Annotated in this window: 92 protein-coding genes, 2 tRNA genes and 2 pseudogenes (1 of these 96 running past the window's edge); 34 read left to right on the forward strand and 62 right to left on the reverse strand. The window is 28.0% G+C overall.

Annotated elements, in window-relative coordinates; translation table 11 throughout:
• Both U881_RS13260 and U881_RS10780 read right to left on the reverse strand, forming a co-directional pair.
• Window positions 1-822 (reverse strand): annotated as a pseudogene (locus U881_RS13260) (variable large family protein); the annotation flags it as partial.
• 308 nt (window positions 823-1,130) lie between these two features.
• Window positions 1,131-2,173: pseudogene (locus U881_RS10780) on the reverse strand (variable large family protein).
• A gap of 1,107 nt (window positions 2,174-3,280) precedes the next feature.
• On the opposite strand from U881_RS10780, the gene U881_RS0103340 reads away from it, so the two are divergent.
• Together U881_RS0103340 and U881_RS0103350 are read left to right on the forward strand one after the other, a co-directional pair.
• The gene (locus U881_RS0103340; RefSeq protein WP_024653206.1) at window positions 3,281-4,900 is read left to right on the forward strand and encodes a hypothetical protein; all 1,620 of its coding nucleotides are present in this window, start codon (window positions 3,281-3,283) and stop codon (window positions 4,898-4,900) included.
• A 1,883-nt stretch (window positions 4,901-6,783) separates the two neighbouring features.
• The gene (locus tag U881_RS0103350) at window positions 6,784-7,839 is read left to right on the forward strand and encodes a hypothetical protein (protein WP_024653207.1); all 1,056 of its coding nucleotides are present in this window, start codon (window positions 6,784-6,786) and stop codon (window positions 7,837-7,839) included.
• Window positions 7,840-8,978: 1,139 nt separating this feature from the next.
• Here U881_RS0103350 and arcC read toward each other — a convergent pair.
• From arcC to arcA, 4 genes are read right to left on the reverse strand one after another with little or no spacing between them, the layout of a single operon-like run.
• The gene (arcC, locus tag U881_RS0103355) at window positions 8,979-9,911 is read right to left on the reverse strand and encodes a carbamate kinase (RefSeq protein ID WP_024653208.1); all 933 of its coding nucleotides are present in this window, start codon (window positions 9,909-9,911) and stop codon (window positions 8,979-8,981) included.
• 36 nt (window positions 9,912-9,947) lie between these two features.
• A complete protein-coding gene (locus U881_RS0103360) occupies window positions 9,948-11,363 on the reverse strand; it encodes a YfcC family protein (RefSeq protein ID WP_024653209.1) in 1,416 nt (471 codons plus the stop codon).
• Window positions 11,364-11,414: 51 nt separating this feature from the next.
• Complete coding sequence (argF, locus tag U881_RS0103365) at window positions 11,415-12,410, reverse strand: ornithine carbamoyltransferase (protein ID WP_024653210.1); 996 nt, start codon at window positions 12,408-12,410, stop codon at window positions 11,415-11,417.
• A 19-nt stretch (window positions 12,411-12,429) separates the two neighbouring features.
• Window positions 12,430-13,659, reverse strand: coding sequence for an arginine deiminase (gene arcA, locus U881_RS0103370; RefSeq protein ID WP_038363688.1), 1,230 nt, complete (start codon window positions 13,657-13,659; stop codon window positions 12,430-12,432).
• A 186-nt stretch (window positions 13,660-13,845) separates the two neighbouring features.
• On the opposite strand from arcA, the gene U881_RS0103375 reads away from it, so the two are divergent.
• Both U881_RS0103375 and U881_RS0103380 read left to right on the forward strand, forming a co-directional pair.
• Complete coding sequence (locus U881_RS0103375; protein ID WP_024653212.1) at window positions 13,846-15,426, forward strand: hypothetical protein; 1,581 nt, start codon at window positions 13,846-13,848, stop codon at window positions 15,424-15,426.
• Between the two features lie 6 nt (window positions 15,427-15,432).
• Window positions 15,433-16,026 (forward strand): ribonuclease H family protein, encoded by a 594-nt coding sequence (locus U881_RS0103380; protein ID WP_024653213.1) that lies wholly within the window; start codon window positions 15,433-15,435, stop codon window positions 16,024-16,026.
• 173 nt (window positions 16,027-16,199) lie between these two features.
• Here U881_RS0103380 and U881_RS0103385 read toward each other — a convergent pair whose 3' ends face one another.
• From U881_RS0103385 to uvrB, 3 genes are read right to left on the reverse strand one after another with little or no spacing between them, the layout of a single operon-like run.
• Window positions 16,200-19,637, reverse strand: coding sequence for an LPS-assembly protein LptD (locus tag U881_RS0103385; protein ID WP_038363594.1), 3,438 nt, complete (start codon window positions 19,635-19,637; stop codon window positions 16,200-16,202).
• The gene (gene uvrA, locus U881_RS0103390) at window positions 19,592-22,432 is read right to left on the reverse strand and encodes an excinuclease ABC subunit UvrA (RefSeq protein WP_024653215.1); all 2,841 of its coding nucleotides are present in this window, start codon (window positions 22,430-22,432) and stop codon (window positions 19,592-19,594) included. Before uvrA ends, U881_RS0103385 begins: the two co-directional genes overlap by 46 nt.
• A gap of 27 nt (window positions 22,433-22,459) precedes the next feature.
• Window positions 22,460-24,424 (reverse strand): excinuclease ABC subunit UvrB, encoded by a 1,965-nt coding sequence (gene uvrB, locus U881_RS0103395; protein ID WP_024653216.1) that lies wholly within the window; start codon window positions 24,422-24,424, stop codon window positions 22,460-22,462.
• Between the two features lie 116 nt (window positions 24,425-24,540).
• Here uvrB and U881_RS0103400 point away from each other — a divergent pair, with 116 nt between their 5' ends.
• Genes U881_RS0103400 through U881_RS0103415 form a run of 4 tightly spaced genes read left to right on the forward strand, consistent with a single transcriptional unit; the run spans window position 24,541 to window position 32,432 of the window.
• Window positions 24,541-26,250, forward strand: a complete 1,710-nt coding sequence (locus U881_RS0103400; protein WP_024653217.1) for a phospho-sugar mutase — start codon at window positions 24,541-24,543, stop codon at window positions 26,248-26,250.
• A gap of 16 nt (window positions 26,251-26,266) precedes the next feature.
• A complete protein-coding gene (locus U881_RS0103405) occupies window positions 26,267-28,501 on the forward strand; it encodes an AAA family ATPase (protein WP_038363597.1) in 2,235 nt (744 codons plus the stop codon).
• Window positions 28,486-31,620: an isoleucine--tRNA ligase gene (ileS, locus tag U881_RS0103410; RefSeq protein ID WP_024653219.1), complete on the forward strand. Its 3,135-nt coding sequence runs from the start codon at window positions 28,486-28,488 to the stop codon at window positions 31,618-31,620. The genes U881_RS0103405 and ileS overlap by 16 nt, the downstream gene beginning before the upstream one ends.
• Window positions 31,608-32,432, forward strand: coding sequence for a hypothetical protein (locus U881_RS0103415; RefSeq protein ID WP_024653220.1), 825 nt, complete (start codon window positions 31,608-31,610; stop codon window positions 32,430-32,432). Before ileS ends, U881_RS0103415 begins: the two co-directional genes overlap by 13 nt.
• An 84-nt stretch (window positions 32,433-32,516) precedes the next feature.
• Here the strand turns inward: U881_RS0103415 and U881_RS0103420 are convergent, their stop codons facing one another.
• From U881_RS0103420 to sbcD, 4 genes are read right to left on the reverse strand one after another with little or no spacing between them, the layout of a single operon-like run.
• A complete protein-coding gene (locus U881_RS0103420) occupies window positions 32,517-33,146 on the reverse strand; it encodes a copper homeostasis protein CutC (protein WP_024653221.1) in 630 nt (209 codons plus the stop codon).
• A 13-nt stretch (window positions 33,147-33,159) separates the two neighbouring features.
• Window positions 33,160-34,095, reverse strand: coding sequence for an ROK family protein (locus U881_RS0103425; RefSeq protein ID WP_024653222.1), 936 nt, complete (start codon window positions 34,093-34,095; stop codon window positions 33,160-33,162).
• Window positions 34,096-34,141: 46 nt separating this feature from the next.
• Window positions 34,142-36,985, reverse strand: a complete 2,844-nt coding sequence (locus tag U881_RS0103430; RefSeq protein ID WP_024653223.1) for an AAA family ATPase — start codon at window positions 36,983-36,985, stop codon at window positions 34,142-34,144.
• Window positions 36,972-38,201, reverse strand: a complete 1,230-nt coding sequence (sbcD, locus tag U881_RS0103435; RefSeq protein ID WP_024653224.1) for an exonuclease subunit SbcD — start codon at window positions 38,199-38,201, stop codon at window positions 36,972-36,974. The genes U881_RS0103430 and sbcD overlap by 14 nt, the downstream gene beginning before the upstream one ends.
• A 76-nt stretch (window positions 38,202-38,277) precedes the next feature.
• Between sbcD and topA the strand changes: the two genes are divergently transcribed.
• The 5 genes from topA to U881_RS0103460 all read left to right on the forward strand — a co-directional run bounded on the left by topA (window position 38,278) and on the right by U881_RS0103460 (window position 46,221).
• Entirely contained in the window at window positions 38,278-40,815 is a 2,538-nt protein-coding gene (gene topA / locus U881_RS0103440; RefSeq protein WP_024653225.1) for a type I DNA topoisomerase, read from the forward strand.
• A 3-nt stretch (window positions 40,816-40,818) separates the two neighbouring features.
• Window positions 40,819-43,305, forward strand: coding sequence for a helicase-related protein (locus U881_RS0103445; RefSeq protein WP_024653226.1), 2,487 nt, complete (start codon window positions 40,819-40,821; stop codon window positions 43,303-43,305).
• 88 nt (window positions 43,306-43,393) lie between these two features.
• Complete coding sequence (locus U881_RS0103450; protein ID WP_024653227.1) at window positions 43,394-44,845, forward strand: PTS transporter subunit EIIC; 1,452 nt, start codon at window positions 43,394-43,396, stop codon at window positions 44,843-44,845.
• Window positions 44,846-44,906: 61 nt separating this feature from the next.
• Window positions 44,907-45,419: a hypothetical protein gene (locus U881_RS0103455; RefSeq protein ID WP_024653228.1), complete on the forward strand. Its 513-nt coding sequence runs from the start codon at window positions 44,907-44,909 to the stop codon at window positions 45,417-45,419.
• A complete protein-coding gene (locus tag U881_RS0103460) occupies window positions 45,412-46,221 on the forward strand; it encodes a phosphodiester glycosidase family protein (RefSeq protein WP_024653229.1) in 810 nt (269 codons plus the stop codon). The genes U881_RS0103455 and U881_RS0103460 overlap by 8 nt, the downstream gene beginning before the upstream one ends.
• On the opposite strand, the gene U881_RS0103465 is transcribed toward U881_RS0103460, so the two are convergent.
• Complete coding sequence (locus U881_RS0103465; RefSeq protein ID WP_024653230.1) at window positions 46,193-46,741, reverse strand: TDE1717 family outer membrane beta-barrel protein; 549 nt, start codon at window positions 46,739-46,741, stop codon at window positions 46,193-46,195. The genes U881_RS0103460 and U881_RS0103465 overlap by 29 nt on opposite strands.
• An 87-nt stretch (window positions 46,742-46,828) precedes the next feature.
• On the opposite strand from U881_RS0103465, the gene U881_RS0103470 reads away from it, so the two are divergent.
• Window positions 46,829-47,188, forward strand: a complete 360-nt coding sequence (locus U881_RS0103470; protein WP_024653231.1) for a hypothetical protein — start codon at window positions 46,829-46,831, stop codon at window positions 47,186-47,188.
• A gap of 154 nt (window positions 47,189-47,342) precedes the next feature.
• Here the strand turns inward: U881_RS0103470 and miaA are convergent, their stop codons facing one another.
• Genes miaA through U881_RS11895 form a run of 9 tightly spaced genes read right to left on the reverse strand, consistent with a single transcriptional unit; the run spans window position 47,343 to window position 54,772 of the window.
• A complete protein-coding gene (miaA, locus tag U881_RS0103480) occupies window positions 47,343-48,245 on the reverse strand; it encodes a tRNA (adenosine(37)-N6)-dimethylallyltransferase MiaA (RefSeq protein ID WP_024653232.1) in 903 nt (300 codons plus the stop codon).
• Entirely contained in the window at window positions 48,232-48,429 is a 198-nt protein-coding gene (locus U881_RS0103485) for a DNA-directed RNA polymerase subunit omega (RefSeq protein ID WP_024653233.1), read from the reverse strand. Before U881_RS0103485 ends, miaA begins: the two co-directional genes overlap by 14 nt.
• Before the next feature lie 20 nt (window positions 48,430-48,449).
• On the reverse strand, window positions 48,450-48,989 hold the full coding sequence (gene cmk / locus U881_RS0103490; protein ID WP_024653234.1) for a (d)CMP kinase: 540 nt from the start codon (window positions 48,987-48,989) through the stop codon (window positions 48,450-48,452).
• Window positions 48,986-49,855 carry a YicC/YloC family endoribonuclease gene (locus tag U881_RS0103495; protein WP_024653235.1) on the reverse strand — a complete coding sequence of 290 codons (870 nt, stop codon included), beginning with the start codon at window positions 49,853-49,855 and terminating at the stop codon, window positions 48,986-48,988. The genes cmk and U881_RS0103495 overlap by 4 nt, the downstream gene beginning before the upstream one ends.
• 11 nt (window positions 49,856-49,866) lie before the next feature.
• A complete protein-coding gene (gene murC / locus U881_RS0103500) occupies window positions 49,867-51,273 on the reverse strand; it encodes a UDP-N-acetylmuramate--L-alanine ligase (RefSeq protein WP_024653236.1) in 1,407 nt (468 codons plus the stop codon).
• Window positions 51,263-52,207: a hypothetical protein gene (locus tag U881_RS0103505; RefSeq protein WP_038363601.1), complete on the reverse strand. Its 945-nt coding sequence runs from the start codon at window positions 52,205-52,207 to the stop codon at window positions 51,263-51,265. The genes murC and U881_RS0103505 overlap by 11 nt, the downstream gene beginning before the upstream one ends.
• Window positions 52,185-53,159 (reverse strand): pseudouridine synthase family protein, encoded by a 975-nt coding sequence (locus U881_RS0103510; protein ID WP_024653238.1) that lies wholly within the window; start codon window positions 53,157-53,159, stop codon window positions 52,185-52,187. The genes U881_RS0103505 and U881_RS0103510 overlap by 23 nt, the downstream gene beginning before the upstream one ends.
• 4 nt (window positions 53,160-53,163) lie before the next feature.
• A complete protein-coding gene (gene panF / locus U881_RS0103515) occupies window positions 53,164-54,585 on the reverse strand; it encodes a sodium/pantothenate symporter (protein WP_024653239.1) in 1,422 nt (473 codons plus the stop codon).
• A complete protein-coding gene (locus U881_RS11895; RefSeq protein WP_084538423.1) occupies window positions 54,578-54,772 on the reverse strand; it encodes a DUF997 family protein in 195 nt (64 codons plus the stop codon). Before U881_RS11895 ends, panF begins: the two co-directional genes overlap by 8 nt.
• Before the next feature lie 77 nt (window positions 54,773-54,849).
• On the opposite strand from U881_RS11895, the gene coaBC reads away from it, so the two are divergent.
• Window positions 54,850-56,025, forward strand: a complete 1,176-nt coding sequence (coaBC, locus tag U881_RS0103525; protein ID WP_024653241.1) for a bifunctional phosphopantothenoylcysteine decarboxylase/phosphopantothenate--cysteine ligase CoaBC — start codon at window positions 54,850-54,852, stop codon at window positions 56,023-56,025.
• Here coaBC and U881_RS0103530 read toward each other — a convergent pair.
• From U881_RS0103530 to mutS, 15 genes are all read right to left on the reverse strand, one after another.
• Entirely contained in the window at window positions 56,019-57,446 is a 1,428-nt protein-coding gene (locus U881_RS0103530; RefSeq protein WP_024653242.1) for a HEAT repeat domain-containing protein, read from the reverse strand. The genes coaBC and U881_RS0103530 overlap by 7 nt on opposite strands.
• Window positions 57,443-58,966 (reverse strand): murein biosynthesis integral membrane protein MurJ, encoded by a 1,524-nt coding sequence (gene murJ, locus U881_RS0103535; RefSeq protein WP_024653243.1) that lies wholly within the window; start codon window positions 58,964-58,966, stop codon window positions 57,443-57,445. The genes U881_RS0103530 and murJ overlap by 4 nt, the downstream gene beginning before the upstream one ends.
• Entirely contained in the window at window positions 58,959-60,086 is a 1,128-nt protein-coding gene (gene tgt / locus U881_RS0103540; protein ID WP_024653244.1) for a tRNA guanosine(34) transglycosylase Tgt, read from the reverse strand. The genes murJ and tgt overlap by 8 nt, the downstream gene beginning before the upstream one ends.
• Window positions 60,087-60,102: 16 nt before the next feature.
• Window positions 60,103-61,170, reverse strand: coding sequence for an LptF/LptG family permease (locus U881_RS0103545; RefSeq protein WP_024653245.1), 1,068 nt, complete (start codon window positions 61,168-61,170; stop codon window positions 60,103-60,105).
• On the reverse strand, window positions 61,167-62,456 hold the full coding sequence (locus tag U881_RS0103550; RefSeq protein WP_024653246.1) for an LptF/LptG family permease: 1,290 nt from the start codon (window positions 62,454-62,456) through the stop codon (window positions 61,167-61,169). The genes U881_RS0103545 and U881_RS0103550 overlap by 4 nt, the downstream gene beginning before the upstream one ends.
• Window positions 62,431-63,942 (reverse strand): hypothetical protein, encoded by a 1,512-nt coding sequence (locus U881_RS0103555; protein ID WP_024653247.1) that lies wholly within the window; start codon window positions 63,940-63,942, stop codon window positions 62,431-62,433. Before U881_RS0103555 ends, U881_RS0103550 begins: the two co-directional genes overlap by 26 nt.
• A 9-nt stretch (window positions 63,943-63,951) precedes the next feature.
• On the reverse strand, window positions 63,952-66,102 hold the full coding sequence (gene pnp, locus U881_RS0103560; protein ID WP_024653248.1) for a polyribonucleotide nucleotidyltransferase: 2,151 nt from the start codon (window positions 66,100-66,102) through the stop codon (window positions 63,952-63,954).
• A 13-nt stretch (window positions 66,103-66,115) separates the two neighbouring features.
• Complete coding sequence (rpsO, locus tag U881_RS0103565) at window positions 66,116-66,382, reverse strand: 30S ribosomal protein S15 (protein WP_014696616.1); 267 nt, start codon at window positions 66,380-66,382, stop codon at window positions 66,116-66,118.
• A 265-nt stretch (window positions 66,383-66,647) separates the two neighbouring features.
• Window positions 66,648-67,496, reverse strand: coding sequence for a tRNA pseudouridine(55) synthase TruB (truB, locus tag U881_RS0103570; protein ID WP_024653249.1), 849 nt, complete (start codon window positions 67,494-67,496; stop codon window positions 66,648-66,650).
• Window positions 67,497-67,502: 6 nt separating this feature from the next.
• Entirely contained in the window at window positions 67,503-67,862 is a 360-nt protein-coding gene (gene rbfA / locus U881_RS0103575) for a 30S ribosome-binding factor RbfA (protein WP_024653250.1), read from the reverse strand.
• A gap of 25 nt (window positions 67,863-67,887) precedes the next feature.
• Window positions 67,888-70,521 carry a translation initiation factor IF-2 gene (gene infB, locus U881_RS0103580; RefSeq protein WP_024653251.1) on the reverse strand — a complete coding sequence of 878 codons (2,634 nt, stop codon included), beginning with the start codon at window positions 70,519-70,521 and terminating at the stop codon, window positions 67,888-67,890.
• Between the two features lie 4 nt (window positions 70,522-70,525).
• Window positions 70,526-71,971: a transcription termination factor NusA gene (nusA, locus tag U881_RS0103585; protein WP_024653252.1), complete on the reverse strand. Its 1,446-nt coding sequence runs from the start codon at window positions 71,969-71,971 to the stop codon at window positions 70,526-70,528.
• A gap of 13 nt (window positions 71,972-71,984) precedes the next feature.
• The gene (gene rimP / locus U881_RS0103590; protein ID WP_024653253.1) at window positions 71,985-72,416 is read right to left on the reverse strand and encodes a ribosome maturation factor RimP; all 432 of its coding nucleotides are present in this window, start codon (window positions 72,414-72,416) and stop codon (window positions 71,985-71,987) included.
• Window positions 72,417-72,530: 114 nt separating this feature from the next.
• Entirely contained in the window at window positions 72,531-73,142 is a 612-nt protein-coding gene (locus tag U881_RS0103595) for a type I phosphoribosyltransferase (protein WP_038363607.1), read from the reverse strand.
• 4 nt (window positions 73,143-73,146) lie between these two features.
• Window positions 73,147-75,723, reverse strand: a complete 2,577-nt coding sequence (gene mutS, locus U881_RS0103600) for a DNA mismatch repair protein MutS (RefSeq protein WP_024653255.1) — start codon at window positions 75,721-75,723, stop codon at window positions 73,147-73,149.
• A 74-nt stretch (window positions 75,724-75,797) separates the two neighbouring features.
• Between mutS and U881_RS0103605 the strand changes: the two genes are divergently transcribed.
• Window positions 75,798-76,307 (forward strand): STAS domain-containing protein, encoded by a 510-nt coding sequence (locus U881_RS0103605; protein ID WP_024653256.1) that lies wholly within the window; start codon window positions 75,798-75,800, stop codon window positions 76,305-76,307.
• Window positions 76,308-76,333: 26 nt separating this feature from the next.
• Here the strand turns inward: U881_RS0103605 and U881_RS0103610 are convergent, their stop codons facing one another.
• From U881_RS0103610 to U881_RS0103620, 3 genes are read right to left on the reverse strand one after another with little or no spacing between them, the layout of a single operon-like run.
• Complete coding sequence (locus tag U881_RS0103610; protein ID WP_024653257.1) at window positions 76,334-76,852, reverse strand: OmpH family outer membrane protein; 519 nt, start codon at window positions 76,850-76,852, stop codon at window positions 76,334-76,336.
• Between the two features lie 33 nt (window positions 76,853-76,885).
• Window positions 76,886-79,339 (reverse strand): outer membrane protein assembly factor BamA, encoded by a 2,454-nt coding sequence (bamA, locus tag U881_RS0103615; RefSeq protein ID WP_407637304.1) that lies wholly within the window; start codon window positions 79,337-79,339, stop codon window positions 76,886-76,888.
• 29 nt (window positions 79,340-79,368) lie between these two features.
• Window positions 79,369-83,766, reverse strand: a complete 4,398-nt coding sequence (locus tag U881_RS0103620; protein ID WP_024653259.1) for a translocation/assembly module TamB domain-containing protein — start codon at window positions 83,764-83,766, stop codon at window positions 79,369-79,371.
• 74 nt (window positions 83,767-83,840) lie between these two features.
• Between U881_RS0103620 and tmk the strand changes: the two genes are divergently transcribed.
• Complete coding sequence (gene tmk / locus U881_RS0103625; protein WP_024653260.1) at window positions 83,841-84,449, forward strand: dTMP kinase; 609 nt, start codon at window positions 83,841-83,843, stop codon at window positions 84,447-84,449.
• A 34-nt stretch (window positions 84,450-84,483) separates the two neighbouring features.
• A complete protein-coding gene (locus U881_RS0103630) occupies window positions 84,484-85,101 on the forward strand; it encodes a hypothetical protein (protein WP_024653261.1) in 618 nt (205 codons plus the stop codon).
• Window positions 85,102-85,107: 6 nt separating this feature from the next.
• On the opposite strand, the gene U881_RS0103635 is transcribed toward U881_RS0103630, so the two are convergent.
• The 18 genes from U881_RS0103635 to U881_RS0103720 form a co-directional block, all read right to left on the reverse strand.
• A complete protein-coding gene (locus U881_RS0103635; RefSeq protein WP_024653262.1) occupies window positions 85,108-86,214 on the reverse strand; it encodes a thymidine kinase in 1,107 nt (368 codons plus the stop codon).
• Between the two features lie 30 nt (window positions 86,215-86,244).
• The gene (locus U881_RS0103640) at window positions 86,245-87,879 is read right to left on the reverse strand and encodes a S1C family serine protease (RefSeq protein WP_235048128.1); all 1,635 of its coding nucleotides are present in this window, start codon (window positions 87,877-87,879) and stop codon (window positions 86,245-86,247) included.
• A gap of 16 nt (window positions 87,880-87,895) precedes the next feature.
• Window positions 87,896-89,374 (reverse strand): hypothetical protein, encoded by a 1,479-nt coding sequence (locus U881_RS0103645; protein WP_024653264.1) that lies wholly within the window; start codon window positions 89,372-89,374, stop codon window positions 87,896-87,898.
• Window positions 89,375-89,396: 22 nt separating this feature from the next.
• Window positions 89,397-91,304, reverse strand: a complete 1,908-nt coding sequence (gene ftsH, locus U881_RS0103650) for an ATP-dependent zinc metalloprotease FtsH (RefSeq protein ID WP_024653265.1) — start codon at window positions 91,302-91,304, stop codon at window positions 89,397-89,399.
• Window positions 91,301-92,617 (reverse strand): tRNA lysidine(34) synthetase TilS, encoded by a 1,317-nt coding sequence (gene tilS / locus U881_RS0103655; protein WP_038363613.1) that lies wholly within the window; start codon window positions 92,615-92,617, stop codon window positions 91,301-91,303. The genes ftsH and tilS overlap by 4 nt, the downstream gene beginning before the upstream one ends.
• Window positions 92,617-93,186, reverse strand: coding sequence for an aminoacyl-tRNA hydrolase (gene pth / locus U881_RS0103660; RefSeq protein ID WP_024653267.1), 570 nt, complete (start codon window positions 93,184-93,186; stop codon window positions 92,617-92,619). Before pth ends, tilS begins: the two co-directional genes overlap by 1 nt.
• A 5-nt stretch (window positions 93,187-93,191) precedes the next feature.
• On the reverse strand, window positions 93,192-93,740 hold the full coding sequence (locus U881_RS0103665; RefSeq protein ID WP_024653268.1) for a 50S ribosomal protein L25/general stress protein Ctc: 549 nt from the start codon (window positions 93,738-93,740) through the stop codon (window positions 93,192-93,194).
• 22 nt (window positions 93,741-93,762) lie between these two features.
• A tRNA-Gln gene (locus U881_RS0103670) sits at window positions 93,763-93,834 on the reverse strand.
• A 72-nt stretch (window positions 93,835-93,906) separates the two neighbouring features.
• Window positions 93,907-94,197 carry a septation regulator SpoVG gene (spoVG, locus tag U881_RS0103675; protein WP_024653269.1) on the reverse strand — a complete coding sequence of 97 codons (291 nt, stop codon included), beginning with the start codon at window positions 94,195-94,197 and terminating at the stop codon, window positions 93,907-93,909.
• Window positions 94,198-94,290: 93 nt separating this feature from the next.
• Window positions 94,291-94,647 carry a ribosome silencing factor gene (rsfS, locus tag U881_RS0103680; protein ID WP_024653270.1) on the reverse strand — a complete coding sequence of 119 codons (357 nt, stop codon included), beginning with the start codon at window positions 94,645-94,647 and terminating at the stop codon, window positions 94,291-94,293.
• Window positions 94,622-95,806, reverse strand: a complete 1,185-nt coding sequence (locus tag U881_RS0103685; protein WP_024653271.1) for an LCP family protein — start codon at window positions 95,804-95,806, stop codon at window positions 94,622-94,624. Before U881_RS0103685 ends, rsfS begins: the two co-directional genes overlap by 26 nt.
• Entirely contained in the window at window positions 95,807-96,379 is a 573-nt protein-coding gene (gene nadD / locus U881_RS0103690; protein ID WP_024653272.1) for a nicotinate (nicotinamide) nucleotide adenylyltransferase, read from the reverse strand.
• Window positions 96,380-96,440: 61 nt separating this feature from the next.
• The gene (gene obgE, locus U881_RS0103695; protein WP_024653273.1) at window positions 96,441-97,430 is read right to left on the reverse strand and encodes a GTPase ObgE; all 990 of its coding nucleotides are present in this window, start codon (window positions 97,428-97,430) and stop codon (window positions 96,441-96,443) included.
• Window positions 97,431-97,452: 22 nt separating this feature from the next.
• Window positions 97,453-97,698: a 50S ribosomal protein L27 gene (gene rpmA / locus U881_RS0103700; RefSeq protein WP_024653274.1), complete on the reverse strand. Its 246-nt coding sequence runs from the start codon at window positions 97,696-97,698 to the stop codon at window positions 97,453-97,455.
• Complete coding sequence (locus U881_RS0103705; protein ID WP_024653275.1) at window positions 97,685-98,017, reverse strand: ribosomal-processing cysteine protease Prp; 333 nt, start codon at window positions 98,015-98,017, stop codon at window positions 97,685-97,687. The genes rpmA and U881_RS0103705 overlap by 14 nt, the downstream gene beginning before the upstream one ends.
• Window positions 98,018-98,020: 3 nt before the next feature.
• A complete protein-coding gene (gene rplU / locus U881_RS0103710) occupies window positions 98,021-98,332 on the reverse strand; it encodes a 50S ribosomal protein L21 (RefSeq protein WP_024653276.1) in 312 nt (103 codons plus the stop codon).
• A 132-nt stretch (window positions 98,333-98,464) separates the two neighbouring features.
• Window positions 98,465-98,995: an adenine phosphoribosyltransferase gene (locus U881_RS0103715; protein WP_024653277.1), complete on the reverse strand. Its 531-nt coding sequence runs from the start codon at window positions 98,993-98,995 to the stop codon at window positions 98,465-98,467.
• Between the two features lie 34 nt (window positions 98,996-99,029).
• Window positions 99,030-99,560, reverse strand: a complete 531-nt coding sequence (locus U881_RS0103720) for a DUF2147 domain-containing protein (protein WP_024653278.1) — start codon at window positions 99,558-99,560, stop codon at window positions 99,030-99,032.
• Between the two features lie 360 nt (window positions 99,561-99,920).
• Here U881_RS0103720 and flgF point away from each other — a divergent pair, with 360 nt between their 5' ends.
• The 14 genes from flgF (at window position 99,921) to U881_RS0103790 (ending at window position 112,675) form a co-directional block, all read left to right on the forward strand.
• The gene (gene flgF / locus U881_RS0103725) at window positions 99,921-100,769 is read left to right on the forward strand and encodes a flagellar basal-body rod protein FlgF (RefSeq protein ID WP_024653279.1); all 849 of its coding nucleotides are present in this window, start codon (window positions 99,921-99,923) and stop codon (window positions 100,767-100,769) included.
• 12 nt (window positions 100,770-100,781) lie between these two features.
• Window positions 100,782-101,579 carry a flagellar basal-body rod protein FlgG gene (gene flgG / locus U881_RS0103730; RefSeq protein ID WP_024653280.1) on the forward strand — a complete coding sequence of 266 codons (798 nt, stop codon included), beginning with the start codon at window positions 100,782-100,784 and terminating at the stop codon, window positions 101,577-101,579.
• A complete protein-coding gene (locus U881_RS0103735) occupies window positions 101,576-102,214 on the forward strand; it encodes a hypothetical protein (RefSeq protein WP_084538426.1) in 639 nt (212 codons plus the stop codon). The genes flgG and U881_RS0103735 overlap by 4 nt, the downstream gene beginning before the upstream one ends.
• Before the next feature lie 204 nt (window positions 102,215-102,418).
• Window positions 102,419-103,405, forward strand: a complete 987-nt coding sequence (locus U881_RS0103740; RefSeq protein ID WP_038363619.1) for a flagellar basal body P-ring protein FlgI — start codon at window positions 102,419-102,421, stop codon at window positions 103,403-103,405.
• 2 nt (window positions 103,406-103,407) lie between these two features.
• Window positions 103,408-103,728: a rod-binding protein gene (locus U881_RS0103745; RefSeq protein WP_024653283.1), complete on the forward strand. Its 321-nt coding sequence runs from the start codon at window positions 103,408-103,410 to the stop codon at window positions 103,726-103,728.
• A gap of 125 nt (window positions 103,729-103,853) precedes the next feature.
• Window positions 103,854-104,657 carry a sigma-70 family RNA polymerase sigma factor gene (locus tag U881_RS0103750; RefSeq protein WP_024653284.1) on the forward strand — a complete coding sequence of 268 codons (804 nt, stop codon included), beginning with the start codon at window positions 103,854-103,856 and terminating at the stop codon, window positions 104,655-104,657.
• Between the two features lie 45 nt (window positions 104,658-104,702).
• A complete protein-coding gene (locus tag U881_RS0103755; protein WP_024653285.1) occupies window positions 104,703-105,626 on the forward strand; it encodes a divergent polysaccharide deacetylase family protein in 924 nt (307 codons plus the stop codon).
• Entirely contained in the window at window positions 105,595-106,611 is a 1,017-nt protein-coding gene (tsaD, locus tag U881_RS0103760) for a tRNA (adenosine(37)-N6)-threonylcarbamoyltransferase complex transferase subunit TsaD (RefSeq protein WP_024653286.1), read from the forward strand. Before U881_RS0103755 ends, tsaD begins: the two co-directional genes overlap by 32 nt.
• Window positions 106,608-107,402 (forward strand): PfkB family carbohydrate kinase, encoded by a 795-nt coding sequence (locus U881_RS0103765; RefSeq protein WP_024653287.1) that lies wholly within the window; start codon window positions 106,608-106,610, stop codon window positions 107,400-107,402. Before tsaD ends, U881_RS0103765 begins: the two co-directional genes overlap by 4 nt.
• A 143-nt stretch (window positions 107,403-107,545) precedes the next feature.
• Window positions 107,546-108,634: an undecaprenyldiphospho-muramoylpentapeptide beta-N-acetylglucosaminyltransferase gene (murG, locus tag U881_RS0103770; RefSeq protein WP_024653288.1), complete on the forward strand. Its 1,089-nt coding sequence runs from the start codon at window positions 107,546-107,548 to the stop codon at window positions 108,632-108,634.
• Window positions 108,624-109,112 carry a CvpA family protein gene (locus U881_RS0103775; protein WP_024653289.1) on the forward strand — a complete coding sequence of 163 codons (489 nt, stop codon included), beginning with the start codon at window positions 108,624-108,626 and terminating at the stop codon, window positions 109,110-109,112. Before murG ends, U881_RS0103775 begins: the two co-directional genes overlap by 11 nt.
• 14 nt (window positions 109,113-109,126) lie before the next feature.
• Window positions 109,127-110,167 (forward strand): DNA polymerase III subunit gamma/tau, encoded by a 1,041-nt coding sequence (locus U881_RS0103780; RefSeq protein WP_024653290.1) that lies wholly within the window; start codon window positions 109,127-109,129, stop codon window positions 110,165-110,167.
• Window positions 110,167-111,327 (forward strand): sensor histidine kinase, encoded by a 1,161-nt coding sequence (locus U881_RS0103785; RefSeq protein WP_024653291.1) that lies wholly within the window; start codon window positions 110,167-110,169, stop codon window positions 111,325-111,327. The genes U881_RS0103780 and U881_RS0103785 overlap by 1 nt, the downstream gene beginning before the upstream one ends.
• The gene (locus U881_RS0103790; RefSeq protein ID WP_024653292.1) at window positions 111,320-112,675 is read left to right on the forward strand and encodes a sigma-54-dependent transcriptional regulator; all 1,356 of its coding nucleotides are present in this window, start codon (window positions 111,320-111,322) and stop codon (window positions 112,673-112,675) included. Before U881_RS0103785 ends, U881_RS0103790 begins: the two co-directional genes overlap by 8 nt.
• 212 nt (window positions 112,676-112,887) lie before the next feature.
• On the opposite strand, the gene U881_RS13595 is transcribed toward U881_RS0103790, so the two are convergent.
• Complete coding sequence (locus tag U881_RS13595; protein ID WP_024653293.1) at window positions 112,888-113,793, reverse strand: LysM peptidoglycan-binding domain-containing M23 family metallopeptidase; 906 nt, start codon at window positions 113,791-113,793, stop codon at window positions 112,888-112,890.
• Window positions 113,794-113,891: 98 nt separating this feature from the next.
• On the opposite strand from U881_RS13595, the gene U881_RS0103800 reads away from it, so the two are divergent.
• A complete protein-coding gene (locus tag U881_RS0103800; RefSeq protein WP_024653294.1) occupies window positions 113,892-114,221 on the forward strand; it encodes a nucleoside triphosphate pyrophosphohydrolase family protein in 330 nt (109 codons plus the stop codon).
• Between the two features lie 36 nt (window positions 114,222-114,257).
• Window positions 114,258-115,112, forward strand: coding sequence for an undecaprenyl phosphate translocase family protein (locus tag U881_RS10785; protein ID WP_084538428.1), 855 nt, complete (start codon window positions 114,258-114,260; stop codon window positions 115,110-115,112).
• A gap of 28 nt (window positions 115,113-115,140) precedes the next feature.
• On the opposite strand, the gene U881_RS0103810 is transcribed toward U881_RS10785, so the two are convergent.
• Window positions 115,141-115,224: transfer RNA gene (locus U881_RS0103810), tRNA-Leu, on the reverse strand.
• Between the two features lie 67 nt (window positions 115,225-115,291).
• Window positions 115,292-115,343, reverse strand: the 3' end of a protein-coding gene (locus U881_RS0103815) for a hypothetical protein (protein ID WP_051374040.1). Its footprint extends 713 nt past the window's final position; 52 of the gene's 765 nt are visible here — the last part of the coding sequence; the start codon falls outside the window, past its right edge — the gene reads right to left on this strand; the stop codon is at window positions 115,292-115,294.

A 115,343-nucleotide genomic window follows, 5' to 3' on the forward strand; every position in this document is an offset into this window, starting at 1 on the left:
TTTAGTACCAGAGTCCTTCTTAGCAACCGCAATCTCTGCTGCATTAGTTACTGTATTAATATCTTTACTAATGCCAGCATCTCCTGACTTTGATATAGCTTGCAAAATGTCAGCACCACTTACTGCTCCTATTGATGCACTTGCTGCAGCAACTTATTGTTCTGTCATATCATTCTGTGTAGCAAGCAAATTACCAACTGATTTCTTCTCTGTATCACCAGTTTCAGTAGCATCTGCTTTACCTTCTTTCAACACCGCATCAACTATTTCTCTAATTCCTTGAATAAGTACATTTACGCTTGCAGAATCTGCAGATATAGCCCGTCTTCATTTTGCTTAGCATTTCCTATTGCATCACCACCACTAGCACCCCCCAGCCGCTATTTTTGCTCCCTCTTCAATCTTTTCTATAGTTGCGATAAATTCGTTAATCTTTTCTTTTAACTTTGGATAATTGCCATTCTGTTCTAAAATCTCGTTTAATTTTGCTTTCGTTGTTTTCATAGTAGTTTCAATTTTAGTAAAATACTGTCCTATCTCCGATTTCTTTGTATCCGCTTTTATCTCCAATGTTTCTGTAACCATATCCCCAAATGCCACAAAGACTTCCAAAAATCCTTTCCCTAAATTCGCAATAGAACTCAAAAACTCATTCTTCTTTTCTAACTCCGCTACTCCATTATTACATCCCATCATTCCCATAATCATAATAATAAGCAAACTTCTCTCGATAATATTATTCATCTTCCCTATTCCCCCTCTCTTATCATAATTAGCTCTTATTTCTCTAATTCCTCTCATCTCTTTTCCTTCATTTTTCATTTAATCCCTTACTCTTTATCTTACCTCACATCTTTCTCTCTTCTCTCTTAATCTTCAGATAGCATGTATACATCTCTTCTATATCTTCTTTAGATCCCTCCTAGCTCTCATATATACTCTATCCTCTCTTTTTTTTAAAAAAACCCTTTCTTCTCTTCCTATCACTTTACTTCAAGATTTAAATTCAAAATAAATGAAAACATATAAAACCGCACCGCAAACAAAAAAAGAGAGCTAAAAACAAGCCCTCTTAAGCAAATATTTTTCTTAATTAATTCAAGTCATATTATAAATATTACTAATTTCGCTTATTCACTAACTTTAGCAACAGAATTCTCTCCTTGTTTAATCTCCCCTAATATCTCATTAATTCCTTTTACCCTTCATCTACTGTATTTCTTATTGCTACTGTTAATGCACTTAATGTCTTATTTACTGCACTTGCTACTGCTCCGTTAATGGCAAAAGCTGATTTATCTTCATTATTTTTAGCAATAAATTTACCATTCTTTGCCATTGCTCTTAATGCTATTCCTGCTGCTATTACTGCATCTTTCTTTGCTCCATCAACCGTAATCTCTTTACTTTCTTCTTTCTTAGCAGCCGCAATATCTGCAAGCGTTTTTTGCAATCTCAACAGTAGGCTCACCTTTAACCTCTTCAGATTTAGATATAGCTTGCAATACATCAGCTCCACTTACTGCTCCAATAAATGCACTTGCTACTGCTGCTTGTACTTCTGTTCCATCAGTATCAACCTTGCTACTAAACAATTTATCAACTGATTTTTTTTCAGTTTCTGCCGTCTTACTATTCTCTGCATTTCCCTCTCCAGTTTTTAATACCACCTCAACAATAGTCTTAATTCCCTTAACAACAGCATTAACACTTGTTACATCTGCAGCCTCTGCAGACTCATTTTTAACAGCATTCCTATTGCACCAGTACCATTGGTACCACTAGCCGCTGCTTTCGCGCCTTCTTCAATCTTACTTATCTTCCCAACAAATTCCTCTACCTTCTCTTTCACTTTCGGATAATTCCCATATTCTCCTACAATTTTCCCCAATTTCGCTTTTACTGTTTTCATAGTATTCTCAATCTTGATAAAATAAGCCCCAATCTCACTTTTTTTAGTATCTGCCTTTATTCCTAATGTATCTGTAATCATATCGCCAAAAGTCACAAAAACATCCAAAAATCCTTTCCCTAAATTAGCAATAGAACTTAAAAACTCATTTTCCTTTTCTAGCTCCGCTACTCCATTATTACATCCCATAATTCCCATAATCATCATAATAACCAAACTTCTCTTGATAATCTTATTCATCTTCCCACTACCCCCTCTCATTTCTTCATTAACGTTTATTTCTCTAATTCCTCTCATCATAATTTTCCCTCCTTAACAACTCTTTAATCCCCTCAATCTTTAAATCCTTAATCATCTAAAGCTCCCTTCTCTTCCCTTTCCTCTCTAGCTCATCTAAATAAGCTCATCTCACTAAGCTCTCCTAAATAAGCTCTCCTAACTTCTAAAAAAAGTTACTCGGTCTAAATCCTTATCTCTTCTCTTCTTTTTAACTTCTCTTTTTTTTCTTCTTTTATCATTCCTTTCTTCTCTTTTTATAAGTTCCCTTCTCTCATTTTATGAGTCTCTTCTTCTCTTTCTATCAACTTTACTTCAACAGAAAAAATGAAATAAATTAAATAAAAAATGAATGAATGATAAACACATATGATAAATTAATGCTTAATAAAAATATAAAAGAAATACATTAAATCAATGAAATCTAACAAGAAAATATCCCCTGTATGTCTCAAAAAGAATAAGAGAAATGTTTTCCTTAAATAACTTTTTTTATCTTACTGATTTTTACCGATAATTATTTATTATTGTCAAATAGTTACTGCTTCTGCTATCTTATCCTCGTGTTTCACTGCAACTAGTGTTTATTTATCTCCCTTAAACCACTATCAAAATTCTTGCTTATTGCTAATTAAAGTACTTAATGTCTTGTTTACTACACTTGCCATACACCATTGATTGTATCATCAGGTTATCACTCATACGAAAAAACAATTAAAAAAAATGCTAAGATTTGTATTTATTGAGAAATTAGAAACAAAAACAATAAAAAAATCTTTTAACAAAAATGATGACAACTTTAGTATTGGATTTTATAAGTATAGATTTTTCAAAAAAGGTTGATATTCTAATCTACGAGATTAAAAGAATTTAAAATTTGAATATACTATTTTTAATTTATATATTATTGATGTTGGTGATGTATACCTTGTTCCAGTTTTCCCTACGTAGAATTTATGAAATCCACAAAGTCCAAAAAAACATAGTAAACACTTTAAAAAAAGTATATTTTAACATAAAAATCCTTTATATTAAAATGCTATTATATAAAAAAATGATAGTATTATTAATATAAAGGATTAAAATAAACATATGAAAGTTTACACATTATTGATTATTTTCAGTCTTCTTATACCATGTTGCACAAAATTAGACTCTAAAAAAACAGAAAGCACAAAAAATAATGCCTCTTTAATACCTAAAAGAAAAGATTTGTATATTGATCTTCTTGTAAAGAAACACTCAAAATCTCTTAATAAACAAATAAAACAACTTTCAAGACAATTTTCTAAAAAAGAAGATGGGCTTAATCCTGAAATCATCATAAACGGAACACATATTCAACATGCATCATTTAACATGGATGAAAGCACATCCAATGATCATGATATTTACCCTATTATTCAAAACCTCTATTTGTCAAAAAATAACCCAACAATCCACATTATTGGAAATAAAATATACAAACAACAAAAACAATCAAAGAATATCTACTACAGAAAAGTTCTAAAACTCGTTCTTCATAAATCTAATGACAATTGGAATTTGCTCCCAGAAAACGTAGAAAATTGGGAATTAAGACAAAATATGAACCTAAAGTTTCCAATTAATATAAAATATTCAATTGATGACATATACAATGCCAGATCTTATTATTTAGAAAATAAAATATATGAAGAAATTCGTGTTATGTGTCAACAAAACAATTATATAAAAAAAGAAATCAATGATATTATTGATCAAAATATTGATTATCTTATCAATCAAATTAATGAACATTCAAAAAATTTTCCTAAAGACGAAGAAGGTATAAAAGAATTACATATAATGTCAAAATACGATCAAGTAATACCTTTTGACGACTTGATTAATAACAATTATATTAAAAGTTATGCAGCTATTTACAATATATATTTAGCTCATTCTAACCCTAAAATACGAATTATAGGCAAAAAAATTTATAAAGAAAATAACAACCCTAAATTAATCTATAATAACTCATTAATACTAGATATTATAAAGTTTGACAAGGAAATAAATGACGCTAAATTTAACATTAAAAAATATACATCAGAAAAAATAATCGCAGAACAAACATCTTTAAAGGAATTTATAATTAAAGATTGCAACTTTTGTAAAATCAAAACTTATGTAGATGATCTGAGCTACTTAAAGCAATATGAACACCGAAAAAAAATTTATGAAAAGATTAAAGATGCAAAAAAAAACCAAGCTATTATCAACTCTCTTGTTGAAACAAATGCCGACTATCTATTAAAACAAATTAAGGATATTACAAGTCAAGTCAACAGCACTGAAAGAACAGAAGTCCATGAAACAATTTACTTCTATGGAGCATATAGACAAAGCTTCAAATTTGATGAACTTGAAGATAAACTAAAAAATACTAAAATATTTCAAAATCCATTTACAAACTACTTGATAGAATATGATCTATATCACAATCCAGAAAATATTAATTACATTTACCCATTAATTTATAATTTATATTTGGCTAAAGAAATACCTATGATAAGAATTTATTATAAAAAAAAGGATATAAAATACGAAGAAGATAAAAACTCTCCACCCGCAATGATAGAATTCAGACCTGATTACATCAGTTATGATCTACTAATTAACAAAGCAAACCTTAAATGGACTACTATAAAAATTGAAAAAACAAAAAAGAGAATTTTTAATAATGATTAAATTTAATTCAATATATTCTTCAATGAAAAAATAATAAAACATAAATAAACAATCAATACACAAATAAACACAAAATCAAAAAGATGCGACTATAAAAGATTATTCAATAACAAAAATACACAAAAATAAAAAGTTTCTACAACTTTTATTAATTTGCCCATGGATCTGCTTTTGATACTGCTCCAGCAAATTTAATAACATCACCTGCAAGTAAAAATTTAACAAAAACTTCACCCTATCTCTAATCGCATCTTAAACCACTTTCATCGTAATACCATCAGCATCCTTTGCTTCAGATATTTTACCTGATAGTTCTCTTAACTTATTATTATTAGCTTCTATTAATCCCTCTCCTATTTTGCAAAGTGTTCTTCTGCTCTACTTCTCTTATCCTCCGATTAAACATTAAGTTAGGTTGCTATTAAGAATAATAAGAACTTTTTATTTTTGTGTATATTATTTTTTGATATTTATATGACAAGTGAGTATTAAAACCACAAAAAAACCATAACTCTCTCAACTTATTACAACTGATAAAATGCAAAAAGAAAAACAACTACCTTGCATAAAAAAACGTTTTCCTTAAATGACCTTATTATCTAGTTTGGCAAGATACATAAATGGAACTTACTCTCGTATACCATAACATATCTTAACTGAACACAAAAAGAGAGCCATAACGCTCTCTTAACTACTTCTTTTACATAATCGTTTATCTTATTTCTTTACATAAGCATATATGATTATATAACTACTTCACTTACTCATTAGTTTTACTTCCAGAACCATCTACTTGTTTAATTTCTCCCAACACCTCATTAATCTCTTTCCCCGTCATCCATCGTATTCCAATAATAAAACAAGTAGAATAACACAAGCATTAATAATACACAATATCAATAACAAAAAAAACACCAACATAAACAACAAATACAGCAACAATAATAAAGCAATAATGAGAAAGCCTATATCCTAATCTTTTCAACATTATTGACACTAAAAATATTATTGGTATTTTTAAAATGCATACTTTTGTGTTCTTAGTCCTTCAATACTGTTATAAACTACATTATAATGTTCATTATTTTTTTGTATTTATACTTAATCAAAATACCAATAGCAACAATTTGCTTTAAGGGAATTGATTTGGATTTAATATGAGCCCTTCTTTTTAAGAAGAATAAATATATGATATTATGTGTTGAATAGTGCAATATCAACTATTTCCCTAAAAACTTATTTATTTTCATTTTTTTATTCCATATTTATTGCAATCATTTTTTTTCATGAAAGCGTTAAGATTTGCATTACCTTTTTTAGTAAAAAATTGATACGTTTTACTAAACGAAATAGAACAATTTTCTTTATTTTTTAAATTAACATTTAGCAAAGGACTCAATTATATTATAAAGGTACTTTTTAAGCTTAAATTTACTGATTTAAAAATTAGTGAATTTAAATTTGAGGATTGAAAAGGTGAAAATTTACTATTGCGTGCAAATTTTTGATGAAATTTATATCTTTAATTCATATGAAAATTCGAGACAAGAAAACAGATACTAATTAATGTAAATAAAAATGAATTTAATATTCAAACTAGAGTTGCATTTTTAAATTATCATTGAATATCCTATTTCATATAAATTTAACACATTCAAGTAATTTGTATATCTGAATCATAATGACGTAGAATATTTTTTATTTTCCTTTTCTAATCTTTAAGCATCTATTTTAAATCACTTAACAAATTGTTTTTCATATTTCCTTATAGAAATTTCTTAAACTAGTGAAAATTAATAAGAAAAAACTAAATACCATGACAATACTGCAAAAATCATTAAGATGCTTTATATTTATTAAAATCAAAAAAAGAGGGAGGAAATATGAAATTAAACTATTTAAGTTCATTTTTACTTTTAAGCTTTATAAGCTGCGATTTATTAAACGTTAAAGATCAAGAAGGATCTAATGGTTTCCTTGATAAGATAAGCACTATCTTAGATGCTAGTGAAGAAGCTATTCACAAATTTGTGAATGGTGAAAATGATTCACCCCAAAAAAATCCTACAAGTCAAAGTAGAAAGTCTACCAAAAAAGTATTGGTTATCAAACCAAGAACTAAACTAACTTTAAACAGTCAAGATGATCACCAATCTTTAAATGATTTGAATGATAATCATCACCTAAATAATATTGATGATATAAGTAACATAATACCTGAAATAAGTGACAATACAAATACTATTCATGGAAAAAGTGATAGTATGATCAACAGTATAACTGGTAGAAATTCTACTTATCCAATCAGTGGTACAAGTAGTAGTCTTCTTAAGGGCGAAGAAGGGCAAACTGAATTTTATTCTAACAATTTAGATCTAGAATTTACCTTTGACTCATACCCTACATTATCAGGCTCATACCATGATCCTATGACCCAAGTTGACGACAATTACAAATACGAAGAAAAAAGTTTTCTTGAAGATACTATTAAATTGATTAATAAGATACACCAAGATTCTGAAAAAGTTGATTTTTATACTACTATTGCATATTCTTCTATGAATCTTGGCGAAACTAAAAAGAAAGCAAATTCCAAAAATGAACTTAGTAAATATAGTAAAGAACAATTAAAGAGTGATCTTGAAGATCTTGTAGCAAAGCTTGAAAAATGTAATGGAAATAACGGAATAAGATTAATGTATAATAGTTATGATAGTAAAATGCAACAAGACATTAATACACAGATAAACACAGTAAAAGGTTGGATTTCAGATTTACAAACTAAAAATTACAATCTTTTTCAATCTTATACTCGCAATATGAAAACTACTTTCGAAAATATTACAAATATCTTAGTACAATTAAAAAATAAGGTAAAGGATAGTATTGATCGAAACGAAAGTGAAATTAAAGAAGATATTAAAAACAAAAAAAAATAACTTAAATGAATAGAGTAAATGACTACTTAGTAGTTATTTACTCTATTTTCATTAAGAATAAAGTAACAATTTTAGCTTGATATATTGACATTCTATTTTATAAATACCTCTCTAAGAAATCGTTCACAATATGGCCAATTATAAAGAATACACACAAAGTGAAAATTTCATCCCTGCATCTATAACAACACTATACTACTACTAGTATATCCAGTTACATACTTTGAATGCTAACTTAATTTTACAAACAACTAACATATAATTAACTTACGATCATTTTTTAGTTATTTTAATTGAACTTTTCCTTTTATTTCTATTTGTTTATTTTATAAAGATTTCCTTTGTATGTATGCTCATATCTCTCTTAAACTTTTTTTACAAATATTTCCTAAAACGAAACTTTATATTGATATTTTCATCCACCAATTGAGTATATTATAAACGACGACAAATTTGTCATTAAGTTTGAGAGCGTTTTAGACCATTTTCTTATCAAAAAAAGTCTTTTACCAAAAACAAGTAAATTACAAACGTATAAAAATATTAAAAATAGCTAAAAATAAACATTTATATGACTTTGATAACTAATATTGTACATTACATATATTGATATATAATCTATACAAACATAACATAAACTTAATATACTACTATTTTTTTAAAAAAAGAGGCATATGCCTCTTTTTTTAAAAAATTTAAGAACATATATTTTATTTAAATTTAGATTTATTTGGCTATTTATTATTTGCATTATTATTAAGTTTGCTTTTAATAAAAGCAAATTCTCTTTTATTGTGTCGATTATTGTCGTAATATAATCTAACATACACTTAAATTCAAAAAACCTGAAATATTTTTCACTTCAAATTCAATTATTTTCACTAATTGATTAATTAGAAAATTAAGAACTCATCTTTTTGTTACTAGAATACATCAATATGATAATAAAAACAGTAAAACAATATTAAAATATGATACGTAAAATATAAAATTCCATAATAAAAATTACAGGCCTAAATGAATGAAGTAACTTAAGATCGTAACCATTCATTTCTAGCCTTAATTTATCACAATCTCATTATTTTTCAAACAAATATTTATTTACTAGACATATTCTTATGAAATATTTAGTTATTATCCTACCTAGTTATTATCGTTCCTCCAATACCCTTTATCCCTTCAATAAATTTATCAAGTGATGTAATAATTGCCTCTCTATTCTTTTTTGACTTTACAAATTCAATACTTGCCTCTACTTTAGGTAACATAGAACCTGCTGCAAAATGACCCTCTTTGATATATCTATCTAAATCATCAATACTTACTTTACCAAGTAAAATCTCATCTTTTGTGCCAAAATTTAAAGCTACCTGATCAACAGCCGTGATGATTAATAACTGATCTGCTCCTATATCTTGACCCAATTTAGACGATGCAAAATCTTTATCAATTACCCCACTTATTCCTTTAATGAACCCTTTTTCATCTCTTATAACAGGTATACCACCTCCTCCACACGCAATAACGATACACCCTTTACTAATTAATTCGTTTATTTCCTCAATTTCTATAATCTCAATAGGTTTAGGTGATGCCACTACACGCCTATAACCTCTTCCACTATCTTCCTTTAACGTATACCCTTCACGCTCAAGTTCCTCTGCACGTACTTTATCATAAAATGGACCAATCGGTTTACTAGGTTTATTAAAACACTCATCTCCCTTATCTACTAAAACTTGGGTCAATACCATTATTACTTTTCGACTAATCCCTCGTTTACACATCTCATTTCTTAATGCCTGTTCGATATAATAACCTATCATACCTTGACTCATGCCAACACATACATCAAGCGGTGCCAATGGCGTCTCTTTGCACATTTCATTTTCTAGTATAATCTTTCCAACCTGAGGACCATTACCATGACTAATTACTATTTCATAGCCATGTTCTATTAAATCCACTATTCCATATACACTACTCTCTATCCTTGCTAATTGTTTACAAAATGTCTCATTTCCACATTCTAAGGCATTCCCCCCAAGACTTACTACAATTCTTTTACCCATAAAATAACTCCTTAATAAATCAACAATTCATAAATACTACAAATAAACATTTGCCATTATTACTAAAACACATATTACAAATTCAATCAAAAATATTGGTACCACAAATTTAAACCAACTACCATAACTAAGTCTTGCCATTCCCAATACAGCCATTATAACTCCACTTGTTGGTGTCAATAAATTCACCAAACCTGACGCTGTTTGCATAGCTAATACAACTGACGATCTTGGCATATCTAAGAAATCAGCCAATGGTGCCATCATTGACATTGTCAAACTTGCATGTCCTGATGAAGAGGGAACAATAAATCCTATACATATCTGTACAATCTCATTTAAAACTATAAACATACCTTTAGGTACTCCATATAAAAATTCTGACGCAGTATGTAAAATTGTTCCTGTAATCATTCCTTCATCAGCTACTATCATTACTCCCCTAGCCATACCTATAATAAGTGCTGCTGTGATCATATCTTTAGAACCCTCTACGAATGTATCCCACATCCTAGACTCACTCATCCTACATATAAACGCAGACAAAATTGCTGTACCAAGATACAACATTGTCATCTCTTGCATCCACCAACCAAGCTCTAAGATACTATATATTAAAAATACAACCATACCTCCATACAATACCAATACCATCTTTCGTCTATTAGTAAATTCTGGCATACTATCACTATTATCGCTACTCTTACCTTTAACAAATAGATTATAATGCTCTTCCCTCTGTCCATATACTATAGATTTCTTAGGATCATTTTTGACTCTGATTGCATATATCAACACATATACTATAGCCACAAAAACAGAAATTATATACAAAACAATACGAAAATAAAAACCGTCTTTTATTTCAATACCAGCTATTGCTGATGCTATTCCCGTAGCAAATGGATTAATAGTAGATGCCATAGTTCCAACACCAGCCCCCAATCCAATAATTGCAACAGCTACAACACTATCATAACCTAAAGCTATTACTAATGGAATCATAATCAGATAAAATGGTAGTGTCTCCTCATACATACCCGTTGTAGTTCCACCTATAGAAAAAATAAACATCATTAATGGTATTAAAAGTTTATCTTTATTCCCCATCTTCTTAATTGCCGCAGCTATACCCGCATCGACCGCACCTGTCCCTAAAATCACTCCATAAGCTCCGCCAACAATTAAAACAAATACAATAACCTCAACAGCATGCTCCATTCCTTTAGCCATCGCTGTTAAAATAATAAAAATACCATCCCAAAAGCCTCTAGGAGCTCTATCCACTGTATGATAAGTCCCAGCCACAACAACTTCTTGCAAATTGCCATTAACTTCCCTATTTTCTTTATGAAATTCACCGGCAGGAACTATATAAGTCAATATTGTCATAAACGTTATTAAAACAAATACTATAGTAAAACTACTTGGCATTTTACTTTTTTGAGCCATCTTATCTCTCCTAACATATCTACGTATTTTTAATGAAAACTCATAACTAATTTATCCCAAAGTTGCAACCATCACAGCTTTAATAGTATGTAATCTATTTTCCGCTTCATCAAACACAACAGATCTATCACACTCAAAAACGTCATGAGTAACCTCAACACCTTTAAGTCCATATTTGTCAAAAACCTCTCTACCAACTACTGTATTTAAATCATGAAAAGCTGGTAAACAATGCATAAATATTGCATCCTTTCTTGCCAATTGCATAAGTTCAATATTCACTTGATATGGTCTTAACAACTTAATTCTCTCATCCCAATTAGTCTCACCCATAGATACCCATACATCAGTATAAACAACATCAACATCTCTAACCGTTTCCTCAATCGAACTAGAAATAGTAATACTACCTCCACTCTTATCAGCTATCAATTTTGTTTTAGCTACCAATTCTGGATCTGGAAACAATTCTCTTGGCGCAAATATCCTAAAATCCATGCCCATAATAGAACATCCTTCCATCAAAGAATTGGCCATATTATTTCTTCCATCACCACAAAATACCATCTTTAAATTTTTTAAAGATCCTTTATGTTCTTCAATAGTCATAAAATCAGCAAGTATTTGAGTTGGATGAGCAACATCTGTCAAACCATTATAAACCGGCACATTGGAATATTTCGCTAAATCCTCAACCGCTTCTTGAGAGAACCCTCTAAATTCAATAGCATCATACATTCTTCCCAATACTCTTGCAGTATCAGCTATGGACTCTTTTTTACCTATTTGACTTCCTGTGGGACCCAAATAAGTTACATGAGCTCCCTGATCATAAGCAGCAACCTCAAATGCACATCTTGTTCTTGTTGAATCCTTTTCAAAAATTATAACTATATTTTTACACTTAAGTTTTTGTTCTTCAATTCCTGATCGTTTAGATTTTTTTAACTCATGAGATAAATCAAGTAAATATCTAATATCATCTTGAGTAAAATCTAAAAGTCTTAAAAAACTTCTATTGCGTAAACTATTTTTCAAATTATACATAAAATATTTTCTCCCTTAACTAAATATCTTCTCTTACTAAAGGCATGGACATACATCTTGGACCACCCCTTCCCCGCGAAAGCTCACTAGAAGGAATCTTATAAACCTTAATCCCAAATTCTTCAAGCAATTTATTAGTCATATGATTTCTAGAATAAACTATCACTTCCCCAGGTGCTATTGCTAAAGTGTTAGCACCATCATTCCACTGCTCTCGTGCTCCATGAATTAAATCACCTCCAGCACACTTTATTATATTAACCTTACATCCAAGATAAAACCCTAAAATGTCTTCCAATCTTGCCTTTTCACTTTTAACTTTAATATTACCAGAACCCATATCGTAGGTTAAAGCATAAATTGTAAACTTCATATCATCACTAATAAAACTTGTAAAAGTAGTATGATCAATTTGAGTAAAAACAGTATCTAAATGCATATAAGCCCTACTTTGTGGAATTTGAAAAGCTAAAATTGTATTAAATGATGTTTTTTGTTCAAAAAGCTTTCGTGCTACTTTTTCAACAGACTCAGACTCAGTTCTCTCAGAAACACCAATAGCTAAAACATCTCGACTTAAAACTAATTCATCTCCACCTTCTAATGTGGTATCTTCATCCCTAGTATACCATATAGGAACATTATCTTTATAAGTAGGATGGTATTTGAAAATATACTCCGCAAATATAGTTTCTCTATGTCTAGTCTTAGTATGCATTCTATTTATTGTCACACCATTACCAATACTTGCAAAAGGATCCCTTGTAAAGAGTATATTGGGCATGGGATCAATAATTAAAGGATATTCACTATTTACTAGAGAGTTTAGAGAATTAGATTTATAATTTTTAAGCTCATCTCTTGTAACACCAGCTATCATATTTGAAATCATATCCTTAACAGACATATCAGAAAAATAATCTTTCAAAGCTTTAGTCTTATTTTCAGTCCTAATCCCTGCCTCCAAAATAAACTGAGATACAAATTGTTCTTTTATGCTATCACAACCAGAAAGAGCTTCAACAATCAAATCCTCAATATAGACAACTTCAATTCCATTACCCCTTAAAGTATCTGCAAAAGCATCATGTTCTTGCCTAGCTACATCAAGATAAGGAATATCATCAAACAACAATCTCTTCATTATTGAAGGAGTCAAATTTTCCAACTCTTTCCCTGGTCTATGTAGTAACACTTTTCTTAAACGACCTATTTCTGAAAATACATTTATTTGTTTTAAATACTGCATAATAAAAACCCCTGTTTTTATAAAAAAGTTTAAAAAATTTTTAAATATAGCATATTCTTTAATATATCTACCTAATATGATAAAACTTAAAGAACAAAAAATCAACATAATTAAAACCTATAAAAAAACAATAAACATAATATTCAACATAAAAACATAATAAAATAAATATGGTAATATATTGACATGAAACATCTTAAATGCATATTTCAATTAACAATAAGCACTTATATCATGTACTCTTGTTCCTTATTTACTACAAATGTTCAAAGAAATAATAACGGCTCAAATACCATTTTTTTAACCCACCATTCTCCACCCAATCATACCCTCATAACAAATATGACATATACCACATATCATATACCATCACATCTAATAGATAAATTATTACAACATGCAAATGATTCTCATCTATTGAAAAAACTAGCAATTGATTTAAAAATAAGCCCTCAAAAAATAAAAGAAATACAAAATTATTTATTAGCTTATCAAAGACACCTTAATAATTCACAAGAATGGAATAAATTTCTTGAACAAAGCAATATTAACGGATATCTAAACATTAAAGTCAATACAAGCTTTCAGAAAAAATCTGATACAACGCAACAACATTTAATCAACAAAAATTTTATAGAATTGACAGAAACACAAATGTATTTAGATAAAGAAATTTTAGAATCATTAGAACAAATATTTTATGAAAAAAACATGGGATACATACCTATCAATAATATTGACTCTTTTTTCCCCAAAGAAAATATAAGAAACTATACTATAAATAAAGATATAATAAATGGAAATGAATATATATCTCCACACATAATAGCAAATCAACTATTAAAAATTAAAGATAAAAAATATTTCAAAAATTTCATGTCCCATCTACAAATTAACAACAATACAATAAAAAAAATACTACTAAAGCAAAGAATTACTGATGAACACAATAGATCATATGATTCAACAAAATCACAACAAAAATTAAACTCTATAGAAAATATAATAGATCCAGAAACGGGTGTAGAAATTACACCTCAAAAATTAAGGTCCATTTTATCACATGGAGACATATTATTAATAAAACCAAAAATAGACTGGACTGATTTTTTTTACTTTTGGCAACACGCAGGAGTATTTGATGCTGACAAATATGATAATACAAAAAAACTTGTATTTAAAGGAAAAGATAGCTTTGATATAAAATCAGTAATCACAAGTAATCAAATTAAGTTTGATACAGCATCCGTTCAAGGTTCAGGTTACGAAAAACTTTCAACCTACACACAATCAAGAATACTAAAAATCTTTTCACCCATAACAGATAAAAGAACTATTCAAAAAGCAATGAATTTTGCCAAAAATAGATATATTGACAATAATTTTGGATATATGGTTCCCCTCTTGTCCTCTAATATGTGGACTGATCCAATCAATCTTGAAGATATTTACCATAAAACTTACTGCTCCTTAGTAGTTGACAGAATATACAGAATAGCCGGTCTTAATGTTTCACGAAATTATGAAATATCTGGTATCATAACTCCTGGAGATATAGATGCAGCTGCATACGATTTTTATATGTCATATACAATAGCAGGAATATTTCCCAGCATCTTACCAAACAGAATTATTAAACCAACTCTTAAAGAAAAATTTATTGGATATAATAAAACAATAAAAGAGTCAATAGAAATACAGAATGCAAATGAGAAAAGATTTGGTAAGCCTTGTAATATAACTAACATTTGGTGCTTAGGAGATTAATTTAATATGAAAAAATACTATGCATGTATATTAAATGATAAAAATGAAAAATTCATATTTACATCTTGGAAAGAATGCAAAAACAAAATCATAGGACAAAAAAATAAAATAAAAAGCTTTAAAACAAAAGAAGAAGCAAGTAAATGGCTCGCAGAAGACGGCAAAGTCAATATTCAACATAAAGAAGGCATATATTTTGACTCTGGAACCGGAAGAGGACAAGGAGTAGAAGTCAGAGTTGTTAATGAAAAAGGAATATCAATAATAGACAAAGTAGTAAAACAAAGTTTTATTAATGATTACAATAACTATTATGTAAAAAATTTTAACGGAATTAGCAACAATTATGGTGAACTTTTAGGACTATATATTGCTCTTAAAATCGCATTAAAAGAAGATCAAAAAAACATATTTGGCGATAGCAAGCTTGTCATTGATTATTGGTCTAAGGGTTTTTACAACAAAAACTTAAATAAAAACACTATCAAATTAATTCAAAATGTTATTAAATTAAGGCACATATTTGAAGAAAAAGGAGGACAAATAATATTGATATCAGGAGACAATAATATTGCAGATCTTGGTTTTCATAAGAAATGAAATAATACTTTTACTTTCAAAACAAAACACATATTAATACCAAATAACTTAGATAAAATAATAATATTGATTATATTCCTTCTCTAGAATTTAAATAAAAAAACAAATTTACAAACGATGATATTATATTCGGTATAACATCATCAACAAAACTAAATCTCAAAAAAATTCTCTTATTTGCCAGACTTTCGATTAACTAAAAGCTCATAACTAGTACTTGCATTATTCTCAAATGATGATTTAAGAGGTTCAAAGAAATTCCAAGAAATATAAATTGAAAAAGTATTTCTCCAAATTGAAGAATGTCTATTGTTATTATTCTTTACAATATCTGGACTTAAGCTATATTCACCTACAAATTTCCAATCATAAAAATTAAATTTAAAACTTGTACTAATTTTTTTAATCTTAAACAACGAATCTTTTCTATCCTGGATATTAAAGAAATTAAATGATTTCAAGATATCTTCCGCAAAATTGACTGTTGTAAGATCAATTTGATCCATGTATCCTCCAAAATATCTGAAAGTCTTTGTATTAATAGAACGAGTCGAAAAATTTAACTCAAAAAATTTAGTGTGTTTAAATTTCAAAGTAAACTCAGCCCAAAATTCATTATCAACAAATTTTTGCAAATTCATTTTCCATCCAAGATCTGTTCCAAATCCAATTGAAAATTTTTCCTCAAAAAACTTAAATTCATATAAGTCCTTTTTATACTGAGCACTTACAGAATACGGAACAAGCTTAGCAACAGAACCTACTTTTGAGAAATCACTAATTAATTTATCATATTGATACTCAAAATCGTTTTTCATTTCAAATGCAAATTTAAAGTCATAAATATCAGCCTTTAACGAAAGTTCAGATAATCCATTAATCAAAGGATCATAAGCAATTAAAAAGGAAAATTTTAGATAATCTAAATATCTTGGTTCCAATTTATAATATAAAGCAGGATTCATCCTTAAATGCTTATAAGGATATATAGGTTTCAAAGGTTCTGAATTGACAAGCGTCCTCTTTAAAAAGGAAGTCTTTTTAGCTTCCTCTTTAAATTTTTTATCATATTTAATACCAATACCTACCTCTTGTAATAAATAAGGAAATTCTAAAGTTAACTTAAATTCAGAAGAAGCATATATACTTTCAAAAGTATTCTTAAGGACACCTGCAAAACTAGTAGTAAAAAATTTGTAATCATAAATCAAATCAAAATTAAAATCCTGAGAAAATGTTTCAGGACTTTTTAAAAAAACAGTATTATTTTTACCACTTAAAATTTTAGAATCCACATCATACTTCTTATCAAATGAATAAAGAACAATTTTATTTTCAAACTTAATATTACTACGAGCAAAATTAGGATACATCATGAAAGGCAATATATTTAAACTGGTTTTATTAATAACTGAATGCTCACTTTTTTTATCTTTCTCTATTAAATTATAATCTTTATCTAAAGGATTATATTCAACAGTATTAAGATACAAAACATCTTCAAAAGTAATTTGCCGACTATTAAAATCAGCATAAAATTTTAAATCTATTTTATTTTTAATATCAAATAAATAAGTTTTTACATCATATTTAAATTCCTGAGGAGATTTAAATTTAGAATCATCAAAAAATATATTATTTTTTAAATAAGGATTAATACCAAATCTTATATAAAAAGAATCTTGCTTATTAGAGTCATTAGAAACAATTGGATTAGGAGCTAAATACAAATCTTTAACTAAATCTTTTTTTTTCTTAAGTTTTTCTTCCTCATTTTTATCATCTTCAACATTATCACCAACATCATTGACCTTAGGCCGCATAATTATTTCTTTAGTTTGAGAATCAGAAGCAACAGTCCAGTTGTTATTATAAATATCCTTTTGAAAATTTAAATCAACATAAGGTAAATGAACTCTCTCTAAATAAAACCATTTTCTAGTAGGATCCTTAATATTTTTTCGAGTCTTAACATTAAACATATTATCATAACTTGCCAACTTAAAAGTAAGTCCCAAATTATTTAATCTATAATCAATAAGAGAATTATCATCAAAAGTTCGATTATAAAAAGAAGACAAATTCCAATCAAATGTATTTATCATTTTTTCTATTTCTGATGAATCTTTTGGAGAATTTAAAACAGAAAACAAAGTTGCACTTTCTAATCTATCTTTAAAGTCAATCATCACATAAGGATCTGAATAATGCTCAAAAATTACTAAAAAAAGTGCATCACTGATTAAAAATTCAGACTTAGACTTAAGTAAATATCTAAAAGGAACTTCAAACCCAAATATATCACCCTTATTTATATTATCAAAACTAAAAAGAGAGTAATTAATACTATTACTATCAAAAGGACGATAAACATCAGAAAAAACATGTTTATACACAGTCCTTGTAAAACCTATTCCAAAATTAACTTCAAAAGTTTTAAAAATATCTAAAGTATCACTTAAATTAAGATCAACACCTGTATAAAATCCCAAATTAGAATAAATATCAAAAAGCAACTTAACATAATCTTTATTAACTTTAGAAACAACATCCTCTGCAAAAAAATAAGTTAAATAACCATTTCTAATATAAGGTTTTTTAGATGAATCGTACATTGAATGAAAATCAAAATCCAAAAAGGAAAGCTTGTCATTATCAACAGATTTTTTCCCAAATAAATATATAGTATTAAAAAGAGTAAGACCTCTTTTTTGAAAATATCCTAAAGATGGATTAAAAAATAAACTATCACCTGGTTTAAAAAAAAACGGAATATAAAATATAGGTACCCTTCCTATATAAAACACAGCATTAAGGATACCACAATCTCCAGATGGTAAAATCCATATCTTAGAAGCTTTAATAGAATAATAAGGTTCTGGAATTTTACTAGTTGTAACAAAAGCATTTTCCAATATACTAGCGTCATTATCCAGCCTTTTTAAAGTTTTACCCCCAAATGAAATAATATGATCAAGTAAATTTCTATGTATTTTTTTCTGAATAATTCCATTTTTAAGAAGAAAATTCTTAGAATCAAAATCAACAAATAATTCACTACCATAAAAATATAATTTTTCATCAGAACTTAAATCAAGCTTATAATCAACATTTCCACTAGAAAAAAGCTTCTTGGTTTTTTTATTAAAAATAATTTTATCACCTTTAATATTATGTTTTTTACCATCTTTCACATCCTCAATAATGAGATTAACTCTACCTTTAAATATGATATTCTCATCACCAGTAAGCTCATAAGTAAAATTTTCTAGATTATCTGTACTCTCAATAATTATTTTATATCTTCCCGCATCTTTGCCATCTTTTGAAAAAAGATCAGGAGATATACCAAATTTTTCCAAAAGTAATGATTTTATCTTAGAAACATCCCTCTCCTGTATTCCTTCTTTTAATGCCCATTTTTTTAACTCTTCATCACTAGAAATTTCCAGTTCTCTTAAATTAGCTTTCTGCATTAAAGTCAGCTTTTCTTTATCTTTGATTCCCTTCTTATCATCTTGAGAAAACAAGACAAAAGAATTAAAAATGCTTACTAAGATCAATATCACAAAAGATTTTTTAAAAACATTCCCGTATAGGAATCTTTGCATTTTGAAACCTCTTCAGGAGTTCCAGATACAACAATATTTCCTCCAGACACCCCACCTTCAGGACCTAAGTCTATTATATAATCTGCCTGCTTAATCACATCTAAATTATGTTCTATAAGAACCACAGTATTTCCATTTTCAACAAGCAATTGCAACACTTCTAATAATTTCCTTATATCATCAAAATGTAAACCCGTAGTTGGTTCATCGATAATATAAAAAGTATTTCCCGTACTCTTTTTTCCAAGCTCAAACGCCAATTTAATTCGTTGAGCCTCTCCTCCTGAAAGAGTTGTTGCTGCTTGTCCCAATTTAATATACTCAAGTCCAACTTGTTTTAAAATATTTAAATAATGATTAATCTTTGGAATACTTTCAAAGAAATCCTTAGCTTCAAGAACACTCATTTCTAAAACATCATAAATATTTTTTCCCTTATACCTAATTTCCAATGTTTCTTCATTAAATTTTTTACCTTGACACAAATCACAAGGGATAAAAACATCGGGCAAAAAATGCATTTGAATATTCAAATATCCATCACCTTGACACTTTTCACAACGCCCACCCTTAACATTAAAAGAAAATCTACCTGGTTTAAATCCTCTTGATTTAGACTCTGGAAGCTTTGCAAAAAGTTCCCTAATTTCTGTAAAGAATCCAACATAAGTCGCCGGATTTGATCTTGGAGTTTTACCTATTGGTTTTTGATTTATTTGAATAACCTTATCAATTTTTTCATAGCCAATGATATCTTCAAAACCATCAAAATAACTTTTATTTAATTTCAACCTACTATCAAGAGCAGGATATAACACTCCATTAAGAAGAGTACTCTTCCCACTGCCAGAAACCCCCGTTATTACAGTAAAAACTCCCAAAGGAATGTGAACATCAATATTCTTTAAATTGTTTTTATTTGCATTTAAAAGTACAATTTCAGATTTCCCTATTTTACGTCTCACCTTTGGAATTTCTATTTTAAGTTGCCCACTTAAATATTTACCTGTTAAACTATTCCCATTATTTAAAATATCAGATAATGTTCCCTTAGCAACTATATTCCCACCATAAACTCCAGCCCCAGGCCCAATATCAATGATATAGTCAGCAGTACGTAAAGTTTGTTCATCATGCTCTACAACAATCACTGTATTGCCAAGCTCTTTAAGATTAACAAGAGTATTTACCAATTTTTCATTATCCCTCTGATGCAATCCAATACTAGGTTCATCAAGCACATAAAGAACTCCAACAAGAGCTGAACCTATTTGTGTAGCAAGTCTAATTCTTTGTGCTTCACCCCCTGAAAGGGTCCCAGAAATCCTATCTAAACATAAATAAGAAAGTCCAACATCAATTAAAAATTTAAGCCTACTCTTAATTTCTTTTAAAATCTCTTTAGAAACTTTTGTGTCAAATTCATCAAGCTTAATCTGCTCAAAAAACAAATAAGAATCCATAACAGATAGACTACTAAGTTCTTGAATATCTTTTCCACCCAATTTAACAGACAAAGCCCCAGGACTCAATCTCCTCCCTTTACAAAAATTACAAATTTTACGAGACATCAAACTCTCATAAAATAATCTAGCACTATCAGATTCGGTTGCAAGATAACGCTTCTTTAAAAGAGGAATAAGACCTTCAAATTCCTTAGAATAAAGAAAACCACCACCGATTTCTTTATCGTACATTTCCTTAGACTTATAAACAAAATCTATCTTTTCGTTGTTTCCATATAAAATCTTTCGAAGAACATCTTCAGGAATATTCTTTATAGGAGTGTTTAACCTAAATCCATAATGTTTAGATAAGCCCCTAAAAATCGCCAAGGACCAAGGCGAACTGGATTTAAAAGCAATAAATGCATCATCATTAAAAGAAAGCTTCATATTAGGACAAATCTTCTCAAAATCAAAATCAAGTATAACACCAAGACCAGAACATTCACTACAAGCACCAAAAGGACTATTAAATGAAAAAAGTCTTGGTTCTATTGCAGGAAGAGAAAATCCACACAAAGAACAACTATTATGCTCTGTAAAAATCCTATCTACTTTTTCTAAATCATTTTCAATCTCTACACGTAAATACCCATTAGACACAAATAAAGCAGTTTCCATAGACTCTGAAAGCCTAACTCTCACATCTTTACTCAATCTTATTCTGTCTACCACAATTTCAATATTATGTTTCTTATTTTTATTTAATTCCAAATTAACAGCATCTTCTATCAAATAATCTTGAGAGTCTATTTTAACCCTAGTAAATCCTTGATTTAATATCTTCTCAAGCTCTTTTTTATGAGTACCCTTTGCACCCATAACAATAGGAGCAAATAATGTAACTTTGGAACCTTCAGCATAACTTAAAACAGTATTAATCATATTATCTAAAGATTGCTCTTCAATCAAATTTCCATCATTAGGACAATATGGTTTACCAATTTTTGCAAACAGCAATCTATAATAATCATAAATTTCAGTAATAGTCCCAACCGTTGATCTTGGATTATTGCTTATGGTTTTCTGTTCAATTGAAATAGCAGGAGAGAGTCCTCCAATATATTCAACATTCGGTTTTTTCATTACTCCTAAGAATTGTCTTGCATAAGAAGATACAGATTCCATATATCTCCTCTGCCCTTCTGCAAAAATCGTATCAAAAGCCAATGACGACTTTCCAGAACCACTCTTCCCAGATATTACTACTAAACTATTTCTTGGAATATCAATATCAATATTTTTTAAATTATGCTCTCTTGCACCTCTAACAGTAATGTTTTCTCTCAAAAATATAAACTCCTCGTTGTTAAAATATCATATATTAACAAGCTCTTTGATTTTATCCCGCAAAAAAATAGCATCCTCAAATCTCTCATCAACAACCGCCTCTTTAAGCTCAAACTTAAGTTTAATGATAAGATCCTCTTTAGATAATTTATCATCGGAAACAATTTTCTCAATATTGTAATCAACAGTTTCATTTTTAAATTCTTTTTCTAAAATACTTTGCACTTTTTTGATAATCGTTCTTGGAACAATATTATTTTCTTTATTATACTCAATTTGAATATTCCGTCTTCTGTTAGTCTCTTCAATGGCTTCTTGCATTGCACAACTTACTTGATCATGGTACATTATAACACAACCATGTGAATTTCTAGCAGCTCTACCAATCATCTGAATTAAAGAAGAAGTCGATCTTAAAAACCCTACTTTATCAGCATCTAGTATGATCACAAGCGAAACCTCAGGAATATCTAAACCTTCCCTTAACAAATTAATCCCCACGATAACATCAATTTCCGATTTTCTAAGAGATGTAATAATATCTACTCTTTCAATAGCATTAAATTCTGCATGCAAATATCTGGCTTTTATGCCAAGACTCAATAAATAATCTGTTAAATCTTCAGACATTTTTTTAGTCAAAGTTGCAATTAAAACCTTTTCATTTAAAACTACTCTTTTTTGAATTTCATTATAAATATCTTCTATTTGCCCATTTGAAGTTCTAAGAATAATTTCTGGATCAATAAGACCTGTCGGACGTATTATCTGTTCAACAATAACACTACTCTTTTTACACTCTTCAAAACCAGGCGTTGCTGACACAAAAACAGCCTGATTAATCAAAGACTCGAACTCATAATATTTAAGAGGTCTATTCTTAAGTGCTGATGGCAATCTAAACCCAAAATTAACAAGATTTAATTTTCTTGAATAATCTCCATTATACATTCCTCTAAACTGAGGTAAAGTAACATGAGATTCATCAATAAATAACAAATAATCTTTAGGAAAAAAATCAAAAAGACAGTAAGGCCTATCCATTTCAGCTTCGCCAAAATATGAAGCATAATTTTCTATGCCCTGACAAAACCCTGTCTCCCTTAACATTTCAATATCATATTCCACTCTTTGTCTAAGCCTTTCAGCTTCAACAAGCTTATTATTTTCTTTAAAATAACGATATTGACTTTCTAAATCAACTTGTATTTTAGGAAGAGTATCCAATATTTTTTCATAAGGAATAATAAAATAAGATTTAGCAAAAAGTGTAAACTCATCAACAAATCCCAAAATCTTTTTTGTAAGTGGACTAATTCTGTTTATTCGTATAATTTGATCAAAATCTAAATAAATTCTATATGCAAAATCACCATGTTCATTACTAGACCATATCTCAATAACATCACCCTTAATAGAAAATTTATCACGTTCAATATTTGCAAAAGTTCTCTCATACTGAAGCTTAACAAAAATATCTGCTATCTCCTTAGTGGTAATCTTTTGTTTTACAAAAAAAACATTGGCAGCACTCTTAAAAAATTCTGGTGAACCTAATGCATAAATTGAAGAAACTGTCGCAACAACAATAACATCTCGTCTTCTAGAAAGAGAAGTTACTGTCCTTATTCTCTTTATTTCAATATCTTCATTAATAGTGGCTTCCTTTTCTATATACAAATCCTTTGATGGAACATAAGATTCAGGCTGATAATAATCATAATAAGAAACAAAATACTCAACTGCATTATCTGGAAAAAAATCTTTAAATTCCCTATAAAGCTGTGCTGCTAAAGTTTTATTATGACTAATTATTAAAGAAGGTCTATTTAAGTCTTTAATAATATTAGCTATTGTAAAAGTTTTACCACTCCCTGTAACACCCTTTAAAGTCTGATACTTATTATCAAACAAAATAGATTCCTTAATCTCTTTTATAGCTTTTGGCTGATCACCAGCAGGAAAATAATCAGACTTTAAACAAAAGTGCATAAAAACCTCAAATGAAAAGATTATAAATCAAATATAATAATTAATTCTATATTTTTATTTTCTTTATTTTATAATTTAATTATAAATTCTCAAATAAGAAAATAAAGGAAAATAATATGAAAAATAACAAACTTCAAAAAAAATTAGAAAAATACATTCAATTTGAAAAAAATAAATACTTTAAAGAGGAAGCAATAAGATTACTTAAAGACAAGAATGAAACAGAAATATATAATAGATTTAACAAAGAACTAGAATTTGGCACTGCTGGAATGAGAGGCATCATTGGCGCTGGATCATGTTATATCAACACATACAATATTACTAAAGCAAGTCAAGGAATTGCTAACTATATCCTTACAATAACACAAAATCCTAAAGTTGCAATAAGTTACGATTCAAGACACTTTTCAAAAGAATTTGCATACGAAGCCGCTGAAATTTTTGCTTCAAATGGTCTTAAGGTTTATATATATAAAAATTTAAGATCAACGCCACAATTATCATACACAGTTAGGAAATTAGACTGTGATCTTGGAATAATGATAACAGCAAGTCACAACACAAAAGAATACAACGGATATAAAGTATACTGGAAAGGAGGCGCTCAAATAATACCTCCTCATGATGAAAAAATAATATCTGCAATTCAAAAAGTATCTAATATCAAAGATACACTCACAAAAGAAAAAGGAATAAATAAACAAACAATAATTGAACTTCAAAATGAAATTGACATTCAATATGTAAAAAAAATAAACGAAGAATTTCCTGATTTTAATGAAAAAAGTAAAAGTATAAATTTGCGAATCGCATATACTCCTCTGCATGGAACAGGAGGAACAATAATAAAGGAATTATTTAAAGATAGCAAAGTAGAACTTTTAACTGAACAAACTCAAACAAATCCTGATCCAGAATTTCCTACAGTCAAATATCCAAATCCTGAAGAACATACAGCCATGTCCAGAGTAATAAAACTTGCAAAGACAGAAAACTGTGATATTGCATTTGCAACAGATCCAGATGCTGATAGACTGGGAATAGCTTTTAGAGAAAATAAAGAATGGAAAATTTTAAATGGAAATCAGATTGCATGTATCTTAATGGATTATCTATTATCTAGAGAAAACAATCCCAAAGGAGTCTTTACGATAGCTTCTTTCGTAACAACCCCAATGTTAGACAAAATAGCCCAAAAATATAACTCAACATTATATAGAACATATACAGGATTTAAATGGATAGGAAACTTAATAGACAAGATACAAACAAAAGAACCAAACAAAAAATTTATCTTTGGATGCGAAGAAAGTCATGGATACCTAATTGGCACTGGAACTAGAGATAAAGACGCATTTTCAGCCATAAAAGGATTTTGTGATTTAACGTTGACACTAAAAAAAAATCAAACAACAATAGGTCAATATCTGCAAACAATGTACAGAAAACTTGGATATTATGAAGACTTCATAATTAATAAAACTTTCAAAAAAACTAATGGTGAGTTTTTAAGAGAAAAATTAATATCAAAATTCAGAAACGACATTACAAAAGAATTTGCAAGTCTTCGTATAATTAAAAAATTAGATTACAAAACACTAAAAGAAACCGATACCAATGGAAACATATATCCAATAAAAGAGTACACACATACCACAAATGCAATAAAATTCTTATTAGAAAAGAACACAGAAATCACCATTAGACCATCTGGAACAGAATCAAAAATTAAATTTTACATATCCATATATTCAAAATACGAACAAAAAAACAATATTTTTGATATAATAAACAAAATAAAGATGGAGATAGAAAAATATTAATATAGTAGAAAAACTAATAAACCTAGTTGAAGTATCTTCAAGAGAAGTAGCCAGAAAAAATAAAAATAGAGAAGTCTCAATTTGGCATTTGTTAATGTCTATATTAGTTCATCCTAAAAAATCTAAGATCGAAAATATAGATACCAAAACTTTAAAAAATATCAAACAAGATACACTATATGAAATCGAAAAATTAGAAAAAGTTTTAATTGGTAACAATGAAATTGTCATTCCAAAGATAAGCAGAGAAATCTTTATTCTCATTGAACAAACAAAAAAAGAATTTAAATCTAAAACTTCAATAGGCATAAAAGAAATTTTTTATCAAATTTTAAAGACAAAAAAACTTCTCAAAAAATATAAACTTAACAAACTAAGCTTCAACTTTAATGAAGAGAACATAATAACAAGCATAGACAAAATAAGGTTCATTGAAACATATAAAGAATTTGAAGATGAAATAAGACTGACAAATGATTACTTTGAAATTGATAAATACGTTAAAAATTTAACAAAGCTTGCAAAAGAAAAAAAATTAGATCCTTTAATAGGACGTGAAAAAGAGATTCAATCATTAATAAACGTACTTGAACGACGAAATAAAAATAGCACAATTTTAATAGGAGAACCTGGTATTGGCAAAACGGCAATTATTGAAGGACTTGCCATCAAAATCGCAAACAAAGAAGTAAAAAGCCACTTACAAAATAAAATAATACTACAAATTGAAACTTCTGATTTAGTTTCAGGAACTAAATATAGAGGTGAATTTGAAGAAAGATTAAACAATATAATTAAATCTATAAAAAACAATAAAGACATAATAATATTTATTGATGAAATACACACCCTCATAGGAGCGGGCAATTCTGAGGGTTCTATTGATGCAGCAAATATTTTAAAACCTATTCTATCTCGCTCTGCAATACAAATAATAGGTGCAACAACTTATGATGAATATAGAAAACATATATCTAAAGACAAAGCATTTACCAGAAGATTTCAAACAATATCAATCAAAGAGCCTGATGAAAAAGAGACTCTAAACATAATTAACAGAATAATAAAAAATTTTGAAGACTATCATGGTGTTATTTATGAAAAAGAAGCCATAGAAAACGTTATTAAGTTGTCATCACAATATTTAGTTAACAAAAGATTTCCCGATAAAGCGATTGATCTTATTGACATTGCTGGAGCTCAGAAAAAACAACAAGAAATCAATACAAAAATAGTAAATGTTGAGGATATTAAAAGCGCAACAGATGAATTTTTTGGAATTAAGATAAAACTTAATGTAAAAGAAGAAATTGAATATCTTAAAGAAAAGGCAAAAAAAATCAAAGAAAAAATAATTGGACAAGAATTTGCTATAGATGAAATCATTATAGAAATGACAAAAACAAAACTAGGTATCACCAATAATGTACAACCATTGACATCAATACTACTCATAGGTTCAAGTGGAAGTGGAAAAACAATGCTAGCTCAAACAATATCAAGAATCATGGTTGACGATCAAAATTCAATATTAAAGTTAGATATGTCGGACTACAGAGAAGAAACTTCCATATCAAAGCTAATAGGAACAAATCCTGGATATGCAGGCTATGCTGATGGTGGTATTTTAACAAACAGACTAAAATATAATCCTAAAGCATTTATCATATTTGAAAATATTGAATATGCACATAATTCTGTGCTCAGCATAATAGAACAAATACTTGAAAATGGAGAGCTCATTGAAAATAAAGAAGATAAAATATCGTTTAAGAATGCAATCATTGTTTTAAGTACATCTATTGGTAGCAAAACATTACTTGGAAAAGGTATTATTGGATTTAATAAAACAGACAATAATATAAATATCAAAAGCAAAATCAACAACGAGCTTAAAATAAGATTTAAATCATCATTAATAGATAAAATACAAAAGAAAATCATTCTTAACACCTTAACAGAAGAAAATCTTAACACAATTTACGATAATTACTGCAAAGAACTTATTACAAAATTTAGCCTAAAAAATATTCATGTAAAAATTGATGATGCTCTTAAAACGCATATAATCAAAAAATACTATGATATAAATTCTGGTGCAAGAAGTATTTTAAATGCAATAAAAGAAAATATAGAAGAAAAAATTATTAATCAAATATTTCAAAATCCTAATACAAATTTAATAAAAATATACTTAGAACAAAACAATATAAAAATCAAACAAAAGGAAATTTTATGTTCAAAAAAGTAGAAAACAAAGTACATTTCCCTAAATTAGAAGAAAAAATATTACAATTTTGGAATGATAATAAAATTTTCGAAAAATCGATGAAACAAAGAGAAGGCTGTGAAGAATTTACATTTTATGATGGTCCACCATTTGCAACAGGACTTCCTCATTTTGGACATTTTGTTCCCAATACAATTAAAGACATAATTCCAAGATATCAAACAATGAAAGGAAAGCATGTTAAGAGATGTTTTGGATGGGATACCCATGGCTTACCAGTAGAATATGAAGTAGAAAAATCCCTACAATTATCGGGAAGATATGCAATAGAACAATATGGCATTGATAAATTTAATGAAGAATGTAGAAACATAGTTTTAAGATATACAAAAGAATGGGAAAAAACAATAGCAAGACTAGGCAGATGGGTTGACTTTAAGAATGATTATAAAACAATGGATATAACATTTATGGAATCCGTATGGTGGGTATTTAAGACACTTTATGATAAAGGTTTAATTTATGAAAGCTATTATGTCTTACCATATTCTCCCAAACTTGCAACCCCTCTATCAAATTTTGAAGTCAATCTTGGTGAATATAAAGAAATTCATGATCCATCATTAACTATAAAATTTAAAATCAAGGATAAAAATGAATATCTACTTGCATGGACAACAACCCCTTGGACATTACCCACAAATTTTGGAATTGCCGTTGGGGAAAATATAGACTACTCCAAAATACTTGATAAAGAAAAAAATGAAGTATATATAATAGGAACAAAAAGAGTAGAACACTATTATAAAGATAAAAACACATATGCAATATTAGAACAATTCAAAGGTCAAAATATCAAAGGAATAGAATACGAACCTCTATTTAATTACTTTTTAAATCAACAAAACAAAGGGGCTTTTAGAGTTCATACAGCAGAATACGTTACAACCGATGATGGAACAGGAATAGTACATATTGCACCATTTGGAGAAGAAGATTATCATATACTTAAAAAAAATACACAAATTGACATGATCACACCTATAGATGCTGAATGCAAATTTACAGCTGAAGTCAAAGATCTTGAAGGATTATTTGTTAAAGACGCAGATAATAAAATAATAGAAAAATTAAAATCAATGGACCTTTTATTTAAAAGAGAAAATTTTCTACACAGATATCCATTCTGCTACAGAACAAATTCACCTCTAATTTATAGACCTATAAGCTCATGGTTTTTAAATATTGAAACAATAAAAGCAAAACTCATAAAATCAAATGAACAAATAAATTGGATGCCCACTCATCTAAAAAAGGGACGATTTGGCAAATGGCTAGAGAACGCAAAAGATTGGGCAATAAGTAGAAACAGATTTTGGGGAAATCCAATACCAGTTTGGAAATGTTCCAAAACGGGAAACAAAATATGCATAGGCTCTAGAGAGGAATTAGAAAAATTATCAGGACAAAAAGTTGTTGACTTACATAAGGACAAAGTTGACAAAATTACCTGGCCTAGCGAATATGGTGGCACATACATTAGAACAAATGAAGTTTTAGATTGTTGGTTTGAATCTGGTTCAATGCCTTATGCAAGTAAACATTATCCATTTAAAGACAAAGATAAATTTCACAATAGTTTTCCTGCTGATTTTATTGCAGAAGGATTAGATCAAACAAGAGGATGGTTTTATACATTAACAATTCTAGGAACTGCTCTTTTTGAAAATACAGCATTTAAAAATGTAATAGTTAACGGACTAGTATTATCTAGTGATGGAAGAAAAATGTCAAAATCACTCAGAAATTATACAGATCCAATGCAAGTAATAAATACATTTGGAGCAGATGCTTTAAGACTTTATTTAGTAATGAGTCCCGTAATAAAAGCCGATGATCTAAAATACAGCGATGATGGAGTTAGAGATGTCTTAAAAAATATTATAATCCCTATATGGAATGCTTATTCATTTTTTATCACATATGCAATCATTGACAAATTTCAACCTAATACTAACATCAATCTACATAAAACAAATATACTTGACAAATGGATAATTAGCGAAATTGAAAGTTTAAAAAAAACACTAAATGAAGAAATAGATAAATATAATTTAACAAAATCAATAGACGAACTTCTTGCATTCATCGACAAGCTAAATAATTGGTATATCAGACGATCAAGAAGAAGATTTTGGAAATCTGAAAATGATGATGACAAAATAGATGCTTATGAAACATTGTATTATGCATTAAAGAACTTAATGTTAATGCTTGCACCATTTATTCCCTTCTTAACAGAAGAAATCTATCAAAACCTAAAGACAAAAGATGAAAAAGAATCCATTCACCTAAATGATTATCCTCAAGCAGTCAGAGAATTTATTAACATAGATCTTGAAGACAAAATGAACTTTACAAGAAAAGTAATCGCAATTGCAAGATCACTAAGAGCATCACACAATATAAAAATACGCAAGCCTATTAAATCAATATATATTGTAACTAAAGATCATAAAGAACAAAATACTCTAAAAGAAATGACAAAAATAATACTCGAAGAAATTAATGCTAAAGAAATAAAAATCAAATCCAATGAAGAAGAACTGGTAACTTATAAAGCAAAAGCAAATTTCAAAGAACTTGGAAGTAAACTCGGCACCAATATGAAATCAGTAGCATTAGCAATAATGGAATTAAGCAATGAAGAAATAATAAAAATAATAAATGGAAACACACATACAATTACAATCAACAATAATACATACGGTATAAAATTAAAAGATATAATACTAGAAAGACATGAAAAAGAAAATGTAAAAGTAATTAACGAAGACTCTGTTACAATAGGATTCGATACTCTAATTACAGAAGAACTATACTTAGAAGGATTATCACGAGAACTTATAAGAAAAGTACAAAATTTAAGAAAAGAAAATAATTTTAATGTCAGCGATAGAATAATATTATACATAAATAACAATGAAATGCTTGCAAAAATAATAAATAACTTTGAAAGCTATATTAAAACGGAAACCCTAGCAACAATAATAACGATTAATAATGAAAAGGCATCAAAGACTATAGAACTAGATGAAGAAATATCAATAAATATAGATATCGAAAAATGGTTAAGTTAATTATTAACATTTGCATAGTCACTCTTTTAATAGGATGTAAAACTTTAACTTATCATTCACCTAAGAAAAATATATCCTCAATTATGTTACTAGATCCCTCAGCAGACATATATGCTTATATAAACTTATCTAAAAACAGATTCCTATATAGAGAACTCGAACTGAAATACAAAATCGGACTTAATACTGTTGGCAACTTATATTTAAGTTACACAAAAAATCCCGAAAGTTTTTCATCAATAATAACCGGTAATTTTCCCAAAAGCGCATTTTGGAAAATTAATAATAATCCTAATTTTCAATCATGTGGAAATATATTTATGAATCCAAAATGGAAAATAAAAAATGCAAACATATATATAACTCCCACTAAAAACAAAAAAGGTATTTTAATCAATCAAAAAGAAATAACTAATAAAAATGCAAACATACTTACAACAAAATATATTCATATCATTGATCAAAATGAAATATTCATTTTAATCAATGATATAACTAAGCTAATTCCAAATAACATATATAAAACAAGTTTAATTCCCTTTAATAAAGGAAGTTTAATTGCAAATAGTAAAAACGATAATGAATATAATGTTAAAGCTCATTTACACACCAATAATCCAAAAATACTATCTATTACAGCAAAAAAATTAATACCAACTATCCTCAAACATACAACAAAAATAATAATTTCAGGCCCTATAAAATCTAAAATACAGGATAAAAACAATGTAGAACTTCAATTTAATGTTGACAAAACGAGCATTAAAGAATTTGTAACAAATCTAATATTAAATAGAAATGACAAATCTTAACTATCTACATATAATTTGGCAACACTTACTCTTAACACAAATTCTTAATTGAAACCATATAAATACTAAAAACAACAAATACATTTAAGACAAATTTAAATCACCAACAATAAGTCTCCCATGATAAGCTTTTGCACATACAATAGCATCAATACTATCAATATTAGCTTCACTAACTTTACCTGCAACAACAATTTCTAACTTATCTTGACTCATTAATACCAAATCTTTAAGTATCATCAATGAATCTTCTGCTTTAAGCCCCCCTCCTGAAGTCAATATCCTTTGAACACCAATATCTATAAGTTTAGCCACAGAATCTCTAATATCACGTGTCTCATCGATTGCTTTATGAAAAGTAACCTTTAAAGGAAAAGCAAAATTCAATAATTCTTTGGTTCTCTTCATATCAATTTCACAATTATCTCTTAAGATACCAAAAACCACACCATCAACTCCAAGACCCTTGCAAAGCTCAATATCTTCTTTCATAACCTTAAATTCCAAATCAGAATATACAAAATTACCACATCGTGGTCTAATCATCACAACAATAGGAATATCCACCAAAATTTGTTTTAAAACTTTGATGGTGCCATAAGAAGGTGTACTTCCACCACAAAGCATATTTTCACAAAGCTCAATTCTATTAGCACCAAGTTTTACAGCATGTAAAGCTTCTAATATATTAAAAACACACGCCTCTTTTATCACATAAACATCCAAATTACATAAAGAATTTATTTAATTTATTTATAATAAAATAATGATATAATGCCCCAATTTTACCAGAATCATTATTAAACTTAGTTGTCTCAAGTTTTACAAGTTTTCTAATATCATTATCATAAATACGTGCCAATTCTAAAGACCATAAATTTTCTAACTTATCATATATTCTACTTATTAAATCCGGTCTTGAACTTATTCCACCTCCAATTAATATTTTTTCAGGATTCAAAACAAAAATTAAATTAAAAATACCAAATGATAAAGTTTCAAAAAAATAATCAATTTCATTTTTAGCATGAATATTACCATTATCAGCAAGCTCAAAAACATATTCTCCAGAAACATCATCAAATTCCATCTCTAAACGATTAGCAATTCTCTTTCTTAAAGCTGCAACAGAAGCTAAAGACTCCCATCTACAATTAAAAGGAATATTATTACCAAGACCTCTGGTAATCATAAACCCAATCTCACCAGACATAAAAGAATATCCTCTTACAAGTTGTCCATTCAAAAATATTCCAGCACCAATGCCTGTTCCAAGAGTTAAAGCAATAAAATCATTAGAATGAATAGCATTGCCTCTAAATTTTTCTGCCAAAGCTACACAATTAGCATCATTTTCAATTTCAACATTAACTCCTGTTAAGTTTTCAAGTTTTTCTTTTAAAGGATAATTCACAAAACCTTTAATAGCATTCACTCTAATAACAATCCCTTTAGGATCAACAAATCCAGGAACACAAATCGCAACACCTTTAACATCTTCTTCTTTTTTATAAGAATTAATGACATCAACTAAAATTTTAACTTGATCATCAGAATTAACACCTGATTTAACTTCACATTTATCAAGAAAATTACCATCACTATCTACAAGAGAATACTTAGTATTAGTACCTCCAACATCAATCGAAACATAACGCTCCATAAATTCTCCATATCCTAAGATATTCAAGTAATTATACAATAAAAAATCAAAAACTCTCTATAGTAATTTTAGAAACTGTTGAAATTTTCTTCACAACTATTTGTGTTTTAATTTCTTCTTTTAAATAGGAAACATGAGATATTATACCTATTTGACGCCCATCAACACGCTGTAAATCAGCAATTTTTGGTATCACCATTTTTAAAGTATCCTCATCAAGACTTCCAAATCCTTCATCAAGAAAAAATGCCTCTATTTTAAGATCGCTATCTCTTATCATATCTGAAAGAGCTAAAGAAAGAGACAAAGACACAAGAAACCTCTCACCACCAGATAAAGTCTTAACACTACGAGTCATATTGCCATCCCTCTTGCTTCTAACCAAAAAATTAAAATCTCTACTACCCGTATTAATTTCAAGCTCAAAGTCAGGAAGAATAACGCCCAAATATTTTTTATTAGATATACTGAGAATTTCATCAATCAAAAAACTTTGAACATAATATTTTAAACTAGGAGAAACAGTAATAATTTTTTTTAAAACTTCTAATTTATCATTACGTTCATTTATATTGCTTAACTTATTCTTAATATTTTTCAAATTAATCTTCTGTGCATCAAGTTCTACTTTAAGGCTCTGCAAACTTGCAAAAGTCGCATCATACTTACTAATATCTCTAGAAAAAACTTCAATCTGAGACATAAAATTGGATTTTAATTTTAAAAAATGTTCTAAACTATTTTTACTAGGATTCAAAGAATCAAGAGAAAAAATAGGATCACTATCACAAAAACCATTTTGCATTACTAATTTAAAATCCAAAAAATTAGAAGTAAAATTATCTAGATCATCTTTAAGTTCTATCTTAAAATTTAATATAGTTTGTTTTATAAATTCAATTTGGCTCTCAAGTTTTAGTTTTTCATTGCTTATATTATCAAGACACAAATGCCATTTAACATGATCATTTTCTATGTCTCTTTTAGACATCAAAAATTTTTCAAACTCTCTCTCCAATAAAGTAGGATCATTTAAATTTATGTTTAAATTAATATTAGAAAGTAATTTTCTTATTTTAGCCAGATTTTCTTCAATTTCTACTTCTTTTAAAGAAATTTTAGTATTTAAATCATTAAGCATTGCTTTCAAATCTGCCACTTTTTTAAATTTACTTTCAAAAGTTGACATCTTACTCTTATCAGAATAATCTATGTATTTGTTGAATAAATTTTGGCCAACTCTCTTCAAAATTTCCGAATTATTTTTTTTAAAATTTAAAACACAACCTTCCCATCGAATCTTATTTTCCTTATTACGCAAAATATCCAATTTAAGAGTATCCAATTCAGATTGCAAAACCTGAAGCTTCGAATTTAATTCTAAAATAGAATTTAAATTATTAATTTTTAATTTTTCTTTTCCTTGATATACACTATACGCATCTTCAAGATATTTAAGATTTTTTATGTCTAATTCAACCGATTGCTTATTTTCACTAAGATGCTCCAAAAATTTTTCATACAAATCAATCTTCATATCTATATTAACTTGTGAAAAAGCATTATGTGACTTTAACAACAAAGTTAATCCATTTTTATATTTTAATATCGTTTCCTCATAAAACCCCTTTAATAACTTTAATGCCTCATAATAAACATACTTATCAAAATCAAATATTGTCTCTTGTAAAGCAATACTATTAATTGCAACATTTTTTTTTCTCTGTTCTTCTGACAACTTTTTTCTTTGAAATTCCAATTGTCTCTCTTTCAAAAGCAATTTATTATAAGCTTCCTCATCAAAATCTATTTCACAAAATAAGACATTTTCATAATATAATTCCTTTACATAATCAAAATTAAAATTATCTAAGTCCAAATATTTTAATTCTTCTAAATTTTTTTGAACTTTTAAAAATTCAAAAAAAAACTGATTCTTAGCATTTAACAGTTCACTGTGCCTCCTAACAAAATTTTTTAAATCCAAAAAATCATTAGAATGATAAAATTCAAGCTTTTGATCAAGTTCAGACTTGATCTTTGTCTGCAAAAAATACTCACGATCCAATTTTTCTCTACTAGCAAGTTTAAAAGACAAATCCAATTCTAAATTATCAATTCTATACTGAATATTTAAATAATTTCTATTAAATTTTATTAACTTTTCACAAATAACTATTAATTTATAAACATTTTCAAGATTTTTTCTCAAAACTTCTATATCAATTAAATTCAACAGTTCTTTTAATTCTTTGATTTTTTTTTTATTAATATTAATCTTGTTTTTTTCCTCAGTATCCAAAAACATTAATTTTTCTCGATTGAATTTCGTAAGCTCTAATTCTTTTTTTAAAAAAATCTCTATATTATCATACTTTTTTAAATTAAAAATATTATCAATTATTGCCGTCTTGCTCTTCGGATTTGAGGTTAAAAATTCCTGAAAATTCCCCTGAGGCAAAATAACAGTTTGACAAAACTGTTCAAAATCTAATCTACAAAGACTCTTTATATAAACCAAAACATCATCTCTATTTTCAATCAAATTTCCATTACTAAGGCAATTTAATATCATTCTTTTTGGTGTTTCTTTTTGTCTTACATGAAGTTCAATAAACGACTCATAGACCTCCTCAGAAACAGTAAAAGTAAGTTTTACATAAGCACTATCAAAACCCTTTGAAATGGAATCTGAAATATTTTTATCAAGTCTATAAATTCGTGCATAAAGAGCAAGTGTAATACAATCTAAAATTGTACTTTTCCCAGAACCCGTATTTCCAGAAATCAAAAAAATGCCAGACTTCTTTAAAACAGAAACATCAAAATTAATTTCATACTCACCTTTATAAGACGCAATATTTTCAAATACTAATTTATTTATCCTCATATTCCCCTGCTCTTCCCTTCAGCAACACCTCTTCAAAAAGAGCAATAAGTTCTTCTTCCTTAAATTTCTTTCCTCTCTTGAAACCACCCATAACATCTCTTTTCAATTTTTCTTGAAAAAAATATTTTTCATCTCTACTTAATACCTCATCTCTACCAAGCAATTTACGTTCTTTTTTAAAAGACTCTTCTCCTGAATTTTCTAAATGATAATAAATATCAAATATATTAATTAAACTTGATTTTGCCAAATTATAAATTTGTTCCTCAAATTCTGCATTCACTCTCTCATTAATTTCAATTTTCAAATAACAAATATAAGAAATTTCACTCTTAATCTTATGCAAATTATTCATCACTTCTTGAAACGAACCTTTCACAAAATATAGTTTGCCAAATATAGGAAGCAAAACCTTCTTTTGCTCAACTAATTTGTCATCACAAAAAAACAAGACGTTTACATATTTTTTAATATCTTCATCAAAAGAATACTGAATCGGCGAACCCGAATAAACTATATTATCTTGTAATTTCTTAAAATTATGAATATGCCCAAGTGCAACATAAGAAAAATCATTACCAAAAACACTAACAGGCAAAATAAGATTATCGCCAATAATATCAACACCACCACTAGAAAAAAAAGAATGTGCAATTAATATTTTAGGAATATCAAAATACTCTTCAGGAAGAGATTTAAGAATATTTGCTATCCGAGTTTGATAAGCTTTTTCACAACTATCAAGAAACACACTATTATTCAAATTTATATTTTGATAATCTAAATCTACAAGAAACCTTTCATTAACATAAGGCATACACACAACAATGAATTTAACAACACCATCATCTTTTAAAAAAACCAATTGACTAGAAATTTCATCGCCTGTAACTAAAAAAAAATTAAATTTTGAAAATATCTTTTTATTAATATTAAAATAATCTCTCTTATCATGATTTCCAGTAATCAGCACACACCACTTGCAAGATGTAAAAGACAATTCATAAAAAAAATCATTTATTAATTTCTGCTCTCCAAGTCCAGGCCTCTTTGAATCATAAATATCACCAGCAATAAGCAAAAGATCAATCTCTTCATGTATAATCAATTTCAACAAAAAATTTAAAAATTGCTGTTGCTCACCAATTCTAGCAAAATGCCCAATTTTTTTACCAATATGCCAATCAGATGTATGTAAAATTTTATAAGTGCTCATAAAATACCATGCTATTTTTATTGAAAAATTATAATAATTTATACATTATGTTATATTATATATATATAAGGGTTTTATGCAACAAAAGAAACTAATAATAGTAGAATCACCAACAAAAGCAGCAACGATCAAAAAGTATCTGGACAGCTCATTTTCAGTAGAAGCTTGTATAGGGCATATAAGAGATTTGCCAAACAGTGCTAAAGAAATACCTGCAGAATATAAAAAATTTGAATGGGCAAATCTCTCAATAGATTATCAAAATGATTTTAAACCACTCTATATTATTCCAAGTAATAAACAAAAGATTATTGAAAAACTGAAAAAACTCATAAAAGAACAAGATGAAATATATCTTGCAACTGACCAGGACAGAGAAGGTGAAACAATAGCATTTCACTTAAAAGAAGTATTAGAAATAAAAAACTATAGACGAATGGTATTTCATGAAATTACCAAAAGCGCAATAATAGATTCACTAAAAAACACAAGAGAAATTGACATGAATTTAGTTAATGCCGGGGAAGCAAGAAGAATACTAGATAGGCTTTATGGATATACTATTTCTCCTTTACTTTGGAAAAAGATTGCTTATGGACTTTCTGCTGGCAGAGTACAATCCGTAGGTCTTCAATTGATTATAGAAAAAGAAAAGTCAAGAATAAATTTCAAAAAAGCCAACTATTACTCAATTACACTTGAATGCAAACATAACAACAATGATATAAGACTTAACCCAACACTAGACAAGATTGATAATAAAAATATAGCTGAAAGTAAAGACTTTGAAAACGATACAGGAGCTTTACATGATTCTAACAAAACAATTCTAATAGACAAAATATTAATGAATACACTCACCAAAGAACTCAAACAAACAAACACAATTGAAGTAATTTCAATTGAAACAAAAGAAATAAAACAAATTCCGCCAAAACCATTCATCACATCATCTCTACAACAAGAAGTAAACAGACGATTAAAAATAGGGACAAAACAAATTATGAATTATGCTCAAAAACTATATGAAAGTGGCTACATAACTTATATTAGAACAGACTCTTATGAGATTGCAAAAACTGCAAAAGAAAAAATAAAAAATATTATAAAACAAAAATATGGTGAAGAATATATAGAACCAAATGCCAGAACATACACCAAAGCTAAAATGGCTCAAGATGCACATGAAGCCATCAGACCTTCTGAAATGTTCACTCCTCCTGAACAGATAAAAATTGCAAGCGAAACAGCAAAAGAAATATATAAAATAATATGGGATAGAACTATTGAATCTGTTATGAAAGATGCAATAAAAAAACTTGGAAAAATAACATTTAGATATAAAAATCTAACCTTTAAAGCTAATTTTATGAAACTCATTTTTGATGGTTTTCTAAGAAATAGTAAAGAACATTATGAAGACAGCACAATAAACTTTTCACTTATAAAAAAAGGGGATAAGTTCGTCATATTGGATGTAAAACCAGAACAACATGAAACAAAACCTCCATTAAGATATACAGAAGCATCACTTGTACAAAAGCTTGAAAAAGAAGGAATAGGTCGTCCTTCAACTTACTCAACAATCATATCAACACTATTTGAAAGAGGATACGTATTTAAACAAAATAACGCACTAGTACCAACAATAAAAGGAGCTGCTGTCATAAATCTCTTGCAAAAATATTTTCCAGTATTAATTGAACTGCAATTCACGTCTCATATGGAAGAAAATCTAGACAAAATCGCAGTAGGAACATTAGATAAAATAAAATATCTAAATAAGTTTTATAATGGAAAAGAAGGACTTAAAAACACAGTAACTAAAGTAGAACCTATTATCAGCCCTGAAGAATTTAGAATGGTGTATGAGTATAATAATGACAAAAAATTCAACTACAAAGTTAATATTGGAAAATTTGGACCATACTTAATTTTTAATGGAAACAATTATGCAATTAATTTAACTACGCCTCTAGAAAATTTATATAAAAAAGACGAAATGCAAAAAATAATCACAGAAAAAGAAATACAACCTAATATATTAGGAGTTGATCCTGTAACGGGACTTAACGTAATATATAAAAATTCAAAATATGGAGGCATTATTCAACTTGGAGAGGATGTTTATGAGTCACAAGGATTTACAAAAACAGGCAAGCCAAAAAAACCTAAAATCATTAAAGCTAAAAAAGCTTCAATAAAAAACATCGAATATGAAAATATCACTTTAGAAATTGCTCTACAACTACTCTCTCTCCCAAGAATAGTAGGAGAACATCCAAAAACCAATGAAAAAATAATTGCTACTACAGGTATGTTTGGAGATTATATCAAAACTGAAAACGATAGCATAATATGCCCACTAAAAAAAGGCATAAAAGCATACGAAATTACACTAGAAGAATCAATTAAATTACTAGATGCAAAACTCGCAAAAAATGGAATTATTGTAAAAATAATATCTCTATCTAAAAACAAAATTGGAAATAAAATATACATTTACAAACAAAATAATAAATTTTATGCTAAAATTAAAAGGAAAAAGGTCGATTTGCCTGTTGATATTGACCTTAATCAGATAGATGCAACTTATGTTTTTGGACTAATGTAGAATATGGATGATTTTGGGCTTCCCATTTATAAATATAAAGATGAATTAATCAAAAAATTAAATACAAATAGTGTCTTAATAGTAGAAAGTCCAACAGGAAGTGGAAAAACCACGCAAATACCAAGAATAATATACGAAGCAGGACTTGCAAAATTTGGTAAAATTGGTGTTACGCAACCAAGAAGAATAGCCACAATATCAATAGCAGAATACATTGCAAAACATATTGGTGTAAACCTTGGAGAAGAGGTAGGTTATAAAATAAGATTTCAAGAAGTCATAACTCCTAAAACAAAAATCAAATTAATGACTGATGGAGTTCTACTACAAGAACTCAAAAAAGATACACTACTTGATGAATATGATGTCATAATAATAGATGAAGCTCATGAGAGAAGCTTAAATATAGATTTCATATTAGGACTTCTTAAAGATATACTAAGAAAAAGAAAAAATGATTTCAAAGTTATAATTTCATCAGCCACAATAAATACAAAAGTATTTTCAAAATATTTTAATAATGCTCCAATACTTAGCATAGAAACAATTACTTATCCTGTACAAATAATCTATAATCCACCACTACTTAATACATCAAAATCAATGATACTCAAAATAAAAGAAATCATTAGCGGCATAATCAAAGAAAAAAAAGAAGGCGATATTCTTATATTTTTATCTGGAGAGAAAGAAATAAAAGAAACAATAAAAGAAATTCATGCATTGAATTTAAAACAAAATCTAATAGTATTACCATTATATGGTCGAATGGCAAAAGAAGCACAAGAACAAATATTTATGCCTACTCCGAAAAATAAAAGAAAAATCATAGTATCAACAAACATCGCAGAAACATCAATTACAATTGAGAATATTAAGATAGTAATTGACAGTGGTAAAGTTAAAACAAACAGATTTCAGATGAAAACACATACCTACTCACTACAAGAAGTACCTATTTCAAAATCATCTGCAACACAAAGAGCAGGAAGAGCAGGAAGGCTTTCAAAGGGTACATGTTACAGACTATACAAACGAGATGAATATCAATTAAGAGATGAATATCAAAAAGAAGAGATATACAGAACAGATCTCTCTGAAGTAATATTAAGAATGGCAGATATTGGTATTAAAAATTTTACAAAATTTGACTTTATTTCGAAACCATCAATAAAATCTATTCAAACGGCAAGCAACATATTAAAATCTCTAGATGCAATAAATGAAAAAAATGAACTTACAGAAATTGGAAAATATATGATAATTTTTCCCCTAATACCAATACATTCAAGGGCTTTAGTTGAAGCAATGATGCATTACCAACAAGCAATATATCCAACAACAATTGGATTAGCGTTCTTATCAACAAGTGGCATATTTTTATTACCTCAAAATGAAGAAATAGAAGCCAGACAAGCTCATCTTAAATATAAAAATCCTCTAGGGGATTTGATAGGATTTATCAATATATTTGAAGATTATAAAAAAGCCATCAACAAAGAAAATTTTGCAAAAGAAAATTATTTAGACTTACAAGGACTTGAAGAAATTGCCAATGTGCAAAGACAACTTGAAAATATTGTAAGTAGTTTTGACATACCAATCGTACATAAACATGAAATTGATCTCGAAGGATATTTAAAATCCATAATGAGAGGCATGAAAGATTATATTTGCTTTAAAACCTCAAAAAACAAATACAAAACAATAAAAGCTCAAAACGTAGTAATCCATCCTGGTTCACTTATTAACACAGATTCCGTAAAATATTTTGTTGCAGGAGAAATTATAGAAACAAGTAAAAGATATGCCAGATCAATTGGAGTACTTAAAAAAGAATGGCTTAATGAGATCCAATTAGAAGAAAATAAAAACTCTCAAACAACCACAAAACAACCACAAAATTCCTACAAAAAGGATATCTCAAAAAAAGAAAAGAAACATTTCTTAAAAAACGAAATAACAATTGCAGGAAAAAAATTTAGTATTCAAAATGAATATAAAAACCAATTAACATTTAGCTTAAAAGAAGTTAAACAATTAATTTCAAAAGGATTAAAAAATGAAGAAGAAAGAGCAATAAAAAACGTCATTGCAAAATTGACATATGAAAATTTAACAATATTCAAAAATAAAAAATTAATAGAAATAATGCGTATAGTAAATGGTATGGAATCAAATTGGACACTTATAAAAACATATGAAAATACAAATGCCAATATCAACGAAATTGATAAAATCAAAAACATCTTAGAATGTACTATGCATTTCATTCAACATCCCAATAAAAAGTCCGTCCTTTTTTTGTCACTAAGAAGTGATTATTCTGATAACTTTTGGCTAAAACCCCAAAAAAGCTTTATAGTAGCAATTGAAGAATCAATGGATAGTATCAAAAGCTTAATTGACAATAAAAACAATATTGCAAAACTCGTTTCTATCAAAAAAACAATAAATAAAGTTTATAAAAAATTAAATTTCTTTTTTTAAAAGATAAATAAACATTATTTAAGCTAGCATCATATTAAAAGTTGATCTAAACTTAAACTAACAAATAACATATTCATGGAGGTAATATATGCATAATTTAATGAAAAATATGCAAAATCTTGGAAAAGCAGTACAAACTCCTGCTGCTGTTTTACCAATTGCTGGTTTGTTACTAGGATTTGGATATCTTATAACATCAATGACACAACCTTCTGACATTCTAGAACACATTGGCAAATTAATGGAACAATCAGGAAGCGCTATTCTTGGTAATTTACCAATATTATTTGCAATCGGAACTGGAATGGGTTTATCTAAAAATAACAAAGCAGCTGCAGCACTCGGAGGAGCTGTAGGATATTTAATTTTAAATGCAGGATTATCTACATTTAAAATAATTATTAATGAAAAAACCGAATCTGTTAACATGTCTGTTCTAGGCGGTATTATTACAGGAATAAGTTCAGCCATGCTTAGCGACAAAGTAGTAAACTATAAAATACCACAATTTTTAGGATTTTTTTCAGGACAAAGACTAGTACCAATAGCTAATGGAATGCTCTCCGTAATACTTGCTATAATTTTTGGTTTTTTATGGGCACCAATACAAATAGCCATTAATCAAATTGGAATCTGGATGATAGAAGCTGGCAATTTGGGATTATTTGTATTTGGATTCTTAAATAGATTACTAATAATAACAGGACTACATCAACTATTAAATACTCTGGTATATTTTGTATTTGGTGAATATACCACAAGTGATGGGAATATAGTACAAGGAGAAATCACAAGATATTTAAATGGAGATCCAACAGCTGGAGGATTCACATCAGGAATGTATCCACCAATGTTATTTGGATTACCAGGTGCAGCTATTGCAATGTACTTAACATCTAAAAAAGAACGAAGAAAAGAAATAGGAGGCATTTTACTCTCAGCATCACTCACCTCATTTTTAACAGGAATCACAGAACCAATAGAATACACATTCATGTTAGTATCACCACTACTTTATCTAATACATGCTATTCTAACTGGTATATCATTAATCATTACTAACATATTTGAAATACGCATAGCATTTGCACTCTCAGCAGGAATAATAGATTATTTCTTAATGTTTCCAAAATCAACAAATGCACTGTTAATAATTCCAATAGGACTTATAATTGGCATTACTTACTTCACAATTTTTATTACATTAATTAAAGCATTTAATATAAAAACTCCTGGTCGGGAAGATGATGTTAATCAAGACACTACTAAATATACTTATAATATATCCCACAATGATAATCTTGAAGCAATTATTCAAGCTCTTGGAGGCATAAAAAATATAATAAATATTGATTCATGTTTGACACGACTCAGGGTAGACGTAAAATCTCCCTCATTAGTCAATCAAGATTTAATGCATAGTCTTGGAGCTAGTGGAACAATTATCACATCAGGAAATCAAGCCCAAATAATATTTGGTGCAAGATCTGAAGAAATTGCAAATTACATAAATCTAAAAATCAATAATAAAAAGAAATAAATTTTATTTATTTCTTTTTATTCAGATCAAAAGAATGCTATAATACTCAAAATAAAACCTCATGTCTTTAACATTATCTAAAATATTATTGACTTTGCTATTAATTAATCCTTCTGTTGCAACAAATAACACAGACAAAAACGATTTTGAAAAACTATATAAACTATACATGTTATACGACTTAAACAACAATCTACCAAAAGAACTTGAAACAATAAACGCAATTAAAAATTTAAACTTAGAATATTATTATTTACTCATGGCCAAATATCTACTTAAAATCAAAAAATATGAAGAAGCAAATAATTTTTTAAAAAAAATACAAACACCTAAAGACCAAAATACAAAAAATGAAATTTTATTATTAAAACTCAGACTTAATGAAGATAAAATAAGTGAGAAAGAAATTAATGATATTTTACAAAAATACAAAGAACTAGATATAAAAATAATTTACCTGTTATATAAAATTGCAAAAACAAAAAATGATGAAATATCTTTAAAAATAAAAAATATAATATTAAAAAACTATCCTAAAAGTATTTATTCTTATAAAATAAAAAGAAATGAATAAAAAAATTTTATTTGTAATAACATTAGTTTTCATATTAAATACATTATCAGCAGAAAAACTACCCTATCCAAACGAATTACAAACAAGATATGAAATAATCAAAGGTTCTTTTAAAGAAAGCAATTATGTCATTGTTAAGATTAAAAACAAAGATTTAAAGTTTACAATATCAAAACCTATCTATGATAAAAAAACGAATAACTATTACTTTAAAGGACAAACTACAAGTCAATTTTTAATTTCTAACAAAGTAGATATTGCAATTAATACCAGTCCATACACAATGAAAGGAACTATGTTTTATCCCAATGGTTTATATATATATGATAAAAAAATAATATTTAATGCAAAAAAAGATCAGGGATTAATTATAATAAAAAACAACAAAATAATATTAAATCCAAATCACGATGAAATTAAAAATTCTGATTATGGTTTTAGTGGTTTTTTTTCATTAATCAAAAATGGAAAATACACTAAAAATTTTAAAGACAATAAACATCCAAGAACAATAATAGGTACTGATACAGAAAATAAGCACTTATATCTAATTACAGTAGAAGGAAGAGGCACCAATAATAGCAAAGGAATTTCATTAAATGAAGCAATAGACTTATCATTAAGTTATGGTGTTGACAATTCTATTAATCTAGATGGTGGTGGTTCAAGCACGCTTGTAACAATAGTTAACAATCTTCCCTATAAGCTCAATGCCACATCCAATCTTTTTGGACAAGAGAGAATAGTACCTTTTCACTTAGGAATAAAACTACCTAATCTAGAAACTTCCAACCAATATTAATTCCCAAAGTAACTTCCGTAGTCAAGCAAGAAACACTACCCGCAGAAAAAGAAGTAGGTGAAATTGAAAGTATAAATAAAGGTCTAATATAGAGACCTTTGACTTCAGGAATAAAAAGATCTGTAGCAAATCCCAAAGATAAAAATACCAAATTTTGTCTTACAGAACTCAAATCGATCGTATATTTAATTCCAACAAGAGGAAATAATGTTCTGACATATTCTTTAAATACAATAGGATAAACTCCATAAAACCCAAAAGCAAAATATCTACTATGATGACTGGCTAAAAAAGCATCTTTGTAAGATATATCAAAAATAACATAATTAGCATCAAAGTATAAATTGAAATTTATTCCATTATCTACTCTACTATCATTTTCTAAAGATATATCCATATTACTTTTGCTAGTATAATTAGTAAATTGATAAGAAAAACCGCCTCCAAAAGATAATGGATATGCAAATATTAAATCACACAAAGGAAAAAATAAAAATAATAAAAAAACATATTTTTTCATTGATAATCCTTAAACTTTCTAAAAAGACATTATATTATTAATGCAGTTGTATATCAATAATATCTATAATAATATATAAATAATATTATGAAAATAAGATTATCATCCTTAATATTTATAATATTTCTAACATGCAAAACAAAACCAAAGATTCATTTAACACAAGAATTTAAATTGCCCAAAAGCAGTATCCTAGGATTTCCCCAAAAAGTGGGAATCATAACAAAAAATTATACTATTTTTAATAATACAATTCAAACACAAAATACTAATTATGATTATCTAACAATAATTAGAAAAGATGAAATAGTTAAAATTGAAAAAATAATGCAAGATACAGAACAACACGGAATTAAAGGTAAATGGATATTAGCAACATACAAAGGTCAAAAAGGATATATCTTTAGCACAGATATCAACATAATAGATAATATAATTATTGAATAAATTAATAACATAAATATGTTAGTTTTTTAACTAACATATTTACTATCTATTTTTCTTTTTATGTCTATTTTTTCTTCTCTTTTTCTTTCGCTTATGAGTAGATATTTTTTTTAATTTTCTTTTTCTTCCACAAGGCACGCCTCATATCTCCTTATTAAACAAAAATTAAATCCAAAATGTTCTTCAAATCATCATCTGGATGAAACCACAAAACATCAGGAAGCCTATCAAAAAAAGTCATTTGCCTTTTCACATATAAAAATGAATTTTTAACTATCAAATTCATTATATCACTTAACATAGAATAAGGTCTACTCCTCCACAATAAAAACTCACGATATCCTATTCCTTTAAAAGCTGGTGTTCTCTCATCATATCCTCTCCCCAGCAAGCTTTTAATCTCATCAAGCAACCCACAATTAATCATATTTTCCACTCTAGATACTATCCTAGCTCTCATCTCTTCCATAGGCCTTTTTAAGCCAATAGCTAAAATATTATCAAATATCTGCTCCTTTTGTAAAAACTTACTAATTGGAATACCCGTTTGATAATAAACTTCAAGTGATCTTTTAATTCTATAAATATCATTTTGATTAACTGACTCATATCTCTCAAAATCGACTCTCTTAAGCTCTTCTAAAAGATAATCTTTACCCATTGTAATAAAAAGATTATTGACATAAAGTCGCACTTCTTCAGAAATAGGAGGGGTACTAGGCAATCCATACCTTAAATGTTTAAAATAGAAAGCCGATCCCCCTACAAACACAGGAATTTTTTTTTGCTCCCTTAAATTCTCTATTATTTTACACGATTCCTTATAAAAAATTCCAAGATTATACTCGTAAATAGGTTCTAAAAAATCTACCAAATGATGCTTTATATGAGATCGCAATTCAATACTAGGCTTACAAGATGCAATATCAAATTCCTTATAAACTTGAATAGAATCGACATTAATTACTTCTGCTATACCTTTGGGAAAATGAAAGAGAATGTCACTCTTCCCTACTGCTGTAGGACCAAATATAAAAACTATCTTATTTCTCTTCAATTGAATATACAAATCGCTTTGTAAAGATATCATTAAAAGCTTGACTTACCACTCTCTCATCAGAAATACTATGTTCTGCCAAAGAAATTTGATCAATAATCTGATCTGTGCGAACTATTACTGCCATCACAAGCTCATAATAGTTACCATCAAAATCTTGTATTTTTTTCAACGGGATTCTCATTCCTTTTAAACCTCCTTAATTTATTTAACATGTAAATTTCTTTTCTCTATTTCATTTTTTATCAACTCAAAAACTTTATTTGCAGACTGATCTGTCGTATCAACTATAAAGTCAGCTACATCTAAATAATTATCAACATCTATATTATACGCAGATAAATACCTCTTAGAATCATTATAATCTCTATTAAAAGTACTCATTAAAATATCAGAATACATACCACCTTCTCTGTTGATTATTCTCTCCGCCCGAATTTCTATCTTAGCATAAAGATATATCTTTAAATCGGCATCCTTTGAAAGCCAAATAGCAAGACGAGACGCAAGAACTGTATTATCTTCTTTTGAGAGTTCTAATAATTTACTATCAAGATATTCATCCCAATAATAATCATTTCTGCCAATAATTTCTTGCTCATAAAATGTATCAAAGGGTATATCCCTCTCCCTAGCAATATCATGAAAAGTATAATTAATGAGCTTTAAACCATAATGCTTTGCAAGCATTCCACTAACAGTTGTATTTCCACAACCACTTTTGCTAGAAATGGCTATTCTCATTCAATATTCCTCAGATGTTCCTTTATTTTTTCTAAATTTAATTTCATCTTCAAAACTAAATTCCTAATATCAAGATCAATTGCTTTATTGCTCATCGTTGTGACCTCTCTATGCATCTCCTGAGCAATAAACTCCAAAATTTTCCCAGATACCTCATGTTCAAGATTTTTATAAAAATTATTTATATGTGAATATAATCTTATTATTTCTTCATTAATATCTAATCGAATTGACATCTTAGCAGCCTCTTCTGCAACATTGACATCACTAAAATCATCCATTAATTTTAATAAATTTTCTTTGATACTTAAAAAAAGTTTATTATTGATATTGCCATGAGCCTCTTGTAAAAATTTTAAATCCTTCTCTATTAACGCAAGAATTGAAATTATGTCTTGTTTAATATTTTCACCTTCAAAAATTCTACTCTTATTATAATTTAATAACGTTTCTTCCAAAACTTCTTTAAAAGCATTATAGATTATTGACTGATCCACATCCCCATCATCAACAATCAAAGCCCCTCGCAAAGATAAAAAGTCACCAAGACTCAATTCATCTTTAATATTTAAATTACTATTCTGCAATAAACTATCCCTAAGACGCGTAATAGCATTAACATAATGAAGATTTAAATTAAAATTAACATTTGGCACTATTTCCTTATAACCTACATATAAAAAAACATTACCTCTCCTTACATAAGTTGAAATAAAATTTCTTATATCAAGTTCATAAGCATATAAAACTTCAGGTAATTTAAATTTAAATTCTAAAAATTTACCATTATAAGATTTCAAATTAACACTAAACATATAATTTGAAATAGCTTTTTCTAAGTGAAAAAATCCTGTCATACTTTTCATTTAAAATACCTTTATAAAAAATCATGTAAAATAAAATTATTACCAGCTCCCATTGTAACAAATAAATCATTTCTCTTTAATAAATTTCTTATAAAATCAACAGAATCGACCACCTCTTTAAAAAAATATACATTCTGATTTAATGCTCTTAAAGACAAAAACAAATTTCTAGAAAGCTCATTAGGATCACAATCTTCTCTAACTGAAAGATATATATTATGCAAAATTAATACATCAATATTACTTAAAACTTTAACAAATTCATCAAAGAGAACTTTTGTTCTTGTAAATGTATGTGGCATAAAATCTAAAACAATACGTCTGCCATTATAAAATTTTTTAAGTCCCAAAAGAGTACTCTCAATTTCTTTTGGATGATGAGCATAATCATCAAGATATATAATACCATCTCTTTCCATAATAAATTCCATTCTTCTTTTAATGCCCATATACTCTTTAGCTATAATTTTTACTCTAGCATCAAAATTTAAAACTAATTTTTTATGCTCTTTCAAAAATAACTTTAAAGCCAAAAGTGCTATTGAAAAATTTAAAACATTATGATTTAAAGGGGTTTTAAGTTTAATATCAACAATTCCCAAAAAATCAAATTTTAAAAATTTGTCTATAATTTCGAAACGCTCAATTTTAAAATCAGCCAGAGAACTAAATCCAACACTAAATACCCTAATATCTTTTCTAACAATCTTATTTTTAATATTAAGTAAATTAACTTCATCAGCATTTATTATCAATATCCCATCTTTTTTCAAGTTATTGATATACTGTAAAAAAATATTTTCAACCTCTTCATAACTTTTAAAAAAGTCAACATGCTCATAATCAATATTGGTTAAAACAATCATATCTGGCAAAAAGTGCAAAAAATGACCCTTATACTCACAGGTCTCTGCAATAAATACATTGCTTTGCCCAACAAGACTAGACTTACCTTCTAAATTTTTAACACTAGAACCCAAGATCAAATTAGGTTCCAAGCCTAAACTATGAAACAAGATACCTAAAAATGCCGATGTAGTGGTTTTACCGTGAGAACCTGCAACTCCAATGCTATAATACTTTTTAGAAATTTCTCCAATAATTTCAGGATAAGAAAAAATCGGAATACCAAGTTCACGAGCTTCCAATAAAACAGGCAAACTATCCCTATCATAAGCTGATGAATATATTAAAGCATCATAAGATCTATTATGCATTTTCAACGAAAATTCATAAATATTTTCATAATAAATTATATTTTTGCTATTTAATATATCTTCAGTCTGGAACTTCAAAGAAACATCAACACCCTCCACCAAATATCCCTTATCACTCAAAAAACAAGCAAGTGAACAAAGTCCAGAACCTTTAATGCCTACTAAAAAGATATTACTTAAATTATCCAAATCAAAACTCATTTTTTTTATCTAAATTGCCCTTTTTTTCATAAAATCTATGTATGATAACATCAATACCAGATATGTTAATTATCGTATATTTAAGCACATTGTTAATAATATAGTCTCTAAGCATTTCAGCATCATCAAGTAAATTACTCCCAAGTGGAATATCTAAGAAGAGTTTAAAAGAATAACTTCCCTGAATCTTTCTTATCTTTAAATTATAGACAATGTAATCTTTATTATATTCAGAGACACAATGTTCAATAACTTGTCTTACAGCATTTTTAGAAACAGATACTCCCCCCCCATCATCATGGAAATTAGGCTTTACAATAGAACGAATATAATTTCTTTTCTTTGATAACAACCCTTTACGTTTAAAAAAAACTCGAATTGAATCTAACAATAAATTTGGCTTAATAGATGTTATCTCAAAAGCAGCTGCTGGAACAACATGTTCGCCCATCTGTCGTGAAATTCTTGCCTTTTCTATTTCTTTTTGAGTAGAAATATCTGTTATATAAATAATCTTAGAAGAACTTGGCAAAAAAAGTCTAGATGTTATTTTATCTATCATTCGAACACTTGTTCCCAATATCAATATTTTATTAAAATTTTCTTTGCGAAGAGCCTCAACAATCTCATTCCTATGAGTATCATCCTCAAAAATAGATCGCCTTATTGCGTCAAACACATTATTCTCAAATTTAGCGGAACTTCCCGCAATAATCTTCATATTTTTTATTAAAACACCATCATCAATAATTAAAGGAATAGAATACTTATCCGCAATTAAATGGGATCTAAAGCTCTTTCCAGTACCAGCAACACCCACTAAAGAATAAACCCTAATTTTAATAAATTTATGTTTAATAGCAATTGAAATATCCTTAACTGCACCTAAAGCATTCTTAAATGTAAATTTCTTAAATAAATTCTTTAAAGTCATAAACACCAAAAATATTATTTATCTGTTCCACAAAATCTGAACCAGGTTCAACAAAAAATTCATTTCTTAAAAAGAAAGACTGATTAAATTTTATCAAAAAAGAATGTAAAAAGTAATTATTTTTCTTAAATTTAGAATCATATTTCATATCATTAATCAAAGCATGCTTATGAAAAGCACACTGCGCTCTTATTTGATGTGTAAATCCTGTTTTAATTGACACTTCAGCAAGTGTTGCATATTTAGACACCAAAATGGGTTTAACATCAGTTATAGCATTATACTTATTTAGATTATCATCTACATTCTCCATAACAAAAGTTTTTTTTACAATTTTATCTCGATACAAGAAATTTTTATAAGTCAAAGACTTTTTAATCTCACCATCAAGTAAAGCCAAATATTTTTTTGTAACAAAACCATTACTAAATGCATTACTTAGAATCCTTGCAGAATTTATATTTTTCGCAAAAACAATAAGACCTGAAGTATTTCTATCCAATCTATGTACAGCTGAAGGTTTAAAACTAAGAGAGCCAAGATTTTCATCTAAAAGATAAGCATTAATCAAAACATCAAGTGAACACTTACTTCCATGAACCAAAATTCCTCTTTTTTTATTAATTACAAGTAAATCCTCATCCTCATAGACTATTCTACTCTCTACATCTCGCGATATAGCAGCCTCATCTTTAATTGTAATATTATTTAAATTAAAACCTTGTATTAAAGGTTTATACAAATAAATTTTATCATCTTTAAAAACCCGTTGTGAAAAAGAAACCTTTAAATTGTTTAAACGAATATCACCATTTCTAATATGTTTTATTACCTTTGATTTAGGAAATTTTAGAAATTTTATCAAAACTACATCAAGTCTCTTACCATCATCATTATTTAAAACACTAATAACATTATACTTTCCAACGCTTTTAATATCCCCAAACAGCATACAACTAAATTTTACTACATTTTTGACAAATAAAATTAACTATCAAAAATGAACACACAGAAATGAAAAATGAAGGAACAATAGGATGAAAATGATAAATACTTTTTTTGTCACAAAAAATGATAAGCAAATAACTCAAAAGCCCTAAAAATTGAGAAACAAAAGCCGATATTTTACTTACAAAATTAAAATAAAGACCAAAAACAATAATAGAAAAAAATGAAACTTCTAAAGCACCAATTGCAAAAATATTTATAAAAAACAAAAAATCAGGTGGGGTTAAAGATAACCAGACTATTATTAATACAAAACAAACATTAGAAATAATGGTAATCCTTTTTATTCCTATTTTATCTTTAACATTTTTATTTAATGACAATATTGCCTTAACTAAAGTAGAAGACAATAAAAGAAGACCTGAATCTATTGTAGACATTATAGCTGATAAGAGCCCTACAAAAAAAAACACAAATACATTGGGATTTAATACTTCCAATGCCACATTTAAAATAACTTTATCATTTATTTCTAATTTAGGAAAAATAACAAGCGAAAAAAAACCTATTAGATGCATAATAACAACTAAAAATCCTATTACAAAAGTAACAATAGGAAGAGAACATCTAATTGCTATTACATCTTTAAACGCTATAAAATTATTAACAAATTGTGGTAAACCTAATATCCCAACTCCTATTAATATCCAAAAAGAAATTATATATCCCATATTTAAATCCAAATTTGATGGCAATAACAACTCCTCTTTAAGTCCTAATTGAGCCATCTTAAAAAGATTACTAATACCATCTCCCAAATCAATTAATTTTGAAAATAATAGCACAGAAGCTATGATCATTAAAATTCCCTGTATCAAATCCATATATGCTATCATTCTAAATCCTCCAAAACATACATATACAAAGACAAATAGAGAAAAGAAAATAAGAGCATCAATATAACTAATTTGAAAAAAAACCTCTAAAAGTTTAGCTCCTCCCATAAGTTGAGCTGAAATCATAAATAAAGAAAAAAAAATCAATATAAAACTACTAATTAAAACTAACGAACGACTAAGATATCTATATCCAATATAATCAATAATGTTTATGGCATTAATTTTTTTAGACTCCAAATTTAACTTCTCCCCAACAATAACAAATGAAATTAAACTCGTAGGAATTTGAATAACTGCTAAGAATATAAAAGACAACCCATATTTATAAACAGCCGAAGGGCCTGAAATAAAGCTACTAGCACTAACATAACTAGATGCAACAACTAATGCCATTACAAAAAAATTTAAACCACGATTTGCAAGAAAGTAATTACGCAAAAATGCTTTTTCTTCATTTGCTCCTCTAAACAAAAAACCAAACAAGCAATATAAAACCACAAAGACCAAAAATAAAACAAATGCTTTAATCATTTCTAAAAACAATTACAAAAATGCACACCAACAATAAACTAAGAATAGGAAAAAAAATACATGATAAAAAAAACCAAACAGGAATATTAAATATAAAAATACAAAAACAAGATAAACAAGCCGCAATACACCACCAAATAAACAAAAATAAATATATAAAACTTGCAACAAATACCTTATTTATCAATTACAATCCTTTTAAAATATTAAATACAATGTTATACAATATTGTATTACAATTACATAATATTGTATAACATCAATATGGAAAGACAAAAAAATATATTAATAGGAGTATGCGGGGGAATCGCAGCCTATAAATCAGCTTATATTATCTCAAGTTTAAACAAAATGGGACATAATGTTAAGGTCATAATGACAGACAATGCAACTAAATTCATTACCCCATTAACATTAGAGACTCTCTCTAAAAATAAAGTCATTACAAGCTTGTGGAACAGAAGTTATGAAGAAATAGAACACATAAACTTAGCAAGATGGGCTGATCTAATATTAATTATCCCAGCAACATATAACTTTATTTCTAAAATTGCATCTGGCATTGCCGATGATATTTTAAGCATAGTATTATCTGCAAGCACAGCACCAACTTATTTTGCACTAGCAATGAATAACGTAATGTACCAAAATCCCATTTTACAAGAAAACATTAAAAAATTACAAAAATATAATTATAACTTTATTGAACCTGATCAAGGCTTTTTGGCATGTTCTTTAAATGCTATTGGACGTCTTAAGAACGAAAACGATATTTTAAATATCATACTAAATTCACTCATGCCAAAATTACCACTAAAAAACAAAAAAATATTAATAACTGCTTCAAGAACAGAAGAACCATTAGATCCAATTCGTTATTTTTCAAATAAATCAACAGGACAAATGGGCTTCAATATAGGCATTGAAGCACAAAAACTTGGAGCTGATGTTACAATCATTACAGGACCAAGCAATGAAAAAACACCCTATGGAATAAACGTTATTAGAATACAAACAACATCAGAAATGTATCAAGAAGCAATAAAGATATACAAAGAATTTGACATAATAATTGGAGCTGCTGCTGTTGTAGATTTAAGACCTGATACTATTTATAAAACTAAAATCAAAAAAAATAACATAGAAGAATTTAACATTAAATTGGTAAAAAATTTAGACATCATTAAACATATAGGAAAAAATAAAACTAAAAATCAAATTGTCATTGGATTTTGCGCTCAAAAAGATGAAATTTTAATGGAAGAAGCCAAAGAAAAATTAAAAACCAAAAATTTAGACTATATAATTGCAAATGACTTAAAATATTTTGGATCAAACTTAAATAAAATTTACATAATAGACAAAAACAATGTTAAAAAATTTCCAGAAATGTCAAAAAAAGAAACAGCAAAAGAAATTTTAAAAATTTTATATCAATAATTTACTAAAAGTTTTTTTAAATATTCCGAATTGGTTGTTTTCTTAATCTCTTTAAGTTTACCGGAAAGCAATTCTGACTTATTATAAACAGCTCCTTTGATTGAAAGGTTCATCAGATTAATATTTTTACTCTCAATAATCTTAGAATAAAAATCATCAAAATTACCCTTTTTAGATGCAAACAACATAGCAACACTTAAAAGCAATTTTGAAGGTTTATGAATATTTTCCCTGTCCAAAAGATTTAAAGCAATCAAACGAGCAGAATCTATATCTTTATCTAAAAGATAACTAAATACAATAAACTTAAAGTTATGCTCAACATTAAAATCAAACATTATCTTTTCTATAGCCTCATAGCCAGAACCCATATCTACTAAAGCCTTACCAGAAACTTCTCTAACTTTTACAGAAGGATCACTTTTGATTTTATAAATTAACACCTCTTTTGACTCAAGATCATGATGATCCTTAATAGCCTCAACAGCACTAATCCTAATGTTAACATCAGAATCTCTCAAAAAATCATATAAAATATCCTTTGATTTTAAAGACACATCTCTTGAAAGCGCCTCTATAATAGCAATTTTAACATTGTGATTGTTATTATTATCCTGAAGATATAAATGGGCATTTTCTGTTATTTTCTCAGGAGCAAGATATGATAATGCTTTAATAGCTGCAGCCTTAATAGATGGATTTTCATAAATATCAATAGAGATTTCATAAAATCTATCTGCATAATCAATAACATTGGATTTACCAAGAGCAATAAGTATTGCTGATTTAACCCCATCATTACCAGAATATTTATCATAAACATCCATCATCTCTTTAGAATATTCAGGAGAAGAAAGCTCACCAAGATAATAAGCTGAAATAGCTACAACATTTCCCTCTTTATTTTCAAGAATAGAAATAAGGGTTTTCTTCAAAGAATCCTTATCACCTAATTTTTTAAGATATAAAATTGCCAAATTAATCAGATCATTAGGATACCTATTACTCTCATAATTTTCAAGAATATAATTGGCAGCATCAACACCACCTGAATACTCAAGGGCCAAAAACAAGTCAAAAATTGCTCGTTTTAGATCAATATTAAAAGTTTTTTGTAATCTCTTCTCAAGTAAAGCATTATACTCACCATCACCGGATTTTTTAAGACTATTAATAATTTCAATAACCTGAACATCAAGTCCATAGGAAATAACATCATTTACCTGCTTTACATCCAAATTCACATCTCTAGATTTAGGATCTTTAAAAAGATCACTCTCTAAAGAATTTTCTACTTTCTCTTCATTTATTTTAGTTTTAGAATCCAAAAACAGTTGAGTTTTATTTGACAATTTAGGCTTTTTATTCGAAAAAACATCAAACACAATACAAAATAAAAGAACAAAACGCAAATATCTCATGTAATATCTCGACTAATAAATTTAAAAACCTTAATAACACCAAGCAAATAATAACATAATATCAAAATAATAATGTTAATTATACCCACAACACTCAATAAATAAAAATTATTAAAGCTAAATCCTACATCCCACTGAAAATTTTTAAAAAAAGTATAAAATAAATATAAAGGAATAAGAGAAATAGATGACTTAACAAGAGCCATTGTAATTTTATTAAGTTCAAACTTAATCTCATGTCTAAATCCAACAAAATAAAAAATAATAATGCACGCAATAAAAGAAATTGATTGTGCAATAGGCAAAACATCCACCGTCTGATAATACTTAATACCAAAAACTGAGATAACAATATCAATAGCAGAAAAAATAAGATTAAAATAAAGCGGCATTTTTGAATTACGTATCGCAAAATAGTATTTTTGAAACAATCCAAAAATTGAAGAAAATAATAATCCTACTAAAAAGTATTGCAATACACTAACAGTTTTTTGAGTATCATATACGGAAAACTTACCTCCAGTAAGTAATAAATTCAAAATAGGAGCAGCCCAAATGTACATCAAAAATGAAATTGGAACTAAAAGAAAGATAAAAATATTAATCCCCTGATTTAAAATTGAATTTAAGCGTTCTTTATCACCCAAGGAAGCATATTCAGACATCTTAGGAAAAATGACTGTAGAAATAGAAACATAAAAAATTCCCACAGGAAGTTGATAATAAACAATTGCATTACTTAAAACAGAAACACTTCCAATATCTAAGGTTGACGCTAAAGCAAATGAAACTTGCTGAGTAACAATTGCTACCAAAGCCGATAAAATCATATGCGACCATCTCTTTAGAAATCTTAAGAATGACGCATCATTAAAATTAAATATTGGTCTATATGTAAGACCTATATAAATACAATTTATCATCTGAATTACAAACTGCAAAATTCCACCAATAATGACTCCAATAACAGCACTATATATACCATACTGACTAAAAAACAAATATATACTTAATATAATGCCACAAGAAAGCATAACAGGAGCAAAAGATGGTATAAAAAAAACTTTATAAGAATTTAAAACTGATGCAAATATAGATGACAAACTTATGAGCAAGACATAAAATATCAAATAGTTAAATATATAACTGGCTAACTCTAAATGACTCTCTCTATAAGAAGATAAGAAATACATAATTTGCCTAGAAAAAAAAATCATAACACAAATAATAAAACTAATACTTATGACATTAAAAGTGGTAACTCGTCTAAAAAAATTAATAGCATGCCTATCAGATTTTTGTTTCTCATGAGTAAATTCAGGCATAAAAGCTGAAGTCATAGCACCTTCAGATATAATCTTTCTCAAATTATTTGGAATATTAAAAACATAATTAAAAATATCTGCTTCAATGTTTGCTCCAAAATAATAAGAGAATACCTTTATCTTAATAAAACCCATTAAACGCGAAAAAAAGATTGAAATCATAACAATAACCGTAGAAATAGCATCTCTATTCATTCAAACAACCTTCATCATACCTGTCCAAATAAAGCTTTCTAAATTTTGCAAAGTCATCATTCATAATTGCATCTTTAACCTTTTGAATAAGTCTAAACATATAATGAATGTTATGCTCACTAGCCAACATCACTCCAAGTGTTTCTTCTGATTTAAATAAATGCCTCAAATATCCTCTTGAATATCTTGTACATAAAGTGCAAAAACAATCTTCCTCAACAGAACAAGTATCAACATTAAATTCAGATCGCTTAATACGAAGTATCCCATTATCAGTTAAAAGCGAACCATGTCTAGCAATTCTTGTAGGATTAACACAATCAAAAATATCAATACCATTATATATGGCATCCAAAATATAATGAGGCGTACCAATTCCCATCACATACTTTGGCTTATCCTTAGGTATTAGTGAAGAATTATATTCAAGAATTTCTAAATACTTCTCTCTTGGTTCTCCAACAGAAATTCCACCAATCGCAATACCAGGACTATTTAATTCTAAAATTGCTTCAGTACTTCTTTTCCTTAAGTCTTTAAAAAAATTACCCTGTGTTATCAAAAATAAAAGACCACCATATCCCTCTTTTCTATTTTCATAAGCACACAATGTACGACGAGCCCAAGAAGTTGTAATATTTGTATACAAACTTGCCTCACTATAATCAATACCATAAGGACTACAAATATCAAGAGCCATAATAATATCGCTCTCAAAAATTTCTTGCATGCTAAATACACTCTCAGGTGTAAAATAATGTCTAGAACCATCAATATGAGATTTAAAATCCACTCCTTCATCTTCAATTTTTCTAAAATTAGCTAAAGAAAAAACTTGAAATCCCCCAGAATCTGTTAAAAAATTTTTATTCCAAGTCGTAAAATTATGCAAATTTCCATATTTTTTTATTACATCAATACCAGGTCTTAAATACAAGTGATAAGTATTTGCAAGCATCAAATTACATCCCAATTTTTCAAGCACATCATGCTTTAAAGCTTTCATCACACCCAAAGTACCAACAGGCATAAAACATGGCGTTGAAACCTTGCCATGAGGAAGTTCAAGCACACCAAGTCTTGCATTTGAATTTTTATCATTTTTAATAACATTAAACATAAATTTAAAAAACCTACTACTTACATATAAGATTATAAACAACAAAATTAATAATAATAAATAAAAAAGTGGGTAATGCACTTGCAATAAATATAGGAAGATAACCAAGATCCGCTAAAAAGTTAAATACAACGATTGACAGAATATATAAAGCTGAAAATGCAAGACTATTTAACAAACTCCATATAAAAATATTTTTTTTAAAAAAAAGACTTATAAGACTTACAGTAAAACTTAACAATACTAATCTAAATGAAAAAAATACTCTATTAAAAAGATCAAACAAAGCCTCAGAATAATCTAAATCATCTCCTATTAAATCCCCAATCCAGACAATAAGCTTTGAAAAATTCAATGTTTTTGAAGAAAGCCTAATTATTTTAATATATCTAGGATCTAAGTTCACAATATTTTCTCCATCAAGAACTTCATGATAGTTTTCTATAACATCTCGCTCCACTTTATAAAATTCTCTAACACCATAAAGAATCCATTTAGAATCAACCCACTCAGCTCTACCTATATCATACCTTTTCTTAAAACTATCATCATGATCTTTTAAAATAATCATCAAATCAGTAATAACATTAGTCTCAACATTAAAATGCTTAATATTATAAATTTCTCGTGCAAAATTCTTAATAATTATATTTCTATCATTTACACCTTTATTACCCATTTTAATTTTAAGAAATGCATCTCTTTCTGATACAGTATCTATAACCACATAATTATCAAAAAAAAAGAGTACCACGGAAACAGCAAAAGCAAGCATAATTATTGATCTCAATATCCTAGCAACCGAAATACCACAACTAAAGAGACCTAGAATTTCATTTCTCATAGAAAGATTTCCAAGAAGATTAGATACAGCAAAAAGAAAAGACAAAGCAATACCATCTGAGCAAGCTTTGGGAAATAAAAGATAATAAACATAAGCAATATCACTAATACTAAATTCATGTTCAAAATAATTAAAAAGATTCCCAAACATATCAAAAAGTATCATTAAGGTCACAAACATAAAATTCATCAATAAACAAGTCAGTAATATATTATTTATAAAGATCTTATCTACTTTCATCTCTTTAAAAGTCTCAAAAACAGTATTAAACCTGCAATCAATAAGAAAACATTTGGTAAAATAACGATAAAAAAAGGATTTGGAGCATATTGAAAAGTATAAGCCTTTCCCCCCATAAACAATGACCAATAGGCAGAACAAATAAGAACTGAGATAACAAGTTCGAGAATGATAGAATACTTCTTATTTGAGTACATACCCATGCCAAAAGCCAAAAAAATAAAAAATAAAACAGATAATGGCAAAGTAATTTTTTGATAAAATTCCAGATTAAACAAAGCATAATTTTTATTAGCAAGCACATCTTCATAAGGAGCATAATTTATACTCAAATTATAAATATAATTTAAATTTTCAAGAATAGAATTCTCATCGAAAATGTTGTTCTTATCATACAAATAATTTAAATAAATATTTGAAAAATTCACATTTAAAAGCTCTTCTTCTAAATTATTTTTTGCATCCAAATCTCTAACTATCTTATTTTGTCTAACAAGAAGTTTGAAAACATCTCTTACACTCATCTGAGATGGCGCTACATAACTTAATACCCAATGATCACTAAAAGTAACTTGATCAATTGAATATTTCATACGATCAGCATAAAAATAATCATAAAATCCCTTTTCATTTTCTGTTAAAGCAATGGACAAAACATCATTTAAAATAAAATATACTTGGTGATTTTCCTTTTGAATCTCAAGTTCCCTTGCCATAAATATTCTATCATAACCTTTAAGTCTAGTATTATCAAAAAAAGTAACATTCCTGTATCCTGTCTCAGATTTTTCACCCGATACAAATATCAAATCTCCATATTGCTTACTTGAATAAGGTTTTAACACTAAATGAGGTATTTCTTCTTTAATTTCATTGAGAATTTTAAGTCTACCAATTGACCCAAGAGGAAGTAAAAAATCATTAATAATGAAAGAGATTAATACAATAATTACTCCTAATTTTAAAAAAGGAATTAATAAATGAAAAACAGATATTCCAATTGATCTAAAAGCCAACATTTCATTATGAATTTTAAACCTATAAATGGTAAGTATCACTGAAAGTAATGCAGCAAATGGAGGAGAGAGGGCAACTACCATAGGAAGTGAATATATGACATAAATAAACGCTTTAAAAAAAGGTACATAATTTTGAAGAAGTATTCTCATAAAAAAAAGTATTTGGTTAATGAGAAAAATAAAGAGAAAAAACAAAAAAGTAACAACAAAATACTTGAAAAATTCAGCAATTATATAAGATTCATAGTTGTTTTTTAATACTCTCATTTACAAAAACCAAACCATTATTTAAAGTACCAAGTATAACATAATCATCAAAATTTAAAATTTTTATTAAATTTAAACTAATAAGTCCATCACTAGGACCTAAATAATCCCAACTATCACTCACAGTATCATAAATTAATAGACCATGCTCAAAAGTCGCAAACAATAGTTTGCTATCTCTAATTTCCATATCAAGAAAATATCCAATGTTAAAATCATTATTAATATCATATCTTACATACGTATGATTATCTAAATTTATCCTAAAGAGACCCCCTCCATAAGTTCCAATATAATAATCATTATTATGCTTTTTCATAAAATTAATATTTCTCTCACTCTCTACTTTAGCAAAAAAATCTAAATGTTTAACATTATTAAAATCATTCAGATCAATGCTATAAATAGCCTTATTCATTGTTCCAACCAACAATAAATTTTTCTCTTCATTTAAATATAATGATGAGATCCTATTAGAATCAAGTTTAATATAACTCCACTCACCTACATCAGAATAAAACCATAAACCAGAATTTATGGTTCCAACAAAAATTCCATCCTTAACACTCAATAAAACCTGTATGCTACCCAAATTCACTTTCAAAGGTGCCTTAATTTGTTTAACAGGTCCTTCCAAATCATCAATACAATAAAGAAGATTATTTCCACCAATATATATAGAGCCTTTATGCTCTGTAAAACCCTTTAGACCATTTAAAAAAATACTTTTTTTATCTTTAATATAAACTTTATATTCATTATTCTTAATATCATACCTTAAAAGACCACCAAATATATTGGAAACAAAAATATTATTCCCCAATATAAACATATCAAAAATGCTATTATCTAAAAATCCCAAAGCCTCTAAATTTAAATAATTTATACCAAACTTATTATTTAAAAAGTTATAAATTCCACGATCATAACCCGAACTAAGAGAAGCTTTATTAACTTCTTTCAATGCAGATATTGCTCCTACTTTATCCTTAACAAAATATTTAAGCTCAGCAACTCTAAGACTAGCATGCGAATATTTATAATTTTTTAAAAAATTATCAAAATGATACTCAGAAAGATCATAAATTCCCATACCATAATTTAAATATCCAAAAAATAAATTTGCCTTGGCAACCAAATCTTTAGAATAATTTTTTTCATCAGCTACTATTTTATTTAAATAGTAACTGGTTGTACCAAAATCTTGCTTAGCATAACTCTCTCTAGCACTTTTAAAATAAAGACTCTCCTCCTTTAAAAAAGCGTCACTTAAAAAGAAAGATTCATCATCTTTAAGTCCCAATAGATAACCCCTCTCATGAATCTCCAACTCAGCAACATCTAAAACATCTGATTTGTGATTATCCTCTATAAAATCAAGAGAAATTTCAATATTTTCATTAGTAAGACACGACAAAAATAAAAATAAGCTTAACACAATAAGCCTGCCTTTTAAAATATGGTTTATACAATCTACAAATATCATAATATCCTATTAATCTCTAGCTAATTCAAGCTCAATCTTTCCAAATTTATCAATATCAGATATTCTAACTTTAACCATCTGTCCCTCTTCTAATCTTGACACACGAATACCAAATGTACTTCTGTTATCCCTTCCATATCTAGAATGTCTATTGCTGTACCTAGAATGCCTCATATCACCATATCTATCATCTCTAGATCTTGCTCTATTGCTTAAAAAACCTTCTTTAGTAGGAGTAAGTTCAATAAAAGCTCCAAAACTATTAATTTTCTTCACAATCCCTTCATAAACCTCACCAACCTTAGGTTCTTTAACAATGCTCTCTATTTTTGCTTTAGCTTTTTGCATCTTGAAGTCATCAGTCCCAAAAAGAGTAATTCTACCATCTTGTTCAATTTGAACTCTAACTTCAAATTCATCTGTAATTGCTTTAACTGTTTTACCAGTAGCACCAATAACAAGAGAAATTTTATCAATATCAATTTGCAACTGAACAATTTTAGGTGCATTCACAGATATATCATTTCTTGATCTTGAAATTACAGAATCCATAATAGATAGAATATGCATTCTCCCAATTCTTGCCTGTTCAAGAGCATCTCTCATCAATTGTTTTGTAACATTTGAAATTTTAATGTCCATCTGAAAACCAGTAATGCCATTCTTAGTGCCTGCAACTTTAAAATCCATATCACCTAAATGATCTTCTTCTCCAAGGATATCACTCAAAATAACATATTTATCATTACTACTAATAAGTCCCATAGCTATTCCCGCAACTTGTTCTTTAACAGGAACTCCAGCGGCCATTAAAGACATACTTCCAGAACACACGGTTGCCATTGATGAGGAACCATTTGATTCTAATATTTCAGATACCACTCTAATTGTATATGGAAAATCATCTTTTTTAGGCAACATAGCTTCAAGAGATCTTTGTGCTAAATGCCCATGTCCAATCTCACGTCTTCCAGTCATAAGTCTACCTGTCTCACCAACAGAAAACGGCGGGAAATTATAATGAAGCATAAAATTAAGACGCTTATCACCATCAATATCGTCCATTATTTGCTCATCAATACTCGTACCTAGCGTCGTTACAGCCAATGCCTGAGTTTCACCTCTTGTAAAAAGAGCAGAACCATGCGTCCTCTTTAAAAGGTCAACCTCAGCAACAATATCCCTTATTTGTGTAGGAGTTCGACCATCCGTTCTAATATTATTTTCTAAGATTGATTTTCTAACAATTTCTTGTTCAAGCTCATCAAAAGTTTTGTAAAAAAGACTCTCATTCTCCTCATTTATCTGCTCCATAGAAACAAAATGTTCATATGCTTTCTGTTTAACTAACTTTATAGCCTTATCCCTATTAAGCTTTCCCTTTACAAAACAAGCATCTTTAAGTTCAGAATAAATTAAATTTTTAAGCTCATCCTTAAATTCAAAAACCTTTTCTTCATAAGCAAGTGGCAATTTTTCTCTCTCACCTATTAGACATATAAATTCTTTCTGAAGATCACAAATTTGCTTAATATACTCATTAGCCTTATCTATAGCAGCAAGCAACACTTCCTCGCTAACTTCATTAGCACCACCTTCAACCATTGTAATGCCATCCAAACTTCCCGCAACAACAATATCTAAAGCAGAATCCTGTATTTCATCAAAAGAAGGATTTACTACAAACTCATCATTTAAATAAGCTATTCTCACAGCTGCAATAGGACCATTAAATGGAATATCTGACAAAAAAACAGCCGCAAAAGCAGCATTCATCCCCACAATATCAGGAGGATTCATTTGATCCGTAGACAAAGTCGTAGGCACAATCTGAATTTCTCTACCAAATCTTTTATCAAAAAGTGGTCTCATAGGCCTATCTATCAATCTAGAAACAAGCACTTCTTTATCTTTTGGTTTACCTTCCCTCTTAATAAAACCTCCAGGAATCTTTCCTGCAGCATAATATTTTTCATTATATTCAACAGATAAAGGAACAAAATCTAAATTTTCTTTAACTGAATCTGAACAACAAACTGTAGCAAGAACAGTAGAACCACCATAAGTAGCAAGAACTGCCCCATTTGCTTGCTTAGCTAACAACCCTGTTTCCAAAATTAAATCTTCTCTGCCTATTTTCAATTTTAAAACTTTTTTCAAAACCAACCCCTCATTACTTTCTAAGTCCAAGTTTAGATATTAAGGTTCTATAAGCTTCCAAATTCTTTTTTTGATAATATCTTAATAAACTTCTTCTCTGCCCAACTAACTTTAATAAACCTCTCTTAGAGCTATGATCTTTTTTATTATTTTTCAAATGTTCTGTTAAATATCTTATTCTATCTGTAATTAACGCTATTTGCACTTCAACTGAACCTGTATCATTCGAATTCTTTCCGAATTCTGTAATTATTTTTTGTTTCTGTTCTTTACTAATCATAAAAACGGCTCCTATACCATCATAGCAAAGCCTAAAATAGACCATCTTGCTATAATTAAAATCTTCAAAGTAAATTATAATATTTTTTTACTCAAATAACAAAAACAGTCTAACGACTTTCTTGCCAAAGAATTACGCAAACCTAATCAAATTCATCATCAATAATAATTTTAAAGAATATCCAACTATAAAAATCTTATTTCACTCTTATTTAGCTAAAACATTGCAACAAAAACTAATAATTAGTATCTATAAATGAAAAATATCAAAAAATAATAATATACTTATATTTATTTAAACCAATACCATAAATTACTGCCAATATATCTTCATTTTTAGATTTCAAAATTTTAAATTCGCCAATATTAATCAAAATATTAATATAAACACCATTTTTAATAAGCTTAATCATACTACTGCCAACATAAATTTTCTCAAAAAACTTTAAAGATTCTACACTAATTAAAGCATTATCATTAAATTCTTCAAAAAAACAAGCATCATCTAATTTAAAATCACCAACCTGAGTTCTCTTAAGACTCTTTACATAAGCACACGATCCTAAAGAAGACGCCAAATCTCTTGCTATGCTTCTAACATAAGTACCCTTAGAACATTTGATCTTCAATTTTAAAATATGAGAATCAATATTATAATCTAAAATATCAATATCATATATATTTACCCTTCTGGCTTGCAAATCAAAAGACTGTCCACTAAGAGCAAGTTTATACGCTCTTTGTCCATTAACATGAATTGAAGAAAATTTAGGTGGAATTTGAGAAATTTCACCTATTAAAGATCTAATACCAAGCACTATTTCATCTAAACTGGGAACATAATCTGTCGTACTTACTATTTTACCATTAGGATCAAGTGTATCGGTTTCAACGCCAAACTCAAATTCAGATATATACTCTTTATCTAAAGATGTAATATAATTTGAAAGTTTAGTACATTGCCCAATTAAAACAATTAAAAGACCACTTGCAAATTTATCAAGTACACCCGTATGCCCAACGCGACTTGTAGAGAAATATTTTTTTACAGGATAGAGAGCCTCATAAGAGGTTATTCCAACTTTTTTATTTAACAAAATAATTCCATTCATCAAATTTTACTATTCTTCACCAAAATCTAAATTTTCAATTAGTTTATTAACATAAAAAGCTTTAGAAATAGTATCATCTCTTACAAAATTCAATTTTGGAGTATTTTTAACTCTAATACGTTTAGCAATTTCTCTTTGAATAAATCCCTTAGCATTATTTAATGCTTTAACAGCATTATCCAAAGACACACCTTCTTTAATAGAGCCCACAAACACCTTAGAATTAATTAAATCATTTGCAATTTCAACTCTTACAACAGTCAAAAACTCATGTACTCTAGGATCCTTAATGGCTCTTGTTAGTATTAAATTACCAATCTCTTGAATCAATAAACTCTCAAGTTTTGATTTTCTTATTGCTTTTTCCATACGTACACACAAACAAAACAAATTGTCAAGACTCAAAACGTCTCTTCACTTTTTTAATTTCAAATGCCTCAATGACATCACCTTCTTTAATGTTAAAATAATTATCAATCATAATTCCACATTCATACTGAGCACTAACTTCTTTAACATCCTCTTTAAATCTCTTTAATGAAGAAATTTTACCAGAATGCACTTGATATCCTTCTCGCATAATATTAGTTACAGCATCACGCTTTATGCATCCTTGCGACACATAACATCCAGCCACTACCCCAACCTTAGGAATATTGATAACGGCACGAACTTCAGCAAATCCAATAAACTGCTGCTCAATATCTGGTTCCAACATACCTTCAAGAACTGATTTAATATCATTAATTGCATCATAAATAATATTATATTTCCTAATTTCAACTTTTTCTTGATCAGCTAAAAATTGTGCTTTTGCTGTAGGCCGTACATGAAAACCAATAATAACTGCTTCACTTGCTGCTGCGAAACTAATATCAGTCTCTGTTATTGCACCTACTGATGAATGAATAACTTTGACCCTAACTTCCTTATTAGTCAATTTTTCAAGAGAATGCTTCAAAGCCTCAACAGAACCCTGAACATCTGCTTTTAAAATTATTTTAAGTTCCCTTAACTCTCCCTCCTTAATTGAATCATAAAGATTTGACATGGTAACTTTTTTTACATTTTTAGCATCTTCATATTTCTTAAGATCTTGCCTCTTAGAACTAATTAATTTAGCTTCCTTTTCTGTCCTTGTAACCTGAAATGGATCACCAGCTTGCGGAATTGATGAGAAACCTAAAACGCTAACTGCTTTTGCAGGACCAACACTCTTAACAGATACTCCTCGCTCATTAATTAATGCCCTCACCTTACCATGATATACTCCTCCAACAAAAGAATCTCCGATAGAAAGAGTTCCATCCTCAATTATAACGGAACAAACCACTCCCCTACCCATATCAATCTTAGCATCAAGAACCCTACCAATGGCCCTTTTAGTCGGATTTGCTTTTAATGACATTACTTCGGCTTGCAAAATAATCATATCAAGAAGTTCTGTAATACCAATATTTTTTAGAGCTGATATTGCAACAAAAATCGTATTTCCACCCCAATCTTCAGGTATCAAATCATACTCTGAAAGCTGATGCTTAATTCTATCTATATTTGAATCTGGTAAATCAATTTTATTAACCGCAACTATAATAGGAACACTCGCATCTTTTGCATGATTAATAGCCTCAACAGTCTGTGGCATTACTCCATCAACAGCAGAAACAACAAGCACAACAATATCGGTAACTTGCGCCCCTCTACTTCTCATCATTGTAAAAGCTTCATGTCCTGGAGTATCTAAAAACGTTATTTCATGCTCATTATAATTAATAGTATAAGCACCAATATGTTGAGTAATTCCCCCAAACTCAGTTTGATTTATATCAATATTCTGCAACACTGATAAAAGTCTAGTCTTTCCATGATCAACATGTCCCATTATTGTAATAATAGGTGGTTTTGCAACCCTCTTACTCTCATCATCCTCTTCCTCTTCTATTACTGTTTCATCATAAATTGAAACAACATTTACTCTAGAACCATACTCTTCAACCAAAATAGTAGCGGTATCCGAATCGATCTTTTCATTAATAGTAGCCATTACGCCTAAGGTCATTAATTTAGCAATTAAATCTGAAGATTTTAAATTCATTTTTCTTGCAAGTTCAGCAACAGTAATACTACCCATAATATCAATTGACTTAGGAATTGGATTCGCTAGATTTTCTTTCTTTTTTTTCTGAAGCTGTTCAAAAACTTTTTGTTCTATTGTCTGACTTTCAATCTCTTCCTTTTTCCTTTTATAAACTTTTTGACTCTCTTGCTGTTGTTTCTTTTTTTCACCAAGTTTTCTGTTAAGAAGACCTTTATTATCAGAATCAGCAGGTGGTGATATAGAAACGCTAGATACAACCTTAGTTCTAATTACCCTTCTAAACGAATGGAAAGTAGTATTACCACTATTACTATTATCTCTATTATGAGTATAGTTTTTATTAAAGTGTCCCCTATTGCCCTGCTGCGTCCCAAAATTATCTCTATTATCTGAATGAAAAGAAGAAGACCTCACACCACCTCTAGAATAAGAATGTTCCCTATTATCTCTATTGCTGTTATCCCTATTATGAGTATAGTTTTTATTAAAGTGTCCCCTATTGCCCTGCTGCGTCCCAGAACTATCTCTATTATCTGAATGAAAAGAAGAAGACCTCACACCACCTCTAGAATAAGAATGCCCTCTATTATCTCTATTACTATTATCCCTATTATGAGTATAATTTTTATTAAAGTGTCCCCTATTGCCCTGTTGCGTCCCAGAACTATCTCTATTATCTGAATGAAAAGAAGAAGACCTCACACCACCTCTAGAATAAGAATGCCCTCTATTATCTCTATTATCATACGAATACCCTTTACCAGAAGGTTGACTATTCCATGAATTCGAAGTTCCTCCAGCAAAATCATCTCTAGACTTACTTAATTTTTTATCAGTATGAGTTACAACTTTAACCACCTTCTTTCGTAATTTAACAACCTTAATTTTTTTTTCATCTTCACTACGATCATCATCAATATTTTCTGACAAACTATTACTCCTCTTCAAATTCAAAACTAAGCCCTATATTGCAACCTGGACAAAAAGTCATATTCTCATTAATCACAGCCCCACACTCAGGACAAAGTAAGTCTTCCTCATCTGTCACACCTTCAACAGACTCATCATCATTAGAAATTATCACCATTCCCTCTTTTAATATCCTATTTATTTCTTCTTGTTTTTCATAACTTATTCCCAACTCAAAAAGCTTGTCTTCACTAACATTTAAAAAATTATCAATATCATCAAGTCCAGCTTCAATCAACTTAGCAACAATATCATCATCAAGAACCTTAAGTTCGCTAATTTTGTTTATCTCTTCAAACTCATCTTCTTGAACATTATCCTGAATAATCTTGTCAAACATTTCAAAAGTCTCTTGCTTAAATTCTCCACTCGCCTTCATTGCTGCAAATTGACTATTAGTTTTAACATCAATCGCCCAATCAAGAAGCCTATTTGCAAGTCTAACATTTTGTCCCATTTTACCTATTGCAAGCGAAAGCTGATCATCATTCACAACAACTAAAGCTTTATGCAAATCTTCATCAACAATATATACATTATCTATCTTAGCTGGTGTTAGAGAATCCTTAATAAATTCCTTGATATCTTTAGAATAAGGAATAACATCTATTTTCTCTCCCTCAAGCTCCTTAATAATTGATTGAATTCTAACACCCTTTTGCCCAATACAAGGACCTACAGGATCAACTTCTTCTTTCTCAGAATAAACAGCAACCTTAGTCCTATAACCTGGATCCCTTACTATTTTATGGATCTTAATAATCCCCTCTTCAATCTCAGGAATTTCAAGAGTAAGCAATTCTTCAATAAATTTAGGGTGAGTTCTTGATAAGACCACCTCTATTCCATTTCTTCCTTTTTTAACACTATAAACAAGAACTCTAACTTTATCATTAAGTCCATAAACTTCTCTTGGAGATTGATATTTCTTAGGAATAACACCATCTGTACTACCAAGATTAACATAAAGATCTCCATTTCTATTTTGTTGGACATAACCAATAACAATTTTATGTAATTTATGCTTAAATTCTAAATAAAGTTCATTATCTTCAATTCCCTGTAAGTCACTTTTAGTTCTCTGTTTGGCAACCTGAATTGAAAGTCTATCAAAAATCTTAGGATCAATTTCAACATAAACATATTCATTATCTACAACCTCAAATGCTTGAGCATCATCCCTTAATATTTCAATTATACCATTTTGAACTTCATCCACAATCTTTTTTTTAGAATAAACTATCAAGTCTCCAGTATCACCATCAAATTTAATTAAAGCATTATCACTTGTTCCAAAATACTTCTTATAAGCTATTATTACGGATTCCTTCACCGTTTTTCTAATAGCATCTATACTCATTCCACGCTCACTAGCAATATTGGCAATCATTTGACCAGTACCCTTTATCATATCCAAGACTCCTTTAAGACAATTTAGCCTTTTTGACATTACTATAAAGAATTTTTTCTTCTTTATCTTCTGTTTTAAAAATAAAGCCATCTGTCTCTGCTCTTAAGATAAAACCTTCTTCAAAATCATTCTTTAACATCAATTTAATCTTTCTACCCTCAAAAATCTTAAACTCCTTATCACTCTTAATTTTTCTATTTATCCCAGGCGTAGAGATTTCTAAACTAACATTATATTTAAGAACCGCTTCTAATTTCAATAAAATCATCTTATGTAAATCATAAAGCACATTAATCCCGAAATTATCACTTTTATAAAGAACCACCTGAATTCTACCTCCACCCTTTTTTCTAAAAGCATTAATTTCTATAATTTCGATTCCTAATAGATATGTTACATCCTTTATTAAATTATAAATTTCACTATTATCAGCAATTTTAATCAATCACATCCCTAAAAAGAATAAGGCTCTTTTTAAAAGAACCTTATTAAATAATAATAATCAATCCAAGCTAAATTTACCATTAATGTCAATAAATGTCAATACACCGACAATCAACTATACTCTAGCAATTGACAGCTTTATCACATCACAAAACCAATTCTCTATAAGGATATTTTTACAAAAAGTCATCGATGTTCCAGTTGTAACAATGTCATCAATAAGTACAACTCTCTCAAATTGCATATCCTTATATTTTGACTTTAACTTAATCTTATTCTCTAAATTACTATATCTTAAATTTCCACAAAGTAACTTTTGACTTTTACCCAATCCCCGTTTAAAAACATTGATATAATTGATTCCTCTCTTACGCAATAAATTACCAATATATTCCATATGATCAAAACCATAAAAAACCTTTCTTTTAAAACTGCAAGGCACAGTAACAACCAAATCAAAATTAACATTCATCAAGAACTGAAAAATCGCATCTGCAAACAACTTACCAAGTAATTTTTGTCCATCACTCTTATAAGCAAGAATTAATTTTTTATACTCATCTTTATATTCAAAAAAATACCAAATATCATCTCTCAACTCAACATCAAAATGAAAAAAAGTAACGCAACTCTTACAAAGAGCATTTACATAAACATAATTTCTATGACAACAAGAACAAAAAGGAAGAAATATACTTTTAAAAACGGTCCAATTCCATATTAACATCGTTTCACGTCTTAATCTTTAATATTATTTCATTTAACAAATTCATTGCTTGAAAAGGAGTAATATTATTAATATTTATTTGAGAGATAAACCTCTTAAGTTCAAAATAAGTATTAAGCTCCGATTCATAACTTAAATTTTTTTCGCTTAAATTCTCATTAACAACAGAAGTAACTGTATTAAAAAACTCCGATACACGCAAATGTTCTCGACTAGCTAAACTTTTAAGAATAATATTAGCTCTCTTAATAACTTCTAAAGGTATCCCAGCTATTTGAGCCACATAAATTCCATAAGAATTAAGAGAAGGCTTTTCTTCAACTTCTCTTAAAAAGATAAGTTCATCCTCTTGTTTTTCTATTTTCATTGATAGATTAACAAAAGCATCATGATTGATAGCTGAAAGCTCATGAAAATGAGTTGCAAATAAACTCCTGGCTTTAATACGTTCTAAAATATATTCAACGATTGAACATGCAATAGCAAGTCCATCATTAGTACTAGTACCTCTTCCAACTTCATCCATAATAATTAAACTATTTTGGGTTGCATTTCTTAAAATATTAGCCGTTTCATTCATCTCTACTAAAAATGTAGACTCACCTTTTGAAATATTATCACTAGCACCAATTCTACAAAAAATCTTATCTGTAATTCCTATTATAGCCTTACTAGCAGGCACGAAAGAACCAATATGTCCCATTAAAACAATTAGTGCAGTTTGACGCAAATAAGTTGATTTTCCTGCCATATTAGGTCCCGTAATTAAACAAAAATATTTTTCACTATTCATTTTGACAAAATTTTTAGTAAAAGCTTCAACTCCTCTCATATAATGCTCAACAACAGGATGTCTAGCATATTCAAGAATAATTTCTTTATCATTTGTTAAAATCGGCCTTACATATTCATTTTTTCTAGCTAAATATGCAAAATTAGAAATTACATCAATATACGCAAAAAATTCAGCAATTCTTTTAATAATAGCACTATCTTTAACAACTCTTAAAGCTATCTCATCAAACATTTCCTGCTCAAGAGCCAACAAATTATCTTCAGCATCATTAATATCCCTCTCAAGTTCAATAAGTTTATTAGTCTTATATCTCTTAGCAGCATTTAAAGTTTGACTTTCGATAAAATGAGTCGGAACTTGTTCATAATAACTTTTTGTAACTTCAAAAAACAAACCTCTAACATTGGTTCTTTTAATCTTAAGACTATTAATTTTATTAAAATCCCTCTCAAAATTAAGATAATCATCGATATACTTATTTGCATTATTTTTCATTTCTCTTAAACGATCAATCTTCTCATTATATCCATGCTTTATAAGTTCATCTTGCTCATCTGAAATAGAAATATCAATTAAAGAATAAACTTCCTTTATAGTCTTTTCATCATTAACATCAAATACCCAATAATTAAAAGAATGTTCATTAAACAATTTTTTTACTGAAAAAAATGTCATCAAAGTTTCTCTAATAAACAAAAAATCTTTTTTTGCATATTTTTTCATCTGAAGTCTTGAGATTATTCTCTCAATATCCCAAATATTACCAAAAATATCTCTCAACTGCATACTTAAAGTAACATTATTGTTTAAAAACTCTACATGAAATAACCTATTATTAATTGCATCAATATCTAAGAGTGGATTTAATATATATTCTCTTAAAAGTCTCTTGCCCATTGGTGTCTTACACTCATTTAACACTGAATAAAGAGAATAACAAACTGTCAAATCATTATTATTTTTAACAAGTTCAAGATTTATTTGAGTAACATCATCAAGAAACATATACTCAGAATCATTATTAATATTAATAGTATCAATATTAATCAATAAATTTTTCAAATTATTTTTTATATAATCTATTATCAAAAAAGATGAAATATAATAGGGCTCATTCTCTTTAAAACCAAGAACACTTAAATTCAAAATATTAAAATGTTCTTTTAATGATTTAACGGCAACATCCTTGTCTAAATGCCAATGGGGAACTTTATTAACTAAAAATCGATCAAGAGCAAGTTTTTCTAAATATCCATAGTAAAAATCATCAGAAACTATTATTTCCTTTGGAGAATATTTTTCAATATCCCGCCTTAATTTTCCTAAAAAATCTCCTTTATAAAGTATGATTCCCAGCTTTGATGTTGATAAATCTATATAAGAAAATGAATAATAATCTCTATAGTCACTAATAGCCACCAAATAATTATTAACATCATCTTGTAAAAAATCTTCATCAACCACAACACCAGGACTTATAACTTCAACAACTTCTCTCTCCAGTGGACCCTTAGGATCAGTTTGCAAGCCTTGCTCACAAATTGCAACTTTCCTGTCAAGTAAAATTAATTTTTTAATATACTCTCTACTAGTATGACAAGGAACTCCACACATAGGAACACTTTCTCTTTTAGTTAAAGTTAAACCTAAAAGCTTACTTCCTTCAAGAGCATCATCAAAAAACATTTCATAAAAACTACCTACTCTAAAAAACAGAATAGAGTCTTTATATTTCCCTTTAATATCTAAGTACTGCCTCATCATCGGCGTAATATCTTTTTTCATACAGACAATACTCAAATTATAATTGATATTATTAAAACTTTACAATATACTTAAGATTATCAAAAGAATGAAAAATGGAAAAAAATACTTCTCAAAGCAATATCTTTTATGTATGTAAAGGCGATTCTGTTTTCATAAAGCTAATTAACAGGTTTACTGCATTATATTCTGTTAATTTTAAAACATTTATTAAAAATAAATTTATCAATAACAATGATAAAATAAATAATTTATACATAGATTTATCAGAAACACAATATTTAGACTCAACTTTTATGGGAGTATTGCTATATATTGAAAATAAAAGCAATGAAAATAAAAAAAATTTTAAAATAATAAATTCTAGTAAAGAAGCACTTCAAAACTTAAAATCTCTTGGACTTGAAAAAATATTAAAAATAGAAAACAGAAAAGAAACATTACATAAAAATGACATGCAAGAATATTTTTGTTTTAGCACACATAAAAATACCCTATTTAAATCTATGCTAAAATCACACATTTTACTTTCAAGCCTTAATAAAGGCAACAAAAAAGAATTTTGTGCTCTAATTAGAAGACTAAAAAAAGAAAATAAAAATTAAAATCAAGAATCACTTATAGCAAAACACTACTTTTCATTCAAATACTTAATAACATCATCAGTTACATCAACCGTACTGTTATAATAAAGAATATAAGGATTATCCTTTTTCATAACTAAAGAAATACCATTACTCTCTGCAACATATTGAATACCTTTAAGTATCTTGCCCCAAAGCATACCATCACTATTTAGATTATTGATATTAATTTGCTTCTGTTGCTCAAGATTACTTTTAGCCAAATTTTTCAGTTTCTTAAGTTCGTCAATCTTTAAATTATACTGATTACCATATAATTTAGCATTTTCTAAATCATGTAGATCAACAAAATCATCATACATTTTTCTTAAATTTTTAATCTCAGAATTCAATGCATCTATTTGCTCTTGATAACGATTTTTCAACTGCTCAAGGTTGGACTTCAATTGAGGACTTAAAAATCCAATTACAACTTTCTCAAAATCCACAATGCCAACCTTTGTAACATTAAGTGACAAAAGATTTAATGGAAAAAAACAAGCAAATAAAAACACGATGAAAGCCATAAAAACCTCCCTACAAAAACTACCTAAATTATATCAATATCTCATATCAATAGCTAAGAAAAATTTAAATCCTCCAAAAGAATTATAATACCTATGAACGCCACTATTATCAAAATAAAATGGATAAGCTACCACAAAAGATAAAGGCATCTGAGGCAAAATACTTCTAATCCCAAATCCCCAACTAAAAAGAAAATCACTAAAGGGAACAAATAAAGCATTTTTATTCCCTTCAAGAGAGTAAGAAGCCATATCTAGAAATAAAATATCCCAAACCAAAATATTTTTAATTACAGGCATTGAAAACTGAATAGTATTTACAAAAGAACTATAAATATTACTCAAAGTTCCCCATCCCCTGGCAATCATAAAATCTTCACTAATAATTAAAAGATGGTGCGGCTGTGCCTCTATTTCGAAACCATTTCCAAGAGGTGGTAAAATATTTGAATAAACACTTCTAAAAGTCAAGATTAAATCAAGAAACGGAGCAAAAACATCCTGATAGCCTAAAAGGGAAAAATATCTCTCAAAAGTTGTTGTAGATTTTGAAAAATGACTCTGTCCAAATAAAAATCCACCAAAAAAATCAAATTGTTGTTTAAACAAAAAACCATTATTAGCTAAAGACTGAGAATTTCTTGTATCCCATGCAACACTAACTCCCAAAGAATTTTCAAATCTAATAGTATTATAATTGTCTCTTAAATAATAACTTGAAGGTCTATTAACATTATCATCATAATATACATATTTTAAAGCTGTCTGAAGAGTTCCAACAAATGACTGTCTTCCAAGATAATTAGAAAAAGCATAACCAGTAAACCCACTAACACCAAACTTAACTAAAGAATAATTCATAACATTAAAATCAGAAAAATTTTTAGCATTAGTATATGATTCCAAACTTACAAAAGGATCTGGTACTCCTTTTTTCCCTGAAAATATAGGACCATTAACATCCTGATAAGCAGAGTTTATAGAGTGTGACAAATCAAGAAATCCTCCAATAGTCCATCTAATTTGCATAAACCAATCATCTTGAAACATCAACCTAAAACTTTGTTCAGAAAAAGAAAGATTAAGCTTTGCAGACAAAGAATACCCTTCACCTAAAAAATTAGATTGTTCCCACTGTCCAAAAACTGAAAATGGAAACCAAGAATTAGTAACACCACCAAAACTCATACCAAATCTAAAACTTGCTGTCTCTCGTTCTTCAACAAGAAAATTTATTTTCATCAAACCTTCAATATTACTTGGAACAACATCGGGTATTACATTTCCAAAATAACCAAGCCTCTGCAAATTAAGCATTCCCATACGAAGCTTTTCCAAACTGAAAACATCTCCCTCAACTAACGGAATTTCTCTAAGTATTACATGAGAAGCCGTTTTATTATTACCTGAAACAGTGATAGACTCAATATGTGCTTTATCCTTTTCTACTATTTTAATAAAATAATCTACAAACTCATCTCTTATAGTTTGAGAAGGAACAATCTCTGTAAAAATATAACCATCGGAATAATATTTTTCTCTAATTTTTGCAAAATTCTGTTCAAATTTTGACTCATCAAAGACATCTCCTTCATTAAAGGTCACTAAAGATAACAATTCCTCCAATTTAAAAACTAAATTCCCAACAATCTCAAATTTACCAAATTTAAAAACATTACCTTCCGAAATAAAATATTTCAAGTAAACTTCTCTCTCCAATTTTTTAGGATCATCAGGAATACGTATATCTACAATATTATTTACAACTTTTGCATTAATATACCCATGATTCTTATAAAAAGATTCAATTCGAATTTTATCCTCATCAACATTTGATTTTAAATACTTGCCATCAGAAAAGAAAGATGCCGATTTAGATGCCAAATACTTTCTAAGAATACGACTCTTAAAATTCAAATTTCCTTCAAAAGAAACTTCTTTTACAACATATTTAGGCCCTGCATTAATTTTAAATACAATATCTACTAAATTATTCTCTTCTTTTACCTCAAATGTAACAGCAACATCAAAATACCCAGAATTTTGATACATCTCTTCAAATTTAACAACAGTTTTTTTTACCTTTGCAAGATTGAAAGCCTCTTTCACTTTAACATTTGATTTATCACGTAGTTCACTATTCCAAAAAATTCCACTATCATCAACAAAAGTAACGCTTTTTACTAATGACTTTTCTTTTACAAAAAATACAATTACAAGTTTATCATCATCAATTTTAAATTCAGGCCGAATAAGTCCATCAAAATAATCAAGAGCATAAAGATCAACTTGTAATTTATCAAAAAGTTCATCAGAATAAGTTTGCCCCAAATAAGTATTCAAGACAGTTTTAAGATCATCTTCACTTATATTCTTAAGTCCATTAAAGTCAATACTTTTTATAATCTTGCCCTTATAATTTTCTTGAGAATAAGATAAGTTAAATACCAATAAGAAACAAAATATAAAAATAAAGGTTTTAAACAACTGCACTTCAAACCCCTCACATCACTCAATCAGTATTTAAATTTCCAGAAAATAGATATTTGATTGCCAAACCCTCCAAAACCACGACCATATTTCATAAAATTATAATCAAAAATATAATCAACAAAAAAGAACGGCGAATCAAGCTCAAGACCAATATTGACACTAAAATTTAAATTCTGAGAAAATGGCGTTATTTCATCTACCAAAAATTCAAATCCTGCCTTAACAAACACACCATCAATAATATATTTACCTGCTTTAACATTCGTTTTATCAAGAACACCTGCAAACGTAACTGGACTTCCCAAGATACCAACAGCATTCCTCAGTATATCCGTTTTTATACTCAGTAGGTCTAATTTTAATACAGAACGTATATAATCTTCAATAGGTTGTACTATCAAATCAATAAGAATATCACCAGCTAGTCCAAGTGCCATTTCAATCGTATTTGTACCTGCTGACTGCAACCCATATTTAGCCCCAATTATGTCATTTGACAAGAGATATTTAATTTGTTGCTCTGTTCGAGCAGGATAAGAGGAAAAACTAAGATTCCACAAACTTAAAGGACCATCCATAATCAATGTTATAGCTAAATTTTCACCACCATCTTTAATCACATTTCTAGCCTCAGTTTTTACCCAAGGATCAAATTTATTTTTATTCTCATTAAAAGATATGTATGACCCAACCTTAAACATAAATCGCTTATTATTATAATTAAAAGAACCACTTGCAATATTTAAATCACCTTTAAGGATAAAATCATCTGTCTTAGTATCAGATTTAATTTCAAGCTTATTTCCTCTCGCAATAATAGCATTTAAAAAAGAAATTTTATTATCAGGCCAATGAAAAGCAACATTACTATCAAAAGTAATTTGAAGATCCGTAATAATATCTAAACCCTCAGAATCGGCACTAACTGTTTTAACATTCTTTGATCTTCTATAAGGGTCTATCAATAAATCAACAATAGAATTTTCAAGCAAATAAACCCAGGCATTAGAGACATTCAAATTTCCCGTAAACTTAATTTCTTCAGAATTGCCTTCAATCAAAAAATCACCTGAAGCATGCCCAACAAAATTTATAGCAACTTTATCAAAATTAATAGGTACCCCAGAATTACCCAAAACATCAATCTTAATCTTATAATAGTCAACAATACTATCACTTAGAAAATTAAGATTCAAATTAGCGGCAACATCAACATCAGAATAATAATCTAAATTAAACCTATTTTCGAGAATTACTCTATTATCCTTAATAAAAACCGGTACATCAATTAAATCTAAGATCCTACTATTTCCATATTGTCTAAATGATCTTAAATATTCAGTACTGATCGAACCATATAATATCTGAAATTGTCCATTAAGATTTGGATTATATAGATCACCATCAACCTCTAATTCTCCAACTACATCAACATCATAAAGAACAAAATGTTCCTTAATACTAAAAAGGGATTTTGACGCCAATAAATCTTCTGTAATTAATTTTGAATTAAATTTAATATTTTCAACATTGCTAATAATTCTATTTTTTAAAATCTTACCCGTTGCAATAAAACTAAGAGGCAAATAATCATTCAATCTAAAATTAAAATTGCCACTATCATATTCATATAAACAACTAATCAAATCATATTCAATTGATGATACCATAAATCTCTCAGCACTATTTTCAAATTCAATTGTAAGATCAGAAAGATTATCATCCTTATATATTAGTTCTCTTAATGAAATCTCCCCATCAATTTCACGCCTTAAAATTCCAAGTTCTTCTTCAATTGAATGTTCTAAAACTTGAAAAGTTGCATTCACTTTTGAGGAGAGAAGATCACTATTAACATTTAAATTAGAAAGTCCAATAGAATTTTTAATATCATATCTAAAATTGCCTGCCAAAATTTCTCTCTTATTTTGACTTGCCTTGATATTATAAATATTAAGATTATCATCAACAAATCCCAAATTTAAAGAAAAAGATGTAGGAATACCTGCCAAAGACATACCATCTGTTTCAAGATAAGCATTAAGAGAATACTTTAAAAAATCACCATCTTTAAAATTAAGTATAAAATTACCATTAATCTTCCCACTTAAAAATGATAAGAATTTTAAATGATTAAAATCAAATCCCTGAAATTTACCAGCAACAAAAGAACCACCATCTTCATTAGTATCAATCCCTAAAAAATAGCGCTCTGAATTTAAAGTTGAAAATAAATTCAATTTACCACTAAGCTTATCATCTAAATCTAGATTTCCTTGTCCTTGCAAATTTGAATTTTTATTTACAAATTTAATGTTTGAAAGACTAACTTTTCTGTCTTTATACAAACCCTCAAAACTAAAATTAAAATTAAAATTAGGATTAACAGCAATTTTATTTAATCTAAATCTGGTAAGCATAATACTTAAATCATCTGTTATTCTTTTATAATCACCGTAAGAATTCATATTTAATAAAAATTCAGAATCGCCATTATAAAAATGAAAATCATTAATATCAAAAAAACAAGCTATAATTGAATCAGAATAAGTTAAATTGATTTGTGCCTTAGGTGAAAGTTTTAAATTAACATATCTATCCTTAAAATTAAACTCAAAGAAAACGGGATAATCTTTATTTAAATAATTAAATTTAGTATCTATCTTCAAACTATCATCAAACAAATATATCAAAAAATTAGAATTTACATTATAATCCCCACTATTATAATTAAAATATTTTACCTCATAAGCATTTCCCTCTCCACTAGCATCAAACATTAAATTAAAATCATCTAATTTTGAAAAGAAAGTAAACTTAAGACTATTTAATTTACTCTTAGTATAATCAACGATATTTAAATCAAAATTTGAATTCAAATTTAAATATTTACCCGATAAAAAATATCCAGGAATGACTTTATTTATAGAAGCTTCTGGTATAATATCTTTTAAGAAAAGCATAGGAAATTCTTTAATGCTTACATTAAAATTAAAATTTTCTTTATTAAAATCACCCTTTAAAAAAATTTTAGAATCATTGTTAACAAAATTTAACAGATAATCAACATGAACATTATTTGAAGCAAAATCTGTTTTCATATTTAAATCCCTAATTTTCAGTCTGCCAATTCTAAAATCATTAGATTTTATACAAAAATATTGTTGTTCTTTAGTAAAATTCAAATGCCCATTAATATCATTAAAATCAAACACCTTAGCTGACCTAAAATTAAGTTTTCCAATTGGCACCAAATCCTTTAACGAATAATAACCCTTATAACCAATAAATCCTCTCTTAAGCTTTACAAAAGCATTTTGTATATCTGCAATCTCTTCATTGCCCTTAATCTGTACTTTAACACCCTGAATTTCCTTACCTGTAATATTAGCACTTGAGGATGAATTTAATAAAAACGCATACCTTAAATCTTTTTCATTAAAATCATAAGAAAGTGCAAATTGACCATTTAAGCTTGCATCAAGATAATTATTATAATCTTGCAAGTTATCATTAAGCTTTATCCAATCTAAAAGGTTAATATCAAAGAACAAAGTATCTAATCTTAAGAAATTTTTATTAAAATTATATTTTAAATTAAAATCCAGATTTTCCCTTAAAATATTAAAAATTTCAACATTACCCTTTGAATAATTTATTTGAAACCCCTGCTCAAGGAAAGTAAAATAATTTGTATTAAATTCTAAAAAATTAAAATTAACATATCCATCTTCAAGATCTTTTTTAAACTTACCTTCAAAATAACAAACTGAACTAAAAATATTTTTGCTATCAACAGCAGAATCTAAAATTTTATTAGAACTAACATTAACAACAAAATTAAATAAAAAATCATCATCAATAGTCTCTAATGCAAAATTATTAATTTGCAATCTTAAAAGCTTATCAGAAGTTAACTTAAGATTTATATTAATTTTCTCTAAATGTACGTGAAGGCTTTCAGAAAAACTCAACATCTTGCCTATTGTACGACTAGGACTCTCATCATTTAATTCTAATTTAACAGAACTTGAACTTTGAGATTTAAAAATCTTAAAATCATCTAAATCAAAATTTAACGTGCTACCCTTAACAAAAATATCTAAAACAATGCTTTCATTTCCTAACAACAAATTAAATAAATCTAAATTAACCTTAACAGTATTCATCAATATTTTATCTTGCTCATTTAAACTCAATTCCAAATTATCTATTTTGATTGAGGACAAAAAATAAGGATCGATTTTATCATACTTAATCTTAAAACCCAATTTTGCTTCAAGATAATTCATAATAAAAAACCTAGCAGAATAAACTTGAAATTGAACAAATAAAATAAAAATAATAAGAAGTGATAAAAACACTAAAATTGAACAAATAAAAGATAAAGCAATCTTATTCCTTACAAAAAACAAATTCATATATCTATTAATATATATTATATAATACTTACAGTAAGTATCTAATTACTAGAATATCTAAGGAGACAATTTTTGTGAACAAGATCCTAAAAAATTTTTATTGTATAGAAGGAATTGATGGAAGCGGAAAGACAAGTATAATCCAAAAATTACAAAAACTCTGTAACAATAAACTTAAGTACCATTTTACAAAAGAACCATCACAAGGAGCAATTGGCAAATTCATAAGAAAGCAACTCACCAATTTTAAAAATCCTTTAAGACAAGTATCACTCGCACATCTATACGTTGCAGACAGATATGAACATCTATATAATACAAAAAACGGAATAATAGAAATACTAAATAAAGGACAAACAAAAGTAATAACCGATAGATATTTATTTTCATCTATAGCATATCAAGGAGAATTGGGATATAAACTAAATAAAGACTTCCCACTACCTGAAAAACTTTTTTTTATAAGAACAGATCCTAATATCGCATTTAAACGTATCCAAAAAAATAGAATACAAGCAGATCTTTTTGAATTTGAAGAAGCCAAATTCAAAGAAATCAACTCTAGATATATAGAAATGCTTCAAAATTTTGATACATTAATTGATATTATATATATTGAAAACTCAAGTGAATACGATCTCGAAATAAGTGCAAAAAAGATTTTTGATTTAATAAAATTTTAACATCTAATATAACTAATAAAGGAAGGATAAAAACATGTTTAATAATAACCTTTTTATATTATGTTCAATAATATTTTCAGGTCTACTTATCACCAACGTAAATGCATCATCAAAATTTTTCTACGCCGAACAATGGTATGTAATTTTCAATGAAAATATGAAAAGAAAACCAGACAATTATAAAAGAAACATATTTTTTTTACAAAACGCATTAAAATATCCATTTGGTAACCCAAATTATTCTTTATCAAAAATAACAACAAGAAAAGAATGGGATAAATATAAACTTCTATTTAAAATGCATGTAAATTTGCTTCTAGTTAAGCAACATCTATATTTAGGTGATCTATTTGACACAAGACATTTATATTTTTATAAAACTCCAAAAAAAGATGGTATCCTTAAAAACTTAAATCAAGCTGCAATTTTTTACAAAACAGCTGTCTCTTACTACGAAGAAGCCTTAAAATACCATAAACAACTAGACAAGTATAAATTTATAAAAATACAAAGTGATGGAATAACAAATTGGGAAGATGAATATCATAGAATTGCAATGAAAGAACTTAACTACCATGACATCATAAAACGAGAATTAATACGCATTGAAAGAACAAAAGAATTTTTTCAAAAAAGACCAAATTACTATTAATATTTTTTAAAAAATCCCTTTATACTCCATTGAAATAATGACTTTTTGAATATAATCCTTACTAAGTGAAAATTTATCAACAAGCTCTCTAAAATTTCCTTTACTTAGAATATTATATTCCAATGAAAGTGTAATTAAAGCTCTTTCTGCCAAAAAAGGTAATCTCAACACATTTTCTAAAACGGCAATATCATATTTTCCTCTAAATTCAATTAAAAGAGACTCTTTGAAATTTGAATTTTCAATATTACTACTTAAATCAAGAATTTCCTTCTCAAGAAATTTTTTATCACCTTGAATGTATAATAATGCAAAAGGTTTAAGAATAGTAAAAAAATATTCTCTACCAACAAGATAATGATGCTTAAAACACCTTGTAGCATAATTAGGATAAATAGCAGATTCAACTATCTCATCACCACCAACAATCAATAAAGGATCAAAATAAGGTGCAGCTATTTCTCTACCCTCATAAAAATAATATCTGTATGTCAAAAAAGATTCACCCATACAATTAATATGTTCACAGTAAGCACCAAGACGACAAATTTTATCTGAATATTCTATTAAAAGCTTAGCTGTGTTATTAAATATTTCTTTTCTAAAATTATAAAGTAAAGTAGGAAGTATAAATAATACATTTAAATCTAAAGCTATTTTATTTAAAATAAAGACCAAACGTTCATCATAAAAACAAGTCTCATCAATAATAAAAGTTCCATATTCAGGATTATTATCTATCAATTGTCCCACATCAAAAGAATTACTAGCAAAATCAACACCATCAATTTTATCACTTCCACCACCTCTATAAGGAATAACATTTTCAGGATAATCCTTAAATCTTTTCTTATCAAGAATATTTCTAATAAAAAACACATTGGCTCTGTTTCTAAGTCCCTTAGTGATAGAATCCAAAACCTTAGAAGATTTATTTTTAATAATAAGAGAATCTTTATAAATTTTAGCAGCATATTCTGTTTTGCCACTACCCATAGGACCAATGATAAGCATTAAATTTAAATTGTCTTTAAAATCAAAATGACTAATAGAAACAATATTATCAAGTTTAGACTGAGTATCGCCACTAACTAAATTCAAGTAAAAGCCCATAACAATCAACTCCAAAAATATTAAGTTTACTTACACAAATATAATAGAATCAAAAGGAATAGTAAGCTGCAAAGGAGCTCCTAAATATCCAGAAAACAATCTTTTAACATAAAGTAATAAAATAAGTACTCTCTTATTTTTAATATATCGAAAATCATAAATAAAAATTTCATCATTAGTTCTAAAATTAAGTTCATCACCAAGACCATTTGCAAAAACCTTTGCAACCCTATATTCTCTTCCAGCAACCAAATTCAAGTTCAAACCTAAAAAAGCTCCCAACACATTTTTAAAAGAATCTTTTTTAACAATATTATCCACAATATCTTCTGGACGATTTTGTGGATATAAATAACTCTTATACTCTTTATTATTTCTTTTATATTTAATGCTTACCATAGACTTTTTTTGCAAAATATAGTACTGCAATTCTCTCAAGCTATCAAATTTTAAAGAATTAACACTCAAAATAGAATCTCCACTTCTAAGTCCACCAATATCTGCAGGAGAATTAGGAGCGACATATGATATTTCCAAATTGTTCAAACTTTCCGAAAAAGTACAACCTAACCACTTATTCCTCAAAATACCACCTCTATACATAAATGGCAATACTTTTAAAACCCATTTTGAAGGTATTACAAAATTAAGACCTTGAGTATACAAAATACCAGCAAATGTAAGTCCAACAAATCCCCCATCCTCATTGACAACAGGGCCACCAGAATTCCCCTGATTGATGGCAGCATCAATTTGATAAGAATCACCCACCGATAACAAGTTTCTATTCTTTCCAGAAATTATTCCTGAAGTAATAGTCTTCTCAAATCCCAAAGGAGAACCCATAGCATAAATCCTATCTCCAATACTAATATTTGAAGAATAATCTAAATTAAATTGATGATCTAATTTAAAAGAGACCTGAATTAATGCAAGATCCATTTCCTTTGAATAAGCAATAACTTTTGCAGGCAGCTTTTCACCCTTACCCCTTGGAAGTTTAACATAAAGATTGGAAACCCCATTATAATTACTATTCACCTGAGAACTAATTACATGATAATTGGTTAAAGCATATCCTTTAAGATTATCAATAACAAAAGAAGAGCCCAAAGCAATATTCGGTACCCTATTACCATTTAAAATCTTAGTACCCATATCCACCCAAACCGTCAAGACAGCTGTATCAAGCAAAACATTTTTTGAGGGGGATTTTTCTTTAATAACAAAATTTTCCAAAAAATCAAAATTATCATCAAACGAATAATATTTTGCAAAAAAACTTGCAAGCATCGGATCTTTTTGTCTCAAACTCTCAAGATGTTTTAAAACCAATTGTTTTTTACTCTCAGTAAGCATGATACCAAACAAATTTAAAGTCTCAAGCTTAAGCAATGCTTTCTCATAATCTTGTTCTTTATAAAAAGTTAAATACTCACCTTTAATTCCAGATAAAGCTTTATCCCTTAAATCTAGAATACTCTGATCTAGTTCAACACCACTATTTTTTAGACTATAATAACTTGAAAGAGCAAATTCAAAATTGTTATCTTCAATATGCTTATTTATACTATCAGATGGCACATAATAAATCTGTTTATCATATATATCTTTTATTGTGCTGCACGAAAAAATTAACATAATAATAAAAATTTTTCTATGCATCAATAATTTTTAAAAGCTATTTAATGTTACTATAGATATCTAAAGAATCATCTAAAATAACCCTTTTAGCTTTTAAAACTCCTTTATCATAAATTTCTACATAATTAAACTTTCTAGAATCATTCATTTTTCTATAAATTGAAATTAAATCTCCAAAAGAGTAATTTCTAACCTCAACAATATCAGAATCATTAAAAATTTTTTTGGATATTAAACTTTTTCTAATATTAAAAGATGAAACTAATCTTGGACTTAAATTCAACATAGTAGGAATAAAAATATCTGGAACATTGGTTATTAAAAAATCATTAACACCTATATAATCGAAATTATAACCAAAATCATCAAAAATTTCATAACGAAAAGAATTTAAAGCAAAAGTATAAACAGTTTTTTTATTTGGATTATTAACCTCAATCATACTAACATAAGGATAAACAGAATAATGAACATTATAACCAAGTAAAACATTTTCATAAAGAACGGGAATTTTATCATTGAAATAAACCCTATTAAAATATTCTTTATCTAAATGTAAATTTGAAGCATAATTTACTATTTGTGAAAAAAAACTTACTAAAACTCCATCTTTAAATATTGCAACATTATTTTTATCATCTACACAATACACACCAGATAAATTTTTATAATGATTTAAAAACTCTTTTCGTATATTAGGATCGCCTAAGAGTTCATAAAACATTTTATAATCACGCAGTGTACTTGGTGGATTCCCTTTAAAAAAACCATAAGCCTCATCAGGTGTCAAAAGCCTATATTTAAGCAAATACATACCCTGAACACCGTTTATTTGTTTACTTTTATTCTTAAGAAAAGTAAACAAAGCAACAGTATTAGGTTCACTCAATTTTGTACTTTTAAAAATAAAATCAACATTTTTAACTTCAAAAAAAGAATCGTCTTTTAATTTAAGTTTGGCAAAAAGACTTGGAAAAAACTTATCTTCTTTTAAAAACCATTTAAAAAACTTCACATCATCACTATATATAGCAAAAGCACTTGCTAATACTTTATTAAAAGTACCACTAAAATCTTTAAGTCTATTGGAAGCCTCAAGTCTCATGTAAATCAAATCTTTATCACTTTGTAAATCACCATCCAGCTTATCATAACTATCAATAATTTCTCTATTTTTAGAAATGTCCTCATTTTGCTCTAAAATTAATGAAAAATATTGGAGATACAAATCCCTAGGTTTTACAAATGTAAAATTATTAACATTTATAGCTGTTTTTAATAAATAAATTCTATCTAATAATGAAATATCATTTCTCAATGAAAGTTCATAAAGAGAATCAGAATTTCCTAAATTAAATTCAAGAGAACTATAAAGCATATCAAGACTTCTTTGAATATCACCAAAAATTTTAGATTCACGTAAAAGAATCCTTGATATATCTTCGTCTCTCTTATTTAAATTAGCATTTAAATTTACAAAAAATAAAAATAAAAATACAATTTTCAAGACAACCACAAAGACTCCTTAAAAATTTGTTCTATCCATTAATTACCTCTTGCTTAGATTGCTTTAAACTGAGCTCATAATCACTTTCAATTAATTCAAAACCCAAAAGCTCTCTTACCTCATTATCTGTTAAAGTCTCTCTTGCAATCAAGGCCTCTGCAAGTTTAACTAACTGATCCTTATGCTCCATTAAAATATCTGATGCTTCTTTTAAACATCCTTCAAGAATTCTCTTAACTTCCATATCTACTCTAGCAGCAGTACTCTCAGAATATGCTTTTGATTTAGAAAATTCTTTTGGAAGAAAAATTGGAGCCTCATCATCTACCAAAAATATAGGACCTATATCCTCCCCCATACCCCACTCTGTAACCATTTTCTTTGCCAAATTAGTAGCTTGCATTAAATCATTCTGCACACCAGCTGTAGTAAAACCTAAATTAATCTGCTCACTAGCATAACCACCATAACATATCTTAATTTTATCAAGAAGTTGATTTTTATTGATTGAAAGTCTATCTTCTTTAGGAAGAGAAAAAGCAACACCAAGAGCTCTACCTCTAGGAATAATAGTAACTTTATGCAAAGGATCAGCATGTTCAAGATAATAATGAAGCAAAGCATGTCCAGCTTCATGATAAGCCGTTTCAAGTTTTTGCCTATCAGTAACAGTCATAGACTTTTTAGCAACACCCATAAATATTTTATCTCTAGCTTCTTCCAAATCATGCATCAAAATCTCAGATTGATTATTTCTTGCAGCAATTAAAGCACCTTCATTAATCAAATTCGCAAGATCAGCACCACTAACACCAGGGGTAGCTCTTGCTATTACTTTTAAGTCAATTTCTTTTGCAAGTTTAGTCTTTTGAGCATGTATATTTAATATTGCTTCCCTTTCCTTAATATCAGGCAAAGTAACTGCCACTTGTCTGTCAAATCTACCAGGTCTAAGCAAAGCAGAATCAAGAACATCAGGTCTATTTGTTGCTGCCATCACAATTACATTAGTATATGTACCAAAACCATCCATCTCAACTAACAACTGATTAAGAGTTTGCTCTCTCTCATCATGACCACCACCAAGTCCAGCTCCACGACTTCTTCCAACAGCATCAAGTTCATCAATAAAAATTATACAAGGAGCACTTTTCCTCGCATTATCAAAAAGATCTCTCACACGACTTGCTCCAACCCCTACAAACATCTCAACAAAATCAGAACCTGACATATGAAAAAAATTCACTCCTGCTTCTCCTGCAACGGCTTTAGCAAGCAAAGTCTTTCCTGTACCAGGAGATCCAACCAAAAGCACACCTTTTGGAATCCTTGCACCAATTTTTTCAAATTTTTTAGGATATTTTAAAAATTCAACTACCTCTCCAAGTTCCTGCTTGGCCTCTTCCTGACCAGCAACATCTTTAAAAGTAACCTTATTTTTCCCTGGTTCATATTTTTGAGCATTGCTTTTTCCAAATGAAAAAACTTTCCCTCCACCGCCTTGAGTTTGACGAAAAATAAAGAAAAAGAAAATAAAAAATAATATCCAAGGCAAAGTTTGAAGCACAACGCCAATTAAAGATGATTGACTCTTGCCAGCACTTACTTCTACCCGCTTGGCTTTAAGCTCGGCAAGCAAATTAATATCAAAATAAGGAATGTTAGTAGAGAAATAAGATTTTCCTAAATTTGAATTCTTAACTATAAACTGAATTTGACTCTTATCAATAATTATAGCTGATTCAATCAAACCACTATCTAAATAAGTTTGAAATGTACTATAAGGCACGTTCTTATAATTTTCTCCGCCACGCATAAAATAAGACATGAATATTGCTAAAATTAAGAAAACAATAACAAGACCCAAAATCCAATTTTTATTCTTCTTTTTGTTATTAGATTTACCATTATTATTCAAATTATTATTGTTAATATTCATTCCTTTAAAAATCCTCCGAACAAAGATATATTAATTTTTTTAAGAATATTCTTATCACTCCACATTAAGTTTAAAGTATTTAAATCAATAATTCCAATTATCTTATCATTTAATACTAACAACATTAAATAAAGTGGATTATACCTTACAAACTTAGAAAAAAACTTCTTTGATTGTAACTTTTTTTTAAAAAATTTATGCCTAAACTCATAAGAACAACATCTCAATGTTAGTATAGAATTATCATCACACTCCAAACATTCTAACAAAATCTCACCCAAAGATAAACTATGATATTCACTAACTCTTAAAAAAAAATCAAAAGGATTACGCATTTCCACAGCTCTCCTAAAAATAAGATTAACCTTATCTCTACGTCTTTCCAAAAAAAAATCATTACTACAAAATAAAATATTGCTCTTTTTATTATCAAGACTTACTCTAAAAATTTCACCTAAAGATTCGTATGATAAATTTGATACAATTCCTTCTAAATTTAAAATTTTAAAAATACTTCTAAAAACCAAATATTTTGGCAAACTAAAAAAAAGTATAGCATCAAAAGAATAATAATAATTACCTTTACTAAAGGGAAGAAAATTTTCTCTGTCAAAATAATTGACAAGTTCACTTGAAAAAGTAGATATTCTCTTTAAACTTTTTTCATACCCTTTAAAAATTTTTTTAACAACAGGAATAAGATTATTTCTAATTTTATTTCTTAAATACAAATCTTCATGATTAGTACTATCAATAGAATAAACAATATTATTAATAGAAAGAAATTTTTCAATCTCCTCTCTTGATACTTCAAGTAAAGGCCTAATAATGCAATTATTTATAACTGGAATACCAGAAAATCCATCCAAAAATGAACCTTGAAAAAATCTCATTATTAAAGTTTCAAATTGATCATTTTTATTATGAGCAAGAGCAATATAACTAGCCTCATTTTCATCAAAAGCTTCTAAGAGAGCATTATAGCGATATTTTCTGGCCAATTCTTCAACTGACACACCAAATTGTTTAGCTTCTACTTTAATATCCTCATCACACCTCTTTATTTGATAAACAATATTATGCAACTTACAAAAGTTCTTAACATGCTCTATTTCTAAGTTTTGTTCAAACTCTGATCTCATATAATGCGCAAAATAAAGAGCAACAATATTATTACTTAAGTATTCCTTTAAATGCAATAACAAAACAGTAGAATCTGCACCCCCAGAAAAGGCAACAATTACTTTTTCTTTAGTTAAAGAATTTTTTTTATAAAAATTTTCTATTTTTGTTATTATATTATCCCAAACCATCAAAAACTACTAGAATTAATAGTCGCAATCTTATGTTCAAAACTCAATTCATCTATACCCAATACTTCTTCACTTAAAAAAGCAAATACATTTTTAATACGATCAAGTTCACTATCATTAAATTTGGAGAGAACAAAATCCTTAAGACTAAAATTATCATTACTATTCCCAACCCCAATATAAAGCCTACTATACTGAGTACTTCCAAGACTTGCAGAAATAGAGCGAAGTCCATTATGTGTAGAAGCACCTCCTACCTTTCTAAGTCTACACTTTCCCAAAGGCAAATCAACATTATCAACCACAACCAACAGATTATTTATTTTCATATAAAACTTAGAAAAAACAGAAGGAAAAATATTACCACTTAAGTTCATATAAGTTAAAGGCTTAATTAAAACTACTCGTTTATTCTCAACAGTAAAATCAGAATACTCATAATTTTTGGCTTTTTTTAAAGAGAGACCATACTTCACAATCAATTCATCTATAAACCCAAAACCAACATTATGCCTAGTACGAAAAAAATTAGACCCGGGATTACCCAGGCCAACCATTAACAAATTCATATTTTTTATTTTACAAACAAAACTGCCAAATTTTCATCTGACTCAGAAAGCTTCACATTATCAGAAAGTACAATATCCTTCAAAGTTATTTGATCTCCCTTTTTAACAGGAGTCAAATCTACTTCAACAAATTCTGGCAAATCCAAAGGAAGAGCCTTAACTTTAACCTTAGTACGAAGCACACTTAAAGTACCACCTTCCTTAACACCAACAGAAGCTCCCACAAATTTAATTTCAATATCCCTTTCAATATATTGAGTTCTATCAACTTCATAAAAATCAATATGATAAATAAATCTCTTAGTAAGATTTTCATTAACATCTTTAATAAAAACACATTTTTCAACCGTACCATCATTTAAAAGCAAAACAGTATTATCAGTAAACTTAGCAAAGTTTTTATCAAAATCACTACTCTTAATTTTTATGTGTAAAACATCACTTCCTTTACCATAAACAACAGCTGGTATTTCAGCCTTTGCTCGTAAGATACGAGCACACGATGAGCCAAACTCTGACCTACTCTCATACCTCAAAATCCTACTACTATACACAGCAAAACTCCTAATCTAAATACTGGGACGGAAGGATTCGAACCCTCGAATGCCTGGACCAAAACCAGGTGACTTACCACTTGTCCACGTCCCAAATACTTAACAATTAATTATCCATAAGTCAAAAGGATACAAAATTCAATACACTTTGTCAATAATATTATCTCTAGACTAATTCAAGTTCAAAACTTGCAGGATTTTCTTTAACATACTCTTTAAAAATAGCACTTTGTAAAACTTCTCTAAAGCTTTGATTAATAGGATGCACAATATCTTTATACTCCCCGACCTTAGTTCTTCTATTAGGCATAACAATAAACACACCTTTTTGCCCCCTAATAACTCTGATATTATGTAAAACTAAACAATCATCAAAAGTAACTGTCACATATGCTAACAGCTTCGAACTGGAATCTTTATTATCAACTCTCCTAATTCTTACATTTGTAATATTCACTTCTAGGCCTCCCTAAATACATGTTTTAAATCTAGAATATTTTTAATTTTTTGTAAATAAATTCTTGTGATATTTTTATTTTTTTTAATTAAATCACTCTAAAGGATAAATAATTTCTCCCTTATCCCATATTTTCTCAAGTTCATAATATTTTCTGGAATCTTCACTCATTAAATGTATAATTAACCCTGAACAAGAAACAATTGTCCAATCATAAAGAAAACCTTTACCTTGAATACAACAATCTAAATCTCGCTCATTAAAAAAAGTCACTAATTTTTCGGTGTACAAAGCTTCCATTTGTCTCAATGATGAAAATGAAGCAATAATAAAAAAATCAGCCCAATTGCAAACACAACTAACATCAATACCTAAAACATAGGTACCACCAAAATCAGATATAATTTTACATAATTTTTTAATATCATCGACTCTTAACATATCTCCCATCAAAATCATCTCCCAAAATGACTATTACATCAGGACTCATATCAGAAAGATTAAGTCCTAAAACATCCATATGAAATTCAGAGATTGGTTTAATATTTCTTGCCTTAATAACATTTCCAACCTTAATAGCAATCTCCAAATTATCAGAATTATTTATGATCAAAGTATGAGAATAATTATGCTTATCTGCATTGCCAAATCTTAAAACCTTAAATTTTAAAGATTTAAAAATATCTGACACATTCCGTGCAAGTCCAGGAGTTTGAGTGCCATTTAAAATAATAATTTTAATCACATCTTCAGTTCTAGTTCCATCTATTAAAAGTCTATTTAAATTTTCTATTGACTCTTTAAGAACTGCTCCCCCATAATAAGGAAAAACGACTTTTATTAAATTATCATCATCATCTTTAAATGTCTCCTCTTGTCCCTTAACATTAATAAAAATAAGCTTCTCATCATTGATTTTATAATTGGTAAGAATATATTTAAATACAGTTTCAGAAAGATTGGTATCTAACATAACATACATTTTAGAGAAATAATCATACTCTTCTTGAAAATCAGAAAATTGTGTTAAAATTCTTTTAAAAAATTCTTTATAAAATTCACACCGCTCATCATAAGAAGCAATATCTCTGAAATAGCTTAAATAATCATAAGCTTTATCACCATCAAAAACAGAATTTCCAGAAGGTATTAAGATAGGACGTACTAAACTATATACCTTAACAGGATTTTTAACAAGAAGTCTCACTCCACCAAGATAATCAATAAACCGCACAAAATTATCCTTTTTAAAACGAATATAATAATCAGGTTCATGATTTAATTGTCTAAATACTTTAGATAAAAATTCACTGAAATTATTTTTTTTATACAAAGCTTCAAACCATGAAATATTTCCTTTAAAATCCTCATAACCTGTATAGATAGGAATATCTAAAAAACCAACATTTCCTGTTTTTATGTTAATAAAAACTTCTTGCATACTTAAAAGATTGTCATTATCATCTTCTATAAGAAATAAAAAACTAATATTGCTCTTAGTATTCAGTTCAAAATATATTTGCTCTCTTTTAGAACTATCAACAAAGAAAATTACAATACCAAGAATTATCAAAATAATTAGAACTAAAAAAAATAACTCTTTCCTCAATTATCTACCTTTAACATACAAATTATTATTTTTAATATATCTCAAAACATCAAAGGGAAGCAAATAATCCACAGGCAATCCCTGCTCAATTCTACTTCTAATTTCTGAAGAGGAAATAGGAAATACTCTATTATCAATATAAGTATGTTTAAATCGACTACTCAATCTTTTGCTATAAACTCGGTGAACAACCACAAGATTAACAGATTCAACTATTTTTTCCGGATTTTTCCATGAATCAAAACTTGCAAAAAGATCATCTCCAATAATCAAATAGATATCATCATTAACATACTTATCCTTAATACAAGCAATAGTATCAATAGTATAAGTTATTCCACCATGTATTACATCACATTCATCAATAAACATGTTATCTTCATGTTGTACTGCCAACTTAAGCATTGTTATCCTATCTATTACACTAATATTCTCAACACACTTATGAACAGGTTTGTGAGTAGGAACAAATAAGATCTTATCAACATTTAAAAAATGTTCTATTTCTTTCGCCAAAAACATATGCCCAATATGAACAGGATTATAAGTACCACCCAATATTGCTATTCGCATAAATCTCCCCTGTTATATACTAAATTAATATACCAATTAAATAATCAAAGCCTGCACAATACTAATTTGAGTTTTCTAAAAAGGCAAAAAATTCACTCACAAGTTCATCTATCCCTCTATTATCATAAACAGAAATTCCTAACACCCTCTCTTTATCTAAAACTTTTTTTAACAGATTAAAATTTTTAGTCGCACCCTCTAAATCAAGTTTATTAGCAACAATTATACGTTTCTTCTTTAAAAGTTCAATATCATATGCTCCAAGTTCATTAACAAGAATTTCATAAGCACTCATAAAATTATCACTAGAAACATCGATTAATAAAACCAAAATCCTAGTTTTAGAAATATGTCTTAAAAATTTAAAACCAAGCCCTACACCTTGACTTGCACCTTCAATTATTCCAGGTATATCAGCAATCACCAAATCATTATAAGAAACCCTCAAAACACCAAGATGCGGAATTTTAGTTGTAAAAGGATAATCTGCAACTTTTGATCGTGAATCAGTTATTGTAGAAATAAGAGAAGATTTGCCTGCATTAGGAAGCCCAACAAATCCAATATCAGCTATTAACGACAATTCAAGACGCAAATTTAAAGTAGCACCAGCCTCTCCAGGCTGAGCAAATCTTGGTATTCGTTTTGTAGAACTTTTAAAATTTGCATTCCCAAGACCACCTCTCCCACCTTTTAAAACAATAATTTCATCACCAAAATCTTTAAGCTCAAATAACATGCAATTAGTAACGGAATCATAAACGCAAGTATTTGGAGGAACAAAAATAGTTAAATCTGCTCCAGCAGATCCACTTCTCTTGAAACTCATTCCAGATTTTCCATTACCAGCACTAAGTTCCTGACCATTTCTATAAAGAGACAAAGTTTTAAGATTTGACTTAACTTTAAAAATCACATCTCCACCTCTTCCTCCATCACCTCCATCAGGACCTCCTTTAGCTTTGAATTTTTCACGCAAAAAAGAAACACATCCTGCACCCCCATTACCAGAAGAGACAGTCATATTTAAAGAATCTTTAAATAGATGCAAATCAACCTCAATTATAATGATATTAAATAATGTTTATATACTTTCGGCCCTTAGAAGTTCTAAATTCTACTATACCATCCTTTAACGCAAATATTGTATGATCCCTACCAAGATCAGAATTTTTACCTTTATGAAACTTTGTACCTCTTTGCCTTACAATTATCTCTCCAGCTCTTACAAATTGTCCACCACTTCTCTTAACGCCAAGCCTTTTAGATATAGAATCTCTTCCATTCTTAGAACTACCACCACTTTTACTTGTTGCCACTAGTTTCCTCCAAAATTAATTTAATATCATTAGGATATTCAAAACACAAATCTTTGATTCCTTGTATCAAAAATTTACTGTAATAAAAAAGATTTTCTTTAGCTAAAACCTCACAAGAAGCCTGAAATTCCAAATAACCTTTTAAATGCTTATCTACGACAAAACCTTCTCTCTCATAATCAAGAATACTTAAAAAAGTCCTTAAAATAAAAGAAAAAGAGGCACAAACTATATTAATAGAATTATTGCTTCTAGCATGCCCATTAGCTAAAATATAAACAATTATATCATTATGGGTTTTTATCAAAACATTAATCACTAACTAATAAATTATATCATCAACTAAAACATGAGAATAAATTTGACGATGTCCAACTTTACGCTCGCTTTCTTTTCTTCTCCTATATCTATAAGAAATAACCTTTTTATCTTTTTTATCCTCTATATAAGTACATTTTACACAAGACGCTGGAACATAAGGCTTGCCTATCTTCACATCTTCATCACTCTTAACAAGCATTACACTATCAAATTCCAATTTATCACCACTATTTGCCGTAATTCGATCCACTTTTAATATTTCGCCCTTAACAGCCTTGTACTGTTTACCTTTTATCTCTAATAACGCATACATCACAATCACCTCTTAATATTCAGCTAAGTATTATAAATTTAATAAAATTTAAAGTCAATTATTTAAGTCGAATCACATTATTTCATCTTTTTTCATGAATAATAATACAAAATTCTTTATTAAATAAAATTACTAAGGATATTTAACAAGAGAATTTACATTATAGCCCTGCAAAACATCTCTACCCCTTATTGATACAAGTTCAATAAAACAAAATATATCAGATACTACTCCACCCGCTTTCTCAAGTAAAACAGCAGCTGCACTTAAGGTACCTCCAGTAGCTAAAATATCATCAACCAACAAAATATTTGAATTTTGTTTAACATCATCTTTATGTATCTCAATACTACCAAATCCATACTCAAGCTCATACTCTTCTCGTAAAACTTGACGCGGCAACTTACCCCCTTTACGAATCAACAAAAGAGGTAAATTCATCTTCAAAGCCAAAGGAGCGCCAATCAAATATCCTCTTGATTCAATAGCAGCAATGCAATCAATTTTTCTTGACGAATAAAAGGCATGTGCATCTTCCATTAAAGATTCATACGCTTCTGCTTGAAGCAAAACATTTGTAATATCATAAAAAAGTATACCTTCCTTTGGAAAGTTAGGCACTTTCATGATAAATTTATCATAATACTCCATCTTATCTATCATTAAGATTTCCCATAAATATCAAATAATCAAATATCTATTCTTCTGCAACAGGAGGTTTTGGCACTATTCCCTCTACACTCATATTAGGAATCTCATCTTCTGAAGCTTTTGTCCAAACCTTACTTCTACCAAAAATCCACACTTTGCCCTTAGTAACAAGATTACCAGTTTTTGGATCTACTCTCATTTCAGAAGTATAAATCTTGCCATTTTTAGGATCAATAATTTTACCCTTATCCCATTTTCCAGAAGACTCAAAATACTTAAGACCCCACATAAAATCAAGTCCTTCAGTGCTTAAATGTTCAAAACCTACAACTCTATAACCAGAAGGATTATTAATATCATGCACTTTGCCATCCTTGATTACATTTAAAATCCTACCATAAACTTTATCATTATATTTATAAACATAAATCACAGAATTTTTAACATTGGTCTTATCATCATATCCAACCCAATATCCTAAAACCTCACTACCATCATTTTTTTTATTTTCAGATTCTGCAAATAAAAAAAACATAAACCAGAATAAAAACACAATTTTCAATATATTCCTACTCATACACACTCCTAAAATTAATCCTTACCAAAATACTTTCAATAACCCATGATAAGAAAAAATTATACATTTATTTCATATTTTTTGCAAAATAATAGAAGAAATACCTTATACACATTATGTTATATAAACCTAATCATTTAACAAAATTTAACATTTTAGTCTTATTAAAAATTTAAAATCAAGCTACAATTTTTCATACTTTAACAGTTAAACTTCTATAACAAAACTTCGTTCTTTAGTTAAGGTATTCATATACAACATAAGCAAATATAAAAAAGTAAATTTCATTTATTGTCTTATAATATTGACTTTAATAATAACATATTTATAATGAATAAATAAAAGCAAGAAGGATTTAATATGGTAAGAGGAATTTATACAGCTGCTAGCGGAATGATGGCACAAAGACATAGACTAGAAGTTATTGCCAATAATTTAGCAAATATTGACCTTACGGGATACAAAAAAGATTTATCCGTTCAAAAAGCTTTTCCTGAAATGTTAATTAGACGAATTAATGATGATGGTCTTTATAAATTTCCCAAAGGACATCTAGAAACAGCACCTGTTGTTGGAAAGCTTGGCACAGGAGTTGAAGAAAACGAAATATATACATCTTTTGAACAAGGTCCATTAAAAATAACTGGCAATCCTCTTGATTTAGCATTAACTGAAGAAGGTTTTTTTGTTGTAAAAACACCAGAAGGAGAGAGATATACAAGGAACGGATCTTTTACACTGGGGCAAGAAGGCATGCTTGTTACAAAAAATGGATATCCTGTTATGGGAGAGAAAGGATACATATACATAAAAGACAACAACTTCAAAATAACAGATCAAGGACAAATATTTCACAATGCCACATTTGAAGGCAATCCCAAAAGACTTGTAAGTGAATATGAAAATTCATGGGAAAATTATGAACTTCTTGACAACTTAAAAATTGTCAATTTTGACAAAACAAGATTTTTAAAAAAACAAGGAAGTTCACTATGGCACAGCACAGAAATATCTGGAAAAGCCAAAGATATCCCTATCAACTTAAGACCTAAAATCGAATCTGGAGCATTAGAAGGTTCAAACGTAAATGCCATTAATGAAATGGTTTCAATGATTACGGTTAACAGAGCCTACGAGGCAAATCAAAAAACAATACAAACTGAGGACATACTCCTTGGCAAATTAATTAACGAAATTGGAAAATTTTAAAGGAGACAATATATGATGAGAGCACTCTGGACATCAGCTAGTGGAATGAAAGCACAACAGTATAATGTAGATACAATTGCTAACAATCTTTCAAACGTAAACACTATCGGATTTAAAAAAGTAAGAGCTGAATTTGAAGATTTAGTATACCAAACACAAAGAAGAGCAGGGACTCCTGCAACTGAAAACACAGTAACGCCTCTTGGCAATCAAGTTGGACATGGAACAAAAGTATCAGCAACACATAGACTTTTTGAACAAGGCAATCTGCAAGCCACCAATTTAAATACCGATGTTGCAATTGAAGGTGACGGTTTTTATAAGGTTCTCTTAGCAGACGGATCTTATGGATATACCAGAGATGGCTCATTTAAAATCGATGCAAATGGAAATTTAGTAACAAGTCAAGGGTACAAATTATTACCCGAAATATCTTTTCCCGAAGAACATGTCAAAAATTCTATTGCAATCTCGCAAGAAGGAATCATATCTGTCAAAGTGAATGAAGGTCTTGAACCAATTGAACTTGGACAAATAGAAATCACAAGATTTGTAAATCCATCAGGACTAAATGCAATTGGTAACAACATATTTAAAGAAACAATAGGATCTGGAGAAGAAATATCAGGAATTCCAGGAAGTAACGGCATGGGTAAACTTAGACAGGGAATGCTTGAAATGTCAAATGTATCAATTGCAGAAGAAATGGTAACAATGATTGTCGCACAAAGAGCCTATGAGATAAATTCTAAGGCAATTCATACTTCAGATAATATGCTAGGAATCGCTAACAACTTAAAGAGACAGTGAAAATATTTAAGAAAAAGCTTATATTTTATTTACTCACAATAAATTTATCATACATAACACCTCACGACATCTGCTTTAAAATGTCTCCCAACAAGGTATATTTTTTTTCAAAAGAATATTCAAAAATATGCAATGGCAATAACTTATCACAAATTTATATAAGTCCACATTTCAATAAAAAACAAATTATATATTCGATGATTAGCCATATCACAAAAGCTCTTAAAAATAAAAACATCTATATATTACAATTCAGTTTTGATGAATCAGAAATCAATATCAGCAATCAATTAGCAAACAAGATAAAATTCAAAATAACAAATCAAATATCATATAAAAATATACCAATACAAAAAGTTCTAGTTTATTATGCAAAACAATTTGAAAACTACAAAAAACATAACAAAATAAATATTTACATAGACATAATAGAACCAATTGTATTTGCAAAAACAAATTTAAAAGCAGGACAAGATATAAACGAATATAATATTTACTTAAAATATCAAATAAACACAATTAGAAACAACGAAACTTTAAACATAAACGAATTAAATCAAAACAAATACATTGCATTACAAAACATAATAAAAAATGAAGAAATAAAGCTAAACAAAATACAAAAACAACAGTAATTCACTTGTATAAAAATATCATTTTCAATTTCAAATTAATTTTCTTAACTAATCCACATAAAAAAATAACAAAATTTTTATTTTCAAGTATCATAGTTTCACTTTAAATACGAAAAGGGAAGCAAATAAAAATGAACAGAAGAAAACAATTGCAATAATATTAAAATAAATGTAAACTATATTGCCATACAAAGGAACAAAATCATGAAAAAATTGATAATGCTAGCTATATTAAGTTTAAGCTTATTTGCACAAGAAAATCAACTAAAAAATTTTTCTAATCAAAATAAGGTTAATAACAAAATAAATGAACAAACAAAATTAAAAAATATTGCCGAGATACAACATACTGATTCACACATATTAACAGGAATTGGAATAGTAGCAGGACTTACTGATAAAGGAGATTCACTTAAAGGAAAAGAAATTTTAAATCACACTTTAAATAAAATTGGTATTAACGAAATAGATCTAAGCAAAATCGAAAGTAAAAACATGGCATTAGTAAGCGTAACAATCAAAATAAATGGCAATATGATTAAAGGTACAAATCATAATGTTTACATAGCATCCATGCTAAATGCAAAAGATTTAACAAACGGAATACTCTTAAAAACAGAATTTAAAGACAAAGAGGGAACAATATTGGCAACTGCATCAGGACCAATAATAATCAATGACAAATCAAAAGGTACAGGATACATATTAAATGGAGCAACAATACACGAAAATCAAAACAGCACAAATAAAAATTATAATATAATTCTAAAGAAGCAAGATTACTCCTTAGCTGATTTAATAAGTAACAAATTAACCAAAAATAATATAAAAAATAATATCAAATCAGGAAATATTATAGAAATTGAGGTCAATGAAATTGCATTATTAAGTAAGATTGAAACTTTAGAAATAGAAACTACCCCTAAAATTTTAATAAATGAACAAAAAAAGATCATAATAGCAAGCACAAATGCAGAAATAGGACCCCTTATACTTTCAATTGAAAAAAGTGAAGAAAACTTATTTAGCAACAAAACAAATGAAAAAATAAAAATAGAAATACAAAAAATAAAGCTAAATGAATTTATATCAAATAATTCAGATAAGCTTAGTAATCAAGAACTAATAAAAATAATTAAAAGAGCAGACAAAATTCACAAACTATACGGAGAATTAATTCTAGAGGAATAAATATGATAAACAAAATAAATTTAAAAAATTTAAAGACAGAAAATCAAATAAAAATTTCACAAGAAAAAATAGAAAAAATAAATCAATACAAAAAAGACAATAAACTTTATGAAGCTGCACTAGAATTCGAAGCAATATTTGTAAATCAAATGCTTAAGAGCATGAAAAATTCTTTAAACAAAGAAAATAATTTAATTCATGGAGGACAAACAGAAGAAATTTTTGAAGATATGCTTTACTTAGAAAGAGCAAAACAAATAGCCAAATCTAAAAGTTTTAGACTTGCTGATGTAATCTATAATCAAATCAAAAAAAGCAAATAATCTTAGAAAATAATTAATATTTAATAAAAAAATATCAATTATTCACTAAGTTGGCATGATTTTTGCATTACATCAAAAAGGGAGAAGGATGTTGATACACAAATTTAAAAGATGGGAGAAGTAGTGTGAATATATTTAGCAATGAAGATTTAAATATATACCTAAAATCTGTAAGAGAACATAGACTTATAACTCACGAAGAAGAAATCGAGCTTGCAAAACAGATTAAACGAGGAAACTTAAAAGCAAAAAACAAAATGATAAACTCCAACTTACGCCTAGTTCTAAAAATAATTAAAAGATATGCTGGTAAAGGACTTAAAATAGAAGATCTAATCCAAGAGGGAAATCTAGGTTTAATTAGAGCTGCAGAGAAATACGATCCAAGCAAGAACACCAAATTTTCAACGTATGCTTCCTTTTGGATCAAACAATCACTTCAAAGAGCACTAAATACAAAAACTAGACTTGTGAAGGTGCCATACAGGAAAGAAAATTTAATACTGCAAATAAATAAATACCTTATGGAAGAAGAAAAATCACCAAAAAAAGAAGACATAATGGAAAGATTCAACTTGACAACTGCTCAATATGTAAAGATTATTCCCTACCTGGAAAAAGAATATTCTCTTGATAAAAAGATTGAAGGTTCAGAAAATTCCACACTTCTCAATCTTTATGAAGATAATTCTTTTAATCCTGAAAGTACTCTTGAACAAAATTCAACATTAAAACATCTAAAATACATACTAGAAACAAAACTCAATGACAAAGAAAGATATATAATCACAAAAAGATATAATTTGGACAATAGTGATAAAAAAAGCACATTAAAAGATATTTCTACTGAACTTGGAATATCTTCAGAAACTGTAAGACAAATAGAAAAACGAGTGCTTAAAAAACTCAGAGACGAACTTTATCAATAAATATTGACTTAATAGCATATTTTAATATAATAAGAAGCTCTGGGCATGAATATTCAAGATACTTGTGTTTTTCTTAAAAAACATAAGTTAAAAATTACAATATTGTTTGTTATAATTACATCTTTTGCATCAGTGATTGTATTATTTTCAAGTTTTGCATACCTACAATCAAATACCAACAAGATTAATCTAAGTTTAAAAAATAAATTAGCAAAACTTAAAGGAAAAAACTTAAAAAAAGTACAAAAAAAATTAAAATTTAACAATTTCAAGCCAGAATTTTATCTCATAATTGACGATGTTGGATATGATGAATCTATGCTGGACGAATTCATAAAAATTGATCTAAACATCAATTTTTCAATTATTCCCTTTTTACCAAAATCAATGGAATTTTATAACAAACTACAAGATAAAAATAAAATTATAATGATTCATTTTCCAATGCAATCCAAACATAAAAATTCAATAGAAAAATTTCATATCAATATCAACGATGATGAGGACACCATAAGAACAAAAATTGAAAAAACATTTAAAGAATATCCCAATGCAAAGATAATGAATAATCATATGGGAAGTCTTATTACTTCAAATAAAAGTATTATGCAAATTATTTTGATTAAACTTAAAGAAGAAAATAAATATTTTTTTGACAGTCTCACTACTAAAGACAGTATATCTGAACAAACCGGTAAAAATATTGGGATTTTAGTAGAGCAAAGAGATATATTTCTTGATAATAGGGATAATGAAAAATCTGTAATTAAAGCACTTGATAGAGCAAAACAAATAGCCAGAACAAAAGGAATCGTCAAAGTAATAGGACATATTTGGTCAAAAAATACCCTTAAAATACTCCAAAAAGAATCAGAAAATCTAAAGAAGGAATTTGTATTTAAAAATTTAATAAACCTTTATCAAAAAGAGGAAAATAATGAAGGTACTAGGGATAGAAAGCTCATGTGATGACTGCTGTGCAGCCATAGTAGAAAATGGCGTTACAATTTTAAGTAATATCAAACTTAGTCAACAAGAACACAAGAAATATTATGGTGTAGTACCAGAGATTGCTTCAAGACTACATACAGAATTTATCATGTCTGTCTGTCACAAAGCAATAACAAATGCTCAAATACATGCATCAGAAATAGATTTAATAGCAGTCACATCCAAACCTGGCCTTATTGGTTCTTTAATTGTTGGTGTAAATTTTGCTAAAGGTCTATCCATTGCTCTTAAAAAACCCTTAATTTGTATTGACCATATTCTAGGACATCTTTATGCACCCTTAATGAACAAAAAGATAGAATATCCATTTTTATCACTAGTATTAAGTGGAGGACACACGATACTTGCAAAACAAAATGATTTTGATGATATTGAAATACTTGGACGAACACTTGATGATGCTTGCGGAGAAGCATTTGACAAGATAGCAAAACATTACAAAATGGGATTCCCTGGTGGTCCAAACATAGAAAAACTGGCTATAAATGGTGATCAATATGCATTCAATTTCCCAATTACAATTTTCGATAAAAAAGAAAATAGATATGACTTCTCATATTCAGGTCTCAAAACAGCATGCATACATCAAATTGAAAAATTCAAAGACAAAAATGCCAAAATAACAAACAATAATATTGCTGCCAGTTTTCAAAGAACAGCATTTGAAAATTTAATAGTACCAATAAAAAGAGCAATAAAAGATACCAATATAAAAAAACTAATAATATCTGGCGGAGTTGCAAGCAATCTTTATTTAAGAGAAAAAATCAAAAACCTTGACATAGAAACATACTATCCCCCAATAAACCTTTGTACAGACAACGGAGCAATGATTGCAGGAATTGGATATCTTATGTACTTAAAATACGGAGCAAGCCCCATTGAAACTGACGTAAATTCAAGAATAGAAAATTATAAATACACAAAAGGAGCAAAATTATGAAACGAGTATTAGCCATGCATGATATTTCAACCATAGGTCGAGCATCACTTACAATATGTATACCAATAATATCATCATTTCATATGCAAGTTTGTCCACTAGTTACTGCTGTCCTTTCTGCAACGACAAATTACAAAGAATTTGAAATAATAGACTTAACAAATAAATTAGAAAGATTTATCTTATCTTGGAAAAATCAAAATGAAAACTTCGATATATTTTATAGCGGATTCCTAGGAAATAATAAACAACACAAAATAATAGAAAATACATTCAAACTATTTAAATTTGAAAAAATAATAATTGATCCTGTTTTTGCAGACAATGATATGCTCTATTCTACTTTTGATTACAAAATAGTGAATGGATTTAGAGAACTAATAAAACATGCAGATATAATAACACCAAATATTACAGAGCTAAAAATGTTAGCTAAAACTGAAAAAGTCAGAAATAAAGATGAAATAATAAAAGCAATATTAAAGCTTGAAATAAAAGGAATAATAGTAATAACAAGCATAGAAAAAGACAATCTCATAGGCACTGCTGCTTATAACACAAAAACAAAAGAATATTCAGAATTTTTTTTAGAAAAATTAGAACAAAGTTTTAGTGGAACAGGAGATTTGTTTACAAGTCTATTAATAGGATATCTTGAAACACAAGAAATAGAATACGCATTAGAAAAAGCAACTCAAGTTACTCATTCAATCATAAAACATTCTATTCTAAACAACACTTCTAAAAAGGAAGATATTCAAATTGAATTTTTTTTAAAAAATATTTTTTAACATATTAAGACAATAAGATCTCTTTTCCTGAAGTCCCATAAATGACTTACTCTTAAAGTAAAAATATGCAATATTTGCATTAAGATGGATCATTAAATTAAAATATAAAAATATAGGAATTTAAACAAGAAATGAAAGAATATATCAACACTAAAAAAAGAATTATTTTTACAGGAGGAGGCACAGGAGGACATGTCTTCCCAGGAATAGCAATAATTTCAAAATTAAAAGAATATGATACAAATATTGAATTTTTTTGGCTTGGACAAAAAAATTCAATGGAAGAAAAGCTTATTCAAGAATATACCTACATCAAATTTATTGCAATTCCAGCAGGAAAACTTAGAAGATATTTTTCTATACAGAATTTCATTGATTTTTTTAAAGTCATATTTGGAATAATCAAAAGCCTTTTCATTATACTCAAACACAAACCACAAATTATATATGCAACTGGTGGTTTTGTATCAAGTCCTCCTATTATTGCCGCAAGTCTACTTAAAATAAAAAGCATAACTCATGAAATGGATCTTGATCCTGGTCTTGCAACAAAAATCAATTCAAAATTTGCGCACAAAATACACATAAGCTTTAAAGAAAGCAAAAAATATTTTAAAAACAAAAACGTCTTATATACAGGATCACCAATAAGAAAAGAATTTTTAAATCCAAAATCAGATATTATCAAAAAATTAACCCAAAACACACAAAAACCCGTAATTAGTATACTTGGAGGCTCTCTTGGAGCAGAAATTTTAAATAAATTAACTATCAATATCAAAAACAAAATTGATGTCTATTTTATTCATCAATGTGGCAAAAATTTAGATCCAATTAGAGAAGACAATTATCTAAGAAGTCAATTTTTTCACGCAGAAGAAATGGCAAGCATAATAAAATTTTCAGATATAATAATAAGTAGAGCAGGAGCCGGTGCAATTAAGGAATTTGCAAATGCTGGTGCATGCGTAATATTTATTCCCCTTATAAAGGGTTCAAGAGGAGATCAAGTTAAAAACGCAAATTTATTAGAAAATCAAAATGCATGTTTGAAAATAGATGAAGACAAACTAAATGAAATTGAAATTATAAACTTAATAAAAGAAATTTTAAAAAACAAAGAAAAATTCAATACAATAAAACAGAATATAAAAAAATTTCATCATCAAGATTCATCAAATATAATAGCAAATCTAATATTAAAAGAATTTGAGGATATAAATGTTAAATAATAATCCTTTTAAAATAACAGGTATAGTTGACATATTAATAATGATAATTTTTATATCATTAGGACTTAGGGGATTTTTACGAGGTTTTATTAAAGAAATTGCTGGATTTGTCGAAATCTTTACTTTAATATTTTTACTTTATAATAAGACTAATGATTTTCAAATATTGATATCACCCATTCTTGAGCTGTCATATATCCAAGCATTACTAGTATTTTTATTAGTAATACACATAGGATTTTTAATTTTGCAAGCATTAATTGAATCAATAATAAGTCACTTAAAATTATTATTTTTCAATAGGATACTTGGTCTTACACTCGGTTTATTTGAAGCTTTTGGTATCATTGCGATTGTAGTATATATACTTCATTCTCAACCAATATTAAATCCTAATTATTTCTTATCAGAAAGCAACTTGCTTAAATATCTCAATCCCGGAATAAATTACTTTTTCAAAATAGCAAAAAAAGAGTAAAGAGAAGTTACAATATGAAAATATTACCCGAAATATCTAAAACAATAATTAATGAATATGAAAAAGGAAATCTAGTAAATGCAATGCTTTTTTGGGGAGAAAGATTTTCTTTTAAAAAGACAACTGCAATTACACTGGCAAAAAAAATTTTAAACACAAAAACTTTAACAAATCCTAATTTAATCATTCTCTCAAGCCTTAATATAGTGGAAGCAAAAGCATATCTCAGTTCAACATCAGAAGTTACAAATCGATACCTAGAATATGTCAAAAACATTATTTTCACTAAATATAACTTTAGTCATGACAAAAACTTGAAAAAAATAGAAACAAATATAAATTTTATTAACAAAATTTATTACAACAATGAATACAATGACACAACAACAAAAGAACTTATTAATAAAATTGAAGAAATAATTAAAGAAATAAATTTCAACATTACAATTAACGATATTAGGAAAATTAAATCTTGGGCATTATCTGAAAAAGACAAGATAAAGATAATTTACATTAATGAGATTGAAAACCTAAATTTTAATGTCTTTAATGCATTGTTAAAAATACTAGAAGAGCCACCTTTAAACATTTACTTTATTTTATCTACAAGAAATAAAAATAAGATTCCAAAAACAATTCTATCTAGACTTAGAACATACGAATTTAAAAAAGAAAATAAAGAATTTGCCATTACACAATTTCAAGAAACTTTCAAAAAAAATGACAAAATTACCACAGAAGAATACTTTAAATCATTTAATAGCGAAGAACAAATAAAATTACAAGAAGAAGTTAAAAGAATTCTAGATATAGTACAAAAAAAACAGGGTATATTTAATCTAGGTACATTTAACTTTATAAAAGATGAAAACATATTTTATCTATTTTTAGAAGAACTTAAAAAGCAACTTAGAAATGAATTTTTAAATCAAGACTTAGATATAAAAATATACTTAAAAAGATTAGCATATCTAAAACATATCCTGAAATACAATCCTTACAATCAAAATAAAAAATCAATAATCGAAAATTTAATGCTACATTATGAGGATTAATGAGTAAATTCTTAAAGAAAACACTGACTAAATTAAATAAATTATCAAGCGATCAAAAACTTAAATTTATTCAAGATATTTATAAAAAAATAGAAATATACGATGGTATTTTCGCATCTATTAATGAAGGAATTTTAGTACTTGATAAAGTTAACAACATAATCTATCTAAACAAAATGTTATTCCAAATTTTATCTATAAGTCCTAAATATAAACTAGAAAATCTTAAAGATATTCCCATTTCATCACTAACACATTTGATAGAAGAACTAGCAGTCAATGAAGATAAAATAATAGGATTTGAAGTACAAATTTCAACAAACATATATATCAAAATATCATTTATGCCATACGTTAAAGAGAAAAAACTTGAGGGTAATATCATTTTAATTGAAGACATTAAGGACAAAAAACATAAAGAAGAACTCTTTAGAAGAGCCGAAGCTTTAGCCGCATTTACAAGACATGCAAGAAACATAGCACACGAGATCAAAAATCCCTTAGGAGCAATTGATATAAATTTACAACTACTAAAAAAAGAAATAGATAGACAAAACATAAAAAGCACAAAGGCAAATAATTATTTTAAAATAATTAAAGAAGAAATAAATAGAATGGATAAAACCGTAACGGATTTTTTATTAACAGTAAGACCAATAAAAATAATGCCCAAAAAAAGAGACATTTCCAGCATTATAAAAAGCGTATATAATCTATTAAATCCAGAACTAGAAAACAAAGATATTAAATTTTTACTCAATCTAAAAAAAGTAAGCCTCGCATTAATTGATGAAAAACTTATAAGACAAGTAATTATCAATATAATAAAAAACGCAGAAGAAGCATTAATTGAATCAAATAAAAAAATAAAAAAAATAGAAGTATCTATTCACGAAAATGAAGATAACATTTATATTACTATCAAAGATAATGCCAATGGAATAAAAAATGAAACAAAAGACGACATATTCAAACCTCAATTTAGCACAAAAGAAAATGGAAGTGGAATAGGACTTACTATTTCCTATAAAATAGTTAAAGAACATGGTGGTGAAATTTTTGTAGAAAGTAAAGAAATGAAAGGAACATCTTTTACAATAACACTTCCAAAATTAAATACAGGAAAAATCTTAATTGAAGGATGTTTAGAAAATGAGTAAATTATTGGTAGCAGATGATGAGAAAAATATACGAGAAGGGATAGCAACTTACCTTGAAGAAGAAGGTTACTTTGTATTTACAGCTAGTGACGGAGAAGAAGCTCTTGAAATAATTCAAAACGAAAAAATTGATGCTATAATATCTGATCTTAGAATGCCTCAAATATCAGGAGAAGAATTATTAAAAATTGTAAAAGACAAAAATCCAAATATACCCTTAATTATTCTTACAGCACATGGAACCGTAGATTCAGCAGTTGATGCTATGCGAGAAGGTGCTTACGATTTTTTAACAAAACCTGTTGACCTTGAAAGATTATTACTAATCATCAAAAGAGCTTTAAAAAAGAAAAATGATAAAAAACATCAAAATGTATTACAAGAAAACATAATTATCCGAAAAAATCTAAGCTATTATGAAGAGATATTTGGAAAATCACTGATAATGCAAAAAACCTTAGAACTTGTAAAAAAAATTGCAAAATCAAAAGCATCTGTTCTAATAACTGGAGAGAGTGGTGTTGGAAAAGAAGTAATAGCAGACGCCATATTTGATTTATCAAATAGAAATGACAAACCTTTCATTAAAGTCAATTGCGCTGCACTATCTGAAAGTATACTTGAAAGTGAACTGTTTGGCCATGAAAAAGGAGCATTCACAGGTGCAATTTCTCAAAAAAAAGGCAGATTTGAACTGGCAGATAAAGGAACCATATTTTTAGACGAAATAGTAGAAATCTCACCTGAAGTTCAAGTGAAATTATTAAGAGTCCTTCAAAATAAAACATTTGAACGAGTAGGAGGCGAGACAACTATGAAAGTTGATATTAGGCTATTAACAGCAACAAATAAAAACATTGAAGAAGAAATTAAAAAAGGAAAATTTAGAGAAGATTTATTTTATAGACTTAACATCATAAATATAAATATTCCACCACTAAGAGAGAGAAAAGACGATATTCTAAATTTAACAAAAATACTAATTAAAGGCGTTGCAAGTGAAAATAATAGAGAAGAAAAAAATCTATCTAATGATGCACTAAAAGCCCTTTATGCATATGATTGGCCGGGTAATATCAGAGAACTAAAAAATGTACTTGAGAGCGCATTAATCTTATCTAAAGGAAAACAAATTGTTAAAGATGATCTGCCTCCCAAAATCAAGAACAACACAAATCAAACATTTAAAATAACATTACCAATAGGAATAAGCTTAAAAGAAGCAGAAAAAGAAATTATCAAACAAACACTTCTGCACTCCAAGAATAATAAAAGCAAATGTGCTGAAATACTTAAAATAGGAAGAAAAACCTTGCACAATAAAATTACAGAATACAACATATATTAACTAACACATATAGCAACTATTAATTAATAATTAGTATCAAACAATACATCTATTATGCTATAGTGTATATTTTTTATACCAAAAAACTATTAATAATAACAATAATATATCAAGTCGAAACACATTAAGTAAATCTTTTAAATAAAGTGTAGCAAAAAATTACACCCCTATATTTAATTTTTTTTAAATTATCACATTATAATAAACACAATTTAATAATCTAATTTTGTCCCTTTTAAAATTGTCATAGGATTAACAGGACCATCTCTCTTTAATATTTCGAAATGTAAATGAGGACCAGTAGAGCGACCAGTCTGCCCCACTCTACCAATAATACCCCCTGCTCTTAAAATATCTCCTTTTTTAACAACATAAGAACTAAGATGTCCATAAAGAGATTTAACATTATTTTTATGTTCCACAACAACAAAATTACCATAAACATTATTAAACCCAACTACACCAACAACACCATAAGCTGAACAAAAAACCAAAGAGTTAATAGGAGCTGCAAGATCTATACCTGTATGAAAACTTTTAACACCAGTAAAAGGATCTGGTCTAAATCCAAAATCAGAACTTACAATAAAGCTCTTTAACGGAAAAATAAAATCAGAATTTAAAAAGAAAAGCATCTCTGTACTTGAAAAAAAACTTAATTTTGGATGCTTGAGAGAATCAAAAAAATAAAAGTCATAAATCTTATTATTCCTCTTAATCTTTACTTTTTCTGCTTTTGACAAATCCCTTGTCGCTAATAGCAAATTATTAAATCTGTAATCTTTATTATTAAGGACAAAAATACCCTTTCTACTAGGTAATAAAATTTCTTGTCCTACCTTTAAAGAAGGAGAATCCAACATATTAATTGTAGCAATACTAGCTTGCCATCCATTCAATTTATTTGAAATCTTAAAAAAAGTATCTCCCCCTTTTACTCGATATAAATAAACAAATAAAGGAACATTTTCTTTTTTATTATATTTAGAAATTTTTCTTCTCAGATCATAAAAAATAGGATCCTTATTTGAAAAATTTTTTATCTCAGGATAAGAATATAAGAAAGCAAATTGTAACAAAAAGAATAAAAACTCAAATAAAAAAATACACTTATCCATAATAGCTAAATATCAATTAATATAATAACAATTTCAAAAAAAAGAAACGATAAATAAACTTGTAAATAAATAAAAACTATATTAAACTGGTCTTAATTATGGAATTAAACGAATATCAAATAAAAGCTAAACAAACGGCAAAATATAAAAATAAAAAAGAAGAACTAATCTTAACCACACTTGGACTTGCTGGTGAAACAGGAGAAGTGGTAGAGAAAATAAAAAAATTAGGTAGAGATAGAGAATATGTCCTTGATGAAGAATATTTACTGGCAATAAAGAAAGAACTTGGTGATGTATTATGGTATATTTCAAATCTAAGCAATAATCTTGGAATAACACTTGAAGATGTTGCAATAACAAATTTAGAAAAATTAAAAAAAAGATATGAAAACGGAACAATTAGTGGTGAGGGTGATGAGAGATAAAAGACACTATTTTATGTAAATATATAAGCAATTATAATGGAAATTTATATAAAAGGAATATTAATTGGCAGTGCAAGTATAATACCGGGTATCTCAGGAGGTACGCTTGCCTTAATACTAGGAATATATTATAACATCATTTATTCATCTACCAGTCTTATAAAGCTAAAGAGAGTAAAAGAAAACATAATTTTTCTAGGAAAGTTATCACTTGGAATATTAACTTCAACAATAATACTTGCAAAAATATTTAAAAATTACATTTTAGACAATTCAATAAAAGAAATGTATTTAAATATATTTTTCATAGGGTTACTTACGGGCAGCATATTTACATTAAAAAAAGGAATTAATACAAATTTGCAATTTAACAAAAATAAAAATATTAATAAATATCTATTATTTCTAATTGGATTTTTAACCATACTATTCTTCCTAGTTTTAAAAAATTATAATGTATCGCTAAATTTAACAACAAATCAAAACAAAACCTCAATTCAATACTATCTATTACTTGCCAGTTCAGGAATAATAGGTGGTGCTGCAATGATCCTACCAGGAATATCAGGTTCACTCATATTACTTAGTCTTGGAACTTACAGAGAAATAATAAACATAATCGCACAAATTAACATCATTCCATGTATAATATTTGGTATTTTTACAATAATAGGCATAGGAATTACAATACTGATCATCAAAAAAACAATAGAAAAAAATTTAATCAATTTCCTCTATCTATCTATGGGACTAATTTCAGGAACAATCATACAAATGATATTTATCACAACTAAACTACAAGTAAAGCTTAGCCCAACAATTTACGCACTCTCAATTACCTTACTTGGAATAGGAATATACATAAACAATTTCTTTAAACAATCTATTTAGCAGTAACAAACAATCTTGAAATTTTAAATACCGAAAACCGGACTTGAACCGGTACGGAGCTTCCTCCTCAGGATTTTAAGTCCTGTGTGTCTACCATTTCCACCATTTCGGCATCGGTAGTAATGATATAATAATGCAATAACGATGTCAAGAATTAAATAAAATTTAAATTTATTCATCTATTCAATTAAAATACTTTTTGGAAAGCCATCTATATAAAAATTATCATAT

The organism is Borrelia persica No12, assembly GCF_000500045.1.
In the GTDB taxonomy this organism is placed as follows: Bacteria; Spirochaetota; Spirochaetia; order Borreliales; family Borreliaceae; genus Borrelia; species Borrelia persica.

Coding starts and splice junctions, on each gene's coding strand:
- U881_RS0103340 (WP_024653206.1), top strand. CDS start 3,281: ATGAAAGTTTACACATTATTGATTATTTTCAGTCTTCTTATACCATGT.
- U881_RS0103350 (WP_024653207.1), top strand. CDS start 6,784: ATGAAATTAAACTATTTAAGTTCATTTTTACTTTTAAGCTTTATAAGC.
- arcC (WP_024653208.1), bottom strand. CDS start 9,911: ATGGGTAAAAGAATTGTAGTAAGTCTTGGGGGGAATGCCTTAGAATGT.
- U881_RS0103360 (WP_024653209.1), bottom strand. CDS start 11,363: ATGGCTCAAAAAAGTAAAATGCCAAGTAGTTTTACTATAGTATTTGTT.
- argF (WP_024653210.1), bottom strand. CDS start 12,410: ATGTATAATTTGAAAAATAGTTTACGCAATAGAAGTTTTTTAAGACTT.
- arcA (WP_038363688.1), bottom strand. CDS start 13,659: ATGCAGTATTTAAAACAAATAAATGTATTTTCAGAAATAGGTCGTTTA.
- U881_RS0103375 (WP_024653212.1), top strand. CDS start 13,846: ATGAAACATCTTAAATGCATATTTCAATTAACAATAAGCACTTATATC.
- U881_RS0103380 (WP_024653213.1), top strand. CDS start 15,433: ATGAAAAAATACTATGCATGTATATTAAATGATAAAAATGAAAAATTC.
- U881_RS0103385 (WP_038363594.1), bottom strand. CDS start 19,637: ATGCAAAGATTCCTATACGGGAATGTTTTTAAAAAATCTTTTGTGATA.
- uvrB (WP_024653216.1), bottom strand. CDS start 24,424: ATGCACTTTTGTTTAAAGTCTGATTATTTTCCTGCTGGTGATCAGCCA.
- U881_RS0103400 (WP_024653217.1), top strand. CDS start 24,541: ATGAAAAATAACAAACTTCAAAAAAAATTAGAAAAATACATTCAATTT.
- ileS (WP_024653219.1), top strand. CDS start 28,486: ATGTTCAAAAAAGTAGAAAACAAAGTACATTTCCCTAAATTAGAAGAA.
- U881_RS0103415 (WP_024653220.1), top strand. CDS start 31,608: ATGGTTAAGTTAATTATTAACATTTGCATAGTCACTCTTTTAATAGGA.
- U881_RS0103425 (WP_024653222.1), bottom strand. CDS start 34,095: ATGGAGCGTTATGTTTCGATTGATGTTGGAGGTACTAATACTAAGTAT.
- U881_RS0103430 (WP_024653223.1), bottom strand. CDS start 36,985: ATGAGGATAAATAAATTAGTATTTGAAAATATTGCGTCTTATAAAGGT.
- sbcD (WP_024653224.1), bottom strand. CDS start 38,201: ATGAGCACTTATAAAATTTTACATACATCTGATTGGCATATTGGTAAA.
- topA (WP_024653225.1), top strand. CDS start 38,278: ATGCAACAAAAGAAACTAATAATAGTAGAATCACCAACAAAAGCAGCA.
- U881_RS0103445 (WP_024653226.1), top strand. CDS start 40,819: ATGGATGATTTTGGGCTTCCCATTTATAAATATAAAGATGAATTAATC.
- U881_RS0103450 (WP_024653227.1), top strand. CDS start 43,394: ATGCATAATTTAATGAAAAATATGCAAAATCTTGGAAAAGCAGTACAA.
- U881_RS0103455 (WP_024653228.1), top strand. CDS start 44,907: ATGTCTTTAACATTATCTAAAATATTATTGACTTTGCTATTAATTAAT.
- U881_RS0103460 (WP_024653229.1), top strand. CDS start 45,412: ATGAATAAAAAAATTTTATTTGTAATAACATTAGTTTTCATATTAAAT.
- U881_RS0103465 (WP_024653230.1), bottom strand. CDS start 46,741: ATGAAAAAATATGTTTTTTTATTATTTTTATTTTTTCCTTTGTGTGAT.
- U881_RS0103470 (WP_024653231.1), top strand. CDS start 46,829: ATGAAAATAAGATTATCATCCTTAATATTTATAATATTTCTAACATGC.
- U881_RS0103485 (WP_024653233.1), bottom strand. CDS start 48,429: ATGAGAATCCCGTTGAAAAAAATACAAGATTTTGATGGTAACTATTAT.
- cmk (WP_024653234.1), bottom strand. CDS start 48,989: ATGAGAATAGCCATTTCTAGCAAAAGTGGTTGTGGAAATACAACTGTT.
- U881_RS0103495 (WP_024653235.1), bottom strand. CDS start 49,855: ATGAAAAGTATGACAGGATTTTTTCACTTAGAAAAAGCTATTTCAAAT.
- murC (WP_024653236.1), bottom strand. CDS start 51,273: ATGAGTTTTGATTTGGATAATTTAAGTAATATCTTTTTAGTAGGCATT.
- U881_RS0103505 (WP_038363601.1), bottom strand. CDS start 52,207: ATGACTTTAAAGAATTTATTTAAGAAATTTACATTTAAGAATGCTTTA.
- U881_RS0103510 (WP_024653238.1), bottom strand. CDS start 53,159: ATGCTGTTTGGGGATATTAAAAGCGTTGGAAAGTATAATGTTATTAGT.
- panF (WP_024653239.1), bottom strand. CDS start 54,585: ATGATTAAAGCATTTGTTTTATTTTTGGTCTTTGTGGTTTTATATTGC.
- coaBC (WP_024653241.1), top strand. CDS start 54,850: ATGGAAAGACAAAAAAATATATTAATAGGAGTATGCGGGGGAATCGCA.
- U881_RS0103530 (WP_024653242.1), bottom strand. CDS start 57,446: ATGAGATATTTGCGTTTTGTTCTTTTATTTTGTATTGTGTTTGATGTT.
- murJ (WP_024653243.1), bottom strand. CDS start 58,966: ATGAATAGAGATGCTATTTCTACGGTTATTGTTATGATTTCAATCTTT.
- tgt (WP_024653244.1), bottom strand. CDS start 60,086: ATGTTTAATGTTATTAAAAATGATAAAAATTCAAATGCAAGACTTGGT.
- U881_RS0103545 (WP_024653245.1), bottom strand. CDS start 61,170: ATGAAAGTAGATAAGATCTTTATAAATAATATATTACTGACTTGTTTA.
- U881_RS0103550 (WP_024653246.1), bottom strand. CDS start 62,456: ATGAGAGTATTAAAAAACAACTATGAATCTTATATAATTGCTGAATTT.
- U881_RS0103555 (WP_024653247.1), bottom strand. CDS start 63,942: ATGATATTTGTAGATTGTATAAACCATATTTTAAAAGGCAGGCTTATT.
- rpsO (WP_014696616.1), bottom strand. CDS start 66,382: ATGATTAGTAAAGAACAGAAACAAAAAATAATTACAGAATTCGGAAAG.
- rbfA (WP_024653250.1), bottom strand. CDS start 67,862: ATGGAAAAAGCAATAAGAAAATCAAAACTTGAGAGTTTATTGATTCAA.
- nusA (WP_024653252.1), bottom strand. CDS start 71,971: ATGATAAAGGGTACTGGTCAAATGATTGCCAATATTGCTAGTGAGCGT.
- U881_RS0103595 (WP_038363607.1), bottom strand. CDS start 73,142: ATGTTAATATGGAATTGGACCGTTTTTAAAAGTATATTTCTTCCTTTT.
- mutS (WP_024653255.1), bottom strand. CDS start 75,723: ATGAAAAAAGATATTACGCCGATGATGAGGCAGTACTTAGATATTAAA.
- U881_RS0103605 (WP_024653256.1), top strand. CDS start 75,798: ATGGAAAAAAATACTTCTCAAAGCAATATCTTTTATGTATGTAAAGGC.
- U881_RS0103610 (WP_024653257.1), bottom strand. CDS start 76,852: ATGGCTTTCATCGTGTTTTTATTTGCTTGTTTTTTTCCATTAAATCTT.
- U881_RS0103620 (WP_024653259.1), bottom strand. CDS start 83,766: ATGAATTTGTTTTTTGTAAGGAATAAGATTGCTTTATCTTTTATTTGT.
- U881_RS0103630 (WP_024653261.1), top strand. CDS start 84,484: ATGTTTAATAATAACCTTTTTATATTATGTTCAATAATATTTTCAGGT.
- U881_RS0103635 (WP_024653262.1), bottom strand. CDS start 86,214: ATGGGCTTTTACTTGAATTTAGTTAGTGGCGATACTCAGTCTAAACTT.
- U881_RS0103640 (WP_235048128.1), bottom strand. CDS start 87,879: ATGCATAGAAAAATTTTTATTATTATGTTAATTTTTTCGTGCAGCACA.
- ftsH (WP_024653265.1), bottom strand. CDS start 91,304: ATGAATATTAACAATAATAATTTGAATAATAATGGTAAATCTAATAAC.
- tilS (WP_038363613.1), bottom strand. CDS start 92,617: ATGGTTTGGGATAATATAATAACAAAAATAGAAAATTTTTATAAAAAA.
- pth (WP_024653267.1), bottom strand. CDS start 93,186: ATGAATTTGTTAATGGTTGGCCTGGGTAATCCCGGGTCTAATTTTTTT.
- rsfS (WP_024653270.1), bottom strand. CDS start 94,647: ATGGGAGATATGTTAAGAGTCGATGATATTAAAAAATTATGTAAAATT.
- nadD (WP_024653272.1), bottom strand. CDS start 96,379: ATGCGAATAGCAATATTGGGTGGTACTTATAATCCTGTTCATATTGGG.
- rplU (WP_024653276.1), bottom strand. CDS start 98,332: ATGTATGCGTTATTAGAGATAAAAGGTAAACAGTACAAGGCTGTTAAG.
- U881_RS0103715 (WP_024653277.1), bottom strand. CDS start 98,995: ATGATAGATAAGATGGAGTATTATGATAAATTTATCATGAAAGTGCCT.
- U881_RS0103720 (WP_024653278.1), bottom strand. CDS start 99,560: ATGAGTAGGAATATATTGAAAATTGTGTTTTTATTCTGGTTTATGTTT.
- flgF (WP_024653279.1), top strand. CDS start 99,921: ATGGTAAGAGGAATTTATACAGCTGCTAGCGGAATGATGGCACAAAGA.
- flgG (WP_024653280.1), top strand. CDS start 100,782: ATGATGAGAGCACTCTGGACATCAGCTAGTGGAATGAAAGCACAACAG.
- U881_RS0103740 (WP_038363619.1), top strand. CDS start 102,419: ATGAAAAAATTGATAATGCTAGCTATATTAAGTTTAAGCTTATTTGCA.
- U881_RS0103745 (WP_024653283.1), top strand. CDS start 103,408: ATGATAAACAAAATAAATTTAAAAAATTTAAAGACAGAAAATCAAATA.
- U881_RS0103755 (WP_024653285.1), top strand. CDS start 104,703: ATGAATATTCAAGATACTTGTGTTTTTCTTAAAAAACATAAGTTAAAA.
- tsaD (WP_024653286.1), top strand. CDS start 105,595: ATGAAGGTACTAGGGATAGAAAGCTCATGTGATGACTGCTGTGCAGCC.
- U881_RS0103765 (WP_024653287.1), top strand. CDS start 106,608: ATGAAACGAGTATTAGCCATGCATGATATTTCAACCATAGGTCGAGCA.
- U881_RS0103775 (WP_024653289.1), top strand. CDS start 108,624: ATGTTAAATAATAATCCTTTTAAAATAACAGGTATAGTTGACATATTA.
- U881_RS0103780 (WP_024653290.1), top strand. CDS start 109,127: ATGAAAATATTACCCGAAATATCTAAAACAATAATTAATGAATATGAA.
- U881_RS0103785 (WP_024653291.1), top strand. CDS start 110,167: ATGAGTAAATTCTTAAAGAAAACACTGACTAAATTAAATAAATTATCA.
- U881_RS0103790 (WP_024653292.1), top strand. CDS start 111,320: ATGAGTAAATTATTGGTAGCAGATGATGAGAAAAATATACGAGAAGGG.
- U881_RS13595 (WP_024653293.1), bottom strand. CDS start 113,793: ATGGATAAGTGTATTTTTTTATTTGAGTTTTTATTCTTTTTGTTACAA.
- U881_RS0103800 (WP_024653294.1), top strand. CDS start 113,892: ATGGAATTAAACGAATATCAAATAAAAGCTAAACAAACGGCAAAATAT.
- U881_RS10785 (WP_084538428.1), top strand. CDS start 114,258: ATGGAAATTTATATAAAAGGAATATTAATTGGCAGTGCAAGTATAATA.